The 115,343-nt window shown below is 47.1% G+C and carries 97 protein-coding genes (2 of these 97 running past the window's edge); 60 read left to right on the forward strand and 37 right to left on the reverse strand.

What is annotated here, in order from left to right; translation table 11 throughout:
- Positions 1–233: the 5' portion of a hypothetical protein gene (locus HHL16_RS19865; protein WP_169427088.1), read on the reverse strand. The gene continues 25 nt to the left of window position 1, outside the view; the window shows 233 of its 258 coding nt (coding positions 1–233); it begins with the start codon at positions 231–233; the stop codon falls past the left edge of the window.
- Complete coding sequence (locus tag HHL16_RS19870; protein ID WP_169427089.1) at positions 214–741, reverse strand: sigma-70 family RNA polymerase sigma factor; 528 nt, start codon at positions 739–741, stop codon at positions 214–216. The genes HHL16_RS19865 and HHL16_RS19870 overlap by 20 nt, the downstream gene beginning before the upstream one ends.
- Before the next feature lie 109 nt (positions 742–850).
- Here HHL16_RS19870 and HHL16_RS19875 point away from each other — a divergent pair, with 109 nt between their 5' ends.
- The 8 genes from HHL16_RS19875 to HHL16_RS19910 all read left to right on the forward strand — a co-directional run bounded on the left by HHL16_RS19875 (position 851) and on the right by HHL16_RS19910 (position 8,688).
- Entirely contained in the window at positions 851–1,663 is an 813-nt protein-coding gene (locus tag HHL16_RS19875; protein ID WP_169427090.1) for a thymidylate synthase, read from the forward strand.
- Between the two features lie 48 nt (positions 1,664–1,711).
- Positions 1,712–2,215: a dihydrofolate reductase gene (locus HHL16_RS19880; protein ID WP_206022502.1), complete on the forward strand. Its 504-nt coding sequence runs from the start codon at positions 1,712–1,714 to the stop codon at positions 2,213–2,215.
- A gap of 156 nt (positions 2,216–2,371) precedes the next feature.
- Positions 2,372–3,169: a class I SAM-dependent methyltransferase gene (locus HHL16_RS19885; protein WP_169427091.1), complete on the forward strand. Its 798-nt coding sequence runs from the start codon at positions 2,372–2,374 to the stop codon at positions 3,167–3,169.
- A gap of 38 nt (positions 3,170–3,207) precedes the next feature.
- The gene (locus tag HHL16_RS19890) at positions 3,208–4,320 is read left to right on the forward strand and encodes a Re/Si-specific NAD(P)(+) transhydrogenase subunit alpha (protein WP_169427092.1); all 1,113 of its coding nucleotides are present in this window, start codon (positions 3,208–3,210) and stop codon (positions 4,318–4,320) included.
- Positions 4,321–4,371: 51 nt separating this feature from the next.
- Positions 4,372–4,650, forward strand: coding sequence for an NAD(P) transhydrogenase subunit alpha (locus tag HHL16_RS19895; RefSeq protein WP_346766851.1), 279 nt, complete (start codon positions 4,372–4,374; stop codon positions 4,648–4,650).
- A 25-nt stretch (positions 4,651–4,675) separates the two neighbouring features.
- Positions 4,676–6,208, forward strand: a complete 1,533-nt coding sequence (locus tag HHL16_RS19900) for an NAD(P)(+) transhydrogenase (Re/Si-specific) subunit beta (protein ID WP_169427094.1) — start codon at positions 4,676–4,678, stop codon at positions 6,206–6,208.
- Positions 6,209–6,219: 11 nt separating this feature from the next.
- Positions 6,220–7,617 (forward strand): RNA methyltransferase, encoded by a 1,398-nt coding sequence (locus HHL16_RS19905; RefSeq protein ID WP_169427095.1) that lies wholly within the window; start codon positions 6,220–6,222, stop codon positions 7,615–7,617.
- A gap of 39 nt (positions 7,618–7,656) precedes the next feature.
- Positions 7,657–8,688: a LysM peptidoglycan-binding domain-containing protein gene (locus tag HHL16_RS19910; protein ID WP_169427096.1), complete on the forward strand. Its 1,032-nt coding sequence runs from the start codon at positions 7,657–7,659 to the stop codon at positions 8,686–8,688.
- Between the two features lie 15 nt (positions 8,689–8,703).
- Here the strand turns inward: HHL16_RS19910 and fmt are convergent, their stop codons facing one another.
- Both fmt and HHL16_RS19920 read right to left on the reverse strand, forming a co-directional pair.
- Entirely contained in the window at positions 8,704–9,642 is a 939-nt protein-coding gene (gene fmt, locus HHL16_RS19915; RefSeq protein ID WP_240966273.1) for a methionyl-tRNA formyltransferase, read from the reverse strand.
- Between the two features lie 21 nt (positions 9,643–9,663).
- Entirely contained in the window at positions 9,664–10,959 is a 1,296-nt protein-coding gene (locus tag HHL16_RS19920) for a DUF1343 domain-containing protein (RefSeq protein ID WP_240966274.1), read from the reverse strand.
- Positions 10,960–11,103: 144 nt separating this feature from the next.
- Here HHL16_RS19920 and HHL16_RS19925 point away from each other — a divergent pair, with 144 nt between their 5' ends.
- Positions 11,104–11,556 (forward strand): peptidylprolyl isomerase, encoded by a 453-nt coding sequence (locus HHL16_RS19925; protein ID WP_169427098.1) that lies wholly within the window; start codon positions 11,104–11,106, stop codon positions 11,554–11,556.
- 103 nt (positions 11,557–11,659) lie between these two features.
- Positions 11,660–12,283, forward strand: coding sequence for a hypothetical protein (locus HHL16_RS19930; RefSeq protein ID WP_169427099.1), 624 nt, complete (start codon positions 11,660–11,662; stop codon positions 12,281–12,283).
- Between the two features lie 65 nt (positions 12,284–12,348).
- Here the strand turns inward: HHL16_RS19930 and HHL16_RS19935 are convergent, their stop codons facing one another.
- The gene (locus HHL16_RS19935; RefSeq protein ID WP_169427100.1) at positions 12,349–13,203 is read right to left on the reverse strand and encodes a type II CAAX endopeptidase family protein; all 855 of its coding nucleotides are present in this window, start codon (positions 13,201–13,203) and stop codon (positions 12,349–12,351) included.
- Positions 13,204–13,241: 38 nt separating this feature from the next.
- Between HHL16_RS19935 and pepT the strand changes: the two genes are divergently transcribed.
- A complete protein-coding gene (gene pepT / locus HHL16_RS19940) occupies positions 13,242–14,489 on the forward strand; it encodes a peptidase T (RefSeq protein ID WP_169427101.1) in 1,248 nt (415 codons plus the stop codon).
- Here the strand turns inward: pepT and HHL16_RS19945 are convergent.
- The gene (locus tag HHL16_RS19945) at positions 14,486–15,451 is read right to left on the reverse strand and encodes a YpdA family putative bacillithiol disulfide reductase (RefSeq protein ID WP_169427102.1); all 966 of its coding nucleotides are present in this window, start codon (positions 15,449–15,451) and stop codon (positions 14,486–14,488) included. The genes pepT and HHL16_RS19945 overlap by 4 nt on opposite strands.
- An 80-nt stretch (positions 15,452–15,531) precedes the next feature.
- On the opposite strand from HHL16_RS19945, the gene HHL16_RS19950 reads away from it, so the two are divergent.
- The 3 genes from HHL16_RS19950 (at position 15,532) to HHL16_RS19960 (ending at position 17,680) form a co-directional block, all read left to right on the forward strand.
- Positions 15,532–16,467, forward strand: a complete 936-nt coding sequence (locus tag HHL16_RS19950) for an SPFH domain-containing protein (protein WP_169427103.1) — start codon at positions 15,532–15,534, stop codon at positions 16,465–16,467.
- 85 nt (positions 16,468–16,552) lie between these two features.
- Positions 16,553–17,251, forward strand: coding sequence for a MotA/TolQ/ExbB proton channel family protein (locus HHL16_RS19955; protein WP_169427104.1), 699 nt, complete (start codon positions 16,553–16,555; stop codon positions 17,249–17,251).
- A 30-nt stretch (positions 17,252–17,281) separates the two neighbouring features.
- The gene (locus HHL16_RS19960; RefSeq protein WP_169427105.1) at positions 17,282–17,680 is read left to right on the forward strand and encodes a biopolymer transporter ExbD; all 399 of its coding nucleotides are present in this window, start codon (positions 17,282–17,284) and stop codon (positions 17,678–17,680) included.
- On the opposite strand, the gene prmC is transcribed toward HHL16_RS19960, so the two are convergent.
- Positions 17,667–18,572 (reverse strand): peptide chain release factor N(5)-glutamine methyltransferase, encoded by a 906-nt coding sequence (prmC, locus tag HHL16_RS19965; protein ID WP_240966275.1) that lies wholly within the window; start codon positions 18,570–18,572, stop codon positions 17,667–17,669. The two genes, HHL16_RS19960 and prmC, sit on opposite strands and share 14 nt — an antisense overlap.
- Before the next feature lie 59 nt (positions 18,573–18,631).
- Here prmC and ribD point away from each other — a divergent pair, with 59 nt between their 5' ends.
- Positions 18,632–19,705: a bifunctional diaminohydroxyphosphoribosylaminopyrimidine deaminase/5-amino-6-(5-phosphoribosylamino)uracil reductase RibD gene (gene ribD, locus HHL16_RS19970; RefSeq protein WP_240966276.1), complete on the forward strand. Its 1,074-nt coding sequence runs from the start codon at positions 18,632–18,634 to the stop codon at positions 19,703–19,705.
- Between the two features lie 5 nt (positions 19,706–19,710).
- Positions 19,711–20,319: a YigZ family protein gene (locus HHL16_RS19975; RefSeq protein ID WP_169427106.1), complete on the forward strand. Its 609-nt coding sequence runs from the start codon at positions 19,711–19,713 to the stop codon at positions 20,317–20,319.
- Here the strand turns inward: HHL16_RS19975 and HHL16_RS19980 are convergent, their stop codons facing one another.
- The 4 genes from HHL16_RS19980 to HHL16_RS19995 form a co-directional block, all read right to left on the reverse strand.
- Positions 20,320–21,006 carry a DUF1361 domain-containing protein gene (locus HHL16_RS19980; RefSeq protein WP_169427107.1) on the reverse strand — a complete coding sequence of 229 codons (687 nt, stop codon included), beginning with the start codon at positions 21,004–21,006 and terminating at the stop codon, positions 20,320–20,322.
- Entirely contained in the window at positions 21,003–21,380 is a 378-nt protein-coding gene (locus tag HHL16_RS19985) for a diacylglycerol kinase family protein (protein WP_169427108.1), read from the reverse strand. Before HHL16_RS19985 ends, HHL16_RS19980 begins: the two co-directional genes overlap by 4 nt.
- A 292-nt stretch (positions 21,381–21,672) precedes the next feature.
- Positions 21,673–22,569: a 3-hydroxybutyryl-CoA dehydrogenase gene (locus tag HHL16_RS19990; protein ID WP_169427109.1), complete on the reverse strand. Its 897-nt coding sequence runs from the start codon at positions 22,567–22,569 to the stop codon at positions 21,673–21,675.
- Between the two features lie 61 nt (positions 22,570–22,630).
- The gene (locus tag HHL16_RS19995; RefSeq protein ID WP_169427110.1) at positions 22,631–23,269 is read right to left on the reverse strand and encodes a carboxypeptidase-like regulatory domain-containing protein; all 639 of its coding nucleotides are present in this window, start codon (positions 23,267–23,269) and stop codon (positions 22,631–22,633) included.
- Between the two features lie 104 nt (positions 23,270–23,373).
- Here HHL16_RS19995 and HHL16_RS20000 point away from each other — a divergent pair, with 104 nt between their 5' ends.
- From HHL16_RS20000 to HHL16_RS20020, 5 genes are read left to right on the forward strand one after another with little or no spacing between them, the layout of a single operon-like run.
- Positions 23,374–24,474: an Mrp/NBP35 family ATP-binding protein gene (locus HHL16_RS20000; protein WP_169427111.1), complete on the forward strand. Its 1,101-nt coding sequence runs from the start codon at positions 23,374–23,376 to the stop codon at positions 24,472–24,474.
- Positions 24,475–24,499: 25 nt separating this feature from the next.
- Positions 24,500–24,709 (forward strand): hypothetical protein, encoded by a 210-nt coding sequence (locus HHL16_RS20005; protein WP_206022506.1) that lies wholly within the window; start codon positions 24,500–24,502, stop codon positions 24,707–24,709.
- A complete protein-coding gene (locus HHL16_RS20010) occupies positions 24,709–25,353 on the forward strand; it encodes an FMN-binding negative transcriptional regulator (protein WP_169427112.1) in 645 nt (214 codons plus the stop codon). The genes HHL16_RS20005 and HHL16_RS20010 overlap by 1 nt, the downstream gene beginning before the upstream one ends.
- A 28-nt stretch (positions 25,354–25,381) precedes the next feature.
- Complete coding sequence (locus tag HHL16_RS20015; protein ID WP_240966278.1) at positions 25,382–26,278, forward strand: glycerophosphodiester phosphodiesterase family protein; 897 nt, start codon at positions 25,382–25,384, stop codon at positions 26,276–26,278.
- A 39-nt stretch (positions 26,279–26,317) separates the two neighbouring features.
- Positions 26,318–26,959, forward strand: coding sequence for a hypothetical protein (locus tag HHL16_RS20020; protein ID WP_169427113.1), 642 nt, complete (start codon positions 26,318–26,320; stop codon positions 26,957–26,959).
- An 81-nt stretch (positions 26,960–27,040) separates the two neighbouring features.
- Here the strand turns inward: HHL16_RS20020 and HHL16_RS20025 are convergent, their stop codons facing one another.
- Both HHL16_RS20025 and HHL16_RS20030 read right to left on the reverse strand, forming a co-directional pair.
- Positions 27,041–28,033, reverse strand: coding sequence for an amidohydrolase family protein (locus HHL16_RS20025; protein WP_169427114.1), 993 nt, complete (start codon positions 28,031–28,033; stop codon positions 27,041–27,043).
- 7 nt (positions 28,034–28,040) lie between these two features.
- Positions 28,041–28,571: a 3-hydroxyanthranilate 3,4-dioxygenase gene (locus HHL16_RS20030; protein ID WP_206022508.1), complete on the reverse strand. Its 531-nt coding sequence runs from the start codon at positions 28,569–28,571 to the stop codon at positions 28,041–28,043.
- A 91-nt stretch (positions 28,572–28,662) separates the two neighbouring features.
- Here HHL16_RS20030 and HHL16_RS20035 point away from each other — a divergent pair, with 91 nt between their 5' ends.
- Genes HHL16_RS20035 through kynU form a run of 4 tightly spaced genes read left to right on the forward strand, consistent with a single transcriptional unit; the run spans position 28,663 to position 32,682 of the window.
- Positions 28,663–29,448, forward strand: coding sequence for an SDR family oxidoreductase (locus HHL16_RS20035; protein WP_169427115.1), 786 nt, complete (start codon positions 28,663–28,665; stop codon positions 29,446–29,448).
- Positions 29,449–29,460: 12 nt separating this feature from the next.
- Positions 29,461–30,918: an aldehyde dehydrogenase gene (locus tag HHL16_RS20040; protein ID WP_169427116.1), complete on the forward strand. Its 1,458-nt coding sequence runs from the start codon at positions 29,461–29,463 to the stop codon at positions 30,916–30,918.
- A gap of 9 nt (positions 30,919–30,927) precedes the next feature.
- Positions 30,928–31,347 carry a Rid family hydrolase gene (locus HHL16_RS20045; RefSeq protein ID WP_169427117.1) on the forward strand — a complete coding sequence of 140 codons (420 nt, stop codon included), beginning with the start codon at positions 30,928–30,930 and terminating at the stop codon, positions 31,345–31,347.
- Between the two features lie 48 nt (positions 31,348–31,395).
- Positions 31,396–32,682 (forward strand): kynureninase, encoded by a 1,287-nt coding sequence (kynU, locus tag HHL16_RS20050; protein ID WP_169427118.1) that lies wholly within the window; start codon positions 31,396–31,398, stop codon positions 32,680–32,682.
- A 69-nt stretch (positions 32,683–32,751) separates the two neighbouring features.
- Here kynU and HHL16_RS20055 read toward each other — a convergent pair whose 3' ends face one another.
- From HHL16_RS20055 to HHL16_RS20070, 4 genes are all read right to left on the reverse strand, one after another.
- Complete coding sequence (locus HHL16_RS20055) at positions 32,752–33,855, reverse strand: hypothetical protein (RefSeq protein ID WP_169427119.1); 1,104 nt, start codon at positions 33,853–33,855, stop codon at positions 32,752–32,754.
- Positions 33,856–33,877: 22 nt separating this feature from the next.
- Positions 33,878–37,144, reverse strand: coding sequence for a TonB-dependent receptor (locus tag HHL16_RS20060; RefSeq protein ID WP_169427120.1), 3,267 nt, complete (start codon positions 37,142–37,144; stop codon positions 33,878–33,880).
- Positions 37,145–37,284: 140 nt separating this feature from the next.
- A complete protein-coding gene (locus HHL16_RS20065) occupies positions 37,285–38,298 on the reverse strand; it encodes a FecR domain-containing protein (protein ID WP_169427121.1) in 1,014 nt (337 codons plus the stop codon).
- Positions 38,299–38,445: 147 nt separating this feature from the next.
- Positions 38,446–39,039 carry a sigma-70 family RNA polymerase sigma factor gene (locus HHL16_RS20070; protein WP_169427122.1) on the reverse strand — a complete coding sequence of 198 codons (594 nt, stop codon included), beginning with the start codon at positions 39,037–39,039 and terminating at the stop codon, positions 38,446–38,448.
- A gap of 131 nt (positions 39,040–39,170) precedes the next feature.
- On the opposite strand from HHL16_RS20070, the gene HHL16_RS20075 reads away from it, so the two are divergent.
- Positions 39,171–40,508, forward strand: coding sequence for an NAD(P)/FAD-dependent oxidoreductase (locus HHL16_RS20075; RefSeq protein WP_206022510.1), 1,338 nt, complete (start codon positions 39,171–39,173; stop codon positions 40,506–40,508).
- An 18-nt stretch (positions 40,509–40,526) separates the two neighbouring features.
- Entirely contained in the window at positions 40,527–41,330 is an 804-nt protein-coding gene (pyrF, locus tag HHL16_RS20080; RefSeq protein ID WP_169427124.1) for an orotidine-5'-phosphate decarboxylase, read from the forward strand.
- Between the two features lie 276 nt (positions 41,331–41,606).
- Here the strand turns inward: pyrF and HHL16_RS20085 are convergent, their stop codons facing one another.
- From HHL16_RS20085 to HHL16_RS20095, 3 genes are read right to left on the reverse strand one after another with little or no spacing between them, the layout of a single operon-like run.
- Entirely contained in the window at positions 41,607–42,590 is a 984-nt protein-coding gene (locus tag HHL16_RS20085) for a hypothetical protein (protein ID WP_169427125.1), read from the reverse strand.
- Positions 42,574–43,167, reverse strand: a complete 594-nt coding sequence (locus HHL16_RS20090) for a hypothetical protein (RefSeq protein ID WP_169427126.1) — start codon at positions 43,165–43,167, stop codon at positions 42,574–42,576. The genes HHL16_RS20085 and HHL16_RS20090 overlap by 17 nt, the downstream gene beginning before the upstream one ends.
- On the reverse strand, positions 43,164–43,721 hold the full coding sequence (locus HHL16_RS20095) for an RNA polymerase sigma factor (RefSeq protein WP_169427127.1): 558 nt from the start codon (positions 43,719–43,721) through the stop codon (positions 43,164–43,166). The genes HHL16_RS20090 and HHL16_RS20095 overlap by 4 nt, the downstream gene beginning before the upstream one ends.
- Before the next feature lie 118 nt (positions 43,722–43,839).
- On the opposite strand from HHL16_RS20095, the gene HHL16_RS20100 reads away from it, so the two are divergent.
- Genes HHL16_RS20100 through HHL16_RS20115 form a run of 4 tightly spaced genes read left to right on the forward strand, consistent with a single transcriptional unit; the run spans position 43,840 to position 46,511 of the window.
- The gene (locus HHL16_RS20100) at positions 43,840–45,021 is read left to right on the forward strand and encodes an acyl-CoA dehydrogenase family protein (protein WP_169427128.1); all 1,182 of its coding nucleotides are present in this window, start codon (positions 43,840–43,842) and stop codon (positions 45,019–45,021) included.
- Positions 45,022–45,028: 7 nt separating this feature from the next.
- Positions 45,029–45,538, forward strand: coding sequence for a shikimate kinase (locus tag HHL16_RS20105; RefSeq protein ID WP_169427129.1), 510 nt, complete (start codon positions 45,029–45,031; stop codon positions 45,536–45,538).
- A complete protein-coding gene (locus HHL16_RS20110) occupies positions 45,531–45,920 on the forward strand; it encodes a DUF423 domain-containing protein (RefSeq protein WP_169427130.1) in 390 nt (129 codons plus the stop codon). Before HHL16_RS20105 ends, HHL16_RS20110 begins: the two co-directional genes overlap by 8 nt.
- Positions 45,921–45,956: 36 nt before the next feature.
- Complete coding sequence (locus tag HHL16_RS20115; RefSeq protein WP_169427131.1) at positions 45,957–46,511, forward strand: hypothetical protein; 555 nt, start codon at positions 45,957–45,959, stop codon at positions 46,509–46,511.
- 20 nt (positions 46,512–46,531) lie between these two features.
- Here HHL16_RS20115 and HHL16_RS25355 read toward each other — a convergent pair whose 3' ends face one another.
- The 3 genes from HHL16_RS25355 to HHL16_RS20130 form a co-directional block, all read right to left on the reverse strand.
- Positions 46,532–49,366 carry an ATP-binding protein gene (locus HHL16_RS25355; protein WP_169427132.1) on the reverse strand — a complete coding sequence of 945 codons (2,835 nt, stop codon included), beginning with the start codon at positions 49,364–49,366 and terminating at the stop codon, positions 46,532–46,534.
- A gap of 355 nt (positions 49,367–49,721) precedes the next feature.
- A complete protein-coding gene (locus HHL16_RS25360) occupies positions 49,722–52,052 on the reverse strand; it encodes a T9SS type A sorting domain-containing protein (protein WP_169427133.1) in 2,331 nt (776 codons plus the stop codon).
- Between the two features lie 256 nt (positions 52,053–52,308).
- On the reverse strand, positions 52,309–52,986 hold the full coding sequence (locus HHL16_RS20130) for a response regulator transcription factor (RefSeq protein WP_169427134.1): 678 nt from the start codon (positions 52,984–52,986) through the stop codon (positions 52,309–52,311).
- Positions 52,987–53,514: 528 nt separating this feature from the next.
- Here HHL16_RS20130 and HHL16_RS20135 point away from each other — a divergent pair.
- Positions 53,515–59,832, forward strand: a complete 6,318-nt coding sequence (locus tag HHL16_RS20135) for a T9SS type A sorting domain-containing protein (RefSeq protein ID WP_169427135.1) — start codon at positions 53,515–53,517, stop codon at positions 59,830–59,832.
- Between the two features lie 201 nt (positions 59,833–60,033).
- On the opposite strand, the gene HHL16_RS20140 is transcribed toward HHL16_RS20135, so the two are convergent.
- Positions 60,034–61,956, reverse strand: coding sequence for a sensor histidine kinase (locus HHL16_RS20140; RefSeq protein WP_169427136.1), 1,923 nt, complete (start codon positions 61,954–61,956; stop codon positions 60,034–60,036).
- 112 nt (positions 61,957–62,068) lie between these two features.
- Here HHL16_RS20140 and HHL16_RS20145 point away from each other — a divergent pair, with 112 nt between their 5' ends.
- Both HHL16_RS20145 and HHL16_RS20150 read left to right on the forward strand, forming a co-directional pair.
- Positions 62,069–64,651, forward strand: a complete 2,583-nt coding sequence (locus HHL16_RS20145; protein WP_169427137.1) for a DNA translocase FtsK — start codon at positions 62,069–62,071, stop codon at positions 64,649–64,651.
- 127 nt (positions 64,652–64,778) lie between these two features.
- The gene (locus HHL16_RS20150; protein WP_169427138.1) at positions 64,779–65,426 is read left to right on the forward strand and encodes an outer membrane lipoprotein carrier protein LolA; all 648 of its coding nucleotides are present in this window, start codon (positions 64,779–64,781) and stop codon (positions 65,424–65,426) included.
- Positions 65,427–65,464: 38 nt separating this feature from the next.
- Here the strand turns inward: HHL16_RS20150 and HHL16_RS20155 are convergent, their stop codons facing one another.
- On the reverse strand, positions 65,465–66,043 hold the full coding sequence (locus HHL16_RS20155) for a UbiX family flavin prenyltransferase (protein WP_169427139.1): 579 nt from the start codon (positions 66,041–66,043) through the stop codon (positions 65,465–65,467).
- A gap of 44 nt (positions 66,044–66,087) precedes the next feature.
- On the opposite strand from HHL16_RS20155, the gene HHL16_RS20160 reads away from it, so the two are divergent.
- Complete coding sequence (locus HHL16_RS20160) at positions 66,088–66,612, forward strand: DUF255 domain-containing protein (RefSeq protein ID WP_169427140.1); 525 nt, start codon at positions 66,088–66,090, stop codon at positions 66,610–66,612.
- Between the two features lie 1,109 nt (positions 66,613–67,721).
- Here the strand turns inward: HHL16_RS20160 and HHL16_RS20165 are convergent.
- Positions 67,722–68,984, reverse strand: a complete 1,263-nt coding sequence (locus HHL16_RS20165; RefSeq protein WP_169427141.1) for a pyridoxal phosphate-dependent aminotransferase family protein — start codon at positions 68,982–68,984, stop codon at positions 67,722–67,724.
- A gap of 186 nt (positions 68,985–69,170) precedes the next feature.
- Between HHL16_RS20165 and pafA the strand changes: the two genes are divergently transcribed.
- The 3 genes from pafA to HHL16_RS20180 all read left to right on the forward strand — a co-directional run bounded on the left by pafA (position 69,171) and on the right by HHL16_RS20180 (position 75,432).
- Positions 69,171–70,814 (forward strand): alkaline phosphatase PafA, encoded by a 1,644-nt coding sequence (gene pafA / locus HHL16_RS20170; RefSeq protein ID WP_169427142.1) that lies wholly within the window; start codon positions 69,171–69,173, stop codon positions 70,812–70,814.
- A gap of 389 nt (positions 70,815–71,203) precedes the next feature.
- Positions 71,204–74,041 carry an insulinase family protein gene (locus tag HHL16_RS20175; protein WP_169427143.1) on the forward strand — a complete coding sequence of 946 codons (2,838 nt, stop codon included), beginning with the start codon at positions 71,204–71,206 and terminating at the stop codon, positions 74,039–74,041.
- Positions 74,042–74,634: 593 nt separating this feature from the next.
- Complete coding sequence (locus HHL16_RS20180; protein WP_169427144.1) at positions 74,635–75,432, forward strand: M57 family metalloprotease; 798 nt, start codon at positions 74,635–74,637, stop codon at positions 75,430–75,432.
- Positions 75,433–75,545: 113 nt separating this feature from the next.
- On the opposite strand, the gene HHL16_RS20185 is transcribed toward HHL16_RS20180, so the two are convergent.
- Positions 75,546–76,604, reverse strand: a complete 1,059-nt coding sequence (locus HHL16_RS20185; protein WP_169427145.1) for a class I fructose-bisphosphate aldolase — start codon at positions 76,602–76,604, stop codon at positions 75,546–75,548.
- A 146-nt stretch (positions 76,605–76,750) separates the two neighbouring features.
- Positions 76,751–77,818 carry a class II fructose-bisphosphate aldolase gene (gene fbaA, locus HHL16_RS20190; protein WP_169427146.1) on the reverse strand — a complete coding sequence of 356 codons (1,068 nt, stop codon included), beginning with the start codon at positions 77,816–77,818 and terminating at the stop codon, positions 76,751–76,753.
- 292 nt (positions 77,819–78,110) lie between these two features.
- Between fbaA and HHL16_RS20195 the strand changes: the two genes are divergently transcribed.
- Positions 78,111–79,235 (forward strand): serine hydrolase domain-containing protein, encoded by a 1,125-nt coding sequence (locus HHL16_RS20195; RefSeq protein WP_169427147.1) that lies wholly within the window; start codon positions 78,111–78,113, stop codon positions 79,233–79,235.
- A gap of 8 nt (positions 79,236–79,243) precedes the next feature.
- Here HHL16_RS20195 and HHL16_RS20200 read toward each other — a convergent pair whose 3' ends face one another.
- Together HHL16_RS20200 and HHL16_RS20205 are read right to left on the reverse strand one after the other, a co-directional pair.
- On the reverse strand, positions 79,244–80,347 hold the full coding sequence (locus HHL16_RS20200; protein ID WP_169427148.1) for a hypothetical protein: 1,104 nt from the start codon (positions 80,345–80,347) through the stop codon (positions 79,244–79,246).
- 11 nt (positions 80,348–80,358) lie between these two features.
- Positions 80,359–81,153: a helical backbone metal receptor gene (locus HHL16_RS20205; RefSeq protein ID WP_169427149.1), complete on the reverse strand. Its 795-nt coding sequence runs from the start codon at positions 81,151–81,153 to the stop codon at positions 80,359–80,361.
- A 220-nt stretch (positions 81,154–81,373) separates the two neighbouring features.
- On the opposite strand from HHL16_RS20205, the gene HHL16_RS24870 reads away from it, so the two are divergent.
- Entirely contained in the window at positions 81,374–81,901 is a 528-nt protein-coding gene (locus tag HHL16_RS24870) for a hypothetical protein (RefSeq protein ID WP_206022511.1), read from the forward strand.
- A 431-nt stretch (positions 81,902–82,332) separates the two neighbouring features.
- On the opposite strand, the gene HHL16_RS20210 is transcribed toward HHL16_RS24870, so the two are convergent.
- Entirely contained in the window at positions 82,333–85,404 is a 3,072-nt protein-coding gene (locus HHL16_RS20210) for a CARDB domain-containing protein (RefSeq protein ID WP_169427150.1), read from the reverse strand.
- Positions 85,405–85,673: 269 nt separating this feature from the next.
- Here HHL16_RS20210 and HHL16_RS20215 point away from each other — a divergent pair, with 269 nt between their 5' ends.
- Together HHL16_RS20215 and HHL16_RS20220 are read left to right on the forward strand one after the other, a co-directional pair.
- Positions 85,674–88,913 (forward strand): S41 family peptidase, encoded by a 3,240-nt coding sequence (locus tag HHL16_RS20215; RefSeq protein ID WP_169427151.1) that lies wholly within the window; start codon positions 85,674–85,676, stop codon positions 88,911–88,913.
- A gap of 149 nt (positions 88,914–89,062) precedes the next feature.
- Positions 89,063–89,515, forward strand: a complete 453-nt coding sequence (locus HHL16_RS20220) for a hypothetical protein (protein ID WP_169427152.1) — start codon at positions 89,063–89,065, stop codon at positions 89,513–89,515.
- A gap of 287 nt (positions 89,516–89,802) precedes the next feature.
- Here HHL16_RS20220 and HHL16_RS20225 read toward each other — a convergent pair whose 3' ends face one another.
- Positions 89,803–91,164 carry a pyridoxal-phosphate dependent enzyme gene (locus HHL16_RS20225; RefSeq protein WP_169427153.1) on the reverse strand — a complete coding sequence of 454 codons (1,362 nt, stop codon included), beginning with the start codon at positions 91,162–91,164 and terminating at the stop codon, positions 89,803–89,805.
- Between the two features lie 88 nt (positions 91,165–91,252).
- Here HHL16_RS20225 and HHL16_RS20230 point away from each other — a divergent pair, with 88 nt between their 5' ends.
- Together HHL16_RS20230 and HHL16_RS20235 are read left to right on the forward strand one after the other, a co-directional pair.
- Positions 91,253–91,906, forward strand: a complete 654-nt coding sequence (locus HHL16_RS20230; RefSeq protein WP_169427154.1) for an alpha/beta hydrolase — start codon at positions 91,253–91,255, stop codon at positions 91,904–91,906.
- 96 nt (positions 91,907–92,002) lie between these two features.
- Positions 92,003–94,288 carry a Tex family protein gene (locus tag HHL16_RS20235; RefSeq protein WP_169427155.1) on the forward strand — a complete coding sequence of 762 codons (2,286 nt, stop codon included), beginning with the start codon at positions 92,003–92,005 and terminating at the stop codon, positions 94,286–94,288.
- A 30-nt stretch (positions 94,289–94,318) separates the two neighbouring features.
- On the opposite strand, the gene HHL16_RS20240 is transcribed toward HHL16_RS20235, so the two are convergent.
- Positions 94,319–94,834 carry a hypothetical protein gene (locus tag HHL16_RS20240; protein ID WP_169427156.1) on the reverse strand — a complete coding sequence of 172 codons (516 nt, stop codon included), beginning with the start codon at positions 94,832–94,834 and terminating at the stop codon, positions 94,319–94,321.
- 35 nt (positions 94,835–94,869) lie between these two features.
- A complete protein-coding gene (locus tag HHL16_RS20245; RefSeq protein WP_169427157.1) occupies positions 94,870–95,454 on the reverse strand; it encodes a sigma-70 family RNA polymerase sigma factor in 585 nt (194 codons plus the stop codon).
- A gap of 250 nt (positions 95,455–95,704) precedes the next feature.
- On the opposite strand from HHL16_RS20245, the gene HHL16_RS20250 reads away from it, so the two are divergent.
- Both HHL16_RS20250 and HHL16_RS20255 read left to right on the forward strand, forming a co-directional pair.
- Positions 95,705–96,058 carry a DUF6249 domain-containing protein gene (locus tag HHL16_RS20250; protein WP_169427158.1) on the forward strand — a complete coding sequence of 118 codons (354 nt, stop codon included), beginning with the start codon at positions 95,705–95,707 and terminating at the stop codon, positions 96,056–96,058.
- Positions 96,059–96,187: 129 nt separating this feature from the next.
- Complete coding sequence (locus HHL16_RS20255) at positions 96,188–96,979, forward strand: hypothetical protein (protein WP_169427159.1); 792 nt, start codon at positions 96,188–96,190, stop codon at positions 96,977–96,979.
- A 54-nt stretch (positions 96,980–97,033) separates the two neighbouring features.
- Here HHL16_RS20255 and HHL16_RS20260 read toward each other — a convergent pair whose 3' ends face one another.
- Positions 97,034–100,513 (reverse strand): hypothetical protein, encoded by a 3,480-nt coding sequence (locus tag HHL16_RS20260; protein ID WP_169427160.1) that lies wholly within the window; start codon positions 100,511–100,513, stop codon positions 97,034–97,036.
- A 132-nt stretch (positions 100,514–100,645) separates the two neighbouring features.
- Positions 100,646–102,226, reverse strand: coding sequence for a S41 family peptidase (locus HHL16_RS20265; protein WP_169427161.1), 1,581 nt, complete (start codon positions 102,224–102,226; stop codon positions 100,646–100,648).
- 142 nt (positions 102,227–102,368) lie between these two features.
- On the opposite strand from HHL16_RS20265, the gene HHL16_RS20270 reads away from it, so the two are divergent.
- From HHL16_RS20270 to HHL16_RS20335, 14 genes are all read left to right on the forward strand, one after another.
- Complete coding sequence (locus tag HHL16_RS20270) at positions 102,369–103,223, forward strand: N-acetylglucosamine kinase (protein ID WP_169427162.1); 855 nt, start codon at positions 102,369–102,371, stop codon at positions 103,221–103,223.
- Between the two features lie 43 nt (positions 103,224–103,266).
- On the forward strand, positions 103,267–104,097 hold the full coding sequence (murQ, locus tag HHL16_RS20275; protein ID WP_169427163.1) for an N-acetylmuramic acid 6-phosphate etherase: 831 nt from the start codon (positions 103,267–103,269) through the stop codon (positions 104,095–104,097).
- An 88-nt stretch (positions 104,098–104,185) separates the two neighbouring features.
- Complete coding sequence (locus HHL16_RS20280) at positions 104,186–104,749, forward strand: hypothetical protein (protein WP_169427164.1); 564 nt, start codon at positions 104,186–104,188, stop codon at positions 104,747–104,749.
- A gap of 272 nt (positions 104,750–105,021) precedes the next feature.
- On the forward strand, positions 105,022–105,852 hold the full coding sequence (locus HHL16_RS20285; RefSeq protein WP_169427941.1) for a prephenate dehydratase: 831 nt from the start codon (positions 105,022–105,024) through the stop codon (positions 105,850–105,852).
- The gene (locus HHL16_RS20290) at positions 105,849–107,048 is read left to right on the forward strand and encodes an aminotransferase class I/II-fold pyridoxal phosphate-dependent enzyme (RefSeq protein WP_169427165.1); all 1,200 of its coding nucleotides are present in this window, start codon (positions 105,849–105,851) and stop codon (positions 107,046–107,048) included. Before HHL16_RS20285 ends, HHL16_RS20290 begins: the two co-directional genes overlap by 4 nt.
- A gap of 1 nt (position 107,049) precedes the next feature.
- Positions 107,050–107,898 (forward strand): prephenate dehydrogenase, encoded by an 849-nt coding sequence (locus tag HHL16_RS20295; protein WP_169427166.1) that lies wholly within the window; start codon positions 107,050–107,052, stop codon positions 107,896–107,898.
- Positions 107,895–108,101, forward strand: coding sequence for a hypothetical protein (locus HHL16_RS20300; protein ID WP_169427167.1), 207 nt, complete (start codon positions 107,895–107,897; stop codon positions 108,099–108,101). Before HHL16_RS20295 ends, HHL16_RS20300 begins: the two co-directional genes overlap by 4 nt.
- A 79-nt stretch (positions 108,102–108,180) precedes the next feature.
- Positions 108,181–109,869 (forward strand): DEAD/DEAH box helicase, encoded by a 1,689-nt coding sequence (locus tag HHL16_RS20305; RefSeq protein WP_169427168.1) that lies wholly within the window; start codon positions 108,181–108,183, stop codon positions 109,867–109,869.
- Positions 109,870–109,963: 94 nt separating this feature from the next.
- Complete coding sequence (locus HHL16_RS20310) at positions 109,964–111,052, forward strand: chorismate mutase (RefSeq protein ID WP_240966279.1); 1,089 nt, start codon at positions 109,964–109,966, stop codon at positions 111,050–111,052.
- Complete coding sequence (gene tnpA, locus HHL16_RS20315) at positions 111,053–111,481, forward strand: IS200/IS605 family transposase (protein WP_169427169.1); 429 nt, start codon at positions 111,053–111,055, stop codon at positions 111,479–111,481.
- A 1-nt stretch (position 111,482) separates the two neighbouring features.
- Complete coding sequence (gene aroB / locus HHL16_RS20320) at positions 111,483–112,508, forward strand: 3-dehydroquinate synthase (RefSeq protein WP_169427170.1); 1,026 nt, start codon at positions 111,483–111,485, stop codon at positions 112,506–112,508.
- A complete protein-coding gene (aroA, locus tag HHL16_RS20325; RefSeq protein WP_169427171.1) occupies positions 112,505–113,779 on the forward strand; it encodes a 3-phosphoshikimate 1-carboxyvinyltransferase in 1,275 nt (424 codons plus the stop codon). Before aroB ends, aroA begins: the two co-directional genes overlap by 4 nt.
- Before the next feature lie 14 nt (positions 113,780–113,793).
- Positions 113,794–114,792 (forward strand): chorismate synthase, encoded by a 999-nt coding sequence (locus HHL16_RS20330; RefSeq protein ID WP_169427172.1) that lies wholly within the window; start codon positions 113,794–113,796, stop codon positions 114,790–114,792.
- 2 nt (positions 114,793–114,794) lie between these two features.
- A complete protein-coding gene (locus HHL16_RS20335) occupies positions 114,795–115,094 on the forward strand; it encodes a DUF952 domain-containing protein (protein WP_169427173.1) in 300 nt (99 codons plus the stop codon).
- 29 nt (positions 115,095–115,123) lie between these two features.
- Here HHL16_RS20335 and HHL16_RS20340 read toward each other — a convergent pair whose 3' ends face one another.
- Positions 115,124–115,343 carry the 3' end of a M15 family metallopeptidase gene (locus HHL16_RS20340; RefSeq protein WP_346766848.1) on the reverse strand. 605 nt of this gene lie beyond the right edge of the window, so 220 of the gene's 825 nt are visible here — the last part of the coding sequence; its start codon lies beyond the right edge, outside the window; its stop codon occupies positions 115,124–115,126.

Below are 115,343 nucleotides of genomic sequence, written 5' to 3' on the forward strand. Positions count from 1 at the left end.
TTGCTGAATGCAGGTTCCTGCATCAGTTGGGCATGCATGTTTTCGAGGGCGGCTTTTAATTTTTGCCTGGCCATGAACCGGATCACCCGGTAGCTGCATTGCTGCAAGGTTACCTTCTCGTAGAATGCAGGCTCAGTCAGCATCCTGAAGCTGAACTGCTGCCGGGCTTCTTCACTCAGCTCTCCGCTGAGCCATTGTTCGGTAAGCTCCATATCATGCAACAACTTCCTCATACAATACTGAGTTTTTGAGTTGGGCCCTGAGCTTTTCGAGGCATTTGAATTTCTGTACGGTGGCCGATCGGCTGGAGGAGAACTGAAACTGTGTGGCTATCTCTTCCATATTCTGCTGATCGTAGTAGAATGCCTGCAGCAGTTGCATGCATTTCTTACCGGTGGTCTGCAGCAGATGGAGCAGGGAGGTGGTAATGAGGTATTGATCCTGCTGGTTTTCTTCGTAATACAATTCTTCTGCAGAAGGTTCGTCGAGTGAAGTAAGTGGAAGCTGATGGCGGAAGCTCCTTCTCCACAGATTTCTGGCGATGCCTTTCAGGTAAGCTGCCGGAGTATGATCGATATGCAGGGTTCCTGCATGGTGTTTTTCCAGATAAATGATCAGGGCATCATGAAAGAGGTCTTTCGCGGATTCGGGGTCGGCACCCAGATCGCGCAGCATAGCTGCCACAGCCGGAAAGGTTTCCCGGTAAAGCTGCAACATTTCGGGTGCTGTTTGTGTTTCCATTTAACACCAGGGTTTTATACTTAGTGCCGGTTACGGCACAAAGATCACCCAAAAAAGGTAAAAAAATCTTTGAACCTACCCGGTACGGGTTTTTTATTAATTTGCGCCCATGCAACAATATCTGGATCTCCTGCGCCATATTCTCGATAAAGGCGTGTCTAAAACAGACCGTACCGGCACCGGTACCACCAGTTATTTTGGTTATCAGATGCGTTTCGATCTGAGTGAAGGTTTCCCCATGGTAACCACCAAGAAGCTGCACCTCAAGAGCATCGTATACGAACTGCTCTGGTTTCTGAAAGGAGATACCAATGTAAAATACCTCAACGATCACGGCGTAAGCATCTGGGACGAATGGGCCAATGCAGACGGAGATCTTGGTCCGGTTTACGGCAAACAGTGGAGAAGCTGGGAAGGAGCCGATGGAAAAACCATCGATCAGATCAGCGATGCGCTGAAGCAACTGAAAAATAATCCGGATAGCCGCCGCATCATCGTAAGCGCGTGGAATGTGGCCGAACTGCCTTCGATGGCACTGATGCCATGTCACGCACTGTTTCAATTCTATGTTGAGCCGGCAAAAGAGGGAAGAAAGCCCCGACTGAGCTGCCAGCTGTATCAGCGATCGGCCGATGTGTTCCTCGGAGTGCCCTTCAATACTGCATCCTATGCACTGCTCACCATGATGATGGCGCAGGTTTGCGATATGGAGCCCGGCGACTTTGTACATACATTCGGCGATGTGCATCTCTACAATAATCACCGCGAACAGGCACTGCTGCAACTGAGCAGAACGCCGTTCCCATTGCCCACCATGAAGCTGAACCCCGATGTAAAAGATCTGTTCGAATTCAGGTTTGAAGATTTTACACTCGAAAATTACCATAGTCATCCGGGGATTAAGGCACCCGTTGCCGTTTAATTATCAAATTATACGTAGTTTCGCTGGCTTAAAGCGCGCATCAAGGATATGACCATCTCTTTCGCCGTGGCGGCCTCGGAAAATAATGTGATTGGAAAAGACAATCAGTTGTTGTGGAGTTTGCCCAACGATATGAAGTTTTTCAAAAACACCACCTGGGGTATGCCGGTGATCATGGGAAGAAAAACCTATGAATCGCTGGGTAAGCCACTGCCTGGGAGAAAGAATATCGTAATCACCCGCCAGTCTGGCTTCTCCGTAGCAGATGGTGTAATCGTAACCTCCAGTCTGGAAGAAGCCATCAAAGCCGCAGCTGATACCGATGCCAATGAGGCATTTGTGATCGGAGGCGGAGAGATCTTCAAACAGGCTCTGCCCATTACAGATAAGATCGTACTCACCAGGGTGCATACCATTATAGAAGGCGATGCCTTCTTCCCCGAAATAAACCCAATGCAGTGGGAAATGGAATGGCATCAGGATTTCAATGCAGATGAAAAACACGCCTGGCCATACAGTTTTCAGATATGGCGCAGGAAACCCGGCCTTTAAATCTAGTACTAACCGTTTTATCTTTTTATCCGTTACCACCTTTGCTTATGAGAACAAACAATCATAAACCTTACCCGATTCTGCCTTGTTCCAGCCATCCGATGTAACATTCTTCTGACCCAAAAACAATTTGACTTAATTCTCATTACATATTGCATGTATTCCCGCTGGCAACAAGCACAAAAATTTATCCGTTACTACCTCACTGCACTGAATGGAAAAGGGCATGGTGTACATTCCCCTTTCGTATTCGAATTCATCACCCATGTATTGAACGATAGCAGGCATTATGCAGCCTACGACAAAGTGGAGGCGCTCCGCAGAGAGTTGCTGGCCGAAGATGCCGTGATAGAGGTGGAAGACCTCGGCGCAGGCTCCACTGTTGCCAAAACCAATACGAGGTCTATCAGTTCCATTGCAAAACATGCGGCCAAGCCCGCCAAATATGCGCAGCTGCTGTACAGGCTGGTTAATTATTATCAGCCCGAAACCATCATGGAGCTGGGCACATCACTGGGCATTTCCACTTCGTATATGGCCATGGCCAATCCGCATGCCTACGTAATAACTGGCGAAGGAAGCAATGCCATTGCTGCGGAAGCCACCCGCAACTTCAACGAAATGAATCTTCCCTTCATCGAACTGGTGGAAGGGAATTTCGACGATACACTCAAAGAAATGCTCGCCAGCATGCCCATTGTGGATATGGCCTTCATCGATGGCAATCACCGCGAAGAGCCAACGCTGCGCTACTTCAATCAGATACTGCCACATACACATAACTTTTCTATGATTGTGTTGGACGATATCCATTGGAGCAGCGAAATGGAAGCTGCCTGGGAAACCATCAAGGCGCATCCGCAGGTAAGAATGAGCATCGACCTCTTTTTTATCGGCATCGTTTTTTTCAGAGAGGAATTCAAAGTGAAACAACACTTTACCATACGCTTTTAGGCGAAATATTTCCTATCTTGAACCCATAACTGAGGAATATGACGATCGGAATTTTAAAGGAACCGGTATCCGAAACCCGCGTATCCCTGCTGCCCGAAGCGGTAGCCACACTCACTAAAAAAGGGATCACGGTACTCGCGGAACAGGGTGCCGGAGAAAGATCATACAGCCAGGATGCAGCATACACACAGGCCGGAGCTCAGATAAAGAGCCGGCAGGAGATCATCCAACAGTCTGATATCCTTCTTGCAATCCATCCCCCAACTGACTCAATCCCGTCTTCCAAAATCATTATCGGTGTTTTCCAGCCATTGTTTGCTGCCTCAACCATGCAGCAATGGGCCGGAGCAGGCATTACCAGCTTCAGTCTGGATATGCTGCCCCGCACCACGCGCGCGCAGAGCATGGATGTGCTGAGCTCGCAGGCCAACATCGCAGGCTACAAGGCCGTGCTGCTGGCTGCGAATAGCTATGGCCGTTATTTCCCCATGTTCATGACCGCCGCAGGAAGTATCGCACCGGCCAAAATGCTGATCCTCGGAGCAGGAGTAGCGGGCCTTCAGGCCATCGCTACCGCCCGCCGCCTCGGAGCAGTGGTGGAAGTATTCGATACACGCCCTGCAGTGAAAGAAGAAGTAATGAGCCTTGGCGCCAAATTCATCGAAGTGGAAGGAGCCGCCGATGCCAGCAAGGCCGGAGGTTATGCCGTTGAACAGAGCGACGATTACAAGAAAAAACAGGAAGAAAGGATCGCGGCCAGTATCGCCAAAGCCGATATCGTGATCACCACGGCACAGATCCCCGGAAAGAAAGCGCCGATACTCATCAGCGAAGCCATGCTCAATTCCATGCGCGATGGTTCGGTGATCGTAGATCTGGCAGCAGCCACCGGAGGCAATACCCCCGTTACTAAAAACAACGAAACCGTGCAGCACAACGGCGTGCGCATCATTGGCGACAGCAGCCTGCAAAGCAGCATGCCATCCGATGCCAGCAAGCTCTACGGAAAAAATATTCTCAACTTCCTGCAACTGATCATCACAAAAGAAAATACCCTGAACCTGAACTGGGAAGATGATCTGGTAAAAGGTGCCTGCATCACGCACGAAGGAAACATCGTGAATGAAAGGGTAAAACAATCTAACCAATAAACGCATTTCGATATGGAATCTGTATTCAACTGGATTGCCATCAATCAGCAGATGATCTACATAGTGATACTGATGGTGTTTGTAGGCATCGAAGTGATCGGCCGTGTTCCCAGCGTACTGCACACGCCTCTGATGAGCGGAGCCAATGCCATTCACGGTGTGGTGATCATCGGGGCCATCATCGTAATGGGAAAAGCCGAATCCGATAACTACGTGGCACTGGCCCTCGGCTTTCTGGCCGTGGTGCTCGGAACCCTCAACGTAGTGGGAGGATTTGTAGTCACAGACAGGATGCTGGAAATGTTCAAGAACAAAAAAGCACCCAAGTAGATTGTAAAAACTGAACCGGAATACAATGCTCGATATAAACATACTTTCGCTCATATACCTGATAGCATCCGTTACTTTCATTATCGGCCTTAAAATGCTGAGCCATCCGGCTTCTGCCCGCAAAGGCAATCTGGTAGCGGCTTTCGGCATGGGCCTCGCCATCATCGGAACCATCTTTCTGTATCGTGATGATAATGGCAACAAGCTCCACAACTATGCATGGATCTTCTCCGGACTACTGGTCGGAGGCATCATCGGAACACTCTCCGCCAAAAAAGTGAAGATGACGGCCATGCCGGAAATGGTGAGCCTTTTCAACGGAATGGGTGGCGCCTGTGCTGCACTCATCTCCATGATCGAATTCGGACATTTTGCGAAGATGGGTTATCTCGATACCATCGTTCAATCATACGAAGCAGGAGAAGTGGTGCAGGATGCCATTCTCACACGCCCTGTTCCCATCGAAACACTGCTCACCATCTTTGCCGGACTGGTAATCGGAACGGTATCATTTGCCGGGTCGATGATCGCCTGGGGCAAACTCAACGGCAAGATCAAAGACTTCTCTTTCAAAGGTCAACATATCGTAAACCTGGTGCTGTTCACAGCAGTGCTGGCATTATCGGCTTACCTCATTGTGATTGTTGCTACGGTAGAACCCAGGCCCGATCCCAATATCGACGTAATTGTTCCGAAACAACTTGGCTCTGCGCCACTGATATTATTCTACCTCACATTCGCACTGGCCATCGTGTACGGTATCTTCTTCGTGATGCCGATCGGTGGTGCGGATATGCCGGTAGTGATCTCATTGCTCAACTCCTTCACAGGGGTGGCCGCAGCCTGCGGTGGCTTCCTGTACGACAATAATGTAATGCTCACAGGTGGTATCCTCGTAGGTGCCGCAGGTACATTGCTTACCATCCTCATGTGCAAGGCCATGAACCGTTCGCTGAAGAACGTACTCATCGGATCTTTCGGCGCAAAGAATACTGCAGGTGGCGGTGGCGGAAGCAAAGATCAGGGAGCGTACAAAGAGATCACACTCAGCGATGCCGCAGTACTGATGAGCTATGCCAACAAAGTGATGATTGTTCCGGGGTATGGTCTCGCTGTAGCCCAGGCCCAGCATGCCTGCCATGAGTTGGAGAAACTGCTCGAAAGCAAAGGCGTAACTGTAAAATATGCTATCCACCCGGTGGCTGGCCGCATGCCCGGACATATGAACGTGCTGCTCGCTGAAGCCGACGTGAGCTACGATAAACTCGAAGAAATGGAGCAGGCAAACGAAGAGTTCCCTACAACCGATGTAGTATTGATACTCGGCGCCAACGATGTGGTGAACCCTGCTGCCAAAACAGATCCTTCTTCCCCCATCTATGGCATGCCCATACTCGATGTGGAGCTGGCGAAAAATGTGATAGTGAACAAGCGTAGTATGAAACCCGGATATGCCGGCATTGAAAATGATCTTTTCTTCCAACCCAAAACTTCTATGTTGTTTGGCGACGCCAAAAAGGTGTTGCAGGATCTGATCAGTGAGATCAAAAACTTATAATGGGGAGCAAAATGGAATTACCGGTTGCATTGCTGCAATCGCTGGAAGGAGTACCCGGCTTCAACAAAGAATCATTCGAAGCCATTCACCGCTCCGGTGAACAGGTAACTTCTGTACGGATCAATCCCGCCAAAGCCGCACTGCTGGCCGATGGCATGGAAAGTTTCAGAATCAGTCTGCCCGTCAGCGGCAGCATTCCATGGACCAGCAACGGATTTTATCTTTCAGAACGGCCATTCTTTACATTCGATCCTTTACTGCATGCAGGCGCTTACTACGTGCAGGAGGCGAGCAGCATGTTTGTTGAACAGGCTATGAAGCAGACACTCGATCTGCATTCGAAGCTTCGTGTGCTCGACGGCTGCGCCGCACCCGGAGGCAAGAGCACACATCTTCAATCGCTCATCTCGGCAGACAGCCTGCTGGTGAGCAATGAAGTGATCAAGACCCGTGCGTCGATTCTCGAAGAGAACCTCGTGAAATGGGGAGGAGCGAATGTGATAGTCACCAATAATGATCCGGCTGATTTCAGCGGACTGAAAAATTTCTTCGATGTGCTGGTGATCGATGCGCCCTGCAGCGGCAGTGGTCTCTGGAGGCGCGAACCCGAAGCAATCGGAGAGTGGAGCCCGCATGCGGTGCAGCTTTGCAGTCAGCGCCAGCAGCGGATTCTGGCCGATTACTATCCCGCACTCGCAGAAGGCGGCACACTCATCTACAGCACCTGTTCTTATTCCAAAGAAGAAGATGAACAGATACTCGACTGGCTGATGCAAAATTTCGAGCTGGAATCGTTGCCGATCCAAACAGACCCATCGTGGGGAGTGGTTACAGTACAAAGTTCCGAAGCAAAAGCATTCGGGTATCGTTTCTTTCCAGATAAGTTGAAAGGCGAAGGATTTTTTCTCGCCTGCTTCCGCAAAAAAGACGGCGATCAGTTCCACTACAAACCCTCCAAAAAATCGAAGCTGCAAAAGGCCTCAAAGGCAGAAGCGGCGGCCATCATGCCCTGGCTGAAGCCCGATGCATTTGTGCAGCTGTGGAAACAGCAGGAACAGGTACTGGCATTTCCTGCATTATTGGAACAGGAATTGCAGGTGGTTGCAGATCATCTGTACATCCGCTCGGCAGGCATCACCGTAGGAAAACTGGCAGGGCAACAGCTGATACCAGATCATGCACTGGCCATGAGCACGCTGTTGCAGCCTTCAATTGTTGCGGTATCGTTAAAAAAGGAAGACGCGTTACAATATTTGAGGAAGGAACAAGTTATCATACCAGACGCACCTGCAGGATGGGCTTTGGTGAAATACGAAAACCTGCCTTTAGGATGGGTTAAGATACTTCCCGGCAGGCTCAACAATTACTATCCTTCATCCTGGCGAATTCTGAAAAGCGGAAACAATTAATAATATTCTACATTTGCACGGTTACGAAATAAGCAACCTATGACAAGCATCAGAGGATTTCTTTTTATCTGTGGTATTTTATTGGTTCAGTTGTTGAAGGCACAGAACCCGCTGATTGTTCAGGGAGCTACTCCGCAATTGTACCTGGTACATACGGTGGTGGCGAAAGAGAACTGGTACAGTGTGGGAAGGATTTACAACCAGAGCCCGAAAGATATTGCTCCTTTCAATGGCACTTCTCTGGAGAAGCCATTGGCGATTGGGCAGCATTTGAAAATTCCTCTGAATGCAATGAACCTGTCTCAGGATGGATCGAAAGCAGCCGACGAAGTGCTGGTTCCATTGCACCACGTAGTGGCCGATAAAGAGTGGATGTACCGCATCAGCATCGGACATAACAAAGTACCTATCGCCAATCTCGAAAAATGGAATGGCCTCACCAACGACCAGCTGAAAGCAGGCATGAAGGTGATCGTAGGATACCTGAAAGTGAAAACCGGCCAGAGCCCACTGGTGGCAATGGCTACCAATAAACCTGTAACCGGCGAACCTGTTGCGAAGAATGATCCTCCTCAGCAACCTGCCAAAGATCCTGTGAAGGAGCCGGCAAAAGAACCGGAAGTGATTTCAAATCCTCCTGTTACCAGACCTCCGGATCCGGTTAAAACCGAGCCCACTCCGGTAAAAGAGCCGGTGAGGGAAGAACCGAAACCTGCTGGTCCGGCTACAACAGAGCCTGCTCCATCCAACAACACACCTGCGAATTTCAAAGGCGGTTATTTCAGAAGCAGTTACAGCAATTCCGGAAAAGGAACTGCCGGCAATGCCGCTATCTTCCGCAGCAACAGCGGATGGAAAGATGGCAAGTACTACGCGCTGATGAACAATGTGCCGGTGGGCACAATCGTAAAAGTATCTTTCTCTTCTACCAATAAAACAGTGTACGCAAAAGTATTGGGGCAACTTCCTGAAATGAAGGAGAACGTAGGTCTCAATCTCCGTCTCAGCGACGCCGCAGCATCTGAACTGGGCGCCACCAACGGAAAATTCTATGTGAATGCTGAATGGTAATCAGCCATTGAAATGTCAGAAGCGGTAACCGCGGAGGAAATCTTCAACAGTCATTCTTTTCTTGCCTTCCAGCTGCAGTTCCAGCACATGGATGTAGCCATCTGATGTTGCAAACTTCAAAAAAGTTTTGTGATCGGTGAGCACTGCGCCGGGATGCAACTCTGGTTGCTGATGTTCTTTGCTGGCGCGGAAGATCTTGAGGGTCTTATCCTGCAGATGCGTGAAAGCGCTGGGGTAGGGCGATAATCCTCTGATGAGATCGAATACCTGATCTGTTTTCATTTCCCAGTTGATCTTCGCAGTTTCAGTAAAGAGTTTGGGTGCATGTTTCAGATCGGCTTCATTGGCAACAGTTTGCTGAGGTATTGGTTTGATGCTGCCTTCGGCCAGTTGCTGAACGGTACGAACCAACAGATCTGCTCCGATATTTTTCATGGTATCATGTACATCACCTGCGGTATCATTATCTCCGATGGCGAACTTTTCCTGCAAAAGAATATTGCCTGTATCGATGGCGTGCTGCAATTGAAAAGTAGTAACGCCGGTATATTTTTCTCCGTTGATCACAGCCCAGTTGATGGGCGCTGCACCGCGATAATGCGGCAGCAATGATCCGTGTACATTCAACGTGCCCATGGGCGGCATGTTCCATACAACTTCCGGCAGCATTCGGAAAGCCACTACGATCTGCAGATCTGCCTGCAATTTTTGCAATGCTTCGAGAAACTGCGGATCGCGTAATTTTTCGGGTTGCAGCAGATTGAGTCCGCGTTCGGCTGCGTATTTTTTTACGGCACTCTCCGTGAGTTTCATGCCGCGGCCTGCGGGCTTGTCAGGCGCTGTAACAACTCCAACGATATTGGCTCCTGCCTGAATCAGTGCATCCAGCGATGCCACTGCAAATTCAGGTGTTCCCATGAAAACGATTCTTAACTCCTCAAATGATTTTTGCATAGCAATTTGTTGTGTACCGGTTTAGAAATCGGCGTATATCAAATATTTTTTTCTGATGGTTTTGAAACGGCTCAGTGCGGGTTCCCAGCTGGCGCGGATCTCCGCTTCTGTTTTTCCTTCTTTTATCTGTTGCTGCAATTGTGAATTGCCGGCGAGCTTGTTGAAGAAGCTTCCATTGGTGAGGAAGAAGGAATCTTTTTTTGGAAACAGTTTGTATGCTTCGAGCAGCCATTTCAGCTGGATCTTTCCGTCGATCTGATGCAGTACTTCTCCGGGAGTTCCATTGATCTCCCATCCATAACAAAGCTGATCTTTCAGCTTGGGATTGGTAGCGCCCGGAACACCGCGCGGGGTAAAGCTTTGCAGAGAATTGGGTAATGATGGATGGCCGAATAACTGAAAAGGTTTTGGCGTGCCACGGCCTTCGCTTAACACTGTGCCTTCGAAGAAACAGGTACTGGGGTAGCAGTAGATACTTTGAATATCCGGCAGGTTGGGAGAGGGTTTTACGGGAAGCACATATTTTTTTGAATGATCATAACCGTTGCAGGGCACGATGATCATGCGGTATGGCGTTGCTTTTTTGGTGATCATTCCCAGATCATGCCATGTATCGAGTATCTCTGTTACCACACCACCGCGGACGCTGGCTTCTTTGATCCATTTTTCTCCGGCTACCATTCTGGCATATTCACCGATGGTCATGCCATAAACGATGGGCACGCGTTGCATGCCTACGAAACTGCGATAGGTTGTATCGAGTACAGGGCCATCCACATAGAATCCGTTGGGATTGGGTCTGTCGAGTATGATCAGTGGAATTTTGTTTTCAAATGCTGCGGCCATGTATTCTTCCAGCGAAGAAATATAGGTGTAGAACCTTGTGCCCACATCCTGAATATCGAAGAGCATGAGATCCACGCCGCGCAGATCTTCTTTGGAAGGTCTGCGTTTGCTGCCATAGAGTGATACTACGGGGATGCCGGTAGCAGCATCGGTATAGTTGCCTACTTTTTCGCCGGCATCTGCTGTGCCACGGAAACCATGTTCGGGACCGAAAACCACTTTGATATCAACGCCCAGTTTGTGGAGCGAATCTACCAGATTCTGTGTGCCTATGGTGGAAGTATGATTGGCAAAAACTGCAATACGCTTGCCTTTCAGGAGAGGCAGGTAAAGGTCGGACCGGTCTGCAGCCGGATGAATATCACGGATTTGTTCCGCTGCGCTTTTGATTTTTCTGTACTGGTTCTGCCGGGCAAAACTGCCGGTTGCGGCCGTCATCGCCATCAGTAAAATCACCACTGTTTTCTGCATTGATTTCATTTTCATTTCAATGCCCAAATATAGGTACAAACCGGCGCTGTACATGCAATTGAAAGGCTGCGTGAGGCCCGAATTCAGTTTTGGCGGGGACCAATTATTCCTGTTACTTTGTAGCATACCTAAAAAAACTACAATATGCAACAAGCTAAGAACGGCGATACAGTGAAAGTGCATTATCATGGTCGCTTAACCGATGGTACTACCTTCGATTCTTCAGAAGGCAGAGAGCCATTGGAATTCCAGTTGGGAAGCGGTTCAGTGATCGCCGGTTTCGATCAGGGTATTGAAGGCATGGGACTTGGTGAGAAGAAAACGATCAATATTCCGGTTGAACAGGCTTATGGTCCAAAAGATCAGGGAATGATCGTTGAATTCCCGATTGCAAATTTCCCTCCGGATATGAAACCCGAAATTGGCATGAACCTGAACATGACTAACGGAGCCGGACAAATGATCCCTGTAGTGATCACAGCAGTTAGCGCCGAAACAGTTACACTCGATGCCAACCATCCGCTCGCAGGTCAGGATCTGATCTTCGATATCGAACTCGTAGCAATCGACAGCCCCAGCCGCATCATCATGCCTTAATTGGCAGATCTACGGCGGAAAAGCTGCAAAAAACATAGTAGAATCCCGGTATTGTACAATACCGGGATTTTTTATAGTTTGGCAGCAAAGAATAACAATCCCTATGAAAGCCTCTAAACAGCTTGGCCTCACTCTGTGCGTATGCCTCATGTGTTTCACTTCCTTCTCTCAGGACACAGCCGCTATTTCCCAAAGAGCTAAATTTTATGCCGACAGCATGTGCCGCTCCTATTTTTATGAGGGATGGCAGGCCTTTTCGGACCTTACCATGTACAGCGCCATCAAATATTACGGAGGGAAAGATGCCTACACTTCACATTTCAAGATGCTCTATTTCCACAATGCACCCGACAAGGACGTTGACAAACCAGAGCAGACATCGATGATCACCCTCATGAACAAGGGAACAGATGAATGGCAGTGCGTACTGGAAAAAATCAGGTTCACACAAATCGACAACCGAAGGGCAAGGATCTATTCCTACCTCGTTGGCCAATCGAAAGATGATGGCGATACCTGGAAATTTGTGGATGCCGGACAAAACTCCGAAAAGAATATCATCTACATTTTCCCGGATGTATTCGGCACACTGGCCATTCCGGAATACAGAGTAGTGTATGAAGATGAAGAAGCAGCAAAGATCGCCGAAGCCGAACGTGCCGCCGCAAAAGCTGCTGAAGCCGCCAAAGCAAAACCGGTGAAACGCGCTACCCCAAAGAAAAAGTGACGATAAATAATTTCATTAACGGTTAGATGGATCGCCCCTGTAGTGCCCTGAGCTGCAGGGGTTTTTTAGGTGTTGTCCGCAGCCTTTCTTTTTTCAAAGGCGAGGTACAATATCATGATGGAAACCAGCGACAATACAGTGAACAGTATGGACCCCTCGAACCCGAAACTGCCTCCCGTGAGCAACGGATTACCGTGCAGTTCCGGTTGCAGCACATTGTTGATATCGAGCCCGCTTACTTCGTAACCGAGTACCGGTCCCTGAATGAAATTCCATCCGAAATGGAAGGCAATGGAGAACCAGAGATTTTTAGTGTAGATATAATTCAGTCCGAGTAAAACACCGGCGATGAAGAGATTGAATATGGCAATCACATTGATGCCTGCATTGCTTGCATGCATCACGGCAAAGAGCAGGGCACTGATGGCAAGCGCCGCCCATTGGTTGGTAACGGTGAGCAGGTTATTGAGAATATAGCCTCTGTACACCATCTCTTCTCCGAAGGCTACGAGCAGCATAAATCCAAACAGCAGAAAAAAGTTGCCCGCATCGAAGGCCCAGTCTGTCCATAGCAGGTTTCCGCTGGCAAAGAGAATGAGTGTGCCGATGCCCATGATGGCGATGGCCAGCATCAAACCCAGCAATGCATCTTTGGTAATGGGGATCAGTCCGAGTGAAGGCACGGACTTCTTATCGAGCAATATTCTGAAAAGCGATACCAGCAGCAGGCTTACGAGCGCATTCAGCACTAATATTTTCATGGTGATGCTGCTCATGGTTTCGGGCGAAACCTGTATTTGTCTGGTCACCATCATCATGCCTAATACCGTTCCGATCACCGTAAAACAGATCACATAGGCAAGAATAAAGAGCAGGATTCGTATCCATCCGTTCCTGATTGCAGGTAATGGTTCCTTCATCTGTTGGTTTTAATATATCTTGCCAAAAATACAATTCCATGTTCGATAAGTATGCATTTACCGTTAAGGAAAAATTCCTGCAATATGTAACCATCGATACGCAGAGTGATCCGCATTCGAAAACATCGCCATCCACAGATAAGCAGTTTACGCTGAGTCGCCTGCTGGCAAAGGAATTGGTGGCGATGGGCATCGCAGATGCAGCAGTTGATCAGTACGGATATGTGTACGCCACCATTCCTTCCAATACTGAGAAGAATGTGCCGGTGATCTGTTTCTGCTCTCACGTAGATACAGCGCCGGATTGCACGGGAGCGAATGTAAAACCTATCGTACATGAAAATTATACCGGTGCTGCTATTGTGCTGCCCGACGATCCCACACAGGTGATCACCGTTGAAGAACATCCTTACCTGCGCCAGCGTATCGGCGATGATATCATTACCGCAAGCGGCACCACTTTGCTGGGTGCTGATGATAAGGCAGGCGTAGCCATCATCATGGATATGGCCAATTACCTCATCACTCATCCCGAAGTGAAACATGGTGCCATCCGCATTCTCTTTACAACAGACGAAGAAATCGGACGTGGTGTAGACAACGTAAATATGCAGCAACTCGGCGCTCAGTTCGGCTACACGCTCGATGCTGGCGAGCGCGGCGTAATTGAAGATGAAACCTTTTCGGCAGACGCAGCCACTTTCACTTTTCATGGCGTGAGCGCTCACCCCGGTTACGGAAAAGACAAACTGGTGAATGCCATTAAAGTGGCCTCTGCATTTATCGATTCGCTGCCCAACGACGAACTCTCTCCCGAAACAACCGATGGCCGTTATGGATTTGTTCATCCGGTACATATCGAAGGCATCGGCGAAAAAGTGAATGTAGAATTCATTCTCCGCGATTTCAATACAGGCAAGCTCGCTGCTTATGCAGAATATTTGCAGGATAAAGCAGAAATGACCATTAAGAAATTCCCCGGAGCCAGCTTTGCCATGAACGTGAAAGAGCAATACCGGAACATGAAAGAAGTGCTGGATCAGCATCCGCAGGTGGCGGAGTTTGCGAAACTTGCCATCGCACGTGCAGGAATGGAAGTGATTGCATCGAGCGCACGAGGCGGCACCGACGGATCGAGACTGAGTTTCATGGGACTGCCTTGCCCGAATCTATTCACCGGTGAGATGGCCTTTCACGAAAAACATGAGTATGTGAGTGTGCAGGATATGCAGAAAGCAGTGGAAACGATTGTGCATCTTGCAGCAATCTGGGAAGAGAAAGCCTAACGGCGGAGAATGGCGTCGATGATCATGCCCGCATGTATGCGAGAGTTCTCGATGAACCACACGTGCGTATTCATCCCTCCGCAAACAACACCTGCGAGATAGATTCCCGGCAGATTGCTTTCCATGGTGTTGGGATCATAGACGGGTTGTCTTGTTTCATCATCCGACAACTGTATGCCAATATCGGTGAGGAAGCGAAAGTCGGGCTGGTAGCCCGTCATAGCGATCACATAATCGTTGGGGATGGTTACTGTTCCATCGGGTGTTTGAATATCCACTTCGTTTTCTCTGATGGCACTAAGCGATGAATTGAAGAATGCATCTACACTGCCTTCTTTGATGCGGTTTTCGATATCGGGTTTCACCCAGTATTTCACACGTTTGCCGATGGAATTGTCTCTAACGATCATGGTTACCTGCGCACCTTTGCGGTAAGTTTCGAGTGCGGCATCCACAGCCGAGTTATTTGCGCCCACCACCACTACGCGCTGCATGGCGTAGAAATGCGGGTCTTTGTAGTAGTGTGTTACTTTGGGGAGATCTTCTCCGGGCACATTCATCAATACGGGTATGTCATAGAACCCGGTAGCAATTATGATGTAGGTGGATAGGTATTGCTGTCGGCTGCTTGTTACAGTATAACCGGCGTCTGTGCGGAGGATGCCCGTTACGCGTTCCTGCAACCGGATATTCACTTCATTGGAAGTGGCCACCCGGCGGTAATATTCCAATGCTTCGGGCCGGGTAGGTTTCACATTGTTGGAAACGAAGGGAATACCGCCAATCTCGATCTTTTCGGAAGTGGAGAAGAAGGTCATGTTACTGGGGTAGTGGTACAGCGAATTCACCAGGCATCCCTTTTCGAGAATGCAGTAACTGAGCTTTGCTTTGGCTGCTTCGAGTGCACAGGCAAGGCCGATGGGGCCGCCTCCTACAATTATAAGATCATACCGATTTTCCATAGCCGACTGATTATCCCAAAGATACCCACGCACTCTTTTCTCTGATCAAAAAAATGTATTTTGGTGCAAATTATTTGTTTATGCAACAGCTTTTGTCCAGCTACTGGTGGGTGATAGTAATTGTTCTGCTTGTTTTTGCAGGGCTCAAAACCATCAATCAGGGCTTTATCGGAGTGGTTACCATGTTCGGAAAATACCGTCGTGTGATCAGGCCGGGTCTGAATCTGCTGATCCCGTTCTTTGAGCAGATCAGCCGCAAAGTGAGTATCCAGAACCGGTCTGTAGAAATGGAATTCCAGGCAGTGACTGCAGATCAGGCCAATGTATACTTCAAAAGCATGTTGCTGTATGCTGTGCAGAATGCAGATGAAGAGACCATCAAAAAAGTTGCCTTCAAATTCCTCAGCGAGCGCGATCTGATGCAGGCGCTCACGCGTACCATCGAAGGGACCATCCGTTCGTTCGTGGCCACGAAGCGACAGGCAGAAATTCTGGGTCTCCGCAAAGAAATAGTGGAATACGTGAAAGAGCAGATCGATCATCTGCTCGAAGACTGGGGATACCATCTGCTCGATCTTCAGATCAACGACATTACATTCGATAAAGCCATCATGGACAGTATGAGCAAAGTGGTGGCCAGCAATAACCTTAAAGCAGCAGCCGAAAATGAAGGACAGGCATTGCTGATCACCAAAACCAAATTCGCAGAAGCGGAAGGTAATGCCATCAAGATCGCAGCAGAAGCGGAGCGTCAGGCAGCACAGCTGCGTGGACAGGGTGTGGCATTGTTCCGCGAAGAAGTGGCCAAGGGTATGAGCCAGGCAGCAGAGCAAATGAAACAGGCCAATCTCGATACCAATGTGATCCTCTTCAGCATGTGGACGGAAGCCATCAAAAATTTTGCAGAAGTAGGAAAAGGCAATGTGATCTTCCTCGACGGAAGCAGTGAAGGCATGCAAAAAACAATGGGGCAGATCATGGGCATGTTGCAGATGAAACCCGTTAACGACAAGTGATCATAACAAACTTTTAAGAAATATATAAACAGGTGCAAGCGTTTTAGGCACGCATTTGATTACATTTACAGCTAAATCAAACTGGATGAATTGGTTCTTCTTACAGATTGGAGCAGCATCTGATACCCTCAACAAGGTGGTTGGTGCTACGGCTAACGCTGAACATTCAATGAACATAATGGATCTGCTTACAAAGGGTGGAGCGCTGATGATCCCCCTGGCACTGTTGCTTGTACTGGCTGTTTTCTTCTTCTTTGAAAGATTGATAGCTATCCGCAAAGCAAGCAATATCGATCCTAATTTCATGAATATCATCCGCGACAATATCCTCAGCGGAAATGTGCAGGCGGCCCGCTCCCTCGCAAAGAACACACCCAATCCTGTTGCAAGAATGATCGATAAAGGATTGCAGCGTATCGGCAAACCCATCGATGCCATCGAAAAAAGCATGGAGAATGTAGGAAAGCTCGAAGTGTACAAGATGGAGAAGAATCTCTCCGTTCTCTCTCTGGTGTATGGCATTGCGCCGATGTTCGGCTTCCTTGGAACTATATTTGGAATGTTGCAGTTGTTCTACAATATCAATGCCTCCGGTGATTTTACGCCTGCACAGATTGCGGGTGGTATCTACACCAAGATGATCACATCGGCTTCCGGTCTGATCATTGGTCTGCTGGCTTATGTGGGCTATAATTTCCTGAATGCACAGATCGACAAGAATGTGAACAGGATGGAAGCCGCCAGCGCAGAGTTCATCGATATTTTACAGGAGCCTACGCGATAAGCAGGCATCCACACTGAAAAACATCATCTCATGAATTTAAGAAGAAGATTGCGATCACATCAGGAGCTGCATGCAGGTGCGTTGAACGACATCCTGTTTATTCTCCTGTTCTTCTTCCTGATCGTTTCTACCATCGCCAATCCCAATATCGTGAAGGTGAACAATCCCAAGGGCACCAAAGACACGAAGGCGAAACAGCATATCACTATTTCCATCGACAAGGATCAGAAGTTCTATCTGGGTACAAAGATGATCGATCAGACGATGATCGACACCATGCTCAAAGCGGAGATCCATAAATTCAAATTGAGCATCGATACACCGGTGGTGGTGATCAATGCAGATACTATTTCTTATTACGGCGAAGTGTTCCGCATCATGCGCATCTCAAAGAATGCCGGTGCTAAAGTGGTGGCTAACGTGAAGTAAGCCCGGATGCTTTGATCATTCTGTCTTTCCCCTGCATATCGCGTATTAGTTGGGTCTGAGCAAATCCATATTGGCTGAAAAGCTGCATGGTGGCGGGCCCCAGGTCTTCATGGATCTCTGCGTATACAGTTCCGCTGCGGGCGAGTTTTGTTTGCGCAAGCTCGGCAATGGCGCGATAGAAAGTAAGCGGATCCTCGTTGCTGACGAAGAGTGCGAGATGTGGTTCGTATTCCAGCACATTGGTGTGCATGGAGGACTGATCGCTTTCCGGAATGTATGGAGGATTGCTTACGATGATATCAACCTCCGGCAGTTGCTGCCATAATGTAGCGTCTAAAATATCCTGCTGAATGAATTGAATTGCTGTTCCCAAATCTTTTGCATTCTTGCCAGCTACTTCCAATGCGCCGGCGCTCACATCGCAGGCATAAATTGTTGCCTGAGGAAGATTGTGTTTGAGTGAAATGGGAATGCAGCCGCTACCCGTTCCGATATCGATGATGCGAAGCGCAGATGCTGCATTGCTATGGTCTTCGATGATCAGATTCACCAGTTCTTCTGTTTCGGGGCGGGGGATGAGTACGTGCTCGTTTACATAGAACCGTAAGCCATGGAACCAGCTTTCGTGCAGCACATACTGAACAGGGCGATGTCGAATGAGCTCGGAATTGTAATGCTTCAGTGTTTCGATCTGTGCTGGACTTAACAGGTTTTCTGTTTTCACAATCCGATCCACGCGGCTGAGGCTGGTAAGGCTTTCCAGCACCCAGTCTGTAATGTTTGCGGCTTCGCGCGTGTCGTACACTGCGCTCAGTTCTGCCATCAGAAATTGTTTGGCTTCCCGGAGGGTCATGCGGCAAAGATAAGGGCCCGGCGGCTTCCGGCCTGCCATAACCGTGGAATGCGTTATATTTGCTGCGCGCAAGCCTTCATTCCTTCTATATTTTCTAAATGAGTTATTATCCATCATCCCATCAGGTGCATGAAATTTTCATGCAGCGCTGCCTCGAACTGGCTGTTCTGGGAGCAGGGCATGTTGCGCCCAATCCTATGGTGGGTGCGGTGCTGGTGCATAATGGACGCATCATCGGAGAAGGATATCATATGAAGTATGGCGAAGCGCATGCAGAGGTGAATTGCATCAACAGTGTGGCATCGGAAGATCAGCATCTGATCGGTGAGAGTGTGATCTATGTTTCGCTGGAGCCCTGCGCACATCACGGCAAAACGCCGCCCTGCGCGGATCTGATCATCCGCCATAAGATTCCGAAAGTAGTGGTGGGATGCCGTGATCCGTTTCCTGAAGTAGATGGCAAAGGCATCGAAAAACTGCGTGCAGCCGGCATCGATGTAATTATAGGTGTTTGCGAAGAAGCCGCTAAAGCGCTCAATAAAAGATTTTTCACGTACCATACGGCCTGGAGGCCTTATGTGACACTCAAGTGGGCACAAACGGCGGATGGATATATCGCCGGTATTCCCGGTGAACGGCTGCTGATCAGCAATGCCCTCACCAACCGTTTTGTACATCAATGGAGATCGGAAGAAGCAAGTATCCTTGTCGGCACCAACACTGCCATGCAGGATGATCCGCAGCTCAATACCCGCTACTGGCAGGGCACCGATCCCGTAAAACTGGTGGTGGATCTCGATCTTCGACTGCCTTCCTCACTCAAACTCTTCAATGGCAATGCACGCACCATCGTGTTCAATGCCTTGAAGCACGGCGAAGAAGAAAACATTTTCTTTTACGAAGTGGAACGCAGAAAGAAACTGGTTCCGCAATTGCTGCAGGCGCTCTATAAGCTCAGGCTGAACAGCGTACTGGTAGAAGGCGGAGCCGTACTGCTGCAGTCTTTCATAGATGCAGGATTATGGGATGAAGCGCGCGTGATCACCAATACCGCGCTCACAGCAGGGACCGGACTTCCGGCACCGCAACTGGCGCAGGCAACCATGGTGCAAACCGAACAAATTCAAACAGACATTATTCAGGTCTTCAGCAGACCGGTGGCTACATTATGACAACAATGATTGAACAGGACTTCTATAGTACCATCGAGAAATCAGGCATCGCGGAATTCAAAGACCGTGGCAGCAAGTTTATCGGATATGCGTTTCCGATATCGAGTGTAGACGACTTCAAGAAAAGGCTCGAAGAAGTAAAGAAAGAACATCCGAAAGCTACGCATCACTGCTTTGCTTACCGCCTGGGTACAGATAAGAACGTTTATCGTGTGAGCGACGATGGCGAGCCATCCGGCACCGCCGGCAAGCCTATCCTCGGCCAGATAGACAGCAAAATGCTCACCGATACCCTCATTGTTGTGGTGCGTTATTATGGTGGCACACTGCTCGGCGTGCCCGGATTGATCAACGCCTACAAAAGCACCGCGAGCATGGTGCTGCAGGTAACGCCCGCCATTCAGAAAGCCATCGAAGCCAATTACACGCTCACATTCGATTATACCATGATGAATGATGTAATGATGATAGTGAAGCAAACCAACTGCACAGTGATAGAGCAGGAAGCGATGCTGTTCTGCCGCATTGTTATCGGTATCCCCAAAGCCAGACTGGATGAGGCTTTGTACAGATTCGGAGATATCCGCGGAGTTGAGATAAAGAAGGATGCCTGATCAACGGATCGCTCTGCTCAGCTGCTTCAGTGTTACATACATCAGCGTCATCATAACAGAAAAGCAAAGCACCATTCCCCACGCATATTTGTTTTCCATCGGATGCAGCAGCATCGGAAAAATATCTGCCAGCAACTGAAAAGGATTGGATACCAGATCCCATGTATTGAATCGCAGGAACCTTCCGATATACACGCCCCATGCATTGAGGAACATCACGGGCGCGATAAACCACCAATCCTTCACTTTCGGAAAACGAACCATCCAACATTTCTCCATCTGGCGAACGGACAGAAGCCCCATCAGCAGGCCATTCCAGGCGCAGCTCATATACAATGCAAGATCGTACCAGTGCGGCACATCGGGGTTCTGATGCAAATGAAAAAGATCGGTGATAATGTAAAATGAGTTGGGCACCCAGAAAATCCAGAGCAGGAACGCGATCACAAAATTCAACCTGGATGCTGCCCATTTCGGCTCTCTGCTCATGGTACGCGTGATGAGGTAGGGGAGACTTCCAAGAAATAAATTCCAGATCATGAAGAGTGAGTAGATCTTGCCTGTATAACCCACTCTCGCCAGAATCAGTGCGATGCTGAAAAGTATTGAAACAACCAGTGTTTTTTCATATTCTCTTGCCACTAAAGCATGCCTTTTTACATTCAGGCCAGATTGTATAACACTCATAATATTGCCAGTATTTTAGGAATGAAAATGATAGCGCCCGCAACGAGCGCAGTGATGGCTGCTACCAGTACGGCGGCAGCGCCGAGGTCTTTGATCACTTTTATTTGAGGAAGTCTTTCTTTGGATATGAAGTCCATCGTGCGTTCGATGCAGGTGTTGAACAGCTCCGCCATCCAGACGATACCGATGCAAAAAACAAGTGCGATCCATTCTGTACGGCTCACCTGAAAGAACATCCCTGCGCCGATGGCAGCCAGGCTGGCCACCAAATGCAGCCAGGAATTATGCTCTTTCTGCAACAGCGCCCGCAGCCCGCTGATGGCATAACCGAAACTGCGCAGTCTGGCAGCAATGGAAAATTGTTGATTGCTCATGACCTTCTGTTTGATGAAAGAAAAACCGATTTTCTCTTTTTTAAAAGTACTTTGCAATTCAAAGTAAAGAAGGTTTTCTAACATGAGCAAGCAAAAAAGAACGGGTGTTCCATTTTTAACATTTGGAACACCCGTTTGCGGCTGAATCAGCCTGAGGATTATTTAAGACACCGGATCGGTGCTTTGCTTGCTATTATTATTACTGGCTTCGTTTCTTTGCAGAAGATTTCTGTGGTTGGCGCCGGAGGCAGGTTGAGTCTGCTTCTGTTCAGCCATGCAATATAGTATGGTTTTATTTGCTGAATCTTGAACTAACTACCAGATCCTTGCTGCCCGCAGTGTATTTGTAAAACCCTTCGCCGCTTTTTACGCCGAGGTAACCTGCAGTAACCATATTGGTGAGCAGTGGGCATGGAGCATATTTCGGATTGCCGAATCCATCGTGCAATACGTTGAGGATAGAGTAACAAACATCGAGTCCGATGAAATCCGCCAGCTGCAATGGTCCCATGGGATGGGCCATGCCGAGCTTCATCACGGTATCGATGGCTTCAACATCAGCCACACCTTCGTACAGGCTGTAAATAGCTTCGTTGATCATCGGCATCAGAATGCGGTTGGCGATGAAACCGGGATAATCGTTCACCACACAAGGCACTTTACCCAGTTGCTTGCTGAGGGCAACAATGAGGTCGGTCACTTCTTTATCGGTAGCATATCCATTGATGATCTCTACCAGTTTCATTACCGGTACAGGATTCATGAAGTGCATGCCGATCACTTTATTGGGGCGTTTGGTAACGGCGGCAATCTTAGTGATGGAAATGGAAGATGTATTGGTAGCCAGCACTGCGTTGGGATTGGAAGCTTCGTCGATCTGTTTGAAGATCTTCAGTTTCAGTTCTGTATTTTCTGTTGCGGCTTCAACAATCAGTTCAGCAGTGCGAACTCCTTCTTCAATGGAATTGAAGGTGGTGATCCTGCCGAGCGCTTCTTTTTTCTGCTCCTCGGTAGCGCCGCCTTTTGCAATCTGACGATCAAAGTTTTTGGTGATTGTGGTGATGGCTTTCTCCAGCTGTGCCTGGTTTACATCTACCAGGTTCACTTTAAATCCGCTTTGTGCAAATACGTGTGCAATGCCGTTGCCCATAGTGCCTGCGCCTATGACGGCTACCTGTTGTACTGACATACATTATTTTTTAATCACCTGAAAAGTTCAGGCGGGGCAAATGTAGCCAAAAAACTAACAGTTATTTGTTTTTGAAATCACCCCTTTTCCAGGCATTTACGAACTCGGCCCAGGCGAAAGGATTGAAGATATTCTGGGGAGGCGCCTGTCCGTAATAGTAGTAACGGCTGGCATTGTTGCGGAGCATCATGCCACTGGCTTCCCGTCCGTCGGTAGGAAGGGTGCGGGCCAGAATGCGGCGTTTGGATTCATCATTATTCTGACGGGCTATCTCAAGGGCATCAGCCGGAACCTGAATATTTACGAAGTCGCGCTCAAACTCCTCCCGCGTAGGGCGGGGTTTGATGATGGTGGCAGGCAGGTGTTCAGCATCCTGCACCAGCAACTGGATCATGCTGTACTGATTGCCTTCGATATTTCTGGGAATTTCAGCCAGTTTTGGCTTGTAACCGATCGAAGTGAACTCGATCACGTCTCCTTTCATTACTACAATGGAGAATACACCCTGTTCGTTACTCACTGTACCGCGGTTCTGACCTTTAATTACGATACTCACCGAAGGAATACCCCTCAGACTGTCAGCCGTCATCACAATCCCGTACAACTGTACTACGGAATCTTTCAGTTTCTCAAATTGGGCGTTGGCCGCAAATGGAGCAATGATGCTGACTACCAACAGGATTAGTAAATGTCTTTTCATGCAATTCAAATATACAGACAATGAATAAAATACACTCAACAAAATACCCTTGTTAATGGTTAATTTTGCAGCCAATTGATTCTTTTAACAAAATAACTAGACTGATGACCCCGGAGCAAATATTAAAGGCTTTGAGCAATGTACAGGAGCCTGATCTTGGTAAAGACTTAGTGACACTCAATATGGTAAAGGACATTGCCATCACCGGGAACAATGTTTCTTTCACTGTTGTGCTCACCACTCCGGCCTGCCCCATGAAGGACCTCATCCGCAATGCCTGCGTAAATGCAGTGAAGCTGCTGGTGAATAAAGAGGCCAATGTAACCGTGAATTTCACTGCCAATACGAGCAGCACCAGAAAAGACACACAGAGCGTTCTCCCTAAAGTAAAAAATATCATTGCCGTAGTGAGCGGTAAAGGTGGAGTAGGAAAGAGCACCGTTGCTGCCAACCTGGCGCTGGCCATCGCAACCAGCGGAGCTTCTGTAGGATTGATGGATGCCGATATTTACGGCCCCAGCGTTCCCATCATGTTCGGCGTAAGAGGGCAGCGACCCATGATGCGCCCCGTGGAAGGAAGCGACAAGGGTATGATTGTTCCCCTCGAAAAATTCGGCATCAAACTGATGAGCATCGGACTGCTCGTAGATGAAAAAAATGCCGTGGTTTGGCGCGGACCGATGGCCAGCAGCGCCATCCGTCAATTTGCCACCGATGTGGATTGGAATGAACTGGATTATCTCGTAATAGATATGCCCCCCGGCACCGGCGATATTCACCTCACCCTGATGCAGACCGTACCAGTAACCGGCGTAGTGGTGGTAACCACCCCGCAGGAGGTGGCCCTGGCCGATGCTAAAAAAGGGATCGCCATGTTCGGTCAGGCTCAGATCAAAGTGCCTATCATCGGCCTGGTTGAAAACATGAGTTACTTCACACCCGCAGAACTGCCTGAAAACAAATACTACATCTTCGGTAAAGAAGGTGGCAAGAATTTGGCAGAGGAATATGATATTCCTTTCCTCGGTCAGATTCCGCTGGTACAAAGTATCCGCGAAGGCGGTGATAACGGAATTCCTATCATGGCCGGCGACGATAACGTAACCAAGAGAGCATTCATGGAATTTGCTGCCAATGCTATCCGCAGCATCGCTATGCGCAATGCAAACCTTGGCGCTACCAAAGTGGTTGAAGTGATCGAGTAATAGTTTTCAAAAAAATATCCATACTATGAAATCATTGATTATTTTGAGTGTAAGCGTTTTAGTGATGATCGTGGCAGGCAGTTCGTGCAGCACCACACATTCGCACAGAAGAGTGGTGGTGGTAGATTCGAAGCCGCTTCCTCCGGGGCAGGCGAAGAAGATCGCGGGTGCACAATCTGCCAAAGAGTTTGCTCCCGGTCAGCAGAAAAAGAAGAAGCACAAGAACAAATATTGATGTATAACCTCCCCCAATATGTTGAGAAGGATGCGGCAGAGCTGCTGTCCTTCATGCAACAACACCCCTTTGCTACACTGATCGGCAGCGATGCCGATGGTTGCCCGGTGGCAACTCAGGTACCGCTGCTGATCAGGAAGGAAGGAGAAGAGATAAGGCTGCTCGGCCATATCATGCGTAAGACAGATCATCATCTCGCATTCGAACAGAACCCGCGTGTATTGGCGCTTTTCACCAGTCCGCATTGTTACGTAAGCCCTTCGTGGTACAGCAATCAGCGCTCCGGCGGCACCTGGAATTACATGACGGTGCATGCGCGCGGAACAGTAAGCTTCACCAGCGATGCTGAGCTGGCAGCGATCCTTCGCGAAACACAGAATTCATTCGAGAATAATCCTGCATCTCCTTCCAATTTCGAACAGCTCAGTGAAGGATATGTAGCTCCATTGCTCAAAGCCATCGTAGGTTTTGAAATAAAAATCACTTCACTCGAAGCCGTTTTCAAACTCAGTCAGAACAGAGATGAAGCCAGTTACCACAATATCATCCATCACCTGAAACAGGGATCATCCGATGCTCAGTACATTGCATCGGCGATGGAGCAACGGGCTTCACAATTATTTAAAAAGGATACCAACAGCTGATACATTTTTTATACAGTACTTTGGAGCCATGAAGAAAACCCTGTACTCCTTCGCTGCCGCATCTATGCTGATGCTCGGATGCGCATCCTCAAAAAAATCAAGCGTGCAATTACCTCAATACGACAGAGAAGGCCACCGCGGCTGCCGCGGGCTGATGCCGGAGAATACCATTCCCGCCATGCTGCATGCCCTCGATCTGAACATTACCACATTGGAGATGGATGCAGTGATCACCAAAGACAGTCAGGTGATACTTTCGCACGAGCCATTCTTCAATCATCATATCACTACGCTGCCCGATGGCAGTTTCGTTTCAGAAAAAGAAGAGAAGAACCTCAACATCTTCAAAATGACCTACAACGAAACGCAGCGTTACGATGTAGGACTGAAGCACCATCCGAATTTCCCGAAACAGCAAAAAATCGCCGCCACTAAACCGCTGCTCAGCGATGTGATTGCGCAGGTAGAGGCTGCCGTAAAACAAAAAGGGAAACAACCGGTGTTCTATAACATCGAAACCAAGAGCAATCCTGTAACCGATAATTTATTTCATCCTGAACCGGAGCAGTTCGTAAACCTGCTGATGAGCGTGATCAACAGAGCCGGCATTGCTGATCGTGTGATCATTCAGAGCTTTGATTTCCGCACACTGAAGGTATTGCATGCAAAATATCCGAAAGTGAAGACTGCCGCGCTGATTGAAGGCGTGAGCCAACGCAGTATGGAGCGGCAACTCGAAGAACTCGGTTTTACTCCAACTATTTACAGTCCCTATTTCATTAATGTTACGAAAGAAATGGTGGAGGAGGCTCACAAACACAATATGAAAGTAGTGCCGTGGACGGTGAATGATAAAACCGCGATCGATAAACTGCGTGAGTTGGGAGTCGATGGAATCATCTCCGATTATCCTAATCTGTTTTAAGTAGAACAAGCAAAAAAACTGTCGTATATTTAGTGAAATATGACGACTGAATCTAAAAAAGGAATTTGGGATTTTTTTATCAAGCATCCGTATTATTTTATTTTAGCTGTTTTGTTGCTTGTAGGCGGAATATCATTTGCAATATATTGGGGCATCAAGAATAAAGCAAAAATAACTACTCCGTGGGTCTCAATTGATCCTCAAAATTCAATTCCAACAAAGGACACAGTATATATTGCAAATCCAACGGCTCATGAATCAAAGGATAAAACAAGTTTTAGAAAGATTGAAAAAGCTGGAATTAGCAATTCTTCCCTTGCACCAAAGAAGGATACAGTCTCTGTTTTTCATGTAGAAAGCCATAATCAACAAGGGGGAATTACTGCAGGTAAAATAGAAAATATAAATATTGTAGACCAACCCAGAGAGTTTGATGGAGAATTCAAAGCTTATTTTGGAGCATTTTTGAGAACTCAAGATATTAACTCTCCAGTCAGGATTTATTCTCTTTTGGGCGACAATGAAGCATTGCGGTTAGCAAATCAAATAAAAGAGTACATTATTCAACAAGGTTTTTTGAATGTAAAAGATGCGCAAGCTATTTTTGATAAACCGATATCAAATGTGCATGTCGATACATCTAACTCAATGCTAACAATTAGAGTTGGTTCTAAGCTATAGTTTTGAAGGATGTTTTTTTGATTATTTGTAGCTAATTAGTTTCTTCTTAAAATCGAAAACTCTTGCTGGAGCTTTAAATTTTCACCTAGTTAAATTCAGCCAGTTCATTGCATTCCTGTACAGCAGTTTCTCTTTCACTGATGCATCCAGCTCCATTTCTTCGATCAGTTTTCCCGGATAATGTTCTCCTAACGGAAAAGGATAATCGCTTCCAAGGCAAACCTTATCTTCTCCCATCACATCCATGATGTATTTCATCGCAGATGCATCATGCACCAGACTATCCACCCAAAATTTTCCGATGTAATCGCGCGGTGAAACTGCATTATCGATCGCTACCAGATCGGGACGAACATCATATCCATGCTGTATTCTTCCGATAGTGAACGGGAACGATCCGCCGCCATGTGCAAATGCCACGCGCAGCTTCGGGAATTTTTCAAACACGCCGCCGAATATCATCGAGCAGATGGCGCGGCTTGTTTCAGCAGGCATGCCCACCAGCCATGGCAGCCAGTAGCGCTGCATCTGTGTTTCGCCCATCATTTCCCAGGGATGTACAAACAGCGCACAACCCAGTTCCGATGCGGCTTCATAGAAAGGAAAGAATGCAGGATCCGATAGGTTTTTCCCATTGATATTGCTGCCGATCTCCAATCCCGGCAGTTTCAGTTCTTTTACGCAGCGTTCCATTTCGCGGATAGCGAGATCGATATCCTGCATAGGAGCAGTGCCCAGCCCGATAAAACTCTCCGGCGCATCGGCCACTGTTTCTGCGATATGGTCATTGAAGAAACGTGATGTTTCATGTCCATCTGCAGGCTTCGCCCAGTAGTTGAACAGCACCGGAATAGTGCTGAGCACCTGCATGGTAACTCCGGTTGCGCGCATCTCTTCTTCGCGGAGGGTGGCTTTGAAGCAATTGTCTTCTACTTCGCGGAAGAGCTTGTCGCCCTTCATCATGCAGGCTTTGCAGTTGCGATGTTCTACATGAATGAACTCTCCGTACCCGAATTTCTGCACCCAGTTGGGCATCTTTTCGGGCATGATGTGCGTGTGTATGTCGATCTTCATAAGGGTATTACTTTTTCACAGGTGGCTCCATCACCGTGCCGCATTTTTTGCAGGTGCGAAGCTCCGTTGAGCTGTAGAACTTCTCCATGATGGGAGGCAGTTGCTTCACGATATCTTTTACAAATACAAATTCTTCAAATAGTTTATTGCCGCAGTTTTCACAGAACCACATGAAGGCGTCTTTCTCATTCTCTTCGTCTTCACGGATCTTTTCGATTACCAGTCCAACCGTGTTGGCAGGGCGTTGCGGCGAATGCGGTGTGTTGGGAGGAAGCAAAAACATATCTCCTTCATTGATAGGAATATTGCGTGGTTCACCATTGTCGATGATCTTCAGCACCATATTCCCTTCCAGCTGATAATAGAGTTCTTCGCTTTTGTTGAAGTGATAATCTTTTCGTGAGTTGGGGCCACCAACCACCATTACGATAAAGTTCTCGGCATCTTTGTAAACACATTGATTGCCTACAGGAGGTTTCAGCAGATCGCGGTGTTCATCGATCCAGCGTTTTAAATTGAAAGGAGCAGCAATTGGCATATGACAAGTTTTAGCAATGTAAAGAATAAGGTGAAGTGCGGTAAAGTTAATGTTAATCTGTGTACATTTGATTCCCTATAAATTGCTTGTTATGAATCTTTCTCTCGAAGGAAAAAATGCCCTCATTTGCGGAAGCACACAGGGTATCGGATTGGCGATAGCAGAAGAACTGGCTTTGCTTGGAGCGAATTGCACGCTGATATCGCGCAATGAAGAATCGCTGAAACAGGCCATCCTCAAACTGGATATCGCGCTGCGCCAGCAACACAATTATCTCGTAGCTGATTTCAGCAAACCCGAAGAAGTGGCTAGTGTGGTTCGTACACTTGTTGCAACAAATCCCATTCATATTCTCATCAATAATACTGGTGGCCCGCCAGCCGGTCCCATCGTGGATGCAACACCCGAACAGTTCCTCAATACCTACAACCAGCACCTCATCTGCAATCACCTGCTCACGCAGGCGGTAGTGCCGGGTATGAAGGCTGCGAAATTCGGAAGGATCATCAATATCATCAGCACTTCTGTGAAGATCCCGCTGAAGAATCTGGGGGTATCGAACACTACACGCGGAGCCGTAGCGAGCTGGGCCAAAACCATGAGCCTCGAACTCGGACCTTTCAATATCACCGTTAACAATGTATTGCCTGGGGCAACTGCTACTGCAAGACTTGCAGGACTGGTAAAGAATATCGCCGGAAACAAACAGATCAGTGAAGACGAGGTGATAGAAGACATGGCGAAAGAAGTACCACTGGGCAGAGTAGGGCAAGCCTCGGAAGTGGCTGCAGTAGCGGCTTTTCTGGCATCGCCTGCGGCGAGTTATGTAAATGGCGTGAGTATCCCTGTTGACGGAGGAAGAACAGGTTCCATCTAATCCCGAATTATTATGCAAGCTGAAATACCTTTTCATTTAGAGAATTTCATCGGCGGCAATTTCATCGGCCCGCTGAGTGGCCAATTCATCGACAACTTCGATCCATCAACCGGTGAAGTAAGTGGCAAGATCCCAGATAGCAACGAAAAAGACGTTGCCGTTGCAGTGGAAGTTGCTCAGAAAGCATTCAAAACCTGGTCTGTAACGCCGCTCGAAAAACGATTTACCATACTCAACCGCATCGCGGATCTCATCGACGAGAACTTAGAATTGCTCGCACGCGCGGAAACTAACGACAATGGCAAACCGCTTTGGTTGTCGCGTAAGATCGATATTCCGCGCGCCTCTGCCAATTTCCGTTTCTTTGCCACGGGCATCATGCACTTCGCAGCGGAGAGTCACCAGATGGAGAACACGGCTATCAACTACACGCTTCGTCAACCGATCGGAGTTGTGGGATGCATCTCTCCATGGAATCTTCCGCTCTATCTCTTCACCTGGAAGATAGCGCCGGCGCTGGCTGCAGGCAACTGCGTAATTGCAAAGCCTTCAGAAGTTACGCCGGTTACTGCTTTCCTGCTGGCACGCATTGCAAAAGAAGCCGGATTGCCAGATGGTGTGCTGAACATCCTGCACGGAACTGGTCCGGTTACAGGAGAAGCCATTGTAACGCATCCTGCCATTAAAGCCATCTCCTTCACAGGAAGCACAAGGGCAGGAGCGCGCATCGCGTCTGTTGCGGCGCCTGTATTCAAAAAATTATCGCTTGAACTTGGAGGGAAAAATCCCAACATCATATTTGAAGACTGCGACTGGGAGAAGATGATGAACACCACCATGCAATCATCCTTCGCCAATCAGGGACAGATCTGTTTGTGCGGAAGCCGCATTCTGGTGCAATCATCGATCTACGAGAAATTCAAAACCGAATTCGTAGCCCGCGCGAAAGCGCTGGCGGTAGGCGATCCGCTCGACGAAAAAACAAAGCAGGGCGCTATTGTGAGCAAAATGCATTTCGACAAAGTGATGGGCTGCATCGAAAAAGCAAAAGAGGAGGGAGGCACCATTCTCTGCGGAGGCAATGCCGTAAAGCCGTCCGGACGTTGCGCCAATGGCTGGTTCATAGAACCCACGGTGATCGAAGGCCTCGGCCCCAACACCGTCAGCAATCAGGAAGAAATTTTCGGACCCGTTGTTACGCTGCAAACGTTTAACACCGAAGAAGAAGCCCTGCAACTGGCGAATGCCACTCAGTACGGCCTTGCTGCCAGCATCTGGACCACCGATCTCTCCCGCGCGCATCGCGTAGGAGCGCAGACAGAAAGTGGTATCATCTGGATCAACTGCTGGCTGCTCCGCGATCTCAGAACACCGTTCGGCGGATTGAAGAACAGCGGCGTTGGCCGTGAAGGCGGATGGGAGGCATTGCGCTTCTTCACCGAACCAAAGAACATTTGTGTGCAACTCTAAAAGCAAAGTATGAGCAAGGATATTGTACAAACAAATGAAGCTGCCAAACCATTAGGCGCTTATCCTCATGCGAGGAAAGTAGGCAATCTTTTATTCCTCTCCGGTATTGGTCCGAGAAGTTCCAAAGACAATTCCATTCCCGGCCTCGAACTCGATGCTGCAGGCAACATAGTGAAATATGATATCGCAGCAGAATGCCACGCAGTATTCGCCAACGTGAAAGCCGTGCTGGAAGCCAGCGGCAGCAGCTGGGACAAGATTGTTGACGTAACGGTTTTTCTCACCAATATGAAACAGGACTTTCCCATTTACAATAAGATTTACGCCGACTACTTCACCAGTGTGCAGGCTTGCAGAACAACTGTTGAAATCAAAAGTTTGCCTACACCGATTGCCATCGAACTGAAAGTGATTGCCACCATCGATTAGCAGTAAAGAAAAGTACCTAAAAAAAACAGACCCAAAACGATACTTGCCATGAATTATCAAAATACGCTTGAATTTGCGCAACAGGCCGATCAGCAGGATGCATTGCGTGAATTCAGACAACGTTTCTTCATACCACAGGTGAACGGAAAAGACAGCATCTACTTCACCGGAAATTCACTCGGACTTCAACCGAAAACAGTTCAATCATATATCCAGCAGGAGTTGAACGACTGGGCTCAATACGGCGTGGAAGGCCATTTTCATGCGAAAAACCCATGGTTCTCCTACCATGAGATCTTTCCTGCACAGGTAAGCAAAATTGTAGGAGCCTTACCGGAAGAAGTTGTGGTGATGAATCAACTCACGGTGAATCTTCATTTGCTGATGGTAAGTTTTTACAGACCAACCAAAGAACGATATAAAATCATTTGCGAAGCAAAAGCATTTCCTTCCGATCAGTATGCGATCGAAACGCAGGTGGCATTTCATGGTTTCTCCAAAGATGCCATCGTTGAAATTGCTCCGCGTGAAGGTGAGCATACACTTCGTACGGAAGATATTCTCTCCGTAATCGATGCTCATAAAGATTCAACGGCGCTCGTGCTCTTCGGAGGTGTTAACTACTACAGCGGACAAGTGCTGGATATGCGCACCATCACGGAAGCAGCACACAAAGCAGGTGCGCTCTGCGGTTTCGATCTCGCACATGCAGCAGGAAATATTGAACTGAAATTGCACGACTGGCAAGTTGATTTCGCCTGCTGGTGCAGTTACAAATACATGAACTCCGGTCCTGGTGGCGTGTCTGGTGCATACATTCATCAGCAACACCTGAACAATAAAACATTGCCGCGCTTTGCAGGCTGGTGGGGGCATACAAAGGAAACACGTTTCCAGATGAAATCCGGTTTCGATCCCATTCCAACAGCCGAAGGATGGCAGCTGAGCAATGCGCCCGTGCTCTCGATGGCGGCGCATAAAGCAGCAGTAGATATTTTTGATGAAGCAGGAATGCCTGCATTGGTGATGAAAGGAAAACAATTGTCAGGATACCTGCAATTCATACTCAACGAAATGAATGAGCAGTCCGGACAAAAGGTAGTGGAAGTGATCACTCCTTCGGAGGAAGCAGCGCGAGGATGCCAGGTATCGCTGCTGATGCTGGTTCGCGGTAAAGAAGTTTTCAAAACGCTGATGGATCGTGGCGTGATCGCAGACTGGCGTGAGCCGAATGTGATCCGCGTTGCGCCTGTGCCATTGTACAACAGGTTTGAAGATGTGTGGCAGTTTGGTCAGATCATCAAAGAAGTGCTGGCAACTGCGGCGGTTAGTTGATCTACAAAAAACAGTAAGTTGTTTGAATAAGAAAAGGGAGCATTTTTCGATGCTCCCTTTTCAATTTTTCTATTCATTTTCAATATTGAGGAAGAGACTCAGGTCGGTGCTCATTGCAGGCGTTACATAGATTTCATCAAAATTCTCCCCACCAAATTCTTCGGCTATCGCTATTTCACCCACATGCCTTTCACCGGGAAGGAACATCTTAGTATCGCCCCCCACCAGAAAAAAGATATATCCGGATTTCCCCTCTGCAGGTTTAACCGTATACGCAGGGGTATTGCTGAGATACGCGGCTTCATTGGTACCTTTTTTCAGAATGTCGAATGTGTACACATGATCGGCAGGAGGCGGTGGCAACTCTACCGTTACGAATAGCTGCGTTGCCGGTACTGTTACGCGAAGCTCAGGTTCTATCCTGCTCACTTCTCCTGTATTCAGGTCGCGCATGTAAAATACCAGATCGAGGTCCCCGCCTAAAAAGGTAGTTTGACCAAATTCCACATTTTGCTGCAACGCGAAAGTCATCGACATTCCCTGCGGATTTTTCAATGCAGGAATTTTTATGCTCTCTACCACAGTATTTCTGGTGAGAAAGAATTTCAATACTTTGTTTGAGTCCGCCTGAGTGATGTCTCTCGTAACAAGCACAGCCGTTTCCCCTTTTTTCTTTACCGTGAGTATTCTTTGCTGCTCTTTGTTGATGGGGATTTTCAATGTGCTCAGTATAACACCTCCATAGAGATCCTGATAGATAAGTCTGTCGTCCAGATAAAAATCCAGCGGCCCGTCTTTTGCAAAGATCATGAGGTTGTAGTTGATGCCCGCATCGTATATTTTCCCATCTTCGTAAAAGATGCCAAACTCTTGTCTGTAGCTGGCTGCATCGATGGTGTATGATTTCAGGATGTCTGATTTGCCTTTCTCACGGACATATATTTTCTGATCACCCTTGCTTATGTTCAATTGAAATTTTCCGGGGATCGAATTGAATTGACCGATGGTGCTGTCCACCACATCGTTGTTATACACGAATTCCAATGGCACACTGGATGAGCCGGTAAATGTCACTTCTACGATGCTGGGATCGTTGGTGTAGTAAAGCTCTCCTTTCTGACAAGCCATCATCGCCATCATCAGGATCGCTAACAGGATCTTATATTTTTTCATCAGAAACAATTTGATTGCGTACTTAAAATTTATAGCTGATCGACACACTGAAGGTTCTGCCGAAACGCTGCCTGAATGTGTACAGATCTCCTTCTTCGTATTTGTCGGTGAATCCTTTCTTTAGTCTCAATGCATTGCTGGCATCGGGTTGACTCTGATTATCCGGATTTGTTTCATAGCTGCCCCTGTTATTGTAAAACACAGATGCTGCATTCAATAAGTTGCCTCCACTGATTCTGATCTCCACACCGGATTTGATGAATTTGTAGCTTATCTGAGCATCCAGCTGTTCACGGGGTTGTTCATATTCTGTGTTGGAGGGAGCATTCGTAACGAAATATGTTTTTCTTCCGGATTTATTGTAGACGATATTCATACCGAGCTTTTCAGTCTGGTATTGAAGTCCGGCGTTGAGCAGGTAGGGGGCCTGTCCATAGAGTGCGCGTGTTTGTTTCATGGCAGCCTTGATGGGTTTGCCTGTTGCAGCATCATTTTGGCCTGTAGGGTAAAGGCCTTCCACGCTGGATTTTTGCAGAGACAGATTTCCATAGGCAGTCAGGTTTCGCAGTATTGCTGCATCTGCGATGAAGCCCAGGTTTTTCCTTGCTTCCAGTTCAAGACCATACACTTTTGCCCAATTGGAATTCTGCAAAGTATACCGGAAACCAAAATCGAGTGTTTCCATGGCAATCATTTCAGCCGGTTTGTCGAAGTATTTGTAGAAGCCTCCGATGGACAAAAGTTCTCCTGGTCCGGGGAACCATTCTGCTTTGAAATCGTAACTGGTGATGCGGGTACTGCTGATACCTCCGCTTCCCACGAGTCCTTCGTAAAATGCGCTGTAGCGGAAGAACTGGCTGTTGTCCATCATTTCCGGGCGAACTACCGTGCTGGAGTAAGCGACGCGAAGGTTCAGAGAGTTGACAGGACTGTAGGTGAGGTTCGCAGAAGGCAGCCACTGCCATTTCTTGTCCGCTGACCGGTCGAAGTTTCCATTTGCACCTTCTTTCGGTGCATTGGATGCATTCCGTATTTCCTGATAGTTGAAATATTCTGCGCGCAATCCCCACACAAGCCGCCATTGGTTGTTGAATTTATTGTCGAACATGAGATAGCCTGCGTGGTTCTGACTTTTTCCTGCATAATAATCGTTGCCCCATCCGTCGAGCAGGAGCATGTATCCGTCTGCACGAATGTTTTCAGGTTTCAGCCAGTCTTTTATGGGCAGTCTGATGAGGGCGGGATCGAGATCATTCAGGATAACCACCAACGGCAGAATTTGCCAGTCGAATCTCGATTGACGCTGCGTACCAAAATAACCGGCTTTGGCGATGTTTTTGAGTTTACCAAAATTCCATTGCCTTGAAGCAGAAACATTCCAGGAATAATGCGTTTCACTGTTAGCATAGGAGTGACGTGAGATAGGAGTGAACCTCGGTTCGGAGAGCTGGTTCGGCGTATAGAAGAAGAAAGTGTCTTTCCCAATCACTCTGGCAGCCTTGGTTGCAATGCCGATATCTTTTTGTTCGCGTTTGATGCCTGTGCGCGCGAAGTCCCAGTCGAGTTTGAACTTCCCCAGCTGGTGCTGGCCCATCAGCTTGTTCTGGATCAGCGTTGTGAATGCCGGATCATCGGCTTCACGGATCTGGTTGGGCATACCGGCAAGGTTGTCGTCTGCATCCACCCCCTTTATTTGTGTGAAGGTGTTATCGAACAAATGCGTATACATATTGCGGAGACTGATGCGGTGTTTTCCCAGCTGCAGTCCCATGTTGAGCACAGCTCCGAGTGTAGTGTTGAAGTTGTAGGAATTTCCAGTGGCCGGGGTTACAGAATTGGTATTCCATCTTCCGCGACGCATCTCTTCGATATTGTTGATGGTTTGATTATTTCTGTAGTTCAGTGCTCCGGTGAACCCGAACTTACGTTGATTGTCGTCGCCGAGCCTGAACATTTTTCCGATAGCGAACTGGTAATTCTGTGAGGGCATTGCCTTGTATTTGTACACGCTGAAGTCGCGGTTGGCAAAACGTTTGCTTTGTTCAACGATCTCGCTTACGGGCGCTGCATTGTTCATCGATTTAAGTCCTTTCGGAAAGCTCCTTCCTCCGTCGTCGAAACCGAGATAATCACTTGAGCCGCGTTTGCGGCTCAGGAAATCTTTTCCGGTGGAGATATCGTTGAAAGAGGTTCCGAGACCAAGTGTCATGAAATTTTCCGAAGGAATATCTTTCGTATTGATCTGAATGGCTCCGCCACCGAAGCTCATGTTCATGTCCGGCGTGATGGTTTTCAAAACCACCACATTATCCACCAGAGCATTGGGGATCATTTCAAAAGAGAAACTGCGTTTCTGCGCTTCGGTACTGGGGAGAGCTGTACCGTCGAGCATCGCGGCATTGTACCGTTCGCCTATGCCGCGTACAATAACAAATTTATTGTCGGCAGAATTTACGCCGGAGATCCTTTTGAGTACTTCTCCTACGTTTCGGTCCGGGGTTGCTGCGATCTGCTCGGCTGAAATGCCGTTGCTGATCGATGCCCGGTTCTTTTGCTCCGCATACAATGCAGACACCGTTGCTTTTTTATAGCCGGATGTTACCACTACCTGATTTAATGTACCGGTTTGTGCTATCATGGAGATGTTGAGCGGCGTATTGCTGTTTGCCTTTACTTCCACCTCTGTAATGCGCTGGGGTTGATAGGAAATAAAACTAACTTCCAGCGTATAGATGCCGGGCTTCAGACTAAGGCTGTAACTGCCGTCAGGAGCGGATTTCGTGGCATGGCCATTGTTGCCTGCGACGCTGATGGTAGCCCCCGTAAGCGGATCACCACGACCATCCATTACCTTCCCGCTGATACTGCCCGGTTGACGGGTCGGCGCCTGCGGTTCTTGTTTGGGAGCTGCAACCGCAACAGGTTTTTCATCGATCATGAGATGATATCCTTTTTGCGTGTACCGGAGTTTGGTTGCCTGCAATACGCGTTCTACAGCGAGTAATACAGTGTTTTCTTTTTCGGTAAGGCTTACGCGGATATGATCATAACGATCTACATCCTGCCCGTAAAAAAATTTTACTTCACTGTGCTGCTGTATTTCGCGCAGGGCATTTTTGATGGAGATGTTCTGTGCTTTTACTGATATTTTCATCGTAGCCAGGTTCTGGCCACTTGCTGTTTGCGTAGCTGTGGTGAGTACCGCCATCAGTATCACCGGAAGTAACAACATGAGCCAATACCGGTATGCCGGCCTGGTTTTGTAAAGCAGGTAAGTGCTTTTTTGCATAATTTCGGGAATTGTTTATGGATTAAGTTTCATTGATCTGTAAACCTGTTCATAAAGCCCCTCGGACTACCAATCGTAAAGGCTTTATGTGTACAGTATTCCTGCCCTGTGGCAGGAATTTTTTTTATGAGGATGTACCGTTATTTCGCATGCATGCTGTTGTTTTTTGTGTAGAGCGTGAAGAGTTGTTTTTTGTTATCGTAACTGTATTGGAATTTGCCTACATAAGCCAGCATCTCCATTACGTTTGCTATTGGTTCGGTAGCAGAGAATGCAGCGCTGATGCGGCTCAACGGAAGCGTAGATTGATTGAACCTGAAATGAACGCCATAAATCCGATGGAGCTCTTCTGTGATCCTGTCCAGTCGTTGGTTTTCGAGACTCACTTCACCGGCCGCCCATTTTTGGAGCGTTGCGGGATCTGTAGTTTGCTGCTCCAGTGATCCGCTTACAGGGTCGTAGCTCATTGCCCGGCCTTTGGAAAGAACTGCCAGCTTCTTCGATTGTCCTTTCTGATGATCCGTTACCTGCACTTTGCCGGATGCTACTGCAACCTGCAACGGTGCTCCTTTGAATGCTGTTATCCGAAAAGATGTACCCAGTACTTCGGTATGTACTTCGCCCGATTGAATGATAAATGGTTTCTGATGATCCTGCCTTACATCGAAAAATGCTTCTCCATCGAGGAAGACCTCTCTTGTATTTCCCTGAAAACTGATTTCATAACGAATATGGCTACCTGCTGCCAGGTAAACGGCTGTGCTGTCTGGAAGCAGATGCCTTACAGGCGCTCCGCCAGTATTGTGCTGTACCACGTAAGTTGGTTCGGTTTTGGATTTTTTCAGGGCGAGGAAACTGATGCCACCAATGATCAGCAGTCCGGCTGAAACTGCCGCAATGTTTCGCAGGTTGCGTTTCCATATCGATCCTACTTTTCCCTGAGATGTTGCTGCTATGCGTTGATTCAGCTGGCTCTTCCATTGCTCAACGGTTGACTGCAGCGTTTCATCGGCATAACCGGTATTTTCCCAGTCGTCGGCAGTCTGTTCGGCGATGAGTTTATCCAGCAACTCGTTGTATGCCGGTAACTGAAGCAGTTGATCCACCTGTTCCAGTTCTTCCGGAGTACATTGGTTGTCTAAAAATTTTTTCAATAGCCCGATATGAGGTTCTTTCATTGTTCGCTTGCTTCTATCTGGGTAGTTGCAATATTGGTATGGCTACCACCCAGCCGAAGTGATATTTTTTTAAGAAATTTTTCAGCAGGTGAAGAAGAAAGGCAGAAAGAAGGGAAGGGGCTGCTATTGAGGCAATACAAACATTAATGTAATGCAGATATGAGTGGTGGTATTGTGGAGGTTCTTGCGAAGTGTTGCCAGAGCGGCCACCATATAATTTTCTACAGTGTTGAGGGAAAGTCCGGTTCGTTCGGCGATGGCTTTGTAGCTGAGATTTTCTTCCCTGCTCAGTTCAAACACAAGTCTGCGTTGAGGACTCAGGCGGGCAAGGTTTTGATGATACAGCAATTCAGCCTGTTCGAGAAGGAGGTTGGCATCAGCGGTTTTGCCAGAAAGCGGTATTTCGTTTTCCGTGATCTCGTCGATAGGTTTTGTGTGCGGAATGTTTTTGCGAAGCTGCCCGATAAGCTTGTTGCGAAAGGCTTTGAAGAGATAAGCGGAAAAACTGTATTCAATTTTTATTTCATGCCTGCGCTCCCAGATATTGAACAGCAGATCCATCACCAGTTCTTCTACTACGAATTTGTCTCTGAGATAACGAAGTCCGGCTTTGTGCAGGCGGGGAGCATAACGATCTACCAGCTCATTGTATGCCTTGATGTCATCATGATAACAACAAAACAACAGCTCATTATCAGATGCTTGCTTATAGTTCATCAGCGTGGTTCATTGCCTGCGCAAAGTTGATAGTTTCAATATTACCGGATGGTTAAGTTTCCTGAAGTGATATGGAGGGGAGTTTGTATTTTAGATTTTCAAAACGATTTCTTGTCCATAAATTCTTAGCAGTGCAAAAAAAAGAAGTTAGCATCATCGGCGCAGGCCTTGTTGGTTCGCTCTTATCTGTTTACCTCGCCAAACGGGGACATAAAGTAAAACTCTACGAACGCCGGCCCGACATGCGCAAAGAAAAGGTCGCAGCAGGAAGGAGCATCAACCTCGCACTGAGCGACCGCGGACTCAAAGCACTGGAAAAAGTAGGGCTGGCAGATGCCATCAAAAGCATCTCCATACCCATGCATGGGAGATACATCCATCATATCGATGGCAGCAGCGCTTTTCAGCCTTACGGCAAAGAAGGTCAATTCATCAATTCCGTATCACGCGGAACACTCAATAAAAAGCTGATGGATCTTGCCGAAGAACATGGTATCGAATTGTTCTTCGATCATAAATGCACCAATATCGACTGGAAAACAAACACCATCACCTTCGAGCATCAGGGAAAAGAGGTGAAAGCTACTGCCGATCTGATCTTCGGAGCAGATGGAGCTTTCTCTGCAGCCCGCCTCCAGCATCAGTTGCATACAGATCGTTTCAACTATCAGCAATTCTACATCGATTGTGGCTACAAGGAGCTCACTATTCATGCAAACGCCGAAGGGGACTTCGCCATGCATGTGAATGCATTGCACATCTGGCCGAGAAAAGAATTCATGCTCATTGCACTGCCCAATCTCGATAAAACATTTACCTGTACTTTATTCTTCCCATTCGAGGGGCCGCTTTCTTTCTCTCATCTCGACACCAAAGAAAAAGTAAAAACATTCTTCGAAACCACTTTCCCGGATGCGGTGCCGCTGATGCCCACCTATCTCGAGGATTTCTTCAACAATCCCACTTCATCACTCGTAACGGTGAAGTGCGAACCATGGGTGCGGGAAGATAAATTCGCATTGATCGGAGATGCAGCGCATGCCATCGTTCCGTTCTTCGGGCAGGGCATGAATGCCGGCTTCGAAGACTGCAATGTGCTCGACGATCTGATGCAGCATCACGGCGATCACTGGGATGCCATTCTCGAAGAATTCCAGTTGCTGCGCAAGCCCGATGCCGACGCCATTGCCGATCTCGCCGTGAACAATTTCACGGAAATGCGGGACAGGGTAGCGGATCCAAAATTCCTCCTTCAGAAAAAAATAGAGGCGAAGGTGAGCGAGAAGTTCCCCGATCAGTGGATCCCGGCTTACTCACTGGTAACTTTCAGTCCGCATATCCGCTATTCCGAAGCGTTGCAGAACGGCCGGAAGCAGGAAGCCATCATGCAGCAGATAATGCAGCGCCCCGACATAGACCAGCGCTGGGACGACGATGCATTGCATCAGGAAATTGTGAATATGCTGTAGGATCGTATCTTCGCGCCCATGACACGTCAACAACTGGTAGAAGAGATACGCCGCAAAAAAACTTACCTCACTGTAGGTCTCGATACTGATATTACCAAGATCCCTAAGTTCCTGCTTAGCGAGAAAGACCCGGTTTTTGAATTCAACCGCCGGATCATCGATGCCACCAAAGACTTTTGTGTGAGCTACAAGATCAATACCGCTTTCTATGAAGCCAATGGTCTGCGTGGATGGGAGTCGATGGAAAAGACAGTGAACTACATCCCCAAATCGCATTTCACTATCGCAGATGCGAAACGTGGCGATATCGGCAATACCAGTACCCAGTATGCAAAAGCATTCTTCGAAACACTCAACTTCGATGCTATCACGGTAGCGCCTTACATGGGGGCAGACAGTGTAAAGCCATTCCTCGAATACAAAGATAAATGGACGATACTGCTGGGACTCACTTCCAATCCCGGTTCTCAGGATTTTGAACTGCAGCCCGCAGGCAATGGATTGCTCTACGAAAAGGTGCTGACAACCGCTGCTCAGTGGGGTACACCCGAAAACCTGATGTATGTGGTAGGAGCAACGCAGGCAGATTCTTTCACTGCAATTCGCAATCTCACACCGGATCACTTTTATCTCGTGCCTGGTGTAGGTGCGCAGGGTGGAAGTCTCAAAGAGATCTCTGCAAAAGCAATGAATAAAGAAGTTGGTCTGCTGGTGAATGCAAGCCGTGCCGTGATCTTCGCTTCGTCTGGTGAGGACTTTGCTGAAAAAGCAGGCGCAGTAGCGAAAGAGTACAGCGAAGAAATGGCAGGTTATCTGAAGTAATCATCCTGAAAATATCAATAAGAGAAGCCCTTGAATCCGAAAGATTCAGGGGCTTCTCTTATGATGTAACGTTACGCCGAAGTAGCGTTTGTTGAGTTTACTTAGCGACTGGGCACCTCCCATAAAAAAAACGGGGCACTCATTGCTGAGGCCCCGCCATTGAGAGTTTCCAATTCGGTAACTCTGCTAACTGCTCGTTTGTATTCGCTGAAATTGATTCGTCTGATTAAACCTGAACCTTGGACTGATACTGGTGTAATTTGTTTAATTGCACCATTAGATTTCCCTGGCTTTACTTTTCTTTTCTTCTACTTTGAAGGGAACATTATGTCCTAAAGTAATATCTCCGAAATTTGTTTTCACATTGATGGGCGTCTCTCCATTTCCTGCTTTTCCTTTCCAGTCGAAATCGAATTTCGGTCCGCGGCTTTCTTCATCATCTCCGTCCTTTGCAATGCTGAAGTTCGATTTGTTCTTCACCTTCGCAAAGCTGGTGTGGATATTGAAACTGGCATTGAGATTGGAAGCCAGATCGAGTATCAGTGGAGTGAAACTGTTTTTGATGGTGAGTTTTTTGATATCGTTGTCCACTACCAGTTTGGTACCGCCACTGTGTTCGAACTCTGCGGTAATATCTCCGCTCAATCTGCGAACCTCGGCCTGAGAGAACTTCACGGTAAGGTTGCCATTGTTCATGCCATCGAGTTGAAGCGATCCGAATTCTACCACTACTTTTTTGGCTTTGCTCAGCTTTCCTGCATTGAGGCTGCCGAACTTCACTACCAGAGTGGCTTCGCCGCTATGGTCGCCCATGGTAACCGGACCGAATTCATTGCTGAGGATGAGATCGTTTTTGGCAGGCATGTACACATCGTAGTTGATCTGGAAACCCGTTTTCTCACCTCTGTCCCATTTGCCACTGTTGTTATTGGAGTTGCGGATATTTGTTTTCACATACACGCCACCGTTGCCTTTTCCTTCGCTGATGGTGATGCCGTCCAGAATATCCTGAGCACGTTCGTCGGTACGGGCTTCGGCTGTGATGGTTACTTCGATCTTGAATTCATTCTTGCTCCATGTATTGATTTTGATGGCGCCGAACTTATTGCTCAGTGTTACATTGTCGTCGCTGCTGAGTGAATAGCTTTTGGCGATCACTTTCTTTTTCTCTGCCATTGGAACCGGATCGCCCGATGCCATTGCATTTGCGGTGAAAGCGAAGCTGAGAACGAGCAGGAGAGCTTTATATAAGTTTACCATTGCTTTGTGTTTTTGATTGTTTGATCTGCTGGATGATCTGAAGCTGTTGATTGAGCAGGTCTGTCTGCACTTTCAGGTTTTCGATCATGGCTTCCAGCAATTGTTCGCGATTGGGGTTAGAAGGAAGTTCTTTTTTCAGGTTGTTATAAGAACTGTCCAGTTTGCTGATATCCTCCAGAAACTGCTGATAGAGTTCAGGATTGTCTTTTTCTATTTGTTTCAGTTCTTCCTGTTTCAGTTCTATCAGTTGTGTGAAGTGATATACCTCTTTTGCATACGTAGGGTTGATCTTCTGCAGCAGGTCGTCGTTCGACTTGATAGCCGGATTGCCTTTGGCAACTTCGGTACCGGTGGTTGGTTTGTTCATCAGGTGAAATACACCGAATGCGGCCAGTACCAGAATTGCGGCTGCAGCGCTCCATTTGAGGATGGTCATGGGGATCAGTCTGCCACCCTGCTTCACTGCTGGTTGGGCTGGTTGCAGTTGTTTCTCCAGGTCTTTCCAAACCCTGGGTGAAGGAACATCGCTGTCGAAATCTTCGCGATGATCGTTGATGAAATTTTCTAATCTGCTCATGATAATCCTCCTTGTTTCAATAGATTCACTAATTTTTGCTTTGCACGGATATATTGTGTGCGAACGGTGTTATGCGTGATGCCGAGGATCCCGGAGATCTCTTCATGATCATAACCTTCCAGCAGGTAAAGGCTCAGCACTGCGCGATAACCGTCCGGTAACTGCTGAATACATTTTTTAACTTCGGCCACTTTGAACTGAATGTCTGCCTCATCGACTCCTTTCTCTTCCGGTATCTCTTCCATGCCGTTTTCGTCGAGCTCGGAGAGATGCATTTTCCTTTTTCGCAGCACATTGATCGATTTGTTCACTACTATCCGTTTCAGCCATGCGCCGAATGTAGACCGGTAGTGGAAATCGTTCAAAGATCTGAAGGCATCCAGAAATGCCTCCTGAAGTACGTCCTCTGCGTCGCCTGTGTTGTTCACAATGCGCAGACTGGTGTTGTACATGGCCTTGGCATACCGCTGGTAAAGGGCTTCGAAGCTGGTGGGGTCCCCGCGTTTACAGCGTTCTACCAATTCATCCTGGACAATGGTTGCAGTTAGCTCCAAAATGATTGTTTTTATTTGTTATTGTTATCAGAAGAGACACAATTGCTGAATAGATGTTGCATCTCCCATCTTTATTCCTACGGTTTTTCTTACATTAGCACATTCTAAAACGCTCGCCATGGCCTCAAGAACCGATCTTTTTGTTAGTCCGGACTATTTCAATCTCGATGAACTGCTCTCTGAAGAACAGAAACTGGTAAGGGAATCTGTTCGAAATTATGTAAAGAAAGAAATTTCTCCAATCATAGAAGACTATGCCCAAAAGGCCGAGTTTCCGCAACATATTGTAAAACAACTGGGAGATCTGGGCTGTTTTGGTCCTACCATCCCCGTAGAATATGGCGGCGGAGGCCTCGATTACATCAGTTATGGCCTTATGATGCAGGAATTGGAGAGAGGCGACAGCGGCGTTCGTTCCACTGCTTCCGTGCAGGGTTCTCTGGTGATGTTCCCCATTTATGAGTTCGGAACCGAAGAACAGCGTAAAAAATATCTTCCCAAACTCGCCAGCGGCGAATGGCTGGGCTGCTTCGGTCTCACTGAGCCCGACCATGGCTCCAACCCCGCAGGCATGTTGACCAATATCAAAGATGCCGGCGATCACGTGATTCTCAACGGTGCAAAAATGTGGATCAGCAACGCCCCTTTTTCACAGGTGGCCGTTGTTTGGGCCAAAGATGAAGCGGGTGAGATCCGCGGAGTGATCGTAGAACGCGGTATGGAAGGGTTTTCTACCCCCACCACCCATGGCAAATGGAGCCTTCGCGCATCCGCCACAGGTGAGCTGGTATTCGACAATGTAAAAGTGCCCAAAGAAAATATACTCAATGTAAAAGGACTGAAAGGTCCGCTCAGCTGTCTTACCAAGGCACGCTTCGGCATTGCATGGGGAACAGTAGGGGCAGCGATGGACTGTTACGATACAGCCCTTCGTTATTCACAGGAGCGTGTTCAGTTCGATCGCCCCATCGGCGGCTTTCAGCTGCAACAGAAAAAACTGGCCGAAATGATCACCGAGATCACCAAGGCACAGCTGCTCAACTGGCGCGTAGGCGTTCTGATGAACGAACACAAAGCCACCCCACAACAGGTGAGCATGGCCAAACGCAATGGTTGCGAAATTGCCACCAATATTGCGCGCGATGCACGCCAGATGTTAGGCGGAATGGGCATCACCGGCGAATACTCCGTGATGCGCCATATGATGAACCTCGAAAGTGTGATCACTTACGAGGGTACTCACGATATCCATCTCCTGATCACGGGAATGGACGTAACAGGCTACAACGCATTCAAATAATTGCACAATGAGGATCTTTCTGATCGGTTTCATGGGAGCGGGAAAAACCCACTGGGGTAAGCAGGTTGCAAACCGCATGGGACTTCCTTTCTTTGATCTCGACGAACTGATAGTTGCCCACGAAAACAAATCCATCGCCGATATCTTTGCCACCCATGGCGAAGAATACTTCAGATTGCTCGAAAAGCAATTGCTCGAAGAACTGGTAGAGCGCGAAGACAGCATGATCATCTCCTGCGGAGGCGGCACACCCTGTTTCTTCAACAATATCGATTTCATGAAACGCTACGGCATCGTAGTATGGCTGAATACCCATGTAGAAGTGATATTGCAGCGACTGCTGAAAGAAAGGGTTCACCGTCCATTATTGAAAGACATAAAGGATGAAGACCTCCGCAATCATATCGTTCGCAAGCTCAATGAAAGAAGAATGTACTACGAGCAGGCCGATGTGATCATCGACAAAGAAGATTCCATCTCCATGAACGATTTTATTCAAACAGTTTTACATGCATAAAGGATATCTGAAAACAGCTGCATTGCTGGCCGCACTGGCAGTGGCACTGGGTGCGTTTGGTGCGCATGGACTGAAACAATATGTCCCTGCCGAAACGGTTTCAACGTTTGAAACAGGGGTGAGGTATCAGTTCTATCATGTATTTGCACTGCTGGCAGTGGGCATGCTCTACGAAAAGTTTTCACAGAAATGGCTGAAGAATGCAGCGATCTGTTTCATTGCAGGTATCGTTCTGTTTTCCGGTTCATTGTATTTTCTCACAGCGATGAAAGCGACTGAAACAGTTGGACTGAGCGGCATCGGCGCCATTACACCACTGGGCGGATTGTTCTTCATTGCAGGATGGCTCTGCCTCTTCCGATCGTTCACTGCTGCGAAATAAGCACACAATCTGGTTTCTGAATAAATGCACCCACTCATGCGATCTGTATCCTTCGTACTGGCATGCTCTGTACTGATAGCTGCCTGCAACAATGCTGAAACAAAACCTGAAAGCGTTGCTAAAGACAGCGTAGCGAAGACTCCTTCAACACCTGCAATTACTCCCTCCGATACTACGCTGCATCCTGATCCACTGATAAAAGAAGTGACCACGCTCGACAGCATCGAAGCTGCCAACAACAAATCTGTTCTCGCCTCCGGCGATGATGTTACCAAAGCATGGGTGAATCTCAGCAAGGGCGACAGCGCAATCCATCTTCAGGCAAACATCAGAAAAGACCACCGGTTTTATGGTTATGCTCAGCCGGATACCAGAGCACAGCGTCTGATACTCTTTTCCATCTTTACCAACGATGTACAGGATAATCCTTTCAAATTAAGACTGGGAGCGTATTACAGCATCGAATCGCCAGACAGCCTCACAGTAAAATATCTTGCAGCAGATAAAAAGTTTGTGAAAACAGTCATTACCGATAAAACAAATAATACTTCAGTAGTTTACTTTGAGAAAAAGTGGATCGATATCGAGTAGAAGAAATGGATCGGACCTGGTTAAAAAGTAAAATCAGTTGATTGCAGCTTTATCGTAAACAAAGCTCCTTTTCCCGGTTCTGAAGTTACCTGTAACTCTCCATTGATCTTATCGATCATTTCCAGAATAATAACACTTCCCATCCGGCCATTCTTTACAGCTTTATCTCTGTTCAGGAAATTTTCTATCTGAAAAGCATTCAGCCCCTTTCCTGTATCTGATACCTGAATTTGCAAACCTTCGGGTAGAACTGTGGCCTGTATGCTGATAATTCCATTCTCTGTATTCTTATTGGCATTATCTACCAGATTCCTTAAGATCAATACCAATATTTCCTTGTCGGTATAACACTGAATAGTTGTTTCGGTGATAGAGAATTTATTGTTGTTTACCTGTAATATCTCTTTGAACAATGATTCAATATCCACAAAAAGTTGCTGCAGGGAGAACTTTGTCTTTTGTACTTTGAAATGCTCCTGCTGGCTTACTGCCCAGGAAAAAAACTGATCGGTAAAACGGCTCAATTCTCCAATTTGCTGATCCAGGGCTATTGCCTGATGTAAGTTCTCCTCATTACTGTTATTCCAGTTCTTTACCAGCGATTTTCCGGCGATCCTCAGAGAGAACAGGGGAGATTTTATATCGTGCAAAACAATAGCTGTTATCTGTTCTTTTACGTGATTGCTTTGTTTCAAAGCTTTTTCTGAATTCTCCAGTTGTTGAATGGCAGCATTCAGCTCCTCTGTTCTGAGTTCAACTATTTCTTCGATCCTGATATTTTCTTTTTTGAGTCTTGATAAACGTATTCTTGAATACCAATATCCCAGGCAAATTATCAGCAGCACTACACCTGCAAAAAACCAGGCTGTCTGATAGAAAAAAGGAGGAACTATTATTTGAATTGCAATACTGCTGTTGAGGGTGTCGCTATTGTTGCCGGCTTTACGGATCATCAATGCGTAATCACCTGCAGGTAGTGTGTTGATAGAAATGATCCCTGAAGCAGGAACGGGAAGCCACTGATCGTTATTCTTTCCGAGATTGTATTCGAGCCTCAGATCTTCTTTATTGCCAAAAAAGGGACAGGTAACTTTAATGGTCAACGTGCGGAATGTAGGTTTCAGCTGAATGGTTTCATCGATGCCGGTCAATGCCACGGAATGCCCGTCAATTGACATTTCATCGATAAAGATCCTTTCCTGGGGGAAGACCGATTGGAGCCGGGTAGGGTAGAATTTTATCAGCCCATTGATGGATGGTAAAATCAATGCACTATCCTGCAGCCATTGGTAATTTGGGATTGCTCCACCGTTAAACTCATTTGTTCTTAATCCATTGGCATGATTGAACGTAAAACAGAAAACAGATTTTGATCTGCCAGTTGCAAAATCAGCTAATGCATCGACCGGCACTTTATACAACCCGTTATTGGTAGGCAACCAGAAATTACCATTGGCATCTTCTATAAAAGAGTGAATGGAACCAAACGCTCCTTTGGGGCCCGGTGGCAAGGGAAATAATTCTTGTTGTGCATATAAAAAAGAGCCCTTGCCATCTGTACTTATCCATAACCGGTTTTGTTTATCCTGATATAAAGTTCGAATAGAAAAGGAATCGAGTATCGACCGGGTGATGGTATGATTTTTCATGTCATACCATTTTACTCCCTCGGTTGTTCCCAGCAGCAATTCGCCGTTCTTTAATGGCAGTAAGGTGGTTGCTGTTAGTTTTTGAAGGAATTTGTGCTGCCAGATAATTTCCCCTTCCTTGGTTGTTTTGTATATGGCATTATGGGTGAATAACAACAAAGTACCATCTTCAACAACAGGTAAGATTGCCATCAGACGATTATCGAGCTGCAGCATATTCTCATCCAGGATTTTGGTTCTCGCATTATACCTGCATAGTTTGAAATCGTGTTCATAATAGACCCTGTCGGCACTATCTGTATAGATTGCTCTGCTGTAAGTGTTATGCAGAGGTACATAAGATGAAGTGTTATCCGGATGCACTATTGCATTATTGACAATGATGTCGTCCTCCAATGTCTTTCCAATTGTATAATAGTTTTCAGGGCCGGATTCTGCGGGGATCTTAGCATAGATGAAGTCCGATACTTTAACAGCGAATAAACCTTGCGTACCAGTTCCAATAAAATACGTGTTGAGATCAGGACGATAAGCAATGCACAGCGGCATTTCGATGTTGAAATTGCTTAGCACGCACCTGCTATTCACTTTCCCATTGTTGTATGTGAGTTCGTAAAGACTTCCTCCGGAAAAAATGAATGCGCCCTGCTCGCACCACAATGTTTTAAAATCCCCTTTGAGAAAATTTTTATTGCTGGCAATGTCTCCATCGATACGTCCTTCCAGACCAATTCCTTCATTCCAGCTTGTTATCCGGTTACCTGGCCAGATCTGTAAATAATAGTAGTCGTTGAGCACCATACTGCCAACGGGCTCAATTGCATAAGGCTTCAATTTTATTGCTTTGGATCTACGGATAAACCAGGCATCATCTCCCTGGAAAAGATAGATGTCTCCGTTTTTCAAACCTCCCGGTTTTTTTACTACAGGTATTGTTTTGGTGCGGGAGATAACCTGCCACAGACTATCCAGTGTGGGGTTTATTGTGATATATCCGGTAGTAACAAAGCTTAAACTGGTATCCGTTAATGCGGGTAAATAAGCATACAGGGTAGAGGAGGAGCCTATTTTGATGTTTTGATAATCGAGCCCTTGTGCCACAATGGTTCCTGCAGTATCCATCATCATGGCCACGATCCTTTCACTGTTGAGTCCTTTTATGTTCTCACTTCCATAGGACTTAAAATTAGTATTGTCAAACCTCACAATTCCTGATTCTGTTGCCAGCCAGCAAAATCCACTCCTATCGAATTTAATAGCCTTAACACTGTTTTGCGGTAATCCGTTTTCCGAATTGTACTGTTTTATTACATAATTGTCTTTTTGCGGATATGCTGTGGTCTGTAAAAAAAGAAAGCAGCAAAATAACAAAAGGCCTTTTTGCATTCTGTATGAAGAAGAGCAGTAGTTGGTATTGGGCATGGGATCAGTTAAAGCTCAGACAAATATAAACTATTCACCAGTATGTAGAAGAAGCAGAGCTGCTGTAAAATGTACAGCAGCTCTGCTTTCCTGCAATGCAGGATCCTGATTGATCAGGGTAGATCATTTCTATTGAACATTACCTCAGTTTGGTGATCTTATAACTTGAGGAATGCCCGTCGGCAGCCATGATCACAATATGATAGATGCCTTCCGGAAGATCGGAAATGCCTATGCTTTCCTGCTGCAAACTGCTTTTGACCTGTTTTAATAGCCTGCCCGTTACATCAGATACCTGGATGGTTTCATTCCCCGCTAATCCTTTCACTTTGATGGTATTTCTGGCCGGATTCGGGTATACAAGAATGTTATAACCATTCATTTTCACCTGACGGATCGGGCTATGCTTCCATTTCCCATCCCGGTCTACCTGTTTCAACCTGTAGAAGTTGACGCCATTGGCCGGGTCGGTATGTTTGTACTGGTACGATATTGGGCTGACGCTATTCCCTTCTATGGCTTTCGAGGCCTGGAAGGCGATCATTTTCCAGGTGCTGCCATCAACTGAATGTTCGATCTCAAAACCCCGGTTGTTTGATTCGGAGGCAGTGGTCCAGTCGAGCACTACACCACCTGTTTGCTTTGTTGCGGTAAAATCTGTTAAGGTTACCGGTAATGCGCAGGTGATATTGAAAGCCACGGTATCCTTTCCTACACAGCCACCCAAAGGTGTTGTGATATTCCAGGCAAACCTGTATTGACCAATAAGATCAAGATTATTGGCCGTTGTGGAACGGTTGGTGGGCGATACAATGGTTGGACTGACTCCTGCGGGACCGTCCACGAATGTCCAGAGACCAGTGCCGGCACCGGTTGAATTACCCAGTAGCGGTACAGAGTGGGTGCAGGCTGTTTGGCCAGAACCTGCATTCGAATTTATCATTTCTTCTACGTGTACCGTGAATGTGCCTGTCAGCGATGCACCGGTGCAGCCATATTCTGCGGTCAGTATGGGACCGGCGCCCGGTCCGTTGACTGCTGTAATGCTGAACACATAATCACCTGGCATGTTGAGATTTGAAATGGTGGTTGTTGCGCTGGTAAGACTGCGCAAACCTGTGGAAGTGTATGTAGGTGTAGCAGAGCCAGCTGGTTTACTTACTACAGCGAAATTGTAGTAGCCTCCAAATTCCTGCAAATAACTTGGATTCACCGCTCCCTTGTAAACGGCCGGAAGGGGAACAGTGGCCGATATTACAGCTCCTGCTGCAGTATAACAGGCACTGACATCCGATACTGCAACACTGGTGCGGCCATTATCGGAGATATGTATAAAATAATTCTGGTTATTATTGCAACTTCCATTGGAGGTAATCACTGAAAATGCATATGTTCCTACTTTCCATCCTCCCGCAGGAGGTGTTACAGTTGCTATTCTGTCGTAAGTGCCTGCTCCGGACAATGCAATTGTTGGAGATCCTCCTGGTGGTGCGATACCCCTGTTTGTAACTGTTGTTACTACAGTTGCAGGATCTGAAGGATCGATACTGAAATAGAAATTTTCAGGAGTTGTAGTGCCTGCCATACTATTGCAATGGATCTCTGCGCCCGAACCCACATTTGAATAGGTCACCAGTTGTTCGGGAGCTCCATGGCCGGCAGGTTGAAAATTGACATTACGGGGTTTGATACCATTAAAATTGTAAGTCAGTGTTGGCGTTGTATGGGTTCCGCAACTGTTTGTAACCGTTAGCTGAAACTGGTAGGTGCCAGCAATGTTGGCTCCTGTAAAAAAAAGTCTTCCTTCGTCACTGATCCGGTCAAACGTAAGGTTGGCACCGGCTGGCTGGCTGATCACATTGATGGAAATGGTGGTACCGGAACCAGCTGCACCGGAAGTGTTGGTGTAATTGGTTGCCAATATGGGAGAACCGGCAGAGGGAACAATAAATGGCGTATTGTTTCCTGCATCCCGGCACTCGGTGGTGGTGGCGGGATACAACAACACAGGGTTAGGTACAAATCTTACAATTGCAGTGTCTTCATAACTGCAGGTGTTATCGGCAGTAGTGATCCTCAGGATGGCATAATAAGAGGGATCGATCGTATGATTGGCCTTACTGATCAATGAAAACACTGGGGTAGCAGTTGTTGTATTGTCAAAAGTGGAATTGGTATTCACCGTTGTACTATACCTCCTCCAAGAATAAATATTCACTGCCCTCCATGAACCTGTAAACCCAGCTGGTATCACACCAGCAAGCGGGGTTGTACCAGTGGTTGCACAGACATTGGTTATATCCGGTCCGGCTGTAAAACCCGCAGGGCGTGGATGTGCGGTGATGGTAACCGTTGAAATAGCAGTGCCGGTTCCACAGGCGCGGGAAAGCCGGAATACATAATTACCGTCGGTAGTCATTCCCGTAACATTCGTTATCAGTGAATTGGGGGTGGCAATAGTGGGAACCACTGGTCCGGATAAAAATGTCCAGACAGGTGTTCCGGCGCCTGTTGTGCCGCTTTCTGTTCCTGTTAAAGTGGTGGAAGAGCCACAGACGGTCGCATTTCCGCCTGCGTTTATCGAGCAATTCTGAGCTTGTGAGGTTGGTGCACTAAAAATGAAAAAAAGTAGAAGTAGACCTGAAATGATTTTTTTTAAGAAGTTTCTTTTAAAATGTGATTTCTTGGTAAACATAAGCCAAGGTTTGATATGGTGACGGTAGGTATCATAATTCATCCAATTGAATAATGCCGTTCTGCAATGCAAACTTGATAACCCCTGCTAAATTCCTGGCTCCGATACGTCTGGTTATGCTGCTCCTGTATTGCTCTACGGTGCGTTCAGACAGATATAAATGACTGCTTATTTCTTTGTTGGTCATTTGTCTGCACAATAATCTTATCAGCTCAATTTCCTTTCCGGAAAATTTTGTATTGGCTATCAGATGCCTGATGGTATGGTCTTCATCGGAGTTTGAAAAGCGGTTCAGTATATGCGCCCGCGCCTCGCTGCAGAAATAATCCCTGCCTTCCATCAGTATTTGAATGGCCCGTATGAAATCATCGTCATTCTCTTTTTTTATCACATAACCGTTGATCCCGGATTGGAACATTTTTACGATCGTTTCCGCGGAATAGGTATAGGAATATGCCAGTACTCTGGTTGAAGGGATCTTGTATTTCAGTTCCCTCACCAGTATCTCACCCGTAGTGTCTGGAAGGGAATAATCAACGATGATCAGTTTAGGGAAGTGCTGCAGGGCTTTACTCATGCCGCTTGCCCCGTCATGCGCCATATAGAAATTTTCAAAGAGATCTCCTATCAGCAATTTTATGCCATTGGCCACCATCTTATGATCATCTATGACTAATACTGAATTGTATTTTGCCTGTTTATTTTCCATTGGGTAGGATGATATAGGGGTTATTCTGAGCCATCGCATACACTTGCTGCAGAGCTACCAGAGGTAAGAGTATAATCAACAGGGAAATACAGGTCATGCAGAGGTAGGTTATGGATATATACCAGACAAATCTAATGAAATAACGCTATGGTACTCCGCAGTATATAATTAATTGAGTATGGGAGTTGAACAATTACTATACCTTTTTTTGAAGGAATACGCAGTTGATTCCTGCCGATTAACCCATGATTTTTTGTGGCCTCCCGGCTGAGCGTAACGGGAAACCCTGATCGAATGCGGCATTTGCAGAAAAAATCATTTGTGGGATTTTTGCTGCTTTTCCTGCATCGAAATTGTTAGGGGATATCCTTTATTTCGATCTACGGGTTTACTATTATGTGGATTGTTCAGTTTGCAGCTTCAGGTATTACTGTATCTGAAAGCGAATCCTCATAATATGTCTAGTTTTAATACGAAATCTATTTTCGGACGGCTATTATCCATTTTCCTTTTCTAATTCCATCTTCTATGTACAAAAAATTGATCTGCTCTTTCGGGCTGGCAGGCATGTTGCTGCCATCCCTGTCCGTAAAAGGACAATCACCCGGCGGCGTTTCTGCAGCAGCCTGGTACCGGGCTGATATTATTTCAGGATTGTATACAGACAATGGTACCACTCAGGTATCCGACAACAGTCCGGTTTACAGGTGGAACGAATTCACCAACAAAGGATTTAATTTATTGCAGGCATCTTCCGGTGCAAGACCGGTCTACTCCAATGCCACTACCCTGGCAAATTTCAACCCAACCCTAACATTTGATGGCAGTAACGACTGGATGCAGTTCACTGCCGGAACTGGTATCAATATAATCGACAGAGCCGAAGGCACATTGTATGCAGCCGGCTTTATGAATGTTCAGAAACGCAATGGCCTGCTGGGTTTTCATCCTTCCATGGATTATCCCGGCCTGCATACTTTTGCATCTAACTTCAATCTGCTTTTCTTTACCGGCGGACCGGGCTATCAGGGACAAAGCTCAGCACCCATGGCAGCCAGGTCTTTTTTCACAGCAGGAGCAGGCTGGAAGAACGGAGCAGGAGCATCTGCCGGTTATGCAGCAGCTACTGTATCACTGAATGGCAACAGAACCGACTATTCGGGCAGCCAGCTCCAGAATGCAAATCTCTCCACGGGTGCCCGCGACCTACGGATCGGAGGAGATAATAATTACGGCGCTTTCAGCGGCCAGTTGAATGAGATCCTTGTTTTTGAAGACAAACTAACTACCACTCAGATGGACCAGGTAGAAACTTACCTGGCAATCAAGTATGGTACTACCTATGCCAATGGAAGCAGGGATTACAGGAACTCAACAAATGCCACCGTGTGGAATGCCACTGCCAATGCCGGCTGGCGCTACAATATTGCGGGTATAGCCCGGGATAATAACGGAGCGTTATATCAGAAACAATCCTGGAGCACCAATGAAGGGCGGCAGGTACTCATCGGCGTTGGATCGCTCGCCAATACAAATGCAGGCAACACAGGCAGCCTTACTGATGGGCAGTACCTGATCTGGGGCGATAATGGTCTTGCAAAAACAGCCACCGTTGCCATTCCCGGGATCACGGGTATCAGCCACAGGTTTGCGGCCACCTGGAAAGTGCAGAATGTGGGAGCTGTTGGCACAGTACGTGTTGCATGGCCCAAAAGCCTCATCAACCTGAAACTGATCCAGAGCTCTGATGCGGTATTTGATGCAACTGATATTGTTTCGGATATGGCTTCCAATGAAACAACTATCAATGGCATTGTTTATAATTATGTTGATGTAACTCTTGCGAATGGACAATTTTTTACTTTCGGTGCGAAGATTCCTGCTCCCGGTGGAGTAGTGGACGGATTGCTGATGTGGCATAAGGCCAATGACGGCGTAGTGACTTCAGGAGCAAAAAATAAATGGCAGGATGTTTCAGGCAATGGCAGAGACGTTACCCAGAACAACAATGCAACCTATCAGCCTTTGCTGGTTACAGACAATGCTTACAAGGCCGATAACAAAACCTATAATTTCAACTTCAATCCCTTCTATTATTTCGATGGGACCAATGATTTCTTCTACAGAGAAGGGGATCTGTATTTCCCCACCATCAATAGTGCCGGTTCCACATACGGTGTAATGTTCAACTCCGGCAGAGGTGGCTGGAACACGCCTTACGGATGGGCTGATGATGATCCCAATTTCTTCAGGTGGGATGAACGATACGAATTGTGGAGAGATAACGGACGTGCTATCATGACAACCGATATGGATGCACGTACACTGCCTGCCAACATCGGAGGGATGTCGTGGCGGGGAAATGGTATCAATGGCGTCTACATGAACATCAATGGTAAAACGTACAGCTCCACTACCACACATATCGGAACATTGAACGATAACAGAACTCCGCCCAACTTTGCCATCGGATCAGAAGGGCATAATGTAAAGGGAACTGGCAATGAGCAACATCAGGGAGGTATCTCCGAAGTATTCGCTTACAGTGTGGACCATCAGAATTCAGGGGGGAATGAAAAGCAAAGGATCAACTCCTACCTCGCTGTCAAATATGGTATCACGCTGAAAACGGAAGACGGAACATCCGTGCCCAATTACCTGAACAGTGCTTCCGCCATTGTGTGGAATGCCACCACCAATGCCGGTTATAACCACAATATTGCCGGTATTGCCAGGGATGAAAGCAGCGCCCTCCATCAGAAACAATCACAAAGTAATGAGGCCGGTCAGCAGGTACTGATTGGAACTACCGGTCTGGCCAATACGAATGCATTAAATGCTGTTCAGTTAACAATGAGTCAGTGGCTGGTTTGGGGAGATAACGGGCTTTCCCGATCTCCATCGCACGCCTTCAATCTCCCCGGCCGCCCTGGATTGAACCTTCGTTTTCCTGCAATCTGGAAAGTGCAGGTCACTTCATCTGCACCCACAGTTCGTGTAGCATGGCCACAGGGTATTTCCAATCTCCACCTGGTTCAGAGTTCCGATGATGTGTTTGATGAATCAGATGTATTTACGGATATGACTGTCAACACAACTACCATCAACGGAGTAGGGTACAATTATGCGGATGTTACGCTTTCCAACGGACAATATTTCACTTTTGCCGGTTATGTTGTAGGTCCGGGTAATGTAGCTTCTGCTGCCTGGTACCGTGCAGATGCAGACGGTCAGTTATTCTCTGATGCAGGGACTACAGCAGTTACCGACGGACAGGATGTTCAGCAATGGAATGAATACCGGGGTACGGGACATAATTTCGGTCAGTACGCAGGCCAGCAACGTCCTCGTTTCTCCAACGCAACAACTCTGGCGAATTTCAATCCAACCGTTACTTTTAATAATAATGCACGCTTATATTACAATCCGGATATTGCAAATCAGGTAATCGACAGAGCGAATGGATCGCTGTATGCTGCAGGGTATGTAAATACCCTCACACAGACAGGTTTCTTTGGATTTAATGAATCCAATGATGATGCGGGGTTACACATATTCGGCCCACAAAACAAATTGTTGTTCTATACAAGAACGGGCTCTGCATACACGGGATATAGCAGCAATGCATTTGCCAGCAAATCATATTTTACTGCAGGAGCAGGGTGGCAGAATGGAACCACTTACCTCGATAATGCCACTGTATCACTGAACGGTATCCGCACTGAATACACAACCACAGATAATATTCTGAATGTATTGAATACGGATAATAATGGCCGTGACATGATGATGGGGCTTGATGGTAATACTGGTGCATTGAACGGTCAGCTGAATGAACTGGTGGTTTTTGAACACAAATTGGATGTTGCGGAAATGGATCGCGTAGAAACATACATGTCCATTAAGTATGGAACTACTTTTGCCAATGGAACACGCGATTATAAGAATTCAATGAATGGTACCGTATGGAATTCCACATTGAATAACGGATATCACTATAACATTGCTGGTATTGGCCGTGATGAACTTGGCTCTTTATCACAAAAGCAATCATGGAGCACCAACGCAGGCAGACAGGTGCTGATCAGCACTACTGGCCTGGCCAATACCAATGCTACCAACACCGGTGTATTATCGAACGGTCAGTACCTGGTATGGGGCGATAATAACCTGGCCAAAGCACCCTCTGTAGACATAACTGGTATAGCTGGCATCAATAAGCGCTTTGCAGCTATCTGGAAAGTTCAGAACACCGGCAGTGTCGGTAATGTACGCGTAGCATGGCCAAAAGGGCTTACCAATATGAAGCTGGTGCAAAGCCCTGATGCAGTGTTCGATGCCACTGATGTATTCACAGACATGGCAGGAGCACAAACTGTTAATGGAGTGGAATATGCCTTTGTGGATGTTACATTAACCAATGGGGTGTATTTTACCTTCGCAGCTTTTGTTCAGGCACCCGGTGGTGTAACTAACGGACTGAGTCATTGGTACAGGGCAGATAAGCTCACTGAATCTGCAGGAACCGGTACCAGCCTGATAAAATGGACTGACTTCACTTCCGGCGTTGTTGCAGCCCAGCTTGGAACAGGTGCACTGCCTCAATTCAAAACCGGAGATTCCGCTTATTTCAACTTCAATCCCGGTATCAATTTTACAAATGCCAATCAGTCGCTCGGCAATATTGCAGAACCAACGCTCTCGTCTACTGACTTTGACATTTTCACATTAACGAAGGAGGGAATGGGCGGTACCAGGTTCTTTAATATAGGTATGAATAATACCACACTCAATGGAACTAACTGGGATCACCCTGGCTTATATGCCAGCGGTACGGTAGCAAGAAGAGATAATACGGGAGGTGCCCTTGTAGTTCCAAATCCTGGGAACATTAACTTCCTCTCCAATGTTTCCAGCATCATGTATCATCGTTTTACCAATACCTCAATGAGTAAAGGGCTCAATGGAAATGTTATGGGAACAGCTTCCACGCATTCTGCCAGAGGGCCTGTAACCGGAGGATTTATTTTCGGTTCCAATGCTGTTGATGTAGCCAATGGTGACGACGCAGGCTTCACCGGCAATATCGGTGAGCTGATCATCTATGGAAACGGAACCATTACAGCCGCGGAAAGGAATAAGGTTGATGCTTATCTGGCAATTAAATATGGTGTTACCCTCCATAACAGCAATAACTACACTACTTCGCAGGATGTAATTGTGTGGGATGCTGCTGCCAATTCCGGTTTCTACAATAACGTGGCAGGCATTGGTCACGATTTCAACTCAGCCCTGCTTCAAAAGCAAAGCAGGAGCCAGCATGCAAACACCAATGGACAGGTGATTCTGGCGCTGAACGCTATCGCTCCAACCAATGAGGCCAATACCAGCACAATTGCTGATGGTAAATTCCTGATCTGGGGAGATAACGGCAATACGCAACCTATGTCCAATACCTCCGGCACCTACACTGCATTCAGCTATGCAGGCAGCATCAATAACGGGCGCCGTATGAACCGCGTTTGGAAAGTGCAGAACACCGGTATTGCAGGTCAGTTGTTCATTCGCTTCCCGCAGGCTTCAGTAGGCACTACCACGCTCACAAACGACGCCTGTGCAGACTATGCCATCATCTTTGCCGATGATGCAGGTTTTACCACCAATGTTACTGCAGTAGCTCTTACATTGAACGGAACAAACTATGAGGCCACACACAACTTCCCCAATGGAGCCAGCTATTTCACTTTCGGAAGAGTAACACCGTTAAGTACAGGAACTGTATATCTGCCAGAAGTTGTAGAGACCACGGGTGAATACAATGATAATTGCGGAACAGGGGAATGGGCGCACTTCAATAAGGCCGGAGATGCAACACAAAAACTCCTGGGGCTTTCAGGTCTTACCAGCACGCAACTGAATAACCTGGATGTAACCATCACTCCTGAAGGTGTGAACTATAGCGGGCCGGTTCATACGTCTAACCTGATGCCGCGCATTGCATCGGTTGTTGATAATAATGCTTCTCCGCTTTCTACGGGTAAAATAAGGATCTATTACAGTGCAGATGAAATGAATGCAACCAATGTTCCGGCTGCATTAACCAGTGGCTGGTTCAGGTATAACGGTAATGCGGATGATGTGATCACTGATGTGTATGCAGACGGCCGTTTCACCGGAGGAAAAGCTCAGGCAATTGCTCCCAATGCCTCCGGCGTAGAAGATGGAATTTATTATGTAGAGTTCCATAATGTTCCTCTGGGTTCCAGCTTCGTTTACCTGTCATCCACAGAAAATCTGAGTGCAGTACTTCCGGTTACGCTGCTGTCATTTACTGCTCAGGCAGCAGGGGAGGCAGTAACGCTTAAATGGACCACCGGAAGTGAACAAAATAATAAAGGATTTGAAATAGAACGAAGCGCCGATGGCAATAACTGGAGCAGCGTTGGCTTTGTTGCATCCAGCGCTGTGAATGGCAATAGCAGCAGCCGGAAAGATTATGTGTATACAGACAAGATGCCGCTCACGGATAAAAATTACTATCGGTTAAAACAGATCAACTTCGACGGCGGATTCTCGCACAGCGCGGTAACTATGGTAAGATTCTCTTCTTCCCTTCATATTACAATTGCTCCGAACCCGGTGCTGAGTGATCTCAGGATCGAAGGGCTGAAAGGAAAGAATACAATCACTGTTACCAATGTATCCGGACAGATATTAAGAAATGTATCTGTTGACAGGGAACAAACTATAACAATCAACTTATCAGGATTTGTGCCGGGCGTTTATTTCTTAGCTATCCAAAATGAAAATGGTTCATTCAGCAGGCATAAAGTTCTGAAACGATAATTGGTCAGGTCAATCTCGGGTGGTTTTTCGGGGCCAGCGGCGTGAACGCAGCAAACTTCATCGATGAAGTTGACATCCTAGGTCGGTTAGAAAATTTGGTAGGTATCTTAACCGACGGAAATTTGTCTTTGCTGTTAGTATTGCTGCTGGCCTTTTTGTATTGGTCGATTTGCAGATCGATAATGCAGGTGTACAGAATTATTACAATGGAAGTATAAACAGCAGCACGGCACCGCCATCATTTTCTATCGAGAAGGTTCCTCCAATCAGTTCCATTCTGCGTTTCATATTGCTGAGACCGTTTCCGAAACGACGCAGTTTTTCTGTATCGATGCCCACGCCATTGTCGGCAATGCGCACCATCAGCTGGTTGTCGCGTGCAATGATTTCAATAACGAGTTTGGAGGCTTGCGAGTGTTTTATTGCGTTGTTCAATGCCTCTTTGATGCTGAGGAAAATATTGCGGCGTTTCTCTCCCGAAATATCCGATTGCGGAATTACAGCAGGAACACGCACGGTACAATCGATATGTGTATTGTCGAAATATTCTATCGCATGCGCGCGGATGTAGGCTACGAGACTCTCCACCGTATCATTCGAACTCTTCATGGTCCAGATGATGGTGTTCATCTTTCCGAGCAGGTCGTTGGCCGAATTGGAAATTTTTTCCAGCTCAGGAAAGCTTTGGTCTTTCATGCGGCTCTTCAATATCTCACTCATCAGCCGGATGGCTGTTACGCCCGATCCGAGTTCATCGTGCATGTCTGCGGAGATGCGGTCGCGTTCGTGTTGCGTAGCTGTTACTACGGCCATCTGCTTCTCGAATTCTTTTCTTTCGTTCTCCAGTTTCAGTCTTTCCCGCTCCTTTACCCGCTCGATGATATCGCGCCGGTTCTTGTAAGCGAGTCCCGAAAGGAAGAGGATCAGTTCTACCACCAGTCCCATTTCGTAGTAGAAGAGGGCGCGGTTCAATAGCTGCATTTCTGAAAAGGTCCAGCCGAACATGATGATGCCCTGTGAAATGATGGAGAAGAAGATCAATGCAAAACTTCCTCCTGCGAGGTAGTTCAGCAGCGTGTCGTTCTTTTTGATGCTGTACACAATGAACATGATGGCGATCAGGAAAAAGAAGATCTTGATCACAAACTCCATGTTGTTGAGTACAATGTATTTGTTGGTAGAGAAGTAGAGTATGGTGAAAACCAGACTGAGTATGCTTAACGGCCAGAGCGTGATGCGCAGGAATTTATCCAGCCATGGATGGTTTTCTTTGGTATTGAGAAATTTTCTTACAAAGATCAGATAGGTGAATACGCTGGCGATCATGATCATGAAATCCAGGTATTCCTCATAAAAATAATGGAACCAGGATGCCGACAGGCTCATGAACGATTTTAGAAAGAGCAGCGTAGCAGTACAGAGCGTGTAAATGGCGTAGTAAATGAATTCTTTGTTTCTGTTCTGTACATACACGGCCAGCGAGTAGAAGATCATCATCAGCATTACGCCTGCTACAACATAGGTAACTATATCCAGCTCGTAGTCGAGGCTTCGTTTGCGCATGATCCATGCGTTCATGTAATCTGTTCTGATCAGATAAGGCGTGAATATGTTGATGTTGGTTCTTACGAAATTGAAGCGGCAGAAATACACGGCACTTTCGTTTGGGCCGAGATAGATGAGCCGGGCGCCTTTGAATCGCTCACACATTTCTCCGGCGGGTTGCAGCTTGTATCCTTCTTCGGGTTTGTCTGCAGTGAATTTGTACAACATGATGTCCCTGCAATAGATGCCGGGGAGAAAGAACATATACCTGCCGGAGTCGCTGTTGTTCACAATGGCGAAACGGAGGTAGTTATCCTTTTCCATCAGTTCGGAGGATGGCGGATAATGCGGCATGTACCTGCCCAACTTTCCGGGCTTGAACGGCAGATAGGGAATGGCCGAATCGGCAATCTTAGTTCCTTTGGGGAGGGACGCAAACCAGCAGTTCTTTCCAATAGCGGAATCCAGCCTGATCTTCGCAATATCGATCACAGCACTATCATTCTGAGCCTGTCCCCGGAGGGCAAGAACCAGCGTGAGAAGCAGTAAGAGAGGTTTCAGGTAATGGTTGTTTGTCATCCTGGGTTTGGTGCCGTCCGTTATTTGACATTGTAAAATACAATTTTTCCAATGCTGGTAAAGCTTTTATTTGTTATATGACAGTTGTTTTCTACTGCTTATCTTTGTGCCCATGGCCAATCGCTTAAAGGGTAGCAAAAGCAAGGCACCCGATCCGGATAAACTGAAACCTGAAACCGAAGTACAGGTTACCGTAAAGGAATTGGTGAAGGATGAACGTACTCACAAGATCGCCGGAACGGTATCCCTGTTGCTCTGCGTATTTTTCTTTATTGCATTCGTATCTTATCTGTTCACCTGGAGTGAAGACCAGGACAAGGTCTTCAAAGGTGCATCCATACTATTGCCTTCCACCGAAGTGAAAACCAGCAACCTGCTGGGCAATATCGGTGCTTACGTATCACATCAGTTTTTTTATAATGCCTTCGGCATCGCATCCTTCCTTTTCTGTTCCTTCTTTTTTGTACTGGGGGTAAACGGATTATTCGGAAGGAAACTGTTCTCCGTATGGCGTAACCTGCGTTATCTCATCGCAGGCGTGCTGTATTTCAGTGTGGCCGCTGAGTTCTTTGCGGGTGGAAGCGATTTCCCCTGGGGCGGTGCACTCGGCAATATGCTCAGCGGATGGCTGGTGAAGATGATCGGGAATATCGGTACGTTCATTCTGCTCTTCGCAGGTGGACTGGCCTATATCATCTGGCGTTTCAATCCCACCTTCAAGGTACCGAGCAGGCCCAAACGCCCTGTACCCGTTCCTGCGAATGTAGATGCAGAAACAGGTGAAGTGCTGGAAAATGCGCAGCCCGAAGAGAAAGAAGAACCCAAAAAGCCCGGCAGAAAGAATGGACTGAAAAAAGATGCAGGCGCCATGGTAGCACCTCCGCCGGTGGTGGAGGAAGAAGAACCCATGGAACTGCAGATGATAGAAAAAGACGAAGAGCCCGAAGAAGAGGAGGAGGAAGAGGAAGCTCCGTTCGATGAAGAGGAAGAAGTAGAGGAGGAAGAAGAAATCGAAGAAGAGGAAGACGTGGAGGAGGAAGAAATTCCCGAACCTGTGGCAAAACCGGTTTCGAAGGGCAGGATCCCTGTTGCTCCTGAACTCGAACTCGAAATAAAGAATCTGGGTGAAGGCGAAGAAGGAGAGGAAGCGGCAATTGCAGAAGAAGAGGCGGTAAATCCTGCTATTCTGGCGCCATACGAACCGACCCTCGATCTGCGCGATTACAAATATCCCGGCCTCGATCTGCTGGAGCAGCACGGAAGTGAGAAGATAGTGCAGGATCCGGCAGAGCTGGAGACCAACAAGAACCAGATCATCAACACGCTGAAGAACTACGATATTCATATCCAGAAGATCAGCGCTACGGTGGGTCCTACGGTTACTTTGTATGAGATCGTTCCTGCGGCGGGTGTACGTATTTCGAGGATCAAGAATCTCGAAGACGATATCGCATTGAGCCTTGCGGCACTGGGTATCCGTATCATTGCGCCGATCCCCGGAAAGGGCACCATCGGTATCGAAGTACCCAACGTAAAGAAAACGGTGGTGAGTATGCGCACACTGCTGGCTTCGGAGAAATTCCAGTTCAATAATCATAGTCTGCCGATTGCCATCGGTAAGAAGATCGATAACGACAACTTCATTGTAGACCTGGCTACCATGCCGCACTTGCTGATGGCGGGAGCTACAGGTCAGGGTAAATCGGTTGGTCTCAACGCCATTCTGGTGTCGCTGCTCTACAAAAAACATCCGTCGCAGCTGAAGCTGGTACTGGTGGATCCCAAGAAAGTGGAGTTGAGTTTGTATCGTACCATCGAGCGTCACTTCCTCGCCAAACTGCCCGGGGAAGAAGAAGCCATCATCACCGACACTAAAAAAGTGATCAATACGCTCAATGCCTTGTGTATTGAGATGGACAACCGGTACGATCTGCTTAAAGAAGCAGGTACCCGCAATATCAAAGAGTACAACGAAAAATTTGTGAAGCGCAGACTGAACCCGCAGAAAGGGCATCAGTACCTGCCATTCATTGTACTGGTAGTGGATGAGTTTGCAGATCTGATTATGACGGCTGGTAAAGAAGTGGAAATGCCGATAGCACGTCTCGCGCAGCTGGCGCGTGCGGTGGGCATTCACCTCATCATTGCCACACAGCGTCCGTCTGTGAATATCATCACCGGTACCATCAAGGCCAACTTCCCTGCGCGGATCGCCTTTAAGGTATCTTCAAAAATCGACTCCCGCACCATTCTCGATACCGGCGGCGCTGAGCAGCTGATCGGTAAAGGGGATATGCTGATCTCTTATAATGGAGAGCTCACCAGACTGCAATGTGCTTTTGTGGATACGCCCGAAGTGGAAAGTGTCTGCGAAACCATCGGCAATCAGAATGGCTACCCGCAGGCATTCCTTTTGCCTGAATACGTAGATGAGAAAGATATGGAAGGAAAGGATTTCGATCTGGGCGACCGCGATGCCCTCTTCGAAGATGCCGCCAGAGTGATTGTTCAGAATCAGGTAGGTTCCACCTCACTGCTGCAAAGGCGCATGAAGCTCGGATACAACCGGGCAGGCCGCCTGATGGATCAGCTAGAGGCAGCCGGAATTGTAGGCCCAAGTCAGGGTTCAAAAGCCCGCGATGTGCTTATCAAAACCGAAGTGGAGCTCGAACAGCATCTGGCCAATTTCATCTAAGCGTTTGACTGCCATTCTCTAGTAAAATGTTAATGTGGGAACCCCCATGCAAACCCCCGTGTATAATTTACGTCTAACTTGTGCCGCCTAAATAATATCTTTGCGGCCCTTACGAAAAGTAAACCAGATGAAGAAAATATCTTTATTTTTTGCAATTGTTATTGCTTCTTTCTCAACGTTTGCTCAGGGAAATGACCCTGCTGCAAAAAAAATCCTGGACGCGGTTAGCGCTAAATTCAAATCCTTCAAAGGAGTTCAGGCAAACTTTACCCTGAAAAACGAAGACGAAAAAGGGAAAGTGCTCGGCACCAAAAAAGGAACCGTTGCCATGAAAGGCAACAAGTACAAAGTGAATATCACCGGACAGGAGATCTTCTGCGATGGTGTTACCGTTTGGACTTACGACAAATCTGCCAATGAAGTAACCATCACCAAGGCAGACAACGGAGCAAGCACCCTCACTCCACAAAAATTATTCACCAATTTCTACGATAAAGATTTCCTCTACAAACTCAATGGTGAGAAAAAAGAAGCAGGAAAAACTGTGCAGGAAATTGAAATGACACCCGTTGACAAAACCAAACTCTTCCACAAGGTTTATCTTCAGGTAGACAAAGCCACTTCAACACTTTACAGCACCAAAGTGCTCGATAAGAATCAGAACAGATTTACTTACACGGTTAATTCAATGAATGGTAAAGTTGCGCTTGCAGATGCCAGCTTCACTTTCGACAAGAAGAAATATCCCGGCGTGGAAGAGATCGATCTCAGGTAACAGAACCCGCACTGTATGCGGGTTTCAGCGGAACAGATTTATTTGCTTCCCCACCTGAAAGTTTTGATATCGAACCCGGCCAGATCGAGCATTCTGTCGGTAACAGTAGCGGCCACTTCTTCGATAGTAGTGGGTTTGCTGTAAAACGACGGAGTAGCAGGGCAGATGATGCCCCCGGCCAGTGTAAGCGTTTCCATATTACGGATATGAATCAGATTATAAGGCGTATCTCTCACTAAGCAGATGAGGGTACGCCTTTCTTTTAAGATCACATCTGCCGCGCGTGTGATGAGGTCCGAAGAAATGCCATTGGCAATTCTGCCCATGGTTCCCATGGAGCAGGGAGCAATGATCATCGTATCGAACTTACCTGAGCCCGATGCAAAGGGCGCAAGGAAATCTGTATTGGACCAGGTAGTGATATTATGGGCAGGATTGTGCAACAATTGCTCGTAGTCTTTATTATCCAGCTCCGTTTCCCAAACCTGTTTGGCATTATCCGTCATCACTACCGCCAGCTCCGACCACTGATCGGGGATAGCCAGCAATTTTTCTATTACCTGCTTCGGGTAGATGGAACCACTGGCTCCTGTTACCGCCAGCACTATTTTGCGCATAGTATTTGAGTTATGTTTGTATCTTATTCTAAACAAAAGTAAGTATGCAAACCCTGAAACTTGTGATTTTGTTCAGTTGGGTCACCATTTTTTCCTGTGCACAGCGACCCGAAGAACGCGGAAAGGTGAACTGGAGAACGCTGGAAGACGTGGCAGCAAAGTTTAAGCAGGAAAAGAAACCAGTGCTCATCGATTTGTATACCAACTGGTGCGGATGGTGTAAAGTGATGGATAAACGCACTTACGGCAATGCCAAAGTGAGTGCATACATCAATGAGAAGTTCAGTGCTGTGAAGCTGAATGCAGAGACTAAGAAAACACTCAGCTGGAATGGCAGGGATTATGAGTTCAACCCACGTATGGGGACAAACGATTTTGCTGTCTGGCTTACAAACGGACAATTATCCTATCCCACTACAGTATTCATACCTGCCGATGGAGAGCCGCAGGCGATACCAGGTTTTCTGGCGCCGGCAGAATTTGAGTTGCTCGTAAAATATTTCGGGGAAGGACAGTATGGAAAAGTGTCTTTCGAGAAGTGGCAGAAAGAATTTAAAAGCAGCTGGTAAAGCCGAAAAATCTCAGCAGATAATATTTGCAGAAACTGTATAACCAGCTTGCAGTTTCCGATCGGAGCCTTGCTTCGGATCTCTTGTCTGGACCAATCATTCAACAAATGCATAAAGTTGTTGAATGATTTTTTTTTGATGATGTGGCCGCTGATTTTCTGTTTCACTTTTTATTATGCAGGTGTTGAACTTCTTCAACAAATTTTTTGAACTGATGATGCTGTACGGTTTGCATTATTTCATGCTGCAAAATCGAAAACGCTGAAAGCCTTTGTTGGCAAGTGTTTCAGCGATTCTGTTGTTTTCTGCTTTCTTGATATTTATTAAGATTTTATTAAAACAAGTTCTATTTCCAACAACTGAAGATGCTTACAAAATCGTTTACTACACGATTTTGCAAACACTGAACAACTGTTAGTGTGAATGAAGGTATCTGCAAACGATTATGCATTTATCCGATTTAGTTTTTATAGAAAAAAAAAGTAAGCTATGCAACCATTGTTTCACCACTATCATCTTATATTTGAATTTTCATAGGATAAGGTTTAATGGTTAATGGTATTTGATTAGTGCGGCCTCCTTTCCAGGAGGCCTTTTTTATGCCCATACTGCATGGTTGCTCTCAAATTATAACTGACTGATCGCATTCTCCTGATGCAAAAAAAATTACAGATACGGTTATACTTCACTGTCACTTTTTCAACTATTTCTACGTCTTTAAGCTGTCTGTCTCTCTCTTCAGATTTTCTACAATTTCTTCACTGAATTCTTCCTTCGGATGCTGCAATTCTTCACCGCATATCCTTCGTTTTTGCCCAATTTCCATCATTTAGCATGGGCTTCATTTTCAACTACATCCAGTCATCAAGTCCACATCAACTCCACCTCATGTCCAGCTTAACTCCACTGGGCGCCGACTAAGCGTTATGTCTGCCTGCAGTGAACTTGCACTGAGCCTGCAATAACAAGGCAGTAAATAAGCATAAAGCAGGCAATTCTGAGTGCTGCTGCATAGGTGTAATCGGGTGGGAGCTTATAGTGAGCAGGAGGGATACAAAAGTAAAAGCCGCCTCTTTCGAGACGGCTCTGTATCTGGAATTTCTTCTTTCTTATTTTGCTTCAGCCATATCAGGGATAGCTGCAACTTTGTACTCACCTGCATCCAGTTTCTTCTTCGTGATCTCGAATGCATTCAGCGTTGCCTGAATATCCTCATCGGTATGCACTGCTGTAGGAATGAGGCGGTAGATGATATGTCCTTTCGGAATTACAGGATACACCACAATCGAACAGAAGATGCCGTGGTTCTCGCGGAGATCCATTACCATCGCAGTAGCTTCTTCCACACCACCTTTCATGTACACGGGCGTTACCACTGAATCGGTTTTGCCGATATCGAATCCTTTTTCTTTCAGACCCTTTTGCAGTTTCAGTGCATTGCTCCAGAGTTTTTCTTTCAGTTCAGGATTGGTACGCAGCATTTCCAGACGCTTGAGGTTGCCCATTACCAGTGGCATTGGCAGGCTCTTCGCGAAGATCTGGCTGCGGATATTGTAACGAACGTAGTCTATGATTGCTTTCGGTCCTGCGAGGAAGGCTCCGATGCTCGCCATAGATTTAGCGAATGTAGAGAAATACAGATCGATCTGATCCTGCACGCCCTGCTCTTCGCCAGCGCCGGCGCCGGTTTTGCCGAGGGTACCGAATCCGTGCGCATCATCGAGGAGAATACGGAAACCGTACTTTTCCTTCAATGCACAGATCTCTTTGAGTTTGCCCTGATCTCCTGCCATTCCAAACACACCTTCGGTGATCACGAGAACACCGCCGGCGCCTTGTTTGCTGATGATGGCATTGGCACGCTGCAATTGCTTTTCAAAATCTTCAATATCGTTGTGTTTGTACACGTAGCTATGTCCAACATGCAGACGGAGACCATCGATAATGCAGGCATGGCTTTCTGCATCGTACACAATCACATCGTGACGGCTGCACAGAACATCGATGATGCTCACCATACCCTGATAACCGAAGTTGAGCAGAATAGCGTCTTCTTTTCCTTCGAATGCCGCCAGCTCCTGTTCGAGTTGCTCATGGTTATTGCTGTTACCGCTCATCATGCGGGCACCCATCGGGAGTGCAAGGCCATACTGGGCAGCTGCGTCCGCATCTACTTTTCTGATCTCCGGATGATTCGCCAGTCCGAGGTAATTGTTCAGGCTCCAAACAATCATTTCCTTGCCACGAAACTTCATTCTGTTCGCGATTTCGCCTTCCAGTTTAGGAAATGCAAAATATCCGTGCGCTCTTTCGCGGTGCTGGCCGATTGGACCACCTGAGTTTTTCAGCAATCTGTCAAAAATGTCTGCCATATTAAAGGATTATTAAAAAATAGAATGTTTCTAAATGCTTTTCTGCTGATCCCTAACTGCCTCACAATCTGCTGCTCACCTATGGATGAGACCAACACAATTGCGCAAAAATAACGTTTTTTGAATTGATGGGGTGTGATTTACCTTTCCTGCATTCATCCTTATATTTGCCCCAAATCTCAACGAATGCGTAAATTCTTTCCCCTGATGGCCCTGGTTCTGATTGTTTCTCAGGCCATTGCCCAATCCAAAAAAGGTTCCGCCAACGTTCCCAACCGCCCTAAACTTGTAGTTGGCGTGGTTATCGATCAGATGCGTTGGGATTACCTCTATCGTTATTACGACCGCTATGCAGGCGACGGCGGATTCAGACGCCTGCTCGATAAAGGATTCTCCTGTGAGAACACCTTCATCCCATACACACCCACTTACACCGCTTGCGGACATACCTGCATCTATACAGGAAGCGTGCCATCCATTCACGGCATCACCGGAAATAACTGGTATGATAACGAATTGAAGCGTAGTGTTTATTGTACGGAAGACAAATCTGTTAAATCTGTAGGCACCACTACCGATGCCGGAGTGATGAGCCCTAAGAATATGCTGGCCACCACCATCACCGACGAGCTGAGGCTCGCTACCAATTTCAGAAGCAAGGTGGTAGGCGTGGCCATCAAAGACCGCGGCGCTATTCTGCCTGCTGGCCATTCGGCAAATTCTGCTTTCTGGTACGATAGCAAGACCGGAGATTTTATCACTTCTACCCACTATATGAACGATCTCCCTCAGTGGGTGAAAGATTTCAATGCACAAAAGCTCACCGATAAATATTATGCGCAGGGCTGGAACCTGCTCTATCCCGCAGACAGCTACACCCAGAGCACTTCCGATGTGAAGGATTATGAAGCAAAGCCGTTCGGCGCCGATCAGAAAGGCTTCCCGTACGATCTCAAACGTTTCATCGGAAAAAGTTATGGCACGATTTCCAGCACACCTTATGGCAACACGCTCACTGCTGAAATGGCCAAAGCTGCTGTGAAGAACGAACAACTTGGCGCAGACGCTATCACCGATTTCCTCGCAGTAAGTTTTTCTTCTCCTGATTATATTGGTCATGCTTTCGGCCCCAATTCAATGGAAGCGGAAGATGGTTACCTGCGTCTCGATAAAGAACTTGGCGATCTTTTCAGATTCCTCGATGAGACCGTTGGCAAGAACGATTACCTGCTCTTCCTCAGTGCCGACCACGGCGTGGTGCATGTACCCGGATTCTCCAAAGAGAACAGACTGCCTGGCGGAACCATCGACGATGCAGTTTGGATGAAAGCTCTGGAACAGCCTCTGCAGGCGGCTTTCGGCGCATCGAAGATCATCACCGGTACATGGAATAACCAGGTCTTCCTCAATCACTCACTGATCGATTCGCTGAAACTGAACGAAGAAGACATCAAAAACTTCATTGTAAAATACATCAGCAAACAGGAAGGTGTTGCGCGCGTATTCCCTGTGGACGAACTGATGGAGGTACCGCTGCCTGCAAAAGTGCGCGATATGATCGCCAGCGGATACTATCCAAGACGCTGCGGAGATATTCAGTACATTCTGCAACCAGGCTGGATCGATGGCGGCCCAACAGGCACCACACACGGCCTCTGGAACCCTTACGATTCCCATATTCCGCTGGTGTTCTACGGATGGGGTATCAAACCCGGCAAAACAAACCGCGAAACTTACATGACCGACATTGCACCAACCATCGCTGCCATGCTGCGCATTCAGATGCCCAGCGGAACAGTGGGCCATGCGATCACGGAAGTGGCGCACTAGACGATCATCGTTTATTTGAACGGTGCACATAAAATTTTTATCCCGGTTGCTGATGCAACCGGGATTTTTTTTTACTGCGGAAGGTTATTCTTTATGGTCACATTCGTTCTATGTGCTGAGTATACATCATTCCCGTTTTTCCCATTCGCAAATGAATTGCACCGGTTTGCATTTCAATTGCCGGTGTTTGTGGAACTGCGCGCTGAAGTGTACGCTCTACTATGTATTTCAGCGGACTACTGACAGACTTTTCATGTTACGTTAAACAAAACATAAAACGTCCGGAGGATATCCTTCAACTTGTTGGTCCGCTGCGTTTTTAATTACATCAGCGGAGACTAACATATGTTTGCATCCGTTACATTTGCACCTACAAAATTTATTCTTTTATGCTCAAACCTGTTACAACGCTGAAGCAATGGGCCGTGCTGGTACTGATGGTTCTCTGCGCCGCAGGCGTTACTGCTCAAGTGAAATTGAACGACAGGATCCCGCTGGATCCTAAAGTGAAGACCGGCAAACTGCCCAACGGTCTCACTTATTACATCAGGCAGAATAAGAAACCCGAACAGAAAGTAGACCTGCGTCTGGTACTCAATGCAGGCGCTATCAATGAAGACGACGATCAGCAAGGCCTCGCGCATATGGCCGAGCACATGGCCTTCAACGGAACAAAGAATTTCAAGAAGAACGAGATCGTATCTTTTTTGCAGAATATCGGAGTAGGTTTCGGATCTGATCTCAATGCATACACTGCATTCGATCAAACCGTATACATCCTTCCCATCCCAACTGATAAACCCGGAAACCTCGAAAGCGGTTTTCAGATTCTCGAAGACTGGGCACACAATGTATCTTATCTCACGGAAGACATCAATAACGAGCGCAACATCATCATCGAAGAAGGCCGTCAGGGCAAGAGCGCTGATGAAAGAATGTTCAAGAAGATCTATCCCGTTCTTTTCCAGGGATCGAAATATGCCAACAGACTGCCTATCGGTCTGGAGTCGCTGATCAAAACTTTCCCTCCCGATGCCATGCGTCGTTACTACAAAGACTGGTACCGTCCGAATCTGATGGCAGTGGTTGTAGTGGGTGATGTTGATCCTGCGAAAGCAGAAGCCCTGATCAGAAAGCATTTCACCGGTTTAAAAAATCCAGTGAAAGAACGCAAACGCGAGTATGCCGATGTACCTGCTTACACAGCAAACAAAGCAGCGGTGATCACCGATAAGGAAGCTACTACCTATACTGTTTCTCTAAACTATTCTCCGTTCAAAACAACCCCAACAGTTACTGTAGCCGACTATCGCAAAGACCTCATCAGAAACCTCTTCATCAGCCTGGTGAATCAGCGTCTGGGAGAGTTGGTGCAAAAAGAGAATCCCCCTTATCTGATGTCTCAAAGCAGCCTCAGTTCTTATGCAAGAGGATATGCCCAGTTCAGTGCTTTCGCCGCCGCTGGTACCGGTGATGTGAGCCGCTCACTGAAGGCAATGCTCGAAGAACTGGAGCGCGTTAAACGTTATGGCTTCACCGCTACCGAACTGAAACGCATTCAGCTGAACTTCCTGGCTAACTACGAAAGAGCTTACAACAACCGCGACAAAGCTGAGTCTGATGGTTACACCGAAGAGTATATCAATCACTTCCTCGAGCAAGCGCCTTCTCCCGGCATTGCCAAAGAATTTGAATATGCAAAAGCACTCGTGCCTACCATTACTGTAGAAGAAGTGAATGCATTTTCCAACGAACTGAAAAAACACAGCAAATACGTTGTGTACGTAACAGGCCCTGAAAGCGCTGCCGGTACACTGCCTTCAGAACAGCAACTGCTCAACATCGTAGACGGTGCTGAGAAAGCTGATGTAAAACCTTACGAAGAAAAGAACCTCGGCGAGAACCTGCTGAAAGAAATGCCCAAAGCAGGAACCGTTACCAATAAGACCACCAATGCCAAACTCGGTACTACCGAACTCACACTGAGCAATGGTTTGAAAGTAACACTGAAGCCAACCGATTACAAGAACGATCAGATCCTGATGGCCAGCTCTGCATTCGGAGGAAAACAGAATTTCGATGCACCTGCCGACAAATACAATGCTGAATATTTCAGCGCTGTAGTGCCTACCATGGGTATGGGAGATTTCAGTCCGATCGATCTCCGCAAGATGCTTTCCGGTAAGGCAGTAGGAGTGAAGGTATCTGTATCCGGCTACTCTCACGGACTGAGCGGAAGCTCTTCTGTGAAAGATCTGGAAACACTCTTCCAATTGGTATACCTGCAGATGACTGCTCCGAGAAAGGATATGGAGCTGTTCAATTCTTTCCTGCAGCGCAACAAATCGCAGTTCGCCAACATCAATGCCAATCCGCAGGCGTACTTCGTAGACAGCCTCTACAAAGTGCTGTACAATAACAATCCTAAAACGCCTATTCAGGTTCCGCACAGCGAGTTCTTCGATCAGATCAACGTAGACCGTTGCATCGAGATCTACAAAGAGCTCTTTGGTAATGCTGCAGGCACCGGATTTGTATTCACCGGAAGTTTCAAAGAAAGCGAGATCATTCCGCTCATCGAGAAATACATCGCGTCTCTGCCTGTTACCGGCAAACCATTGCAGGTAGTGGACAATAAAGTGCGCATGATCGAAGGTGCGAATGATTTCAAACTGAACAGAGGTACAGATCCGAAGAGCCTGATCCTGGCGATCTACGAAGGCGAAACACCCTACAGTAAGGATATGGCGCTGAAAGCAGCTGCAGTGAGCGAAGTGCTCAACATCCGCATCATCGAAGAGCTCCGCGAAAAAATCCAGGGCATCTATGGTGGAGGAAGCAGTGCGTCTCTCGACAAATATCCTTACAGCTCTTACAGCTTCATGCTGCAATTGCCTTGCGGTCCTGAAAAAGCAGACACGCTGATTAAGGCCGTGAAGAAAGAGATCAAAGATCTCACTGAGAAAGGGATCGACAACAGCTATCTCGACAAAGTGAAGAAGCAGTGGATCGAGAGCTACAAGGCCAACTTCAAAGACAATGGCACATGGCTCGGTCAGTTGCTCGATGCTCAGATCGAAGGAACTGATGGCGATCGTTTCCTCAACTACGAAAAATACGTGAACGCGCTTACTGTAAAAGATGTACAGGAAGCAGCGAAACTGATCTTCGGAGGAAAGAATTCTTTCTACGCATTGCTGATGCCTGAGAGTGCAGGTTCTAAATAACCGCAAATACATAATACTGTGCAGAGGCTGACCCAAAAGGTCAGCCTTTTGCATGTAGCTGCGAACAACATTCTAATAACTCAATAGAGTTTATCAACAAATATTTACAAATTGAAATAATGCAATGCCGTTTATTTGTGCCTTCCTTCCTTCTAACAGTTTAACAGTAGCCACGAAAAACAAATGCGCACAATCATTTCCGTTAGTTGATGAATGCAACTTGTAACCCCTCTATGTCCATAATATACGCGCATCATTATACGTCCATAAAACACGACTGTAGTTTTACGAATATTTTTACGGACAACCGCTGAAACCCTTGCTGTGCCTAACTCTTTCAATATCAGTCTATCAAACTGGTGCACTTGAAAGTTGCAACATTGTTACAATAAAATTGCAAATGAGATGTTAACGCGTATCAGGATAAGTACTAACTTACACGTATAGACGTGTATACTATTCTCCTTCCCCCTGAACGACTTTTTTTTCTTTAGTAGACATCCCCATAGGGTATGTAGTAACCCTGCATATTCAAACGTAGTAACCCTGCGTAAGTGGAATACCATTTTCTAATTGACAAAAAAAACATGCACATGAGAAAGCTAATCACCATCACAGGGATCCCTGTGTTATTATGCTTCGTTTTGTTAATCTCCTGTAAGAAAAGTAACAATGAACCAACAGTTCAGCCAATTGGTGATGAGGTGTTGGCCAAGATCAAAAACCTGGGCTTCAGCACTGAGAATGTTCAGGCACATGAAGGTGGATACCTGGTTGAAGGCGACATCGTTCTTACCAATGAAATATTGAATGGAACGCTCGATCCTAAAACCCTGCGTATTGCAGAAGTTGAGCAGTATCGCACCACTGCCCTGGTAACAGGTCTTCCCCGCACAATTTCCATTCGCGTGAACGCTTCGCTTCCTGCAAGATATGCCCAGGCGGTGGATGGAGCTGTTGCCCGTTACAATGCGCTCAATCTGCAACTCAGATTTGCACGTGTAACTTCAGGTGGTAATATTGTTATCAACCCTGCGCCATCCGGTTCCGGTTACCTGGCTTCTGCCGGTTTCCCTTCAGGTGGCAATCCATACAGCCAGGTGCTGGTGAACAGGTCCTATCTGGATACCTGGAACATCAATACTGTTATTTCTATTATTGCCCATGAGGTTGGTCACTGTATCGGCTTCCGTCATACAGACTATATGGGTCGTCAATACAGCTGCGGCGGATCTCCTGTTAATGAGGGATCAGCAGGTGTGGGCGCTATCCATATTCCAGGCACACCAACAGGCCCTGATCCGAACTCATGGATGCTGGCTTGTATCAACAATGGCGTAAACCGTCCGTTCAATGCGAACGACGTTATTGCGCTGAATTATCTCTATTAAGCAAAATGGGTTACTGCATACCAGACCGGCCTCTTCAGACGGGGCCGGTTTTTTATTGCACAAAAAAGCCGCACAGAATTTCTGCGCGGCCATATACTTTCCGTAAAAGCTGATTAAGCTATGGTGATGTCTTTATCGAGATACACATCCTGTGTGGTGTGCAGCAGTTCAACACCCTCCTTGAAAGGACGCTGGAATGCTTTACGGCCCAGGATCAGTCCCATACCACCTGCACGTTTGTTGATCACGGCTGTGTACACTGCATCTGCCAGATCACTCGCACCCTTGCTCTCACCGCCACTGTTGATGAGACCTATACGGCCACTGTAACAGTTGAGCACCTGATAACGGTTGAGGTCGATCGGGTGATCGGTTGTGAGTTTGTCGTACACCAGCGGAGAGGTCTTGCCATGTTTGGTAGCCAGGTATCCGCCATTATTGGTAGGAAGCTTTTGTTTGATGATATCAGCCTGCAGCGTAACGCCAAGGTGATTAGCCTGTCCGGTAAGATCGGCTGAAGTATGATAATCCACTCCATCCACTTTGAAACCGTTGTTGCGGGTATAACACCACAGAATGGTAGCCATGCCCAGCTCATGCGCATATTCGAATGCTTCGGCAACTTCTTTCAGCTGACGTGCACTCTCGTTGCTGCCCCAGTAGATAGTTGCGCCTACTGCAACTGCGCCCATGTTCCATGCAGACTTCACAGTGCCGAACATCGTTTGATCGAACTTGTTGGGGAGGCTGAGGAATTCGTTGTGATTGATCTTTACTACAAACGGAATACGGTGTGCATACTTGCGGCTCATCAGTCCGAGTACGCCATAGGTAGAAGCTACGCCATTGCAACCGCCTTCCATGGCGAGTTTGATGATGTTTTCGGGATCGAAATAGATGGGGTTGGGAGCGAAGGCCGAACCACCGCTGTGCTCGATACCCTGATCTACCGGGAAGATGCTGCAATAACCGGTATTGCCCAAACGGCCATGTCCCAGGAGCGTCTGCATGCTGCGCAGCACCTGGTTGTTGCGGTTACTGTTGATCCAGGTTTTCTCCACGTGATCAGGAGAAGGGAGCTGGATCATGCTCTGATCGATAGTCTGGCACTTATGGTCAAGCAAAAAAGCGGCTTTATCGCCGAGAAGGTCAACAATCTTTTTAGAAGGCATGGTAAATATTGAGTTATTGGTTATGCAATCGCCCCGCAAAGATAGGGGCAGCGGGGTAGGATTCCCAGTCCGCCTGCATCACCACAGCCTTCCTGCAATTGACTTTCTTTAGCGTCAAAGCCGCTTGATCAGAGGAATTCTAAGTATTATGCGTTTCTGTTAATGCAGTTTAAATCGGTAAACGCTATTTCTAAACGTTTTATAAAGTTTTCCTCACCCTTGCGAAGCCATACGCGAGGATCGTAATATTTCTTATTGGGCTTCTCTTCGCCTTCCGGATTGCCCAGCTGACCCTGCAGATAACCTTCGTTCTTTTTGTAGTATCCCAGCACACCTTCCCAGAATGCCCACTGCAGATCGGTATCGATATTCATTTTGATAGCGCCATAGCTGATCGCTTCCCTGATCTGATGCTGAGGTGATCCACTGCCACCATGGAATACGAAGTACACTGGTTTGGGACCAGTCTTGAATTCCTTCTGAATATACTCCTGGCTGTTGCGCAGGATCTCAGGGCGCAGTTCCACATTGCCCGGAGAGTAAACGCCATGCACGTTTCCGAAAGCTGCCGCCACACTGAAGAGGCTGCCAACCTTGCCCAGTTGCTCGTAAGCATAGGCCACGTGCTGAGGCTGTGTGTACAGTTTGTCGTTCTCGATGCCGCTGTTGTCTACGCCATCTTCCTCACCGCCGGTTACACCCAGCTCTATCTCGATGCCCATTCCCAGTGGCTGCATGCGTTTGAAGAATTCAACTGAGGTGCCGATATTCTCTTCGATCGGCTCTTCTGAAAGATCCAGCATATGTGAACTGAAAAGAGGCTGGCCCTTCTCTTTGAAATATTGTTCGCCTGCATCGATCAGCCCGCTGATCCATGGAAGCCATTTCTTTGCAGCATGATCGGTATGCAGCACCACCGGCACTCCATAATATTTGGCTACGTTGTGAATATGAAGCGCACCGGAAACGGCTCCGGAAATATTTGCCTGCAGCTGATCGTTGGGCATTCCCTTGCCAGCAATGAACTGTGCACCTCCGTTTGAAAACTGGACGATGACCGGAGAATTTACTTTCGCTGCTGTTTCAAGTGTGGCATTGATGGTATCGGTACCAATGGTATTCACAGCAGGGAGGGCAAACTGATTCTCCAACGCATCTTTGTACAGCGCTTCCAGTTCTTCTCCGAAAAGTACTCCGGGTTTGTATTTCTTCATGATTTAATAATTTTTCTTGGGTCTTAATTAAGAAAGGAAAGGAGAGGTTGAAAGAAATTCAACAAATCAGACCTTTCGTTGAATGCGGCGCTAAGATAAGTACTGCTTCGCGTTTTAAAAACACAAATATTGAATTCCCAGGATATGTGAAAGAAGAAAAATCAACCAGAAACCAACCGAAACTGGTTTTGAAGGGCCGGATAACCAAATGAAATGATCTTGTCGAATAGCAGCATACCATTTGAAGCAGCAGGTGTAACTTGTTACTGACTCACCCGTTCAAACCTTATCTATGAAAAAAATAATTGTCTTTTTGGGAGGTCTATGCCTTTTCATGGCAGCAGGCGCCCAGTTGAAAACACTCAGCGGCCGCCATATCAGTCCACAGCAACTGGAGCAAGTCCTCCGGCATCAGATGGATTCACTTCATATCCCCGGAATTTCCTTTGCCCTCATCAATAATGGTAAAGTTGTTTTTCATCGCGCCATGGGCATAACCAATGTAGATACAAAACAGAAAGTGAATCCGCAATCCATTTTCGAAGCAGCTTCTCTCTCCAAACCTGTCTTTGCTGTATGGGTATTGAAAATGGTGGACGATGGATTGCTCTCTCTCGACACACCTTTGTACAAATACTTTCCATATCCTGATATAGAACACGATGACCGCTACAAACTCATCACAGCCAGAATGGTTCTGGCCCATACCTCCGGATTCCCCAACTGGCGATGGTTTCAGCCCGCGGACTCATCACTGGATATTCCACCTGCACAACTGTATCTTAAATTCACGCCGGGCACACAGTTCAATTATTCCGGAGAAGGATACCTCTATCTGAGCAGAGTGATTGCGCATCTCAATCACGTTAGCATTCAGCAGCTCGATCAGCTCTTTCAGCAACAATTGGCAACGCCGCTGCATATGCGCTATGCGTGGTTCAGCTGGAACGCCAAAATTCGCGGACACAAAGTGACCGGGCATAATGCTGGAAAAGCCAATTACAGAACATGGCACGTATTCCCCGGTCAGGATTCCACCTGGTTCGGCGCTGCAGGAGGACTCAACACAGAAGCGCTCAGTTATTCGCAATTCATCATCCATCTGATAAACCTCAAAGACACCCGCATGTTCAATGTGCAGGTGCAGCTACCGACTGACGACAACGGAGAAAAATCCGATACTGCCTGGGGACTCGGCATCGCTATCAGGCCAATGCCTTTCGGAACAATCTACGAACATACGGGAGACAATGGCGATTTCAAAGCCGGGATGGCCATCAACAGAAAAAATAAAACCGGTTATGTGGTCTTCACCAATTGCGATAACGGGAATATTTTCAATAAGCAGCTTCGTGCATATCTGTCGATGGGAAGCGGAGCATCAATCATCCATTCGCGAAAGAAAAGAAGTAAATAGAGAGTACATCAATCTTCAAACTTGCCCAGGTTCTTTTGAATCAATGCCAGATTCTTCTGCAGAGTCTGCTTCAGCTGACGTTTCACCAACTGCCCCATAGACTTGCATTTGAAGAAAGCAGCGCTCTTGAAATACTCTCCCAGTTCGGTTTTCAGCTGAGTGAGCTTTTCCTCGGTAGAGATCTTATCCTTCGCCATGAGGTTCAGCAGTTCCATTAACCTGAATCTGGTGCTCGCCACGCGGAATGCCATCATGGTTCTTTCTTCCGTCTGGTACTGTTCAACACTGTCTTTGTTGAGCAGCTTGGTGCAGAGTTCCACCATCTCCCGGTTCTCTTTGAAGAACTGCGGCAGGTAAAGATTCTTTCTTCCCTCATAAGACTGCTGATCGAAATCGATAGCGCGTATGCGATACTGAAAGTCTTCGATATCGGGCGTAATATCGATCACGAAATTATAGGATCGCATATCTCCGAGCAGCCGCACAAAGCAGCGTTCATTGAATTTCACGAACTCTTTTGCAAGCCTGATCTTATTGGTGCTGGGCTCATTGAGGTGTTTCTCTATGAATACATCACCGGGGATGCCAGGAATATGTTCTTCCACCAATGTATTGAGATGCGTGAGATAGGTAATGCGGTTGGGAGAGAGCAGATGTTCGAGCTCCAGACCGTATATGCGCGAAGCATCGGCTATTTTGATATAGTAGTGATCGTAGTTGTCGTTGAACTTGTTTACGATGCGGATGCGGAAAGGATTCGAATTGCCGAAACTGCAATAGTCGATCCGCGATACATCGAGGTGTTTGGTGAAAGTAAGATCGCCTTCTGTTTTGAGGATGGCATACATGCGTACCAGTCCTTCCCGGATGAATTCAAACTCCTTCATATCATACACCACTGTTTGCCAGTAAGTGTCTTTACCATGTTTATCCATCAGCGGAATGGAATAGGTAAAATGCAACAGGTCTCTGTAAGACACTGGCAGCTTTACTTCGCGGCCATGAAGCTTGAGGTAACCGCGCAGACCATCCTGAACAGGGAACATCGGCTTCTTGCGCGATGGCTTGTTCGGCTCATTCAGCGCCGGATCTATATCGTTGATAACAGACATGCCCAACTAAATTACGAAAAACCCTGTAACGGCAATTGCCTGAAATATTCCGGAGCATACTGAAGGCGGCTGCCATACCAGCTGAACATTTCCCCATCTACCAGCAGAATGCGCGTATCGGGAAGATGCGATTGCAGTTCGTCGATATGCTGCTGCTTAAAAGGGTAGGGCTCCGAAGAGAGCAGCAGCAGTTTGCATTGAGACGATTGCAGCTCTTCGATGCTCACGGCAGGATATCTTTTCGATTGCCCAAAAACGTTAGTGAGGCCACAGCGGGCCAGCATATTGCTGATGAAGGTATCGCCACCCACCGTCATCCAGGGATTGCGCCAGATGAGATACGCAGCGGGAATGGGCGGTGCATCCGGTTGCTTTGCCAGCTCATCGAAACCCGCAGCAATGCTGTCTGCTATCGCATTGGCCTGTTCGGTTCGGAAAGTGATTTCACCTACGCGGCGGATCATATCCAGCGAAGTATCAAGATCATGAATATCGCTTACCCAAACGGGATACTGCGCTGCCAGTTCCAGCACCTGTTCCCGTACATTTTCTTCTTTATTGGCAATGATGAGATCGGGTTGAAGCTGCTGAATAATTTCCGGTTTGATGGCTTTTGTGCCGCCTACGCGTGTTTTGCTGCGGAACCATTCGGGAGGATGAACACAGAATTTGGTGATGCCTGCCACCTGCTCGTCGAGCCCAAGATGATACAGCAACTCAGTCTGCGAAGGAACCAGTGATATGATCCGTTTCGGAGGAACCGCTATTTCGAGCGCTCTGCCGGTTTGGTCAGTGAATAATGGCATGCATGAATTTCATGCAAATTAAGAAAGGATGAAGCACGAAGAATAAATAAATGCGGAGGTTGGATTACAGGCCTGTTGAGTAATTGCCCTCCCCTGCGTTAGAGGGAGCAACAGGGTTAAAGGATGTCGTTGGTACCGCTGCTGTCCTCCTGCAAAAGAATAAGGATTGTTTTGCAGGAGGGTATTGGAGTTAAAGCAGACGGTTCTTAACACACAGGATTTGAACTTGACGGTTTCTTTCGGACGTTGGATTTTACTTCGGACGGTTAATCAAGGATCAATTGGACGTTCTTCACGGACGTTGGACTTGGATTGGTTTGTTCATCGGATCTGGACAATGGTCTTTTCTACGGATAATTGGACATTGGTTGATCAAGGACTTTGGACACGGTTTGATCATTTGGATTTTGGACTATTGAACTCTTTGAACAGTTTTCCGGATATCGGATCGGACTTTGGATTTTTAAAAAGAAAAAAGAAGTTGACTGATACTGGATTTTTTGGATTCTCCTGGATATTGGATTTAGTACACAGGTTATTTTCGGATATTGGACTGATTGATTTAGTTATCAATCAACTTCTGAAACAAAAGTACTGCCGGAGACCTTGGTTCGCAAGAGCAGAACAACTCGATTTAAAATGTTCGGCATTTACTGCTGTTATCGTAGTGTTTCAACCCATCATCTCGTATTCTTTGTATGCACGCATCGTAGAATTACCTGAAATGCCCTGTTTTAGCGGGTTTTGATTGATCTGTATCAAATGTATAAGCGCTTTCATATATGCGTTTGGGTTATTAACACAAGGTTACGTAACGGGAAAATGCGTTTTTACCTGTCCTCCTTTTGGGTACTTTAATCGCTATTTACTGTCCGTTGATCGAATAAACTTCATGTTGCGAACGGGCTTTTTCATCTTGTGAACGCCTGCATTTGCATGTGCATTTTCCCTTTTTGGTTCCATAACCCTGTTCCGTAGAAAAGTATTCAGGGCTCTAAAAGATTACAGGCCGGTTTAAAAGAGGTTGCCTTCCGAGGGCAGCCTCTTTGTTTTTAAGTGTATACACGTATATGCATGAGGTGCAGTCTGAGTATTTACACGCAGCCGCGTAAAATTGCCCGCAAATAAAAACGCCTGTGAGTTACTCACAGGCGTTTTCACTATTGAGACAGTGATATCCTATCGCTTCACTATCTTCTTTGTTATGATCGGTTTCTTACCGGCATTGTAAATGCTCAGGAAGTACACACCATTTTGGTAATGACTTAAATCGATGCTGAATTCGGTCCATCCTTTCAGAAACGTGAAATGCCTTTTCTGCAATTCTTTTCCATGTACATCGGTGATGATGTAGCTGCTGAATGGCGACAGATCTTCTCCCAGCAACAGCTTCACTTTAACCTCACCGGCGGTTGGGTTGGGGCCAAGCTGGAATGATTTGATGGGTCCGGGTTGACCACAATATTGCAGTATGAAAGTCTTGGCAGTGCTGCCGATACATCCATTGGCGGCCGTATAGGTGTAACTGATAGTCTGCGCTCCGGGCAACAAAGTTTTGAGGCTCCAGGTATCTTCGGTAACGCCATTGCCGGAGAATACACCGCCGGAAGGCAATGCAACAAGCTTCAGCTCTGTGTTTTCGAGGCATACCTGATCTGCCATATTGAATGCAGGAACCGGCACTTCTCTGATGCTCAGTATGGCAGGAGATGATGTAACACTGCTGGCACCCGCACTTACCACACAACGGAGCAATAATTTGCTGAGCGCTTTCAGTGAGTAACCGGACTGTTTTGCATTGGCAATATCTTCCCAGACATTTCCATCGGTGCTGCGCTGCCATTGATAGGTGATCGGAACATTGGCTGTAGCAATCACATCAAAGTTAACATTGTCGTCCTTGCAGGCATCCACATTGCCCGGATGCTGAAGCAGCGCCAGCGATGGACGCGTTTCGTATACGCCGAGATCGATAATGCCATCGCGGATGCGGAGGTTGGAAGCAAGATCATGTGTGATATCAGACAGATCTGGTGTTTGTCCTGCCTGGAAATACTGATTGTTGCCTATGTTGAGTAATGGGCTTTGCGGAGTAAGCGAATAATCACCATTGGCAGCATCAGTGAACAAAGGAGTGAGTGTGCCACTGGGATTATTATTCGGAATATCAGCTGCGGCTCCTTCAACATAACTGTATTTGATGCGGAATGTACCACTGCTGTTTGCGAGTGTGCTGCTGTTGCCGTAAATGATAGTGTTGCGTATCTCAGGTGAAGCCGATGCAATGCTCAATGCGCCACCCGAACTAACAGCGCGGTTGTTCGCGATTGTAACGTTGGTAAAGATGGGATTGCCATCTTGTGCTGCAAATATGGCTCCGCCTGATGCTTTGGAATAGTTTCTGGTGAAAAGAACATTGGTGATGGAGGCCGTCGATCCATCTATATACATCCCCGCACCATTGAGCGATGCACTGTTACCGGTTATGATCAGATTGCTGAGTTTCGGAGATGATCCGGTTATGTAAATGCCACCTCCGTTTTTTACCCAAACGGGATTGCCGCCGATCATTTCAAATTCACCGGCATTCATGGTTCCGCCGCCACCAGTGATGGTAAATCCATCGAGCAGTGCATTGCCTGCGTCTCCGGAAGAGATCACTACGTGAAGGGCATTCTCCATATTGTTAGAGATAGTGAGTGTGCCTGCATTGCCAGATATCATATCGTCGTTACTGTGATCGCCGTTGAGTATTGTCTCATTGGCTGGTATGCCGAGGTTGCGATTGGTATGCGAACCTTCCGTGCCCTCAAATCCGCCATAGATCTGTACATTCTTCACCATTCTGAAAGCGTTGTTGGGGCCGCCATCCATTCCGAAATATTCATCGGGCGCATGATAGAGTGGTTTGTATTCTCCTGCCGCCACATATATTTTTAGAGGATTGGCGGTGGTCCAGTCAGCTTCTCTGGCCTTTGCCCAGCGCAGTGCATCGGCCAGCTCATTCAGGGCATTGCCCCAGCTGCTGCCATCTCCGGGGCTCGGATGATCTTTCTTTACATACAACACATTGGATGCCGAAGGCGCAATGCTGCGTACTGTCATCGTAAGAGGGGCCGGCACTGTGATGATGCAACCATTTTTTTCTACTGCAACTGTAACGTTATCGCCATTATTGGGGAAGTAGGTAAAGTAAGGTGATGCATCATGTTGTTTGCCTGTATTATTCACATAGAAAGTATAGCTGTCGAATTCTGATGAAGCGAAGAACATTACCGGTGTTCCGGCCATCATATTGGCGTCTGCTGTGCTGCTGAAGTCCGATCGCATAGTCATCATCAATCCGATTGCGGGAATGCCGAGATCGGTCCTTTGTTGCTGATTGCCGGCATTGATATCGCTGGTGTATACCAGTGCAGGATCTACAACAGTTGCATTGGCGCTGGCCAATGGGGAATGCCCGCTTGCATTGATGGAAATACCCGACAGAAACAGATTGTCGCCGGGCACAAAAGTGGCAGGTGCCGTAAAAGGAATTTCAATCTCTGTTCCCAGCATGGCTGCCTGTATCACCAGCGGATCCGATTGCGTAAAGATATTGCCGCTATGATCGAAAAGCACACTGGTAATGCTTTTCCCAATACTCGATGCGTCGTTGCTCAGTTTCACCGTAACGCCGTTTACCTGTATCGGCACTTCCGGCACCGGAAATGCCACTGCCACAATTCCTGGCCCGCTGCCCGAACCCACGGCCATATTTATGTTGTCGTTCACGGCATAGCTGATTCTGTCGCAGCTGATATGCTGGGTAATGCTTTTGCTGTTATTGCTTTCGTTTTCATCGATGGGAACAGATACCTTGATGGTTTGAGTTCCCTGATCCTGTACGGGAAGTATAAAAGTTACCGTGGTTGTTTGTCCAGGTGCCAGCGAAGGGATGGCCTTTGAATCCGATTGCGTATTGCCTCCTGTGATGGAAAGCGATACAGGAATATTATTCTGCACCTGCGTTCCTGCGTTCCTGATTTTGGCACTGAGGGTCTGCTCTGTATTCCAGAGTTTATTTTGCGTGCCATGTGTGGCATGTACCCACTCCACTTCAATGTCGTGAAGCAGTAAGCCGGTTGCAACTGTTCTGTTATTGGAGAAGGAGGTGGCAGCAAGTACATTAAGAGGTTGGGCTGTGGCAGTACAAACCAGCACGCACAACATCAATGCCGCGGATACGGATGCAAAAACAGGGTTCTTCATGGTTCAGAGGTAAAATTTTATCATAAGCATTTACGCGATCGACATTTCCCACAACGCTGGAACATCAAAATTATTCTATATGAGTGCGAAAAAAGAAACCCACAGGGGTACAAAAAGTGGCCAAAATCAGCAGTTTGAACATTCAAGTGACAAGTTTTGCCTGCATGCAGAGCCTTGCCGGAAAATGCTTTATTTTACCCAACGATCTCTACAGGATGCCAGCTCTCCGGCAAACGCATCTTCATTCCAAAACGGATTAATCACATCACATGAAAAATTTACTGCTCGCAGGATGCCTATGTACCATCTCTGCTGCTGTGGGCGCCCAGGAAGCACGACTGCTGCGCTTTCCTGCTGTTAGTGGCAACACAGTTGTTTTCTCTTACGCAGGTGACCTCTACACCGTGGCACGCTCAGGAGGTGTAGCCCGCAAGCTCACCAATCATCCGGGTTACGAAATGTTCCCCAAATTCAGTCACGACGGAAAAACCATTGCCTTCACCGGACAATACGATGGCAACACCGAAGTATTCACCATCCCCGCTTCCGGCGGCGTTCCCAAACGAATCACCTATTCGGCTACACTTACGCGGGATGATGTATCAGATCGCATGGGCCCCAATAACGTGGTGCTCGGCTGGAGTCCCGACGACAAACAAGTGGTGTTCCGCAATCGCGGCAACTCGGCCAATCCATTCAAAGGACAGATCTATCTGGCTCCGCTCAATGGCGATCTGGCCAAAGAACTGCCCTTCTCCGTAGCAGGATGGGCCAGCTACAACGAAGATGGAAGCAAACTGGCCATGAACCGCGTGTTCCGTGAATTCAGAACATGGAAACATTACAAGGGAGGCATGGCCGATGATATCTGGCTCTACGACGTAAAGAGCGGCAATTCTGAAAATCTCACCAATAATCCTGCACAGGACATCTTTCCGATGTACAAAGGAAATACGGTGTACTTCCTCAGCGACCGCGATCATACCATGAACCTCTTTGCGTACGACATCAATACAAAACAAACAAAGAAGCTCACCAACTTCACCGAATACGACTGCAAATTCCCTTCACTGGGAGATAATGCCATCGCATTCGAGAATGGAGGATATATCTACCTCTACGACCTTGCTTCGGGTCAGCAACAAAAACTGACCATCAGTTTCTCCGAAGACTTTTTGTCTGCAAGACCTAAGCTGGTAGACGGTTCCAAATTCGTTGAATCATTCTCCGTAGCGCCAGACGGCAAGCGCGCTGTATTCAGTGGAAGGGGAGATGTGTTCACCGTTCCTGAAAAGAATGGTGTAACGCGCAACCTTACTCGCAGCAGTGGAGCGCACGATCGCTCTGTGGCCTGGAGCCCCGATGGGCGCTGGATTTCTTTTATCAGCGATCGCAGTGGAGAAGATGAACTGTACATCCAGAAACAGGATGGATCAGAACCAGCCAAAGCGCTCACCAAAGGTGGTGGCAGCTACAAGTTCTATCCGGTCTGGAGCCCGGACAGCAAATGGCTGCTGCTTGCCGACCGTGCACAGGATCTCTATTATGTGAACGTAACATCCGGTGCAAAAACACTGATCACTCACTCCGAAAGTGCAGAGATCACAGAGTACAGCTGGGCGCCTGACAGCAGATGGATCGCATACACACAGCCCGGAAAGTCGAGAGGTAGCGATATCGTTCGCGTGTACAACCGCGAAACGAAAAAAGATATTGCCGTTACCGACGAATGGTACGATAGCAATGGCGCCAGTTTCAGTCCCGATGGCAAGCTGCTCTATTTTATCTCGCAACGCGATTTCAATCCCACTTACAGCCAAACAGAATGGAACCATGCGTACGTAGATATGAGCAAACCATACTACGTCCGGCTCACAGCTTCCGGCAAATCTGCTTTTCAGCAGGAAAGCGATGAGGTGAGCATCAAAGAAGAATCAAAAGCTTCCGATAGCAAAAAAGCATCCGACTCGGTTGTTGTAACTATCGAAGAGGAAGGGCTTGCAGACAGAATAGAAAGTCTTCCTGTAAATCCCGGCAATTACAGAACGCTGGTTGCAACTAACGATGGTGTTTACTATGCCTCCGGATCAACACGCAATGCTCCTTCCCTGAAATTCTATAGCCTTAAAGACAAAAAAGAAAATGATCTCGGAATTTCCGGAGGATTCGATATCAGCGATAACAAAAAGAAAATAGTGTTTTCACGTGGCGGCGATTTCTATCTCGAAGATCTCGGCACATCGAGAATTGAAGCTCGCAATGAGCTCAATCTCGATGGACTGAAATTCATCACCGATCTCCGCGCAGAATGGACGCAGGTGTATGATGAGAGCTGGCGCCAGATGCGAGATTACTTCTACGATCCGAATATGCATGGTGTTAACTGGAAGAAAGTGCACGATCGCTATGCGGAGCTGCTTCCATACGTGAACCATCGCAACGATCTCACTTATCTGATCGGTGAAATGATTGGCGAACTCAATATTGGTCATGCTTACGTTAACAGCGGAGATCGTCCGGATGTAGAGCGAATCAAAACAGGTATGCTGGGCGCACGTTTCTCTCGCGATAAATCGGGTTACTACAAAATAGATTCTATTCTCAGCGGAGAGAGCTGGGATAAATCGTTGGTGTCGCCGCTTCGTCAGCCAGGCATCAACGTAAAAAAAGGAGATTACATCATTGCCATCAACGGTACTGATGTCAGCAAGCTGAGCAATCTCTACGAAGCATTGCTCGGTCAGGCTGATCAGGTGATAGAGCTTACGACAAACAGCACTGCATCTGCCAGCGGAGCGAAGAAATATCTCGTGAAACCCATCGCCGATGAATCACAACTTTATTATCACGAGTGGGTGCAACAGAATATCGCCAAAGTAACGGCCGCTTCCGGTGGACGCATTGGTTACCTGCATGTGCCTGATATGGGACCAACAGGGTTGAACCAATTTGCGCGTTACTTCTATCCTCAGCTCGATAAAGAAGCGCTCATCATCGACGATCGTGGCAATGGTGGAGGAAACGTAACTCCGATGATCATCGAAAGGCTTCGTCGCGAAGTGAGTCAGGGTACGATGTTCCGCAATGGCAAGTTCAGCAGCGTGCGCCCCACGCAAACGCAGATCGGACCAAAAGTTTGTCTCATCGATCAGTACTCTGCATCAGATGGCGATCTCTTTCCGTTCACTTTCCAGTTCCATAAGATCGGGCCATTGATTGGGCAGCGTACATGGGGTGGAGTAGTGGGCATTCGTGGATCATTGCCGTTTATCGATGGTGGTGATCTCCGTAAACCAGAGTTCGCAACCTTTGCAGCAGACGGATCCAGGTTTGTGATCGAAGGAGAGGGTGTGCATCCGGATATCGAAGTGATTCAGGATCCGCATCAGGAATGGCTCGGCAACGACCAGCAACTGAAACGCGGCATCGATGAATTGCTGAAACAATTGCAGCAGAAAGGAAAACAGGGTGTGCCGCCGATTCCGGCTTTCCCCGACAAGTCTAAATAGTTGTCGATAGTCTATTGAAAAGGGTATGTGATTACAGTGTAACCTGTAAGTTCGCATACCCTTTTCCGTTAAAAATATGTAATGGCGGTTGTTCATTACCGGGATAAATCGAAAGTTTGGAATTACATTGCATATTCAAACTTTAACGAATGCTCTTAGACAAGTACGACTTTGAAGCCAATGATACTTTCGATAGTTTTTCTTTTGAGAGCCAGGGTAAGAATGGTACTATAAAGAAAAGAATTGACTATCGTGCCTTTTCCCGTTTGCCTAATGGCGATCCCGTATATAACTTGGGTTTTGGCGATTGGACTGAAGAAACCGAATTATTGGATGATACTTCAATTTCGAATAATGGCGACAGAGATAAAGTGCTGGCCACTGTTGCATACACTTTAATCAGCTTCAATGAAAAAAATGGGAACATTCCAGTATACGCAAGAGGAGTTACTCCCGCAAAAAACAGATTATATCAGATGGGGATCAACGCCAATCTAAAGGAGATCAAAACGATGTTTGATGTGTACGGCTCAAAAGATAACCAATGGGTTGAATTTGAACCTGGGTGCAATTACGAAGCCTTTCTCGTTATTAAAAAATAATCGTAAATTCGGTTTCGAAAAAAAGGAGGTATTATGTTTTCTAATGAAGAAAAAGATAAAAGCCCGAAGGTGAATTGTACTCCCAAAATAACGGTAAACAATTCCATGCCAGATTTGACCAACGATCCGTTTCTTATCAGAAAAGCAGAAGCTGCTGCAAAAATGATCGAAAAAAATGGTTTTCCCGAAGCGCTTCTCAAAAGAAAGTAAGTAGTTCATCCTAATGAAATAATTAAAAGCCCCGCAGCTCAAACTGCGGGGCTTACCATTTTTATTAACACCGAACGCTAGCTGCCGAGCGCCTGAATTACGTCGTACTTGGTAACAATATGGAAATTGCCCGCATCATCTTTGCCGAGCACTGCGCCATTGTCTTTATTGATCAGGCTGCGCAGTTTTTCCAGCGGTGCATTGAAATCAACCACCGGAAAAGCAGGCTCCATCACCGTTTCCACCTTTGCGCTGCGGATATCCGGATTGGAGAATACTTTCTGAAAGAGTCCGCTTTCGCTGATAGCACCCACAGGGCCATTGCCATTGATCACGGGAATATGTTCGATATCGTATTTCTTCATCAGTTCCACTGCTTCAGAAACAGTATGCGACGGCTCGATGCTTACCAGTTTGTGTTTGGCATTGCGGCCACTCACGATGTCGCGGAAAGTTTTCACATCGAGGAAACCGCGTTCCATCATCCACTGATCGTTGTAGATCTTTGCAACGTAACGGCTGCCATGATCGTGGAAGATAACTACCACCACATCATCTTTGGTAAGCTGGCTGCCGAGTTGCATCAGGCCCTGCAGGCAGCTGCCTGCGCTGTATCCGCAGAAGAGTCCTTCTTCCTTGGCGAGGCGGCGTGCCATTACCGCACCATCTTTATCTGTTACCTGTTCGAAGTGATCGATCACTTTCATATTGTAGTTCTCAGGAACGAAATCTTCGCCGAAGCCTTCCGAGATATATGGATGCACTTCGTTCATATCTATCTCACCGGTTTTGAAATATTTGGTGAGCAGTGATCCGAATACATCTATTGCCCAGATCTTGATATTGGGATTTTGTTCTTTCAGGTACATCGCAGTACCAGTTACTGTTCCGCCGGTACCTGCCGTGCATACGAGGTGTGTGATCTTTCCGTCGGTCTGTTTCCAGATCTCTGGTCCGGTTGATTCGTAATGCGCCTGGCGGTTGGCGAGGTTATCGTATTGATTGCAAAGGAATGAATTGGGGATCTCTGCTGCGAGCTTTCTCGCTACAGAATAATACGAACGTGGATCGTCGGGCTCAACATTGGTAGGGCACACAATTACTTCTGCGCCTACAGCTTTGAGGATATCCATCTTTTCTTTGGACTGCTTATCGGTAGTAGTGAAAATACATTTATATCCTTTCACACAGGCAGCAAGTGCAAGGCCCATACCGGTATTGCCGCTGGTACATTCGATGATGGTACCTCCGGGTTTCAGTTTGCCTTCTTTTTCTGCCACTTCGACCATCTTTACTGCCATCCGGTCTTTGATGGAGTTGCCGGGGTTGAAATAATCAACCTTGGCCAGCACGGTGGCAGGCAGATGTTTGGTGATCTTGTTGAGTTTGATCAATGGCGTATTACCAATCGTTTCGAGTATGTTCTGTTTGATATCCATATTAGTAGATTCTGTTCCGGACAAAGGTAAGGTTTTAGGGTGGCCGGGAAGCTGGGCAGGAATGCGCCATCTTCATTAAATTTGGGTAATGAAAATCTCCAGAGTTTATTTTATCAGCGGACTGGCGGCAGATGAACGGGTATTCAGGCATATCAAACTACCCGAAGGTGTTGAAATGGTGCATCTTAACTGGATAACCCCCAATAAGAACGAAACCCTTGCTGCATACGCTATGCGGCTGGCCGAAAAAATCGATACCAGCAAACCGTTTGCGATAGCCGGACTAAGTTTCGGTGGTATGCTGGCCACGGAGATCGCTAAACGATACCAGCCCGTTCAGACAATTCTTATTTCGAGCATACCTCTATCCGACCATTTGCCGAAATATTTCAGAGCGGCAGGAGCTATCGGCCTGCATCGCATCATCCCCATTGGTTTTGTAAAAATGATGGCCAGAAGCAAACGCTTCTTCACCACAGAAAAAGGAGAGGATAAGAAACTGCTCTGGGAGATCATCAACGACAGCGATAACAATTTCATCCGATGGGCCATGAATGCCATCCTTAGCTGGAAGAACACTCAATTGCCCGAACCATTGATGCATATTCACGGAACAAGGGATGAAGTGCTTCCGGGCCGCTTCACAAAGCCTACGCATGTGATTCCGAAGGCCGGACATCTGCTGGTACTCACAGCTCCGCAAAAGGTGAATAAATTGTTGGCCGAAGTGGTAAGCAGCTAATTAAAACAAACTTTTTTCTTTCACTTCAACCCTTACATTTGCTCCCCCGATTCAGGAGTGGTTTTTACCCTGACCGTTCAGTAAAATCAATTTATCATGGAACCTAAGTACAGTCAAAAGATTGCGGAGAAACTGAGTCTCACCCTTAAACAGATCAACAATGTGTTCGACCTCAACGCTGAGGGCGCAACCATTCCCTTCATGGCGCGTTACCGGAAGGAGGCTACCAACAATCTGGATGAGGTGGCAATCGGTAACATCGTTGAACAGATCAACTACTTCAATGAGCTCGACAAGCGCAAAGAAACGGTGATCAAAACCATCGATGGCCTTGGTAAACTCTCTCCTGAACTGAAGCAGCGTATCGACGATTGCTTCGACGCTACTGAACTGGAGGATCTCTATCTTCCTTATAAACCCAAACGCAAAACCAGAGCAACTCAGGCCATTGAAAAAGGGCTGGAGCCACTGGCCAAACTCATATTCGAACAAGGCAACGACGATCTCTCTGCCGAAGTGGAGAAATACCTCAACGAACAGGTGAAAGATTCCAAAGAAGCCCTGCAGGGTGCACGGGACATCATTGCAGAATGGGTTTCCGAGAACGAACAGGCACGTAACAAAGTGCGTCAGCTTTTCAACGAAACAGCTACCTTCTCTTCCAAAGTGCTCACCAGCAAAAAAGAGGAAGAAGAAGCACAGAAATACCGCGACTATTTTGAATTCAGTGAGCCATTGGCCGACAGCCCTTCTCACCGCATCCTGGCCATCCGCCGCGCAGAGAAAGAAGGTTATCTGGTGATGGATATCAACATAGATCAGCAGGCTGCTGCTGACGATCTCAACAGGATCTTCGTAAAAGGATCGAGCCCGCTCGCAGGCGAAGTGAAGAAAGCGGTGGAAGATTCACTCGATCGTTTGCTGAAACCTTCCATCGAAAACGAATTCCGCCTCATCAGCAAGAACAAAGCCGATGAAGAAGCTATCAATGTATTTGCGGAGAACCTCCGTCAGTTGCTGCTGGCATCACCACTCGGTTCAAAACGTGTGCTGGCGCTGGATCCCGGCTTCCGTACCGGTTGCAAGCTCGTTTGTCTCGATGCACAGGGTAATCTGGTGTACAACACTGCAATCTATCCGCATCCTCCGCAGAACGATTGGAACAAAGCAGTAGCGGAACTGAAACATCTCGTAGACAAATATGATATCGAAGCCATCGGCATCGGTAACGGAACAGCAGGGCGTGAAACAGAGCAACTGGTTCGCAGCATCGACTTCGGAAAAACAGTGAGTGTGTTTCAGGTGAATGAAAGCGGTGCATCTATCTACTCCGCATCGGAAGTAGCCCGTGAAGAATTCCCCGATCAGGATGTTACCGTACGTGGTGCAGTGAGCATCGGCAGAAGATTGCTCGATCCGCTGAGTGAACTGGTGAAGATCGATCCAAAGTCAATCGGTGTTGGACAATACCAGCACGATGTAAACCAAACCAAACTCAAAGACGCACTCGACAGAGTAGTGGAAAGCGCTGTGAACTATGTAGGAGTTGATGTGAACACTGCATCCAAACACCTGCTGGTATATGTATCGGGATTGAGCGCCACACTCGCCAAAAATATTGTTGAATACCGTGCTAAGAACGGTGCATTCAAAAGCCGGGAAGAACTGAAGAAGGTTTCTCTGATGGGCCCCAAAACTTTCGAGCAGTGTGCAGGTTTCTTACGCATTCCCGGTGCTGAAAATATCCTCGACAACTCTTCCGTTCACCCCGAAAGTTATTTTGTGGTGGAGCAGATGAGTAAAGATCTGCAGGCATCACCCGCAGAACTGATTCAGCAGGCTGATCTCCGCAAGAAGATCGACCGTAAAAAATACATTTCCGAATCCATCGGTGAATTCACCATCGACGATATCCTGAAAGAACTGGAGAAGCCCGGTCGTGATCCACGCGCACCAATAGAAGAGTTCCGTTTCGATGATACCATCAAGGCTATCGAAGATGTGAAACCCAATATGGTTGTGCCTGGTATCGTAACCAATATCACCAACTTCGGTGTGTTTGTAGACATCGGTGTAAAGCAGGATGGACTGGTGCATATCTCACAACTCAGCAACACGTATGTTTCTGATCCGAATGAGGTAGTGAAACTGAATCAGAAAGTAACTGTTACAGTAACTGAAGTGGATGTTGCGCGCAAGCGTATCAGCCTGTCGATGAAAGATGCCAGCAAAGGCAGTAGCAGCAGGCCTTCCGGCGGCGGCGGCGAAAGAAAACAGCCGAACATTGGTGGAGGAAACAAATCGGCACAGCCTAAAAAAGCAGAGCCTTTGAATCCTTTCCAGGCCAAACTGGCGGAACTGAAAAAGAAGTTCAAAGACTAAGCAATAATTGATTTATAAGAAAGGAGCAGGTTAATGATCCGTCATTTCCCTGTTCCTTTTTTGTTTTTTACGCAATGTCATATCCAGCAGCATCAGGGCCATTACTACAGTGGCGATGATCATTCCGTTGATCACAGTAGGGCTGAGGTATTTGTTCAGATCCACTTTAGGTAAATCGAGTGATTTGCCTGTGTTGGGAGCAGACCAGTTCACATTCGCCAGCATCCAGATTACTAATGCAGTAATGCTTAGTATGAAGAATCCGGCGATTACGCGGATCACCGATTTTTTTATATAGCTGCTGGCGGCAGGTGCGATCTTTTCATTGGCAACCAGATCCATCACATTCTGCGTAAACCGCATGGAAGGCTCATCCAGCTCAATATTGTGTTGCATCAGCTGATGTACATCGAGCAGTTCATGGTATTTTCTTCTCCATTCAAGATTGGTTTCGATCAGCTGTGCAACAAAAGATTTTTCTTCCTCGCTGCTGAGGCCGTCGATATAATCCCACAAACGTTCTTCCATATTTTCAGGCTTGTTCATAGCTGCCTTTTTTGAATGATGATCAAATGTTGTTCTTAGTCTGCGATGTTCTTTACTTCTTCTGCAAAATGTTCTTCCATTTTGTTTCTGAGTCTTTGTCTGGCCCGGTGAAGTTTCACTTTCACCGTGTTGGGATCGAGGCCGATGATGCGGCCGATCTCTTCGAGTGATTGTTCTCCCTTGTAGAAGAAGGTGATGATCTTTGCATCATCCGGACTCAGCATCTGAATGGCCTGGTTCACCATCTGCATCCTCGATTTCGCTTCTACCTGATTGGCTTTGAAGTCGGAATTCTGTGCGTCCGCCACTTCAAAAACATGCTCCTGATCCAGTGAATGTACAGCCAGTTTCTTCTTTCTGAGAAACGAAATGCAGGTTGTATTGGTGATGGTGTACAGCCAGGTGCTGAATTTGGAGTCTCCACGGAAATCGGCCAGATTGCGATAGGCTTTCACAAATACGTCCTGAGCAATTTCCTCTGCATCTTCTCTGTGCGGGGTGAACCGCATAGCGATGGTGAACACGAAGTTCCGGTATCTTTCCACCAGTGCCGCGTACAGGTTGTTTTCTCCATGCAGTACCCTGCTAATGATCTCAGTATCAGTCGTTGCAATGTTCATCGCAAGGGATTAGACTACAGTTGTGCTTGTTAGGTTACAGGTAAGGTACAAATATTTGAAATGGGTAGTATTCTTATCCTGATCAATTTTTTTATTATTTTCAGCAAACCTGTAACCTCCCGGAGAAAGGGGTAGTCATAGTTGTTGTAAGGAGGCCGGCAAAAAAAACTTCAAAAGCTGTAACCTGGGATGAAGAAGCCGCGTCAGATCCTCCGGAACCCAATCACAACAACCTAATAAAAATAGTTTTATGGAAGGAATATTAGTACCGATACTTATCTGCCTTGGTTTCTTTGCAATGGTTTTCGGAATTGTGTACATGAGTAAAAGAGAGAACCTCGCGATGATCGAAAAAGGCATGAACCCAAAAACGTATTCAGCTGCACCGCACAGAAGTTTGAAATGGGGATTGCTGCTGGTAGGAGCAGGATTAGGATTGCTGCTGGCATTTATGCTGCATCATTCCGGGATATTCAAAGTGCAGGATGAAGATGAGTTTTCAGCCATTTACTTCGCGCTGATCGGTATCGGTGGTGGTCTTGGACTCATCCTTTCTTACAGAATTGAAAAGAAGGATACAGAGAACAACAGGATCGAACGATAAGCATTCATCGCCTCAAATATCATATCCGGATCAACGTTGTTGATCCGGTTTTTTTATGCTTCGTCGATCCATTGGGCAGTTGATCGGAATCGACCGTAATGCAGGCTACACTGCTGGTAATATTGTTGCATGAAAATTTCTATCCTCTTTGCTGCATCCATTCTTTGTATGGCTGCAGCTTGCGACAAAAAGAACAGGCAACAGTCGGAGACTGAGAACCCTTATCCTGATGGTATCAAAGCTTCGATCAATCAGCCGGGTATAGGGCCTACTCCCGGCACACCAAACGGAACTCCATTTGTGCTTCCTCCCGGCGTTAGACTGGTAGACCGTCCGAACTTTCGTTTCGATCCCGATCTAAAAAGACTTCATGGCAATGCCAATGCATTTTATGTTGCATTACATTTTGTGAACGACAGCACGAAAGGAGATAAACTGATTGAACTTCCTGATGCGTTGGTAATGCTGAGTGCAGCATCTGCAAGATATCAGAACGGAATGCTGATGGATCGGATAAGAATCACCATTCCTGCGAATGGACAGGGACCTGGAGGTACCAATGATACCACCACCATTTATGTGGGAGTGATTTGCCTCAATGAAAATCTTCCGAATCCTTTCATGGAAAATCCGCATCCCGATGCAGAGATGTACCCTATTGCGGATGGCACATTCAGGCCTTTTGTAGTAAGCAATGACCCCAATCTGCTGAAACTTATTAAACTTCTTCAGGGATATGATTTAAGTCTGAAACGCCACTACACTGTGCCCGAAGGAAATGCAGAAGAACAGCCGGAAGATCAGAAGATCTATACACTCATTCAGCAAATGGTATGGAAGATAACCGACGATAATTTCGGAATCACCAGTAAGGATATGGAAGAACTGGTGGAAGCATTGAAGCCCTACAGGAAAAAATAATGGTTTTGGAAAAAGAGAAGAGGCTGTTTCATTTGCGAAACAGCCTCTTCTCTTTTATGGTGTTACCGGTGTCTGATATTTGTAATCATATTCCTTCAGAATATTTCCATCGGTATCTCTTACACGCTTTAATCTTTGCATCTGATCGTATTCATAATAACTGATGTTTCCGTTGAGATCACTCATGCTGGTGATGCCGATCAGCGGCTCGCTGGTGAATGATTTCATCTGGGCATCTTTCGGATACAATCTCAGTTCATCTATCAGTCCACTTCCGCTGATGGAAAGGCTGGTTGAGTTGAGCGTAACCTCCTGTTGGTAATACTTCCAGCCATTAACGGTTTTACCGGTTTTTGTAGTTGCTGTGCCACCGGCAATGGTGTAAGGGGCTGAGAGGTTTTTACTCCAGTAAGAAATGATATAGGTTTTTCCGGAAGTGAGATTGTTACGGCTAAGGTTACCGTTGATGAGATCGTAGCTGCGGGTACCGGTGATCCTCTCTGTTGTATTACGGATGGCAGAAGCGATGTTCCAGTTACCGGCGCTGTTCAACTCGAATGAAGTATAGGCTGATTGATTGTTCTTTGCGTTCACGATTTCTGCCATGAGTTCGATGCCTGCATCGTCCCAGATATAGTTGCTTTCTACGTTGTCTTTTTTAGCCTGACTGAGCAGGTTGCCCTTTGCATCGTAGTTGATGAAGAGTTGAGTTTGTGCATCGGTGCTGTTGCCGATGGTTGTAGAAACAGAAGCGGGGAGGAGAAGGCCGCCATTCCATTCTTTGAACTCGGTTTTGGTTTCACTCACTTTGTTGCCTGCAATGGTTTCTGTGGTTTGAAGTGGAGCTGCAACCATGTTCTGCTGGATCATTTTTAATCTGGCAGCTTCCAGTACAGGATCAGTAAAACTCAGATCCTGTGGGTATTTCAACTCGGTGATTTTGGTTTGGTTTTTACTGTTGATCTCTTCTATTCGGGAAGGCAGCACTTTATTTACGCCATCATAGAAGTAGTTCTTCTGGGTTGTGAGTTGTTGTGCAGGCGTTTCTGAGTTGCCAATGTAGGAATATTGTATTTGTCCATCAGAAAGAATCCTGGAGTAAAATTTCAGGAGTGAATAACGTCGGATTTGTGAGTAAATAAGCCAGGTTGATAATTGAGTGTCGTGTTCTGAGCCAAAAGTGTTCGGAAATTCAGGAAACATTCTTTGAGGAGAAAAAACATCCTTTAGAGAATAGCTGTAATTTGTGTTTAGGGGAGCCCCAGAGTAAGATAAGTCAAGGTTCTTATACTCTTTGCTTATTATTCTATAAGCCCCATTTGGTAGTTTTTCGTAAAATCCTTTACTGAGAAGCTGTCCTTCGTGCTCGGCCCTTGTCAGATCTATAAAGAAGTACGGATAATGGTCAACTTCTTCTACCTGAGGTTGAGCAAATTCATACCGGATTTCTCCCGCCTTTCCCTGATCACCATAACGCTCAGTTACGTTCAGGTATTTAATCGGACTACCAGATGTGCTCAATGCATTGCTGTTTGATATGGTGTAAATAGATCCGCACATTCTTATGCAATCGAAAACCTGTACCGGCTCATAGTCTTGTTTACTCAGGTAATCAGGTGTTCCTCTCCAAAAATAATTGTTGTAAAAATATTCCTTGAAATATGAAGGACTCCCAACGCTGTTGAATGTCATTTTTTTGATTCTATGACCACCGACTGGTAAAATCACGGGAGCATTGGGAATTACTGTAGCGTGTTCAACAGTCAACTCAAGTCGTTGGTTATCTCCGGTTGATTCAATGTTGATGGCATGATTGCCGGCCACAACATTTTCAATTCTATAATTTCTTTCCACATATAGTACTCCGGGAGACAGTTCCTCTGTGAATTCATTAATATTCCGGGGGTCAATATACAGACCGTTATAGGAGATGGATGGTTTTGGATCAGATTCGTTGTACACCCATATTTCAGTGATGTAAATATTCCCATTTTCAGGCATTGCAATTGTTTCCTGTTGAGAAGCAGTGTAGTTCCTTTGCCAGAGAAATTGCCTGGGTGGTGCTGGTATTCCGCTTTTCAGATAGGAAGGAACCTGTTGAGGAGAACTGTATGTTATCTGATTGGGTTCATACTCAAATATTGTATTCCCTCCTGTTGGGTATTGAATTGATTTTAACATGCCTGCGATAGACATTGATGGAACCGCTCTTCTTTCAGCTCCGGGGATATCATAATTATTTGTACCGGGATAACCTTGATAGGAGTAGGCTGGTACGAGTGAGCTATTGGAGAAGCCATTGAAGTATCCCCAATGATCTTGCTGGAAAAATGAATTACCCCGGCGATCGAGGGAAGGCATCGGAAACGAACCTTCATAATATTCAAATTGATATGATTGCCCCTGGCTTACCGGCTGTCCGATACTCCTTTCCTGTACCTTCTTAAGCATTAACCGACTGGGATTATTATCGTAAGTGAAGTCGAAAGCCTTTATCAGCATGCCTTTTGAATTATACACTTCAAGCATATCCAGTGCATTTGACCAGTTGATGCCTGGCCCGTTGTAGGTTTGGATCAGTCTTACATCTTCTCTTGATGTTTGGGCTTTGAAGACTACTTTATTGTTGTTGTACCTGATTTCGTTCAGCAGATAATTCGGGATTTGTGTTTTTGAGGCAGTTTGAACAAGTCCTTCTCCCAGACAATGGCATTGCCAGTCTGAGTATCTGCTGGCCTGATAAAGATCAGAAGTTGTAATGGTTCCCTGAGTGTATGTGAATTCTACTATATTTCCTTTGGGTGAAGTAACTTTTGAAAGATACCAGCTTGAGCCATTGAATTGAGATAATGCCTTTGGCCCTCTGATGTCGGTGATGGTGGTTTCTCTTACATTGAACAGATACACAAAACCATTTTCATCTTTGATAGTAAATGCCTCAATAAGCCCTCCGTTTGGATTGCTTGTAAAACTTATCTTCAGATTATTATTGGTCAATGGCTCACATTGCCCATTTTGATCGATATAGAAAGTGCCTCCCTGGCCCAGAAAGGAGAAGGAAAAAACATCATGTTGGATATCTGCTCTGACTTCATCCACCAATTGAAAAAAATTCCCTTTTTCATATGATGGCAATGTTTCGAATTTCTTTGCGTTCAAACGCTCATTCTGGGTTCTGAGCATCCCAAAGTCATCATCATCTGGCAGCCCTCTTACCTGCTGGGTAACTACTCCACCTACCTGGAGGTCCCAGCCATGCCCTACCCATGATGGAATATCTGCCAACTTTAATCCTGTGTTGCTATAACTCAATGAAATCGGAATAGTGATATCACCTGCCTGCACTGTATATAATGGAACACCGGCTCCAACCTGACCCGTATAAAGATTCACAGGTACGTCGAGGTATTTCATCATTGACGCTACATTCGGTGATTTGAATGTAGGAAAGTTGTTGGAAGCCTGCCCATTGAACTGAGCATTGGATACACATGCAGATCCTGTCAGGATAAGCAGCAATAGAACTTTTCTCAAAAACACTTGTCTGAAGTTTAGGGTTAATGATCGTTTATCAGTCGGGGCTGGTTCAAAACAAAGTTGCCAAAGCTAGTAAATAAAAAAGCCGGTACAAATTTCCTGTACCGGCTTTCCTGAATTTCTTTTTGATTATTTCTTCAACACGTCCAACGCCTTCTTCACTTCCTTGTCGTAGGTATTATTCACTTCATAATATCCTTCCATTCTCCAGATCTGTCTGGCAGTGTAAGCATGAATTCTTTGCATCAATTCTTCCTTATCTCTTGCAGGTATATTCTGCAGATTGATATTATTCTTCGCTGCATAAGCAACCAGACTATTGTACGCATCCGTAGGATCGAATCCTTTCGCTAATTCAGCTGCTGTTTTGAACTTGCTGAAATAGTCTTTATGCTGCATGTAATTAGTGAAAATGAATCTGCTGAATGTTTGTGTAGTGAACAACGACACTGCTTCTTTTGAAAATGCTGCCGTATCGAAGGGAACAAATACATCAGGAGTGATGCCACCTCCGCCATACACAGTTCTTCCTTTCTTTGTTTTGTAAGCAGGGCCGGTATGCGTAGCGGCTGAATCGCCATGGATCATTTCGCCATTTGCAAAACGATTGTCGAGTTCGCTTCTGTATGCTGCACGGCCATGATCGTATGGTTTTTGGATATTGCGGCCAAGTGGAGTGTAGTATCGTGCTACTGTTAAACGCAGTGCTGATCCGTTGTTCAGCTCGTACTGTTCCTGCACCAATCCTTTTCCGAATGTGCGGCGGCCTACGATGGTAGCGCGATCCCAATCCTGCAATGCTCCTGCCAGCACTTCACTCGCAGAGGCGGAGTTCTCATCTACCAGCACTACCAGTTCTCCTTTCTCAAAGAGGCCCGGACGCTTGCAGCGATACTCGGTTTTCTTTTGATGCGTTCCCTGCGTGTATACGATCAGTTTATCATCGTCGAGAAATTCGTCTGCGATATCGATGGCTTCTCCGAGGATGCCACCGCCATTGTCGCGCAGATCGAGTACCAGTTTCTGTAAATTATTCTTTTGCAATTCTTCCATTGCAGCCATGAACTCTTCGTAAGTGGTGCCGGAGAATTTATTGAGATGAATATAACCGGTAGTATTGTCTACCATGTAAGAAGCATCCACAGAGAAGAGAGGAATATTGCCGCGGGTTACTACGGTATTCACTTTCTTTCCGTTGCGGAGCAATGTGATATTTACTTTGGAGCCGGCAGGGCCGCGGAGGAATTTCTTGATCTTATCGCCATTGATATTGCCGGTAACTACAGAATCGTTTACAGTGAGGAACTGATCGCCGGTCTGGAGACCTGCTTTGTCGCTCGGTCCGCCAGGCAGTACATTGCTGGTGAAAACAGTATCGTTGAGTATGAAGAATTCCACGCCGATACCTTCAAAGTTTCCCTGGAGATCTTCATTCACTTCGGCGAGTTTCACTGCGGGGATGTACAGAGAGTGCGGATCGAGGTGGCCCAGCATGGCCTGTACGGCATCATCGCTGAGGCTGTCCTGATTTACGGAATCCACATAACGGATATTGATCAGGTCCATCACTTCCTGAACGGTACTGGGGCGGGCGGTATCAAACAGTCCTTTCGAGAATGGAATATTCTTTCTGAGTCCTGAACCGATCCACATACCAACGATCAATACCACCGAAAAGAGCAATGGCAGCCATACCTGTAATTTCTTCATGCAAGGGTCTCTTAAATATTAAATTTTCCAAATTTCGGGGCGAAGTTCATAATTAATTCTCAATTCCGCGCTTTACCTTCGTTGAACGGTTGTTAAATGGTAGGAATGTTAATTCCACACCGGTAGTTTTAAAAGTAGTTTTATGGCAATATTGATAGCAGACAGTGGTTCAACAAAGGCAGAATGGGCGCTTGCAGGCAAGGGCAGGAAGACCAGGACAGTATTTACGCAGGGTATCAGCCCTTATTTTCTGAATACGGCCCAGATCGAGGGCGTTCTTCGCAATGAATTGATCCCCGGTTTCAAAAAAGCCGAACTGGAATCTATCGAAGCCATCTACTATTATGGTACAGGTTGCAGCAATCCCGAAAATGTTAAGTCTGTAAAAGCCGCACTCAGCAAGGTTTTTAAAGGAATCAAACCGATCGAGGTTACTCACGATCTGATGGGCGTGGCCCGCGCATCCTGCGGACATGAAAAAGGCATCGCCTGCATTCTCGGTACCGGCAGCAATACTGCTTTCTACAATGGTAAGAAGATCATGAAAGTGAGTCCCGGACTGGGATACGCACTCGGTGACGAAGGGAGTGGCGCTTACCTCGGAAAAAAAGTGATCCAGTACTATCTCTACGGCACATTCGACGAAGAACTGCGCTACCGTTTCGACCAGAAATACCATACCAATTCCGCTGAAATTCTCGATAACGTATATAAAAAGCCATTGCCTAACCGCTACCTGGCTTCGTTTGCGCTCTTTCTCGCAGAGAACAGAGACCATTATATGATCGAGAACATCATTGAAGACGGCTTGAACGATTTCTTCTTTACCCACCTCTGCAAACTGAACGAAAGCTGGAAGATGCCTATCCACTTTATCGGCAGTGTAGGCTTTGCATTCAAAGATGTACTGGCCGATCTCTGTCATGCCTACGAATTTGAACTGGGCAAGGTGCTGAAGAATCCGATGGCGGGACTGATAAAATACCACCTGGGATAACCAACAGAACCAGCCCGTTTATTCATACTGAAATTGTACGCTCATGTCAGCGGCCTTTAACAAGATCACTGAGCAGGCCAGTCCATACCGGCATCTGGAGAAAATGAGTATCCGGGAACTGCTCACCAATATCAATACAGAAGATCAGCAGGTACCGATGGTAGTGGCCAGTGCCATACCTCAGATAGAGGCATTGGTAACCATCATCAGCGATAAAATGCTGGCCGGAGGCCGGCTGTTCTATATCGGAGCCGGCACCAGTGGCCGCCTCGGCATACTCGATGCCAGCGAAATTCCACCTACTTACGGATTGCCTCAGGGCCTCGTTGTCGGCATCATTGCCGGTGGTTCCGAAGCCATTCAGAAGCCCATCGAAAATGCGGAAGACAGCTGGGAACAGGGATGGAAGGATCTCGAAAAACACCAGATCAGCGATAAAGATGTAGTGGTGGGAATCGCAGCCAGCGGCACCACACCCTATGTGATCGGAGCGGTGAAAGCCGCGCGGGAACAGGGCATTCTTACCGGATGCATCACCTGCAATTATCAAACGCCACTCGCAGATGCAGCAGCTTATCCCGTGGAAGTGGTGGTGGGACCGGAATTCGTAACCGGAAGCACCCGCATGAAAAGCGGAACTGCACAGAAGCTGGTACTGAACATGATCTCCACTTCTGTGATGATTCAGATTGGAAGGGTGGAAGACAACAAGATGGTGAACATGCAACTCACCAATGCCAAACTGGTAGACCGTGGCACGCAGATGCTGATGGAACGAACCGGCATCACCAATTACGAAGAGGCCAAACAATTGCTGCTCAAATACGGAAGTGTAAAAAAAGCGGTGGACGCGTACAAATCTCCTGCCAGCTAAATCCCCGGCCATTGGGCATTCTATACGAAATTTTTCACAAAAAAATATTTGGAAACGGCTGGTCGCTGAACGTAAATTGTAGATAGCTATGCATGATATCGAACCATTTTACAATTGGCGTCACATCTATACAAGTGAGCAGGATGAACGGAGCCCGTTCTACGGACGCGTATACTCGGAGTTTGAATTCACTCAAACCGTTTACAATTATTACATCCATCCGCAGTGGGATGATTTCGGTAGCCGTACCATGTATCTTAAAACACTGATGGTAGATTATGATGAACATTATGCCATCATCGAACTGATAGGAGAGTGGAATGATGCCATCGAAAATGATATCATGGAACTCAAACGCGAAGTAGCGGATCCATTCATCTACGAAGGCATCACCAAATTCATTCTCATCGCAGAGAACGTACTCAACTTCCACAGTAGTGATAAAGAATATTACGAAGAATGGTTCGACGAAGTAACTGATGAAAACGGATGGGTGGTGATACTCAACATGCCCGAACAAACACAGCACGATTTCAAACGCGCCAAACTCCATCGTTTCTTCGAACTCAAAGAACTCGATAACTGGCGTACCTACAAGCCTTTCCACCTCTTCAGGAAGATAGATGAAGAAATGACGAACCGTCTCGATTAATCCACTGAAAAAGTGGACTTAACAAACAGTTGTTCGGATAATATTTTTCAATTCACCAAAAATTTATTTTGCGTTTCGCGTTTTGTGATTACTTTTGATTCAATGAACATCAACAAGGCATACGGATTCTTTTATTTTAGCTTTTACTACTTTAGAAGGTGGCCGGGAATGCTTTTGTTGAAAACAAACTAGAAATAAAAAAATCAACATAAAGAGTCCCGGCCGAAAAGCCGGGACTTTTGTTTTTACTAATCACTACAGATCAGTCTGATATGGCAAAAGTCTCGATACAAGGATACGAAGGCAGTTTTCATCAGGTAGCAGCCCAGCAATACTTCGGCAAAGACGTAGAAGTGATACCCTGCGCCACTTTCCGTGAAGTAGTTAAGATCGCCGGCAACAAAAAAGAAAGTGATGGCGGACTCATGGCCATCGAAAATTCCATCGCCGGAAGCATCCTCCCCAACTACAGCTTACTGCAGAAAAGCAATCTTCAGATTGTTGGAGAAGTTTATCTTCCTATTAAACAACACCTGCTGGTTAATCCCGGCGTGAAGCTCGAAGATATCCGCGAAGTACACAGCCATCACATGGCTATTCAGCAATGTTTGGAGTACTTAGATAAGTTCGACTGGAAACTCGTAGAAACCGAAGACACAGCCCTCAGCGCAAAAAAACTGCATCAGCATAAAAGCAAACATATTGCGGCCATCGCCAGCAAACTCGCTGCAGATCTGTTTGAGCTGGATGTTATCACACCAAACATCCACACCATGAAAAGCAATTACACCCGTTTTCTGGTGATCAAACGGCCAGACACAGCCGAAGTTGTCGAAGATGCGAACAAAGCATCTGTGAACTTCAACACCGATCACTCAAGAGGCAGCCTTGCACGCGTGCTTACCCGCATCGCAGATGGTGGCATCAACCTCAGCAAACTGCAAAGCTTCCCCATTCCCGGAAGCGACTGGCAGTACAGCTTTCATGCAGATATGGAATTCGAAACCCTGCAGCAATTCGAAGACGTGATCAATGAAATAACACCTATCACAACCGAACTCAAAGTATACGGAGTTTACAAAAAAGGCAAAGCGATCGTATGATAACTACATCCAAAAGATTAGAAGGAATCGGTGAATACTATTTCTCTCAGAAACTGAGGGAGATCGAAGGCCTCAACCAGCAGGGCAAACAGATCATCAACCTGGGCATCGGCAGTCCTGATCTACCGCCGCATCCCGATGTGATCCGCACCCTGCAGGAAGAAAGCGCCAAGCCCAATGTGCATGCTTACCAATCTTACAAAGGATCTCCTGTGCTGCGCAAAGCAGTGGCAGACTGGTATGCGCAGTGGTACGGTGTAACACTTAATCCCGATACCGAGATACTGCCGCTGATCGGCAGCAAAGAAGGCATCATGCACATTTGCATGACCTATCTCGATGCAGGCGATATGGCCCTCATTCCCAATCCCGGTTATCCTACCTATAGCAGCGCCGTGAAACTCGCAGGCGGAACAACGGTTCCATACGAGCTCACAGAAGCCAACGACTGGTACCCCGATTTCGAAGCATTGAGCAAGCAGGTAACTGCGTTGAATGCTGCCGGTAAGGGCACAGTGAAACTCATGTGGGTGAACTATCCGCAGATGCCAACCGGCAAACTGCCCGATGCCAACCTCTTCACAAAACTGGTAGCATTCGGCAAAGCACACAACATTCTTATTTGTCACGATAACCCGTACAGCTTTATTCTCAACGATTCTCCAATGAGCCTGCTCAGCATCGAAGGTGCCAAAGACATCGCACTCGAACTGAACAGCCTCAGCAAATCGCAGAACATGGCAGGATGGAGAGTGGGCACACTCAGCGGCTCCAAAGAACGCATCGAAGAAGTGCTGCGTTTCAAAAGCAATATGGACAGTGGCATGTTCCTTCCGCTGCAACTCGCAGCAGCAAAGGCTTTGGGCTTACCCAAATCGTGGTACGAAGAAGTGAATGCTACTTATCGCAAGCGCAGAGTGAAAGTATTCGAACTGCTCAGTCTGCTCGATTGCGTGTTCGACCAAAACCAGGCTGGCATGTTCGTATGGGCTAAGATCCCTGCGGGATATAAAGACGGATTTGCACTCAGCGATGAAGTGCTCTACAATGCCAACGTGTTCATCACACCGGGTGGCATCTTCGGAAACGCAGGTGATCCCTATGTGCGCGTGAGCCTCTGCAGCAGCGAAGAAAAACTCGCAGAGAGCATACAGCGTGTGCAGCATTTTTTATCAACAGCAAAAGTTTCTCAATAGCATGTTCAATGCAGTAACCATAGTAGGAGTGGGGTTGATTGGAGGAAGCTTCAGTCTCGCCCTCAAGAATCTCGGCCTCACCAAAAAAGTGATTGGTGTGAGCCGCACAAAAGCCAGCGAGCTGAAAGCGCTCGAACTGGGATTGATCGATGAGGCCATGAGCCTCGAAGACGCAGTGCGCAACAGCGATCTCATTTATGTAGCCATCCCCGTAGACACTACCATTCCGGTAATGAAACAGATCATGGATCTGGTAACCGATCAGCAGATCGTAGTGGATGCAGGCTCTACAAAAATGGCCCTCTGCGAGTCGCTCCATAATCATCCGATGCGCCATCGTTTTGTAGCAAGCCATCCGATGTGGGGTACGGAGTATAGCGGCCCCGAAGCCGCAGTACAGGATGCTTTCACAGGAAGAACCTGCGTGATCTGTGAAAAAGATAAATCAGACGCAGCAGCTGTAGAAAAAGTAGAGAATGTATACCGCCAGCTGGGTATGCGCATGACATACATGGATGCAGACAGTCACGATATGCACGCCGCATACGTGAGTCATATTTCACATATCACATCCTTCGCCCTCGCCAATACGGTGCTGGAGAAGGAGAAAGAGGAAGATGCCATTTTTGAACTGGCGGGTGGTGGTTTTGAAAGCACGGTGAGACTGGCTAAAAGTAACCCTGCCATGTGGGTGCCCATCTTCATGCAGAACAAAGATCATGTGCTCGATGTGCTCAATGAACATATCAGCCAGTTGAGAAAATTCAAAAGTTGCCTCGAAAAGGAGAACTTTGAATACCTGCAGGAACTGATTGAGCAGGCCAACAAAATCAAAAGGATCATCAAATGAACTGGAGTTTCGACGTGTTATTCTTTGCCGGATTCGGTATTATCTGCCTGTATCTGGCATTCAAAAGATCGAAATGGCTTTTCTGGGGCTCTTCAAAGTCCGAAAGACTGGAGCTTTCCCTGGGAAAACATTATAAGTTCTGGGTCAATCTGACTGCAGGACTGCTATTTTCAGGCATCGCAGTGTACTTTTTGCTGCACTAGCATTGCTTTTCAGCTCTTTGAGAGGATAATTTAGGCTGCCCGCGCGGTAAATGGTACCTTTGCGCAAATTTTTTACTTTATGACGACTTTCGACGCATTGGGTTTGGATGCGAGATTGGTACAGGCTACCGATGCACTTGGCTACAAAAACCCAACACCTATACAGGAACAAGCGATTCCTGTTCTGCTTAGCGGCACCAAGGATTTGGTGGGCCTGGCACAAACTGGTACGGGTAAAACAGCTGCATTCGGTTTACCCCTGTTACACCTGATCGATGAGAAGCAGAAATTCCCCCAGGCGCTGGTTGTTTGTCCTACCAGAGAGCTGTGCCTTCAAATTGTGAATGAGATGGAACAGTTCAAGCAATTCATACCAGGCATGTTTGTAGCTGCCGTGTATGGAGGAACTTCTATCGGGCAACAGATCCGCGAACTTAAAAGAGGCGTTCAGATTGTAGTGGCCACACCAGGCCGTCTGATCGACCTGATTGAACGAAAAGCAATTAATCTGGAAGAGATCAAATATGTGGTGCTCGATGAGGCAGATGAAATGCTGAACATGGGATTCAAGGAAGACATTGAATTCATTCTGCAGAATACGCCCAACCGCGGCGCCACCTGGCTGTTCAGCGCTACCATGCCACCTGAGATCAAGCGTGTAAGCAAACGCTACATGAAAGAACCTTTCGAGATCACGGTAGGCAAAGTGAACACAGCCAATAAAAACATCGACCACCAGTATTACATCACATCGGCCCAGTACAGATATCAGGCATTGAAACGACTGATCGATTTCAATCCCGGCATCTACGGTATCATCTTTACCCGTACAAAAGCAGATGCGCAGGACATTGCAGAGAAACTTACCCGTGAGGGATACGATATCGATGCATTGCACGGAGATCTCACGCAGCAGCAGCGCGACAAAGTGATGGGCGAATTCCGCGAAAAAACTTTGCAGTTGCTCATTGCTACCGACGTAGCAGCGAGAGGTATCGATGTGAAAGACATCACGCACGTTATCAATTACGAACTGCCCGACGATGTTGAGGTGTACACACACCGCAGCGGCCGTACAGGCAGAGCCGGTAACACAGGTATCTGTATGTCTATCATACATGCACGTGAAACAGGCAAAATGCGTCAGATCCAATCCATTGTTCAGTCTCCGTTCCACAAACTGGAGATCCCAAGCGGAAAGGATGTTTGCCGCAAGCAGTTCTACCACTTTATGGACAAACTGCTGCAAACCGATATCAGCCATGGAGGATACGAAACCTATGTTCCGATGCTCGAAGAGAAATTCGCAGACATCACCAAGGAAGAGATCCTGAAACGCCTGGCAGCCATGGAATTCGACAGATTCCTCAAATACTACGAGAATGCCGAAGACCTCAACGTTCGCGAAATCAAACGCGGAGAAAGAGGCGAACGACCAAATGATCGTGGAAGATTTGAGCGTGGTGGCGAAAGAGGTGGAGATGGCCGCCGCGATACCAGAGGACGCACATTCGGTGGCGGTGGCGATTACGCACGCCTCTTTGTGAACCTCGGAACCAAAGACGGATTCTACAAAGCCAGCTTCCTTCAGTTTATTCTCGATATGAGCGATCTCCGCAAAGAGGTGCTCGGAAGAATCGATATGAAAGAAATGAATAGCTGGATCGAAATCGATAAAGGCGCTGCGCAGCAAATGATCCGCGCTATCGACGGTAAAAATTACCGCGGAAGAAAGATCAGAATGAACGACGCAGACAGCAGACGATAATTCAATTTCAATGTTTGAAAATTTGAATACGTCTGTTGCCTGACTAACAAACAAAATCAAGACACAGACATATTCAAATTTTCAAATTCATTGTATGACAAGTACAGAAACAACCATGAAGGAAACAGTGCAGGCAGCATGGAACAAACGCCCCCTGATCATCTCAGGCCCCTGCAGCGCAGAAACCGAAGAGCAGGTAATTGAAACAGCACAACAGCTGGCCAAAACAGGTAAGGTAGACATGCTTCGCGCCGGTATCTGGAAACCCCGCACCCGTCCCGGCAGCTTTGAAGGGATCGGTACCAAAGGTCTCCCATGGATGCAGCAGGCAAGAAAACTCACCGGCCTCCCTATCACTGTAGAAGTAGCAACCGCCAAACAGGTGGAAGACGCTCTTCACTTCGATGTGGATGTTCTGTGGATCGGCGCCCGCACCACTGTTAACCCCTTCAGCGTACAGGAAGTTGCTGATGCACTCAAAGGCACCAACGTTCCCGTACTGATCAAGAACCCCATCAATCCCGACCTCGAATTATGGACCGGTGCAGTTGAGCGCGTGGCAAAAGCAGGCATCGATCAGATCGGCCTCATCCACCGCGGATTCAGCGCATACGGCAACTCGGAATACCGCAATGCCCCCATGTGGCACCTCGCTATCGAGATGAAACGCCGCCATCCGAATATGCCTTTCATCAACGATCCTTCGCATATCTGCGGAAGAAGAGATATTCTGCTCGATGTGATGCAGAAGGCAATCGACCTCGACTACGATGGTTTCATCATCGAATCACATATCGACCCCGACAAAGCATGGAGCGATGCCAAACAACAGGTTACTCCTGAGCGTCTCACAGAAATGCTCAACTCGATTGTTTGGAGAAATGAAGATTCCAGCTCCGAAGAGTTCCACGCAGCGCTCGAAAAACTCCGTCAGCAGATCAACCACCTGGATGATGAACTGATGCAGATTCTCGGTCAGCGCATGAAAGTGGCAGAACAGATCGGTCTCTACAAAAAGAACAACCAGATCACCATTCTGCAAACCAACCGCTGGAACGAAATCCTCGAACGCGCATTCAAACAAGGTGATAAGATCGGCCTCAGCAAAGAATTCATCACCAAGTATTTTGATGCCGTACACATGGAAAGTATCAACCACCAGAACAAGATCATGAACGCATAAGTGACAGCTAACAACCATAAGATCTGGCTCTTTGTTCATGTGATCGTCACCGTTCGCGAGCGCAAGGCATTGCTGAAGAAACCCATCCGTACTGTACTCTTTGCACACCTGCAGAAAGATGGATCGGAACGCGGTATCAGGCTCACGGCCGTGAATGGTGTGGATGATCATATCCATCTGCTGGTGCAGTTGCATCCCGCACAGAATCTGTTGCAGGTGATCAAATCACTGAAATCGGAATCTGCTAACTGGATCAACAATTCCAACTTCCTCGCAGAACCTTTTGAATGGGAAGAAGCTTTCGCCGCTTACACGGTGAGCCCCTCAGGAGTGAAGCAGGTTGCGGATTTCATCGGCAGGCAGGAGGAATACCACCAATCGAAATCGCTCGAAAGCGAACTGGAAGTTTTCGATAAAGTACAACTGTAACATGCAAAAAAAATCTTGTCAGTTCTCATCAAAGAAAGTTGATTACTACTTCGATGCTGACTTTGCCCTGCTTGAGAAATTAGTAGGCAAGGAGCATACCGTACTGATCACCGACGAAAATATTTACGGCCTTCACGCCAAAAAATTCAAGGGCTGGAACAGCATTGTGCTCAAGCCTGGTGAAGAGTTCAAAATTCAACCTACTGTAGATGCAGTGATTGAAGAACTCATCGAATCCGGCGCAGACCGCAAAACAACCCTCGTTGGTATCGGTGGGGGAGTTGTTACAGATATCACCGGTTATGTAGCGGCTATCTTCATGCGTGGCATCCGTTGCGGCTTTGTACCCTCAACAGTACTGGCCATGGTGGATGCGAGCATCGGGGGAAAGAATGGTGTAGATGTAGGCATCTATAAGAATCTCGTGGGCACTATCCGTCAGCCGGATTTTCTGCTCTACGATTACAGCCTGCTGAAAACACTGCCCGAAACTGAGTGGATCAACGGCTTTGCCGAGATCATCAAACACAGCTGTATCAAGGATCTTCGCATGTTCAAAGAGCTGGAGGAAAAGAAACTATCATTCTACAAAAAAGATAAAGCCGCACTCGGCAAACTCATTCTCCGCAATGCCATGCTCAAATCGAAAGTGGTAGAGCAGGATGAGTTCGAAGCCGGCGACCGCCGTCTACTGAACTTCGGACACACGCTTGGCCATGCCATCGAGAATATGTACGAGTTATCGCACGGACAAGCCATCTCCATCGGAATGACCATGGCCTGCCATCTCTCTGCAAAACTCGCGGGCTTCAAAGACACAGACCGCGTAGTGCGCGTGCTGGAGCAATACGGATTGCCTACTTACGCGGAGTTCGACAAGAACGCAGCATTCGATGTATTGCAGAAAGACAAAAAGAAAGAACGCACCACCATGAACTATGTGCTGCTCGATAAGATCGGAAAAGGAATTGTTCAGCAGGTGCCCATGAATCAATTGAAAACATTAATAGACGAATTACCGGCATGATCGCAATAGTAAAACCTCAATCCATCAAAGGGCATATCATGGCGCCGGCCGGCAAGAGCTCTATGCAACGTGCATGTGCAGCCGCTTTGGTGAGAAAGGGTATCACCATCATTCATAATCCCGGCCATTCCAACGACGACAATGCTGCGATCGGTGTGATCACTGCACTTGGTGCAAAACCTGAGCTGCAGCCTGACGGCACGTTGAAGATCACCAGCAATGGTGTGCAACCTGTTAACGATGCAGTCAATTGCGGCGAGAGTGGTCTCGGCATCAGAATGTTCACGCCCATCATTTCGCTGAGCGAACGCACCATCACCATCAACGGTGAAGGCAGTCTCGTAACAAGGCCGATGGATTTCTTCGATGCTATCCTTCCGCAACTGAGCGTAGGCATTCAATCGAACAACGGCAAACTGCCGCTGGTGATCAAAGGCCCCATGAAACCCGCCTCCATCACTGTCGATGGCAGCCTCAGTTCGCAATTCCTCACCGGATTGCTGATGAGTTATGCAGCCGCAGGTGCATCTGATGTGGAACTTACTGTAACCGATCTCAAAAGCAAACCATATATCGACCTCACGCTAAAAGTGATGCTCGATTTCGGATGGAAAGTAGAGAACCGCAATTACGAATCTTTCTACTTCCCACCTAATCCCGCTGCACCGAAGAACGGTACGCTGGAATACACGGTGGAAGGAGATTGGAGCGGCGCTGCATTCCTGCTCGTAGCTGGTGCAATCGCTGGCGATATTACCGTTAAAGGATTGGATGTATTCTCTACTCAGGCCGACCGTGCAGTATTGCAGGCGCTCATGAGCAGCGGTGCAAAAATATCTGTGCAGACCGATAAGATCGAGATTGGTCCGGCTCCGCTGAAGGCATTTCATTTCAACGCCACTGAATGTCCTGATCTGTTCCCGCCGCTGGTAGCGCTTGCTGCTTACTGCGATGGCAAATCGGTGATAGAAGGTGCGCAACGCCTCACACATAAAGAAAGCAACCGTGCTATCACTTTGCAGGAAGAGTTCGGAAAACTTGGTGTGCAGATAGATCTGCAGGATGATCTCATGATCATTCACGGAGGCAAAGGATTGAATGGCGCCACTACGTATTCGCATCACGATCACCGCATCGCTATGGCGTGTGCTGTTGCTGCACTCAAAGCAAGTGGAGAAGTAACTATCGAATCGGCGGATGCCATCAATAAATCCTATCCCGATTTCTACCAGCACCTGCAACAACTGGGAGGATCAGTATCTTTAAAGTAATGAACTGAAATTTTATGAACGCATTTGGAAGAATATTCAGGGTAACCATCTTCGGTGAATCGCATGGAGAAAGTGTGGGTGTGAATATCGATGGATGTCCTGCCGGACTATCCATTACAGCCGACGATTTCGTTACCGATATCGAACGCAGAAAAGGCGGCACGCAGAAGGGAACCACTCCGCGCAAGGAAGATGATCTCCCGCTTTTCAAAACCGGCGTCTTCAACGAAAAGAGCACGGGTGCCCCGCTCACCATTCTCTTCGATAACAAAAATACCCGCTCCGGCGATTACGAGAAGCAGCGTGCAGTGCCGCGTCCCGGCCATGCAGACTTTGTTGCCCATCAGAAATTCGGAGGCTTCGAAGACTTCAGAGGCGGCGGCCATTTCAGCGGACGACTCACTGTATGCCTCGTTGCAGCAGGCGTGATCGCCAAAAAACTCGCAGCCACTGCTAACGTTCAAATAGAAGCGAAGATTCTCGAAATCGGTGGCGAAACAGATCTCGACAAAGGATTGCAACGCGCCATCGATGCCAAAGACAGCATCGGAGGAATTGTGGAATGCCGCGTAACAGGATTGCCCGCAGGCCTCGGAGAACCTTTCTTCGATTCTGCAGAATCACTGCTCAGCCACGCAGCATTTGCTATACCTGCAGTGCGCGGAGTAGAGTTCGGAACAGGCTTCGCAGCTGCGCGCATGTTCGGAACAGAACACAACGATGCCATCGTAAACATGGAAGGACAAACCGCCACCAATCATGCAGGCGGCGTTGTAGGTGGTATCACCAATGGCAATGAACTGGTGTTCCGCATTGCCATCAAACCAACATCCAGCACACCAAAAGAGCAGCAGACACTGAACTGGGAAACCGGACAAACAGAAACTTTCTCCGTGAAAGGCCGTCACGATCTCTGCATTGCGCTCCGCGTACCTGTGGTACTCGAAGCAATAACAGCCATTGTGCTCACCGATCTCTTAATGCTGGAACAACATATCAAAAGAGTGCTTTAATCATGCCAATTATTTTCCATATCACAACAAAACCCGAATGGGATGCTGCGCAGGCCGAAGGCCGTTATGCAGCCAGCTCACTGAAAGAAGAGGGCTTTATTCACTGCTGTCAGCAGGATCAGATTGCAGATGTGCTGCAACGTTATTTTGAAGGAAAGAAAAATTTGCTGCAACTCAGCATCGATACAGCAAAGCTGAAAAGTCAGCTGATCTATGAGTGGAGTGCGAGCAATGCTGCAACCTATCCGCACATTTACGGGCCCATCGATACAGATGCAGTGATCGCAGTGGATGCGATCTGAGCAAACAGTAGTTGCCGGCTTATGGCCGGTTACTGCTTCCGTACCCGCTTCAGCACCTCAAAAGGAATATCCAATACTTCGTACTCCCTGTTGTTAGGCCAGCTATAATGCCACCATTCGGTTTCGAAGGCCTTGAATCCGTACTTTTCCATCAAAGCCCTGAACATTTTTCTGTTATCAATTGCCTGCTGAGGCAATTGGGTAAAATCGTGATGGGCAGAATCGGTGAAATTGTCGAATCCGGTGCCC

Origin of the sequence: Pseudoflavitalea sp. G-6-1-2 (assembly GCF_012927185.1) — a bacterium.
Lineage (GTDB): Bacteria > Bacteroidota > Bacteroidia > Chitinophagales > Chitinophagaceae > Pseudobacter.

Excerpts from the sequence above, each read along its gene's own strand:
- HHL16_RS20035 (WP_169427115.1), top strand. The coding sequence starts at position 28,663 with ATGAATCTTTCTCTCGAAGGAAAAAATGCCCTCATTTGCGGAAGCACA.
- HHL16_RS20150 (WP_169427138.1), top strand. The coding sequence starts at position 64,779 with ATGAAGAAAATATCTTTATTTTTTGCAATTGTTATTGCTTCTTTCTCA.
- HHL16_RS19885 (WP_169427091.1), top strand. The coding sequence starts at position 2,372 with ATGTATTCCCGCTGGCAACAAGCACAAAAATTTATCCGTTACTACCTC.
- HHL16_RS19930 (WP_169427099.1), top strand. The coding sequence starts at position 11,660 with ATGAAAGCCTCTAAACAGCTTGGCCTCACTCTGTGCGTATGCCTCATG.
- HHL16_RS20245 (WP_169427157.1), bottom strand. The coding sequence starts at position 95,454 with ATGAACATTGCAACGACTGATACTGAGATCATTAGCAGGGTACTGCAT.
- HHL16_RS20230 (WP_169427154.1), top strand. The coding sequence starts at position 91,253 with ATGAAAATCTCCAGAGTTTATTTTATCAGCGGACTGGCGGCAGATGAA.
- HHL16_RS20195 (WP_169427147.1), top strand. The coding sequence starts at position 78,111 with ATGAAAAAAATAATTGTCTTTTTGGGAGGTCTATGCCTTTTCATGGCA.
- HHL16_RS19895 (WP_346766851.1), top strand. The coding sequence starts at position 4,372 with ATGATCTACATAGTGATACTGATGGTGTTTGTAGGCATCGAAGTGATC.
- fmt (WP_240966273.1), bottom strand. The coding sequence starts at position 9,642 with ATGCAAAAATCATTTGAGGAGTTAAGAATCGTTTTCATGGGAACACCT.
- pafA (WP_169427142.1), top strand. The coding sequence starts at position 69,171 with ATGCGTAAATTCTTTCCCCTGATGGCCCTGGTTCTGATTGTTTCTCAG.
- HHL16_RS20115 (WP_169427131.1), top strand. The coding sequence starts at position 45,957 with ATGCGATCTGTATCCTTCGTACTGGCATGCTCTGTACTGATAGCTGCC.
- HHL16_RS19945 (WP_169427102.1), bottom strand. The coding sequence starts at position 15,451 with ATGGAAAATCGGTATGATCTTATAATTGTAGGAGGCGGCCCCATCGGC.
- HHL16_RS20105 (WP_169427129.1), top strand. The coding sequence starts at position 45,029 with ATGAGGATCTTTCTGATCGGTTTCATGGGAGCGGGAAAAACCCACTGG.
- HHL16_RS19870 (WP_169427089.1), bottom strand. The coding sequence starts at position 741 with ATGGAAACACAAACAGCACCCGAAATGTTGCAGCTTTACCGGGAAACC.
- HHL16_RS20165 (WP_169427141.1), bottom strand. The coding sequence starts at position 68,984 with ATGGCAGACATTTTTGACAGATTGCTGAAAAACTCAGGTGGTCCAATC.
- HHL16_RS20025 (WP_169427114.1), bottom strand. The coding sequence starts at position 28,033 with ATGAAGATCGACATACACACGCACATCATGCCCGAAAAGATGCCCAAC.
- HHL16_RS20135 (WP_169427135.1), top strand. The coding sequence starts at position 53,515 with ATGTACAAAAAATTGATCTGCTCTTTCGGGCTGGCAGGCATGTTGCTG.
- aroB (WP_169427170.1), top strand. The coding sequence starts at position 111,483 with ATGCAAAAAAAATCTTGTCAGTTCTCATCAAAGAAAGTTGATTACTAC.
- HHL16_RS20015 (WP_240966278.1), top strand. The coding sequence starts at position 25,382 with ATGAAGAAAACCCTGTACTCCTTCGCTGCCGCATCTATGCTGATGCTC.
- HHL16_RS20145 (WP_169427137.1), top strand. The coding sequence starts at position 62,069 with ATGGCCAATCGCTTAAAGGGTAGCAAAAGCAAGGCACCCGATCCGGAT.
- HHL16_RS20205 (WP_169427149.1), bottom strand. The coding sequence starts at position 81,153 with ATGCCATTATTCACTGACCAAACCGGCAGAGCGCTCGAAATAGCGGTT.
- HHL16_RS20330 (WP_169427172.1), top strand. The coding sequence starts at position 113,794 with ATGAACGCATTTGGAAGAATATTCAGGGTAACCATCTTCGGTGAATCG.
- HHL16_RS19955 (WP_169427104.1), top strand. The coding sequence starts at position 16,553 with ATGAATTGGTTCTTCTTACAGATTGGAGCAGCATCTGATACCCTCAAC.
- HHL16_RS19980 (WP_169427107.1), bottom strand. The coding sequence starts at position 21,006 with ATGAGTGTTATACAATCTGGCCTGAATGTAAAAAGGCATGCTTTAGTG.
- HHL16_RS20100 (WP_169427128.1), top strand. The coding sequence starts at position 43,840 with ATGGCCTCAAGAACCGATCTTTTTGTTAGTCCGGACTATTTCAATCTC.
- HHL16_RS20215 (WP_169427151.1), top strand. The coding sequence starts at position 85,674 with ATGAAAAATTTACTGCTCGCAGGATGCCTATGTACCATCTCTGCTGCT.
- HHL16_RS20285 (WP_169427941.1), top strand. The coding sequence starts at position 105,022 with ATGGCAAAAGTCTCGATACAAGGATACGAAGGCAGTTTTCATCAGGTA.
- HHL16_RS19935 (WP_169427100.1), bottom strand. The coding sequence starts at position 13,203 with ATGAAGGAACCATTACCTGCAATCAGGAACGGATGGATACGAATCCTG.
- HHL16_RS19900 (WP_169427094.1), top strand. The coding sequence starts at position 4,676 with ATGCTCGATATAAACATACTTTCGCTCATATACCTGATAGCATCCGTT.
- HHL16_RS20005 (WP_206022506.1), top strand. The coding sequence starts at position 24,500 with ATGAAATCATTGATTATTTTGAGTGTAAGCGTTTTAGTGATGATCGTG.
- HHL16_RS20030 (WP_206022508.1), bottom strand. The coding sequence starts at position 28,571 with ATGCCAATTGCTGCTCCTTTCAATTTAAAACGCTGGATCGATGAACAC.
- HHL16_RS20085 (WP_169427125.1), bottom strand. The coding sequence starts at position 42,590 with ATGGTAAACTTATATAAAGCTCTCCTGCTCGTTCTCAGCTTCGCTTTC.
- HHL16_RS20130 (WP_169427134.1), bottom strand. The coding sequence starts at position 52,986 with ATGGAAAATAAACAGGCAAAATACAATTCAGTATTAGTCATAGATGAT.
- HHL16_RS20305 (WP_169427168.1), top strand. The coding sequence starts at position 108,181 with ATGACGACTTTCGACGCATTGGGTTTGGATGCGAGATTGGTACAGGCT.
- HHL16_RS19985 (WP_169427108.1), bottom strand. The coding sequence starts at position 21,380 with ATGAGCAATCAACAATTTTCCATTGCTGCCAGACTGCGCAGTTTCGGT.
- HHL16_RS20010 (WP_169427112.1), top strand. The coding sequence starts at position 24,709 with ATGTATAACCTCCCCCAATATGTTGAGAAGGATGCGGCAGAGCTGCTG.
- HHL16_RS19995 (WP_169427110.1), bottom strand. The coding sequence starts at position 23,269 with ATGAAAAGACATTTACTAATCCTGTTGGTAGTCAGCATCATTGCTCCA.
- HHL16_RS20055 (WP_169427119.1), bottom strand. The coding sequence starts at position 33,855 with ATGAAAAAATATAAGATCCTGTTAGCGATCCTGATGATGGCGATGATG.
- HHL16_RS19920 (WP_240966274.1), bottom strand. The coding sequence starts at position 10,959 with ATGCAGAAAACAGTGGTGATTTTACTGATGGCGATGACGGCCGCAACC.
- HHL16_RS20235 (WP_169427155.1), top strand. The coding sequence starts at position 92,003 with ATGGAACCTAAGTACAGTCAAAAGATTGCGGAGAAACTGAGTCTCACC.
- HHL16_RS20220 (WP_169427152.1), top strand. The coding sequence starts at position 89,063 with ATGCTCTTAGACAAGTACGACTTTGAAGCCAATGATACTTTCGATAGT.
- HHL16_RS20210 (WP_169427150.1), bottom strand. The coding sequence starts at position 85,404 with ATGAAGAACCCTGTTTTTGCATCCGTATCCGCGGCATTGATGTTGTGC.
- HHL16_RS20250 (WP_169427158.1), top strand. The coding sequence starts at position 95,705 with ATGGAAGGAATATTAGTACCGATACTTATCTGCCTTGGTTTCTTTGCA.
- pepT (WP_169427101.1), top strand. The coding sequence starts at position 13,242 with ATGTTCGATAAGTATGCATTTACCGTTAAGGAAAAATTCCTGCAATAT.
- HHL16_RS19880 (WP_206022502.1), top strand. The coding sequence starts at position 1,712 with ATGACCATCTCTTTCGCCGTGGCGGCCTCGGAAAATAATGTGATTGGA.
- pyrF (WP_169427124.1), top strand. The coding sequence starts at position 40,527 with ATGACACGTCAACAACTGGTAGAAGAGATACGCCGCAAAAAAACTTAC.
- HHL16_RS20110 (WP_169427130.1), top strand. The coding sequence starts at position 45,531 with ATGCATAAAGGATATCTGAAAACAGCTGCATTGCTGGCCGCACTGGCA.
- murQ (WP_169427163.1), top strand. The coding sequence starts at position 103,267 with ATGTCAGCGGCCTTTAACAAGATCACTGAGCAGGCCAGTCCATACCGG.
- HHL16_RS20225 (WP_169427153.1), bottom strand. The coding sequence starts at position 91,164 with ATGGATATCAAACAGAACATACTCGAAACGATTGGTAATACGCCATTG.
- HHL16_RS19975 (WP_169427106.1), top strand. The coding sequence starts at position 19,711 with ATGATTGAACAGGACTTCTATAGTACCATCGAGAAATCAGGCATCGCG.
- HHL16_RS20090 (WP_169427126.1), bottom strand. The coding sequence starts at position 43,167 with ATGAGCAGATTAGAAAATTTCATCAACGATCATCGCGAAGATTTCGAC.
- HHL16_RS20175 (WP_169427143.1), top strand. The coding sequence starts at position 71,204 with ATGCTCAAACCTGTTACAACGCTGAAGCAATGGGCCGTGCTGGTACTG.
- HHL16_RS20290 (WP_169427165.1), top strand. The coding sequence starts at position 105,849 with ATGATAACTACATCCAAAAGATTAGAAGGAATCGGTGAATACTATTTC.
- HHL16_RS20255 (WP_169427159.1), top strand. The coding sequence starts at position 96,188 with ATGAAAATTTCTATCCTCTTTGCTGCATCCATTCTTTGTATGGCTGCA.
- HHL16_RS20060 (WP_169427120.1), bottom strand. The coding sequence starts at position 37,144 with ATGCAAAAAAGCACTTACCTGCTTTACAAAACCAGGCCGGCATACCGG.
- HHL16_RS19905 (WP_169427095.1), top strand. The coding sequence starts at position 6,220 with ATGGAATTACCGGTTGCATTGCTGCAATCGCTGGAAGGAGTACCCGGC.
- HHL16_RS20155 (WP_169427139.1), bottom strand. The coding sequence starts at position 66,043 with ATGCGCAAAATAGTGCTGGCGGTAACAGGAGCCAGTGGTTCCATCTAC.
- HHL16_RS20045 (WP_169427117.1), top strand. The coding sequence starts at position 30,928 with ATGAGCAAGGATATTGTACAAACAAATGAAGCTGCCAAACCATTAGGC.
- HHL16_RS20240 (WP_169427156.1), bottom strand. The coding sequence starts at position 94,834 with ATGAACAAGCCTGAAAATATGGAAGAACGTTTGTGGGATTATATCGAC.
- HHL16_RS20200 (WP_169427148.1), bottom strand. The coding sequence starts at position 80,347 with ATGTCTGTTATCAACGATATAGATCCGGCGCTGAATGAGCCGAACAAG.
- HHL16_RS20280 (WP_169427164.1), top strand. The coding sequence starts at position 104,186 with ATGCATGATATCGAACCATTTTACAATTGGCGTCACATCTATACAAGT.
- HHL16_RS19925 (WP_169427098.1), top strand. The coding sequence starts at position 11,104 with ATGCAACAAGCTAAGAACGGCGATACAGTGAAAGTGCATTATCATGGT.
- ribD (WP_240966276.1), top strand. The coding sequence starts at position 18,632 with ATGAGTTATTATCCATCATCCCATCAGGTGCATGAAATTTTCATGCAG.
- HHL16_RS20185 (WP_169427145.1), bottom strand. The coding sequence starts at position 76,604 with ATGCCTTCTAAAAAGATTGTTGACCTTCTCGGCGATAAAGCCGCTTTT.
- HHL16_RS20295 (WP_169427166.1), top strand. The coding sequence starts at position 107,050 with ATGTTCAATGCAGTAACCATAGTAGGAGTGGGGTTGATTGGAGGAAGC.
- aroA (WP_169427171.1), top strand. The coding sequence starts at position 112,505 with ATGATCGCAATAGTAAAACCTCAATCCATCAAAGGGCATATCATGGCG.
- kynU (WP_169427118.1), top strand. The coding sequence starts at position 31,396 with ATGAATTATCAAAATACGCTTGAATTTGCGCAACAGGCCGATCAGCAG.
- HHL16_RS20160 (WP_169427140.1), top strand. The coding sequence starts at position 66,088 with ATGCAAACCCTGAAACTTGTGATTTTGTTCAGTTGGGTCACCATTTTT.
- HHL16_RS20000 (WP_169427111.1), top strand. The coding sequence starts at position 23,374 with ATGACCCCGGAGCAAATATTAAAGGCTTTGAGCAATGTACAGGAGCCT.
- fbaA (WP_169427146.1), bottom strand. The coding sequence starts at position 77,818 with ATGAAGAAATACAAACCCGGAGTACTTTTCGGAGAAGAACTGGAAGCG.
- HHL16_RS20180 (WP_169427144.1), top strand. The coding sequence starts at position 74,635 with ATGAGAAAGCTAATCACCATCACAGGGATCCCTGTGTTATTATGCTTC.
- HHL16_RS20140 (WP_169427136.1), bottom strand. The coding sequence starts at position 61,956 with ATGACAAACAACCATTACCTGAAACCTCTCTTACTGCTTCTCACGCTG.
- HHL16_RS19960 (WP_169427105.1), top strand. The coding sequence starts at position 17,282 with ATGAATTTAAGAAGAAGATTGCGATCACATCAGGAGCTGCATGCAGGT.
- HHL16_RS20040 (WP_169427116.1), top strand. The coding sequence starts at position 29,461 with ATGCAAGCTGAAATACCTTTTCATTTAGAGAATTTCATCGGCGGCAAT.
- HHL16_RS19950 (WP_169427103.1), top strand. The coding sequence starts at position 15,532 with ATGCAACAGCTTTTGTCCAGCTACTGGTGGGTGATAGTAATTGTTCTG.
- HHL16_RS20020 (WP_169427113.1), top strand. The coding sequence starts at position 26,318 with ATGACGACTGAATCTAAAAAAGGAATTTGGGATTTTTTTATCAAGCAT.
- prmC (WP_240966275.1), bottom strand. The coding sequence starts at position 18,572 with ATGGCAGGCCGGAAGCCGCCGGGCCCTTATCTTTGCCGCATGACCCTC.
- HHL16_RS19875 (WP_169427090.1), top strand. The coding sequence starts at position 851 with ATGCAACAATATCTGGATCTCCTGCGCCATATTCTCGATAAAGGCGTG.
- HHL16_RS19910 (WP_169427096.1), top strand. The coding sequence starts at position 7,657 with ATGACAAGCATCAGAGGATTTCTTTTTATCTGTGGTATTTTATTGGTT.
- HHL16_RS19890 (WP_169427092.1), top strand. The coding sequence starts at position 3,208 with ATGACGATCGGAATTTTAAAGGAACCGGTATCCGAAACCCGCGTATCC.
- HHL16_RS20070 (WP_169427122.1), bottom strand. The coding sequence starts at position 39,039 with ATGAACTATAAGCAAGCATCTGATAATGAGCTGTTGTTTTGTTGTTAT.
- HHL16_RS20265 (WP_169427161.1), bottom strand. The coding sequence starts at position 102,226 with ATGAAGAAATTACAGGTATGGCTGCCATTGCTCTTTTCGGTGGTATTG.
- HHL16_RS20310 (WP_240966279.1), top strand. The coding sequence starts at position 109,964 with ATGACAAGTACAGAAACAACCATGAAGGAAACAGTGCAGGCAGCATGG.
- HHL16_RS20300 (WP_169427167.1), top strand. The coding sequence starts at position 107,895 with ATGAACTGGAGTTTCGACGTGTTATTCTTTGCCGGATTCGGTATTATC.
- HHL16_RS19990 (WP_169427109.1), bottom strand. The coding sequence starts at position 22,569 with ATGTCAGTACAACAGGTAGCCGTCATAGGCGCAGGCACTATGGGCAAC.
- HHL16_RS20270 (WP_169427162.1), top strand. The coding sequence starts at position 102,369 with ATGGCAATATTGATAGCAGACAGTGGTTCAACAAAGGCAGAATGGGCG.
- HHL16_RS20335 (WP_169427173.1), top strand. The coding sequence starts at position 114,795 with ATGCCAATTATTTTCCATATCACAACAAAACCCGAATGGGATGCTGCG.